Origin of the sequence: Streptomyces sp. ITFR-21 (assembly GCF_031844685.1) — a bacterium.
Classification (GTDB): Bacteria; Actinomycetota; Actinomycetes; order Streptomycetales; family Streptomycetaceae; genus Actinacidiphila.
The window spans coordinates 973,600-1,082,500 of the sequence record NZ_CP134605.1; the positions used below are offsets into that span (position 1 = coordinate 973,600).

Annotated in this window: 90 protein-coding genes, 2 rRNA genes and 3 pseudogenes (2 of these 95 running past the window's edge); 30 read left to right on the plus strand and 65 right to left on the minus strand. The window is 73.3% G+C overall.

Annotation, left to right across the window (positions count from 1 at the left end; genetic code table 11):
* Positions 1-467: the 3' portion of a hypothetical protein gene (locus tag RLT57_RS04400; RefSeq protein WP_311296043.1), read on the plus strand. 97 nt of this gene lie to the left of the window's left edge; the window shows 467 of its 564 coding nt (coding positions 98-564); the start codon falls outside the window, past its left edge; it ends in the stop codon at positions 465-467.
* Here RLT57_RS04400 and RLT57_RS04405 read toward each other — a convergent pair.
* Complete coding sequence (locus tag RLT57_RS04405; RefSeq protein ID WP_311296044.1) at positions 394-1,323, minus strand: SDR family oxidoreductase; 930 nt, start codon at positions 1,321-1,323, stop codon at positions 394-396. The genes RLT57_RS04400 and RLT57_RS04405 overlap by 74 nt on opposite strands.
* Before the next feature lie 124 nt (positions 1,324-1,447).
* Between RLT57_RS04405 and RLT57_RS04410 the strand changes: the two genes are divergently transcribed.
* A complete protein-coding gene (locus tag RLT57_RS04410; protein ID WP_311296045.1) occupies positions 1,448-2,128 on the plus strand; it encodes a TetR/AcrR family transcriptional regulator in 681 nt (226 codons plus the stop codon).
* 94 nt (positions 2,129-2,222) lie between these two features.
* Here RLT57_RS04410 and RLT57_RS04415 read toward each other — a convergent pair.
* A pseudogene (locus RLT57_RS04415) lies at positions 2,223-2,837 on the minus strand (transcriptional regulator); the annotation flags it as partial.
* Positions 2,838-2,981: 144 nt separating this feature from the next.
* On the opposite strand from RLT57_RS04415, the gene RLT57_RS04420 reads away from it, so the two are divergent.
* A complete protein-coding gene (locus tag RLT57_RS04420) occupies positions 2,982-3,929 on the plus strand; it encodes a GlxA family transcriptional regulator (RefSeq protein WP_311296046.1) in 948 nt (315 codons plus the stop codon).
* A 262-nt stretch (positions 3,930-4,191) separates the two neighbouring features.
* Entirely contained in the window at positions 4,192-5,208 is a 1,017-nt protein-coding gene (gene gap, locus RLT57_RS04425) for a type I glyceraldehyde-3-phosphate dehydrogenase (RefSeq protein ID WP_311296047.1), read from the plus strand.
* Between the two features lie 259 nt (positions 5,209-5,467).
* Here gap and RLT57_RS04430 read toward each other — a convergent pair whose 3' ends face one another.
* Together RLT57_RS04430 and RLT57_RS04435 are read right to left on the minus strand one after the other, a co-directional pair.
* Positions 5,468-5,632, minus strand: coding sequence for a hypothetical protein (locus RLT57_RS04430; protein WP_399128014.1), 165 nt, complete (start codon positions 5,630-5,632; stop codon positions 5,468-5,470).
* Positions 5,633-5,840: 208 nt separating this feature from the next.
* Positions 5,841-7,211 (minus strand): IS701 family transposase, encoded by a 1,371-nt coding sequence (locus RLT57_RS04435; protein WP_311296048.1) that lies wholly within the window; start codon positions 7,209-7,211, stop codon positions 5,841-5,843.
* Between the two features lie 551 nt (positions 7,212-7,762).
* On the opposite strand from RLT57_RS04435, the gene RLT57_RS04440 reads away from it, so the two are divergent.
* The gene (locus RLT57_RS04440; protein ID WP_311296049.1) at positions 7,763-14,005 is read left to right on the plus strand and encodes an RHS repeat-associated core domain-containing protein; all 6,243 of its coding nucleotides are present in this window, start codon (positions 7,763-7,765) and stop codon (positions 14,003-14,005) included.
* A gap of 128 nt (positions 14,006-14,133) precedes the next feature.
* Positions 14,134-14,664 (plus strand): hypothetical protein, encoded by a 531-nt coding sequence (locus RLT57_RS04445; protein WP_311296050.1) that lies wholly within the window; start codon positions 14,134-14,136, stop codon positions 14,662-14,664.
* Positions 14,665-14,739: 75 nt separating this feature from the next.
* Here the strand turns inward: RLT57_RS04445 and RLT57_RS04450 are convergent, their stop codons facing one another.
* The 4 genes from RLT57_RS04450 to RLT57_RS04465 form a co-directional block, all read right to left on the minus strand.
* A complete protein-coding gene (locus tag RLT57_RS04450) occupies positions 14,740-15,621 on the minus strand; it encodes an IS3 family transposase (protein WP_311296051.1) in 882 nt (293 codons plus the stop codon).
* On the minus strand, positions 15,618-15,917 hold the full coding sequence (locus tag RLT57_RS04455; protein ID WP_311296052.1) for a transposase: 300 nt from the start codon (positions 15,915-15,917) through the stop codon (positions 15,618-15,620). The genes RLT57_RS04450 and RLT57_RS04455 overlap by 4 nt, the downstream gene beginning before the upstream one ends.
* Before the next feature lie 375 nt (positions 15,918-16,292).
* Positions 16,293-17,261 carry a pirin family protein gene (locus RLT57_RS04460; protein ID WP_311296053.1) on the minus strand — a complete coding sequence of 323 codons (969 nt, stop codon included), beginning with the start codon at positions 17,259-17,261 and terminating at the stop codon, positions 16,293-16,295.
* Between the two features lie 37 nt (positions 17,262-17,298).
* On the minus strand, positions 17,299-17,472 hold the full coding sequence (locus RLT57_RS04465; protein WP_311296054.1) for a hypothetical protein: 174 nt from the start codon (positions 17,470-17,472) through the stop codon (positions 17,299-17,301).
* Positions 17,473-17,833: 361 nt separating this feature from the next.
* On the opposite strand from RLT57_RS04465, the gene RLT57_RS04470 reads away from it, so the two are divergent.
* Positions 17,834-18,811, plus strand: a complete 978-nt coding sequence (locus RLT57_RS04470; RefSeq protein WP_311296055.1) for a thaumatin family protein — start codon at positions 17,834-17,836, stop codon at positions 18,809-18,811.
* Positions 18,812-18,893: 82 nt separating this feature from the next.
* On the opposite strand, the gene RLT57_RS04475 is transcribed toward RLT57_RS04470, so the two are convergent.
* On the minus strand, positions 18,894-20,855 hold the full coding sequence (locus RLT57_RS04475) for an acyclic terpene utilization AtuA family protein (RefSeq protein ID WP_311296056.1): 1,962 nt from the start codon (positions 20,853-20,855) through the stop codon (positions 18,894-18,896).
* Positions 20,856-21,011: 156 nt separating this feature from the next.
* On the opposite strand from RLT57_RS04475, the gene RLT57_RS04480 reads away from it, so the two are divergent.
* The 3 genes from RLT57_RS04480 to RLT57_RS04490 all read left to right on the plus strand — a co-directional run bounded on the left by RLT57_RS04480 (position 21,012) and on the right by RLT57_RS04490 (position 22,521).
* Positions 21,012-21,569: an NUDIX hydrolase gene (locus tag RLT57_RS04480; protein ID WP_311296057.1), complete on the plus strand. Its 558-nt coding sequence runs from the start codon at positions 21,012-21,014 to the stop codon at positions 21,567-21,569.
* A 188-nt stretch (positions 21,570-21,757) separates the two neighbouring features.
* Positions 21,758-22,168, plus strand: coding sequence for a YidH family protein (locus RLT57_RS04485; protein WP_311296058.1), 411 nt, complete (start codon positions 21,758-21,760; stop codon positions 22,166-22,168).
* A complete protein-coding gene (locus RLT57_RS04490; protein WP_311296059.1) occupies positions 22,168-22,521 on the plus strand; it encodes a DUF202 domain-containing protein in 354 nt (117 codons plus the stop codon). The genes RLT57_RS04485 and RLT57_RS04490 overlap by 1 nt, the downstream gene beginning before the upstream one ends.
* Before the next feature lie 97 nt (positions 22,522-22,618).
* On the opposite strand, the gene RLT57_RS04495 is transcribed toward RLT57_RS04490, so the two are convergent.
* Entirely contained in the window at positions 22,619-22,894 is a 276-nt protein-coding gene (locus RLT57_RS04495; RefSeq protein WP_311296060.1) for a hypothetical protein, read from the minus strand.
* Positions 22,895-24,088: 1,194 nt separating this feature from the next.
* Between RLT57_RS04495 and RLT57_RS04500 the strand changes: the two genes are divergently transcribed.
* Positions 24,089-24,601 carry a gluconokinase gene (locus tag RLT57_RS04500; protein WP_311296061.1) on the plus strand — a complete coding sequence of 171 codons (513 nt, stop codon included), beginning with the start codon at positions 24,089-24,091 and terminating at the stop codon, positions 24,599-24,601.
* A gap of 177 nt (positions 24,602-24,778) precedes the next feature.
* On the opposite strand, the gene RLT57_RS04505 is transcribed toward RLT57_RS04500, so the two are convergent.
* The gene (locus RLT57_RS04505) at positions 24,779-26,077 is read right to left on the minus strand and encodes a glucarate dehydratase family protein (RefSeq protein ID WP_311296062.1); all 1,299 of its coding nucleotides are present in this window, start codon (positions 26,075-26,077) and stop codon (positions 24,779-24,781) included.
* 175 nt (positions 26,078-26,252) lie between these two features.
* Between RLT57_RS04505 and RLT57_RS04510 the strand changes: the two genes are divergently transcribed.
* Both RLT57_RS04510 and RLT57_RS04515 read left to right on the plus strand, forming a co-directional pair.
* Positions 26,253-27,305: a phosphotransferase family protein gene (locus RLT57_RS04510; protein ID WP_311296063.1), complete on the plus strand. Its 1,053-nt coding sequence runs from the start codon at positions 26,253-26,255 to the stop codon at positions 27,303-27,305.
* 6 nt (positions 27,306-27,311) lie between these two features.
* On the plus strand, positions 27,312-28,556 hold the full coding sequence (locus RLT57_RS04515; protein WP_311296064.1) for an acyl-CoA dehydrogenase family protein: 1,245 nt from the start codon (positions 27,312-27,314) through the stop codon (positions 28,554-28,556).
* A 100-nt stretch (positions 28,557-28,656) separates the two neighbouring features.
* On the opposite strand, the gene RLT57_RS04520 is transcribed toward RLT57_RS04515, so the two are convergent.
* From RLT57_RS04520 to RLT57_RS04540, 5 genes are all read right to left on the minus strand, one after another.
* The gene (locus RLT57_RS04520; RefSeq protein ID WP_311296065.1) at positions 28,657-29,646 is read right to left on the minus strand and encodes an NADPH:quinone oxidoreductase family protein; all 990 of its coding nucleotides are present in this window, start codon (positions 29,644-29,646) and stop codon (positions 28,657-28,659) included.
* A 140-nt stretch (positions 29,647-29,786) separates the two neighbouring features.
* Complete coding sequence (locus RLT57_RS04525; protein ID WP_311296066.1) at positions 29,787-30,410, minus strand: TetR/AcrR family transcriptional regulator; 624 nt, start codon at positions 30,408-30,410, stop codon at positions 29,787-29,789.
* 115 nt (positions 30,411-30,525) lie between these two features.
* Positions 30,526-31,353: an SDR family oxidoreductase gene (locus RLT57_RS04530; protein ID WP_311300568.1), complete on the minus strand. Its 828-nt coding sequence runs from the start codon at positions 31,351-31,353 to the stop codon at positions 30,526-30,528.
* A 297-nt stretch (positions 31,354-31,650) separates the two neighbouring features.
* Positions 31,651-34,398: a penicillin acylase family protein gene (locus RLT57_RS04535; RefSeq protein WP_311296067.1), complete on the minus strand. Its 2,748-nt coding sequence runs from the start codon at positions 34,396-34,398 to the stop codon at positions 31,651-31,653.
* A gap of 71 nt (positions 34,399-34,469) precedes the next feature.
* Complete coding sequence (locus RLT57_RS04540; RefSeq protein ID WP_311296068.1) at positions 34,470-35,267, minus strand: SAM-dependent methyltransferase; 798 nt, start codon at positions 35,265-35,267, stop codon at positions 34,470-34,472.
* Positions 35,268-35,549: 282 nt separating this feature from the next.
* Here RLT57_RS04540 and RLT57_RS04545 point away from each other — a divergent pair, with 282 nt between their 5' ends.
* Together RLT57_RS04545 and RLT57_RS04550 are read left to right on the plus strand one after the other, a co-directional pair.
* Complete coding sequence (locus RLT57_RS04545; protein ID WP_311296069.1) at positions 35,550-36,986, plus strand: amidase; 1,437 nt, start codon at positions 35,550-35,552, stop codon at positions 36,984-36,986.
* 103 nt (positions 36,987-37,089) lie between these two features.
* Positions 37,090-37,554, plus strand: coding sequence for a MaoC family dehydratase (locus RLT57_RS04550; protein WP_311296070.1), 465 nt, complete (start codon positions 37,090-37,092; stop codon positions 37,552-37,554).
* A 131-nt stretch (positions 37,555-37,685) separates the two neighbouring features.
* On the opposite strand, the gene RLT57_RS04555 is transcribed toward RLT57_RS04550, so the two are convergent.
* A complete protein-coding gene (locus RLT57_RS04555; RefSeq protein WP_399128023.1) occupies positions 37,686-38,354 on the minus strand; it encodes a TetR family transcriptional regulator in 669 nt (222 codons plus the stop codon).
* A gap of 117 nt (positions 38,355-38,471) precedes the next feature.
* Complete coding sequence (locus RLT57_RS04560) at positions 38,472-39,620, minus strand: acyl-CoA dehydrogenase family protein (protein ID WP_311296071.1); 1,149 nt, start codon at positions 39,618-39,620, stop codon at positions 38,472-38,474.
* 99 nt (positions 39,621-39,719) lie between these two features.
* Here RLT57_RS04560 and RLT57_RS04565 point away from each other — a divergent pair, with 99 nt between their 5' ends.
* Positions 39,720-40,445 (plus strand): TetR/AcrR family transcriptional regulator, encoded by a 726-nt coding sequence (locus tag RLT57_RS04565; RefSeq protein WP_311296072.1) that lies wholly within the window; start codon positions 39,720-39,722, stop codon positions 40,443-40,445.
* A 13-nt stretch (positions 40,446-40,458) separates the two neighbouring features.
* Entirely contained in the window at positions 40,459-40,983 is a 525-nt protein-coding gene (locus RLT57_RS04570) for a DUF402 domain-containing protein (RefSeq protein ID WP_311296073.1), read from the plus strand.
* Positions 40,984-41,060: 77 nt separating this feature from the next.
* Here RLT57_RS04570 and RLT57_RS04575 read toward each other — a convergent pair whose 3' ends face one another.
* From RLT57_RS04575 to RLT57_RS04585, 3 genes are all read right to left on the minus strand, one after another.
* Positions 41,061-42,143, minus strand: a complete 1,083-nt coding sequence (locus tag RLT57_RS04575; protein ID WP_311296074.1) for a zinc-binding dehydrogenase — start codon at positions 42,141-42,143, stop codon at positions 41,061-41,063.
* Between the two features lie 222 nt (positions 42,144-42,365).
* Positions 42,366-43,799 carry an aldehyde dehydrogenase family protein gene (locus RLT57_RS04580; RefSeq protein ID WP_311300570.1) on the minus strand — a complete coding sequence of 478 codons (1,434 nt, stop codon included), beginning with the start codon at positions 43,797-43,799 and terminating at the stop codon, positions 42,366-42,368.
* 99 nt (positions 43,800-43,898) lie between these two features.
* Positions 43,899-44,102, minus strand: coding sequence for a hypothetical protein (locus tag RLT57_RS04585; protein WP_399128026.1), 204 nt, complete (start codon positions 44,100-44,102; stop codon positions 43,899-43,901).
* Positions 44,103-44,609: 507 nt separating this feature from the next.
* Between RLT57_RS04585 and hmgA the strand changes: the two genes are divergently transcribed.
* A complete protein-coding gene (gene hmgA, locus RLT57_RS04590) occupies positions 44,610-45,947 on the plus strand; it encodes a homogentisate 1,2-dioxygenase (RefSeq protein WP_311296075.1) in 1,338 nt (445 codons plus the stop codon).
* Positions 45,944-46,690: a GntR family transcriptional regulator gene (locus RLT57_RS04595; protein ID WP_311296076.1), complete on the plus strand. Its 747-nt coding sequence runs from the start codon at positions 45,944-45,946 to the stop codon at positions 46,688-46,690. The genes hmgA and RLT57_RS04595 overlap by 4 nt, the downstream gene beginning before the upstream one ends.
* Before the next feature lie 673 nt (positions 46,691-47,363).
* Here the strand turns inward: RLT57_RS04595 and RLT57_RS04600 are convergent.
* Positions 47,364-47,627: a hypothetical protein gene (locus RLT57_RS04600; protein WP_311296077.1), complete on the minus strand. Its 264-nt coding sequence runs from the start codon at positions 47,625-47,627 to the stop codon at positions 47,364-47,366.
* Between the two features lie 171 nt (positions 47,628-47,798).
* Positions 47,799-48,593: an SGNH/GDSL hydrolase family protein gene (locus tag RLT57_RS04605; RefSeq protein WP_311296078.1), complete on the minus strand. Its 795-nt coding sequence runs from the start codon at positions 48,591-48,593 to the stop codon at positions 47,799-47,801.
* Positions 48,594-49,138: 545 nt separating this feature from the next.
* Between RLT57_RS04605 and RLT57_RS04610 the strand changes: the two genes are divergently transcribed.
* Positions 49,139-50,200, plus strand: coding sequence for a DUF5925 domain-containing protein (locus RLT57_RS04610; protein ID WP_399129759.1), 1,062 nt, complete (start codon positions 49,139-49,141; stop codon positions 50,198-50,200).
* Positions 50,201-50,428: 228 nt separating this feature from the next.
* Here RLT57_RS04610 and RLT57_RS04615 read toward each other — a convergent pair whose 3' ends face one another.
* From RLT57_RS04615 to RLT57_RS04645, 7 genes are all read right to left on the minus strand, one after another.
* Complete coding sequence (locus RLT57_RS04615; RefSeq protein WP_311296080.1) at positions 50,429-51,484, minus strand: iron-containing redox enzyme family protein; 1,056 nt, start codon at positions 51,482-51,484, stop codon at positions 50,429-50,431.
* Positions 51,465-51,749, minus strand: coding sequence for a CDGSH iron-sulfur domain-containing protein (locus RLT57_RS04620; protein ID WP_311296081.1), 285 nt, complete (start codon positions 51,747-51,749; stop codon positions 51,465-51,467). The genes RLT57_RS04615 and RLT57_RS04620 overlap by 20 nt, the downstream gene beginning before the upstream one ends.
* On the minus strand, positions 51,733-52,419 hold the full coding sequence (locus RLT57_RS04625) for a HemK2/MTQ2 family protein methyltransferase (RefSeq protein ID WP_311296082.1): 687 nt from the start codon (positions 52,417-52,419) through the stop codon (positions 51,733-51,735). The genes RLT57_RS04620 and RLT57_RS04625 overlap by 17 nt, the downstream gene beginning before the upstream one ends.
* Positions 52,420-52,551: 132 nt before the next feature.
* The gene (locus RLT57_RS04630) at positions 52,552-52,923 is read right to left on the minus strand and encodes a GntR family transcriptional regulator (protein ID WP_311296083.1); all 372 of its coding nucleotides are present in this window, start codon (positions 52,921-52,923) and stop codon (positions 52,552-52,554) included.
* On the minus strand, positions 52,920-54,068 hold the full coding sequence (locus RLT57_RS04635; protein ID WP_311296084.1) for a methyltransferase domain-containing protein: 1,149 nt from the start codon (positions 54,066-54,068) through the stop codon (positions 52,920-52,922). Before RLT57_RS04635 ends, RLT57_RS04630 begins: the two co-directional genes overlap by 4 nt.
* A gap of 46 nt (positions 54,069-54,114) precedes the next feature.
* Positions 54,115-55,614, minus strand: coding sequence for a carboxyl transferase domain-containing protein (locus RLT57_RS04640; RefSeq protein WP_311296085.1), 1,500 nt, complete (start codon positions 55,612-55,614; stop codon positions 54,115-54,117).
* Positions 55,615-56,194: 580 nt separating this feature from the next.
* Positions 56,195-57,049, minus strand: coding sequence for an esterase/lipase family protein (locus RLT57_RS04645; RefSeq protein ID WP_311296086.1), 855 nt, complete (start codon positions 57,047-57,049; stop codon positions 56,195-56,197).
* A gap of 333 nt (positions 57,050-57,382) precedes the next feature.
* On the opposite strand from RLT57_RS04645, the gene RLT57_RS04650 reads away from it, so the two are divergent.
* Positions 57,383-57,847 (plus strand): PPOX class F420-dependent oxidoreductase, encoded by a 465-nt coding sequence (locus tag RLT57_RS04650; RefSeq protein WP_311296087.1) that lies wholly within the window; start codon positions 57,383-57,385, stop codon positions 57,845-57,847.
* 186 nt (positions 57,848-58,033) lie between these two features.
* Here the strand turns inward: RLT57_RS04650 and RLT57_RS04655 are convergent, their stop codons facing one another.
* From RLT57_RS04655 to RLT57_RS04665, 3 genes are all read right to left on the minus strand, one after another.
* Positions 58,034-59,059 (minus strand): S1 family peptidase, encoded by a 1,026-nt coding sequence (locus RLT57_RS04655; RefSeq protein ID WP_311296088.1) that lies wholly within the window; start codon positions 59,057-59,059, stop codon positions 58,034-58,036.
* Positions 59,060-59,304: 245 nt separating this feature from the next.
* Positions 59,305-60,057, minus strand: a complete 753-nt coding sequence (locus RLT57_RS04660; RefSeq protein WP_311296089.1) for a DUF1684 domain-containing protein — start codon at positions 60,055-60,057, stop codon at positions 59,305-59,307.
* 236 nt (positions 60,058-60,293) lie between these two features.
* Positions 60,294-61,403 (minus strand): LLM class flavin-dependent oxidoreductase, encoded by a 1,110-nt coding sequence (locus RLT57_RS04665; protein WP_311296090.1) that lies wholly within the window; start codon positions 61,401-61,403, stop codon positions 60,294-60,296.
* 1,019 nt (positions 61,404-62,422) lie between these two features.
* On the opposite strand from RLT57_RS04665, the gene RLT57_RS04670 reads away from it, so the two are divergent.
* Entirely contained in the window at positions 62,423-62,866 is a 444-nt protein-coding gene (locus tag RLT57_RS04670) for a cell division protein SepF (RefSeq protein ID WP_311296091.1), read from the plus strand.
* A 42-nt stretch (positions 62,867-62,908) separates the two neighbouring features.
* On the opposite strand, the gene RLT57_RS04675 is transcribed toward RLT57_RS04670, so the two are convergent.
* Complete coding sequence (locus RLT57_RS04675; RefSeq protein ID WP_311296092.1) at positions 62,909-64,105, minus strand: acyl-CoA dehydrogenase family protein; 1,197 nt, start codon at positions 64,103-64,105, stop codon at positions 62,909-62,911.
* A 336-nt stretch (positions 64,106-64,441) separates the two neighbouring features.
* A pseudogene (locus RLT57_RS04680) lies at positions 64,442-64,672 on the minus strand (MFS transporter); the annotation flags it as partial.
* Positions 64,673-65,020: 348 nt separating this feature from the next.
* Between RLT57_RS04680 and RLT57_RS04685 the strand changes: the two are divergent.
* Positions 65,021-66,082 (plus strand): phosphatase PAP2 family protein, encoded by a 1,062-nt coding sequence (locus tag RLT57_RS04685; protein ID WP_399128033.1) that lies wholly within the window; start codon positions 65,021-65,023, stop codon positions 66,080-66,082.
* Between the two features lie 50 nt (positions 66,083-66,132).
* Here RLT57_RS04685 and RLT57_RS04690 read toward each other — a convergent pair whose 3' ends face one another.
* From RLT57_RS04690 to RLT57_RS04705, 4 genes are all read right to left on the minus strand, one after another.
* Complete coding sequence (locus tag RLT57_RS04690) at positions 66,133-66,351, minus strand: I78 family peptidase inhibitor (RefSeq protein ID WP_311296094.1); 219 nt, start codon at positions 66,349-66,351, stop codon at positions 66,133-66,135.
* 137 nt (positions 66,352-66,488) lie between these two features.
* Positions 66,489-67,748, minus strand: a complete 1,260-nt coding sequence (locus RLT57_RS04695; RefSeq protein ID WP_311296095.1) for a glycosyltransferase — start codon at positions 67,746-67,748, stop codon at positions 66,489-66,491.
* A 141-nt stretch (positions 67,749-67,889) separates the two neighbouring features.
* Entirely contained in the window at positions 67,890-68,933 is a 1,044-nt protein-coding gene (locus RLT57_RS04700; protein ID WP_311296096.1) for a transglycosylase family protein, read from the minus strand.
* A 290-nt stretch (positions 68,934-69,223) separates the two neighbouring features.
* Positions 69,224-69,841: a transglycosylase family protein gene (locus tag RLT57_RS04705; protein ID WP_311296097.1), complete on the minus strand. Its 618-nt coding sequence runs from the start codon at positions 69,839-69,841 to the stop codon at positions 69,224-69,226.
* Between the two features lie 444 nt (positions 69,842-70,285).
* Between RLT57_RS04705 and RLT57_RS04710 the strand changes: the two genes are divergently transcribed.
* A complete protein-coding gene (locus tag RLT57_RS04710) occupies positions 70,286-71,107 on the plus strand; it encodes a hypothetical protein (RefSeq protein ID WP_311296098.1) in 822 nt (273 codons plus the stop codon).
* A gap of 158 nt (positions 71,108-71,265) precedes the next feature.
* Positions 71,266-71,562 (plus strand): hypothetical protein, encoded by a 297-nt coding sequence (locus tag RLT57_RS04715; protein ID WP_311296099.1) that lies wholly within the window; start codon positions 71,266-71,268, stop codon positions 71,560-71,562.
* An 18-nt stretch (positions 71,563-71,580) separates the two neighbouring features.
* Here the strand turns inward: RLT57_RS04715 and der are convergent, their stop codons facing one another.
* The 4 genes from der to RLT57_RS04735 form a co-directional block, all read right to left on the minus strand.
* Positions 71,581-73,038, minus strand: a complete 1,458-nt coding sequence (der, locus tag RLT57_RS04720; protein WP_311296100.1) for a ribosome biogenesis GTPase Der — start codon at positions 73,036-73,038, stop codon at positions 71,581-71,583.
* 200 nt (positions 73,039-73,238) lie between these two features.
* On the minus strand, positions 73,239-73,823 hold the full coding sequence (locus RLT57_RS04725; protein WP_311300571.1) for a lysophospholipid acyltransferase family protein: 585 nt from the start codon (positions 73,821-73,823) through the stop codon (positions 73,239-73,241).
* Positions 73,824-73,891: 68 nt separating this feature from the next.
* Positions 73,892-74,575, minus strand: coding sequence for a (d)CMP kinase (cmk, locus tag RLT57_RS04730; protein ID WP_399128037.1), 684 nt, complete (start codon positions 74,573-74,575; stop codon positions 73,892-73,894).
* A 279-nt stretch (positions 74,576-74,854) separates the two neighbouring features.
* The gene (locus RLT57_RS04735) at positions 74,855-75,940 is read right to left on the minus strand and encodes a prephenate dehydrogenase (RefSeq protein WP_311296102.1); all 1,086 of its coding nucleotides are present in this window, start codon (positions 75,938-75,940) and stop codon (positions 74,855-74,857) included.
* A gap of 329 nt (positions 75,941-76,269) precedes the next feature.
* On the opposite strand from RLT57_RS04735, the gene RLT57_RS04740 reads away from it, so the two are divergent.
* Positions 76,270-76,986 carry a nucleotidyltransferase domain-containing protein gene (locus RLT57_RS04740; protein WP_311296103.1) on the plus strand — a complete coding sequence of 239 codons (717 nt, stop codon included), beginning with the start codon at positions 76,270-76,272 and terminating at the stop codon, positions 76,984-76,986.
* Here the strand turns inward: RLT57_RS04740 and RLT57_RS04745 are convergent.
* The 9 genes from RLT57_RS04745 to RLT57_RS04785 all read right to left on the minus strand — a co-directional run bounded on the left by RLT57_RS04745 (position 76,983) and on the right by RLT57_RS04785 (position 88,554).
* Positions 76,983-78,152 carry a pseudouridine synthase gene (locus RLT57_RS04745; protein WP_311296104.1) on the minus strand — a complete coding sequence of 390 codons (1,170 nt, stop codon included), beginning with the start codon at positions 78,150-78,152 and terminating at the stop codon, positions 76,983-76,985. The two genes, RLT57_RS04740 and RLT57_RS04745, sit on opposite strands and share 4 nt — an antisense overlap.
* Positions 78,152-78,865, minus strand: a complete 714-nt coding sequence (gene scpB, locus RLT57_RS04750; RefSeq protein ID WP_311296105.1) for an SMC-Scp complex subunit ScpB — start codon at positions 78,863-78,865, stop codon at positions 78,152-78,154. The genes RLT57_RS04745 and scpB overlap by 1 nt, the downstream gene beginning before the upstream one ends.
* Complete coding sequence (locus RLT57_RS04755) at positions 78,862-80,034, minus strand: segregation and condensation protein A (protein WP_311296106.1); 1,173 nt, start codon at positions 80,032-80,034, stop codon at positions 78,862-78,864. The genes scpB and RLT57_RS04755 overlap by 4 nt, the downstream gene beginning before the upstream one ends.
* A 119-nt stretch (positions 80,035-80,153) precedes the next feature.
* Positions 80,154-80,798, minus strand: a complete 645-nt coding sequence (locus RLT57_RS04760) for a hypothetical protein (RefSeq protein ID WP_311296107.1) — start codon at positions 80,796-80,798, stop codon at positions 80,154-80,156.
* Positions 80,783-81,871 carry a ParA family protein gene (locus RLT57_RS04765; RefSeq protein ID WP_399128041.1) on the minus strand — a complete coding sequence of 363 codons (1,089 nt, stop codon included), beginning with the start codon at positions 81,869-81,871 and terminating at the stop codon, positions 80,783-80,785. Before RLT57_RS04765 ends, RLT57_RS04760 begins: the two co-directional genes overlap by 16 nt.
* Positions 81,872-82,104: 233 nt before the next feature.
* Complete coding sequence (gene ald / locus RLT57_RS04770; protein ID WP_311296109.1) at positions 82,105-83,229, minus strand: alanine dehydrogenase; 1,125 nt, start codon at positions 83,227-83,229, stop codon at positions 82,105-82,107.
* Positions 83,230-83,387: 158 nt separating this feature from the next.
* Complete coding sequence (locus RLT57_RS04775) at positions 83,388-85,808, minus strand: tetratricopeptide repeat protein (protein ID WP_311296110.1); 2,421 nt, start codon at positions 85,806-85,808, stop codon at positions 83,388-83,390.
* 404 nt (positions 85,809-86,212) lie between these two features.
* Positions 86,213-86,836, minus strand: coding sequence for an NUDIX hydrolase (locus RLT57_RS04780; RefSeq protein ID WP_311296111.1), 624 nt, complete (start codon positions 86,834-86,836; stop codon positions 86,213-86,215).
* 65 nt (positions 86,837-86,901) lie between these two features.
* Positions 86,902-88,554, minus strand: coding sequence for a CTP synthase (locus RLT57_RS04785; protein WP_311296112.1), 1,653 nt, complete (start codon positions 88,552-88,554; stop codon positions 86,902-86,904).
* A gap of 537 nt (positions 88,555-89,091) precedes the next feature.
* Here RLT57_RS04785 and RLT57_RS04790 point away from each other — a divergent pair.
* A complete protein-coding gene (locus tag RLT57_RS04790) occupies positions 89,092-90,936 on the plus strand; it encodes a glycoside hydrolase family 15 protein (RefSeq protein WP_311296113.1) in 1,845 nt (614 codons plus the stop codon).
* A 3-nt stretch (positions 90,937-90,939) separates the two neighbouring features.
* On the opposite strand, the gene RLT57_RS04795 is transcribed toward RLT57_RS04790, so the two are convergent.
* From RLT57_RS04795 to RLT57_RS04820, 6 genes are all read right to left on the minus strand, one after another.
* Positions 90,940-92,076: a glycosyltransferase family 4 protein gene (locus RLT57_RS04795; protein ID WP_399128045.1), complete on the minus strand. Its 1,137-nt coding sequence runs from the start codon at positions 92,074-92,076 to the stop codon at positions 90,940-90,942.
* 272 nt (positions 92,077-92,348) lie between these two features.
* Complete coding sequence (gene recN / locus RLT57_RS04800; RefSeq protein ID WP_311296114.1) at positions 92,349-94,100, minus strand: DNA repair protein RecN; 1,752 nt, start codon at positions 94,098-94,100, stop codon at positions 92,349-92,351.
* Between the two features lie 251 nt (positions 94,101-94,351).
* On the minus strand, positions 94,352-95,269 hold the full coding sequence (locus RLT57_RS04805) for an NAD kinase (RefSeq protein ID WP_311300573.1): 918 nt from the start codon (positions 95,267-95,269) through the stop codon (positions 94,352-94,354).
* A 2-nt stretch (positions 95,270-95,271) separates the two neighbouring features.
* Positions 95,272-96,078, minus strand: a complete 807-nt coding sequence (locus RLT57_RS04810) for a TlyA family RNA methyltransferase (protein WP_311296115.1) — start codon at positions 96,076-96,078, stop codon at positions 95,272-95,274.
* A 7-nt stretch (positions 96,079-96,085) separates the two neighbouring features.
* On the minus strand, positions 96,086-96,214 hold the full coding sequence (locus tag RLT57_RS33245) for a hypothetical protein (protein ID WP_399128048.1): 129 nt from the start codon (positions 96,212-96,214) through the stop codon (positions 96,086-96,088).
* 148 nt (positions 96,215-96,362) lie between these two features.
* On the minus strand, positions 96,363-97,442 hold the full coding sequence (locus RLT57_RS04820; protein ID WP_311296117.1) for a histone: 1,080 nt from the start codon (positions 97,440-97,442) through the stop codon (positions 96,363-96,365).
* A 131-nt stretch (positions 97,443-97,573) separates the two neighbouring features.
* Between RLT57_RS04820 and RLT57_RS04825 the strand changes: the two genes are divergently transcribed.
* Positions 97,574-97,921, plus strand: a complete 348-nt coding sequence (locus tag RLT57_RS04825; protein ID WP_311296118.1) for a sterol-binding protein — start codon at positions 97,574-97,576, stop codon at positions 97,919-97,921.
* Here RLT57_RS04825 and RLT57_RS04830 read toward each other — a convergent pair.
* The 4 genes from RLT57_RS04830 to RLT57_RS04845 all read right to left on the minus strand — a co-directional run bounded on the left by RLT57_RS04830 (position 97,869) and on the right by RLT57_RS04845 (position 102,614).
* Complete coding sequence (locus RLT57_RS04830) at positions 97,869-98,840, minus strand: ABC transporter ATP-binding protein (protein ID WP_311296119.1); 972 nt, start codon at positions 98,838-98,840, stop codon at positions 97,869-97,871. The genes RLT57_RS04825 and RLT57_RS04830 overlap by 53 nt on opposite strands.
* A 106-nt stretch (positions 98,841-98,946) precedes the next feature.
* On the minus strand, positions 98,947-100,056 hold the full coding sequence (locus RLT57_RS04835; protein ID WP_311296120.1) for a FecCD family ABC transporter permease: 1,110 nt from the start codon (positions 100,054-100,056) through the stop codon (positions 98,947-98,949).
* 23 nt (positions 100,057-100,079) lie between these two features.
* The gene (locus RLT57_RS04840; protein WP_311300574.1) at positions 100,080-101,111 is read right to left on the minus strand and encodes a FecCD family ABC transporter permease; all 1,032 of its coding nucleotides are present in this window, start codon (positions 101,109-101,111) and stop codon (positions 100,080-100,082) included.
* Positions 101,112-101,567: 456 nt separating this feature from the next.
* On the minus strand, positions 101,568-102,614 hold the full coding sequence (locus tag RLT57_RS04845) for an HAD-IIA family hydrolase (RefSeq protein ID WP_311300575.1): 1,047 nt from the start codon (positions 102,612-102,614) through the stop codon (positions 101,568-101,570).
* 79 nt (positions 102,615-102,693) lie between these two features.
* On the opposite strand from RLT57_RS04845, the gene RLT57_RS04850 reads away from it, so the two are divergent.
* The gene (locus RLT57_RS04850) at positions 102,694-103,980 is read left to right on the plus strand and encodes a DUF1015 domain-containing protein (RefSeq protein ID WP_311296121.1); all 1,287 of its coding nucleotides are present in this window, start codon (positions 102,694-102,696) and stop codon (positions 103,978-103,980) included.
* A 589-nt stretch (positions 103,981-104,569) separates the two neighbouring features.
* On the opposite strand, the pseudogene RLT57_RS04855 reads toward RLT57_RS04850, so the two are convergent.
* Positions 104,570-105,242: pseudogene (locus RLT57_RS04855) on the minus strand (hypothetical protein); the annotation flags it as partial.
* A gap of 18 nt (positions 105,243-105,260) precedes the next feature.
* On the opposite strand from RLT57_RS04855, the gene RLT57_RS04860 reads away from it, so the two are divergent.
* Positions 105,261-106,559 carry a hypothetical protein gene (locus tag RLT57_RS04860; RefSeq protein ID WP_311300924.1) on the plus strand — a complete coding sequence of 433 codons (1,299 nt, stop codon included), beginning with the start codon at positions 105,261-105,263 and terminating at the stop codon, positions 106,557-106,559.
* Between the two features lie 144 nt (positions 106,560-106,703).
* Here the strand turns inward: RLT57_RS04860 and rrf are convergent.
* Positions 106,704-106,820: ribosomal RNA gene (gene rrf, locus RLT57_RS04865) — 5S ribosomal RNA — on the minus strand.
* 136 nt (positions 106,821-106,956) lie between these two features.
* A 23S ribosomal RNA gene (locus tag RLT57_RS04870) occupies positions 106,957-108,901 on the minus strand; it runs 1,182 nt beyond the window's last position.

Genomic DNA, 108,901 nt, shown 5'->3' on the forward strand with positions numbered 1-108,901 from the left:
TGCTGGCGGCGGTCTTTCCCGGCAGCCCGGCGATCGCCCTGACGGCGGTGGCCGCGCTGAGGGCCGGTACCGCGCTGCGGATCGAGATGTCGCTGGCCGTAGTGGTGGCGGGCGCGGTCGCGCTGGCGGTGGCCCTGCTGGCCGTCGGCGGCAGCACCACCGCGCTGCTCGGCTACACGGTGCTGATCGGAGGCGGGCTGACCGCCGGACTGGTGCGGCGCCGCAACGTCCAGCGCGCCGAGCAGGCCGAACGGCTGCTGGAGCAGACCGCACGGGCCCGGCAGGCCGGGGCGCGGGCGGCGGCGCTGGCCGAGGGGACCCGGATCGCCCGCGGGATCCGGGGTTCGGCGACCGGCCGGGCCGGTGGCAAGGGTGCTGACCGGGCGGCCATGGTCAGGCGGTGCGGGCGGGAGCGGGCAGGCTCACGCCGGTCAGTCGCTCGGACTCCGCCCACAGCCGGGCGTTGACGGCCGGGTCGAGGGCGCGGCGGGTGACGCGGACGACGGCCGTCGGCCCGACCAGGCCGAACCGGCCGCCGGGGCCGTAGTACACGCCGGGGGTGGCGTCCGGGCTCGTGGCCGCGTGCAACAGCGGTTCGGTGCCCGGTTCGACGCCCTGCGAGGGCAGGATCGACAGGCTGTTGAGCAGGGAGCGCTTGGGCTTGTCCCGGCCCAGGCTCGCGCCCGCGCTCTGGAGGTTGGTACGGGTGAAGCCCGGGTGGGCGGCGTCGCTCAGCAGCTTCCAGCCGCGCTCGGCGGCGATGGCGGCCAGCTGCCGGGTGAAGATGAGGTCGGCGAGCTTGGACTGGGCGTAGGAGAGGTTGGCGCTGTAGCGGCGCCGCTCCCACTGGAGGTCGTCGAAGTGGATCCGGCCGTAGTTGGCGGTGCCGCTGCTCATGGTGGTGACCCGGGGCGCGGGGGCGGCCAGCAGGGCGGGGAGCAGCCGCAGGGTGAGGGCGAACGGCCCGAGGTAGTTGCTGCCGAACTGCAGCTCGAAGCCGTCGGCGGTGGTCATCCGGGTGGGGGGCGCCATCACGCCCGCGTTGTTGACCAGCAGGTCCAGCGGGCCGCGGGCGAGGATGCCCTCGGCGAACTCGCGTACCGAGGTGAGGTCGGCCAGGTCCACCCGGCGCACTTCCAGCAGGGCCCGCGGGTTCTCGGCCAGGAGTTCCTCCCTGGCCTGCTCGCCCTTGGCGGGTGTGCGGACCGCCATGACCACCCGCGCGCCCGCGGCGGACAGCCGGCGGGCGGCTTCCTTGCCCGTACCGCTGTTGGCGCCGGTGACGACGACGGTCTTTCCGGTCTGGTCGGGGACGACGTACACGGGGGGCTCCTCGAAATGGCGGGACGGTCCGGCCGGCCCCGTAAAGGACCGGCGGTCTCTTGCCCTCAACGCTAGCAGACCGCCGGTTCGATAACAACAGACCGCAGGTCTGTAGAATGAGGGCATGGCCACGAACTTCCAGCGCGCCCGCAGCGAGGAGCAGCGCGCCCAGCGCAGGGGCGCCATCCTCGACACCGCCGCCACGATGCTGACCGAGATGCCCGTGGCCCAGCTCAGCCTGAACGAGCTGAGCCGCCGGGTCGGCCTGGCGAAGTCCAACGTCCTGCGCTACTTCGAATCACGCGAGGCCGTCCTGCTCGATCTGCTCGGGGACGCCTCCCGCGGCTGGCTGACCGACCTCGAGGCGGAGTTCGCCGCCGCGGTCGACACGGCGGCCGGAGCCCGGGAGCGGGCCGACACCGTGGCCGCGGTCCTCGCGTCCTCGCTGGCCGCCCGGCCGGTCCTCTGCGACCTGGTCAGCGCCCAGGCGGCCGTCCTGGAGCGGAACGTGTCCGCGCGGATCGCCGCCCAGTACAAGCAGGACGCCATCGCCAACGCCATGACGCTGGCGCGCCTGGTCGACGACCGCATACCCGAACTCGGCGCGGACGACGCCCTGCGGTTCGCCGGCGCCACCCTGATGACGACCGGCGCCGTGTGGACCCACGCCCAGCCCTCGGCCGGGATGCTCGCCGCCTACGAGGCGGATCCTGCGCTGGCCTCGATGCGGCTGGACTTCACCGCCACGCTCCGCCAGCTGCTGGAGATCGTGCTGTCCGGCCTGCTCGCCCGCCGCGCCCCCTGAGGAACGCCCCCGGCCGGCCCGCGGGTGCTCGGCCGGCAAATCCGGGCGCACGGCCCACGCACGGATCCGGGGGCACGCGCCCGGGACACGCGCGCTACGTGTAGGGCGGCCGGTCGCCCACCGCCGACAGCAGCTGGAGCTTGTCGTGGCTCTCGGTGCCGGGGGTCGCGGTGTGGACCGGGAGCGCCTGGGCGCCGTCGGCGTCGTACAGGACCTGGCAGTGGAGTTCGAGGAAGCCGAGGTCGGGGTAGTGGACGCGCTTGCGGCCGTCGTGGCGGCGCAGGCCGATCTCGTGAGCGCTCCACAGCGCGGCGAACTCCTCGCTGCGCGCCAGCAGCGCCTCGACGATCCGCCCGGCGCGGGAGTCGGCCCCCTGCCGGGAGTACCTGGCGCGCAGCTGCGAGGCGAAGAAGCGGCTGTGCTCGGGATGGTCGGCCTCGGGGCAGATGCGGCGGGCCCGCGGGTCGGTGAACCAGCGGTGCACCAGGCTGCGGTCCAGGCCGGTGAAGCCGGTCGCGTCGCCGAGCAGCGCGACCGCGGGCCGGGTCTGCGTCAGCGTCTCGGCGAGCGAGCTGACCACCTCGGCGGGCGTGTCCTGCAACCGGTCCAGGATCCGCATCATCCCGGGCGCGATGTGGTCGGCCCGCTGGGTCCGCCCCGGCGTGTTGTGGCCCGCCATCCGGAACAGGTGGTCGCGCTCGTCCAGCGCTCCCGCTCGGAAGGGCCCGGGGCCGGCGCGGCGCCCGCCGAAGGGGTGGCAGGATACTTGCGGCAGATGCCATGGAGGCCACGGCGAGAACGGGTGCGCGCCCGTTCCCCGGCGGCGGGGGCGCGGAGCACCGGAGGAGACGAGATGAGCCGGAAGAACCACCGTGTCGCCGTACTCCTGCTCGAAGGGGCGAAGCCGCTCGACGTCGGGATTCCGGCGCAGGTGTTCTCCAATCGGCCGAGCATGCCCTACGAGGTGCGGGTCTGCGGGCCCGCGCCCGGGATGGTGACCGGCGGCGACGGCCTCTCGTACCACGTGGCCGAGGGCCTGGACGCCTTCGAGCACGCCGACACCGTCTTCGTCCCCGGCTACCGGGAGCCCGCGGTCACCGAGCCGCCGGCAGCGGTCGTCGAGGCGCTCCTGGCCGCCCACGAGCGCGGCACCCGGCTCGCCGCCATTTCGACCGGCGCCTTCGCGCTGGCGGCGGCGGGCCTGCTCGACGGCAAGCGGGCGACGACCCACTGGCACTACACGAAGGCACTGGCCGCCAAGCACCCGCACGTTCTGGTGGACGAGAACGTGCTGTTCGTAGACGAGGGCGGCGTGCTGACGTCGGCGGGCGCCGCGTCCGGCATCGATCTATGCCTGCACCTGGTGCGGCGCGACCACGGCGTCGGGCTCTCCAACCACGTGGCGAGGCGGCTGGTGGCGGCGCCCTATCGCAGCGGAGGGCAGGCGCAGTACGTTCCCCGCAGCCTGCCCGAGCCGCTCGGCGACCTGTTCGCGAGTACGCGCGAGTGGGCGCTGGCGCACCTCGCCGAACCGCTGACCCTGGAGACGCTCGCACGCAACGCGAAGGTGTCGGCGCGCACCTTCTCCCGGCGGTTCGTGCAGGACACGGGCTACACGCCGATGCAGTGGGTGCTCCGGGCGCGGCTGGACTTCGCCCGCGAGCTGCTGGAACGCAGCGACCTGGGCGTGGAGCAGATCGCCGACCGCGTGGGGCTCGGCACCGGCGCCAATCTGCGCCTGCACTTCCACCGCGTGCTCGGCACCTCCCCGACGGAGTACCGCCACACCTTCTCGGCCTGATCGCTCCGATCGGCCCGAGCGCTCCGCCGCTCCCCGCGCGGTCTGTTCCGCGCTCGCGCGCCGGGCACGAGGTCCGCTCCCGGCCGGCGCGCCGGCCCGCTGGTCCCGCCGGGCCGGCGGGGGTGGCGGGATCCTTGCGGACGGTGGCAGAAGGTACGGCGAGATCCTTGCGCATGCTGCCGTTCGGGCCACTGTCGGCCGGGCACGCGGGCGCCGAGCATGGAGGGCGGGACGAAGCACAACGCAACGAGAAGGAGCCGCCATGACCCGCATCGCCGTCAACGGATTCGGCCGCATCGGACGCAGCACCCTCCGCGCCCTGATCGAGCGCGGCAGCGACCTCGAAGTGGTCGCCGTCAACGACCTCACCGCCCCCGAGACCCTCGCCCACCTGCTCAGGTACGACAGTTCGGCCGGCCGCCTGGACCGCCCGGTCGAGGTCGACGGCACCGACCTGGTGGTCGACGGCCGCCGCATCACGGTACTCGCCGAACGCGAGCCCGCCCGGCTGCCGTGGGCCGAGCTCGGTGTCGACGTCGTACTGGAGGCGACGGGACGCTTCACCGCCGCGGACGCCGCCCGCGCGCACCTGCGGGCCGGCGCCGGACGCGTGCTGGTCGGCGCCCCCAGCGAGGGCGCCGACGTGACGCTCGCCTACGGCGTGAACACGGACGCCTACCGGCCCGCCGAGCACCTGATCGTCTCGAACGCCTCGTGCACCACCAACGCGCTGGCGCCGCTGGCCTCCGTGCTGGACGACCTGGCCGGCATCGAGCACGCCTTCATGACCACGGTGCACGCCTACACCCAGGAGCAGAACCTGCAGGACGGCCCCCACCGCGACCTGCGGCGCGCCCGCGCCGCAGGGGTGAACATCGTGCCCACCACCACCGGCGCCGCCAAGGCCATCGGGCTGGTACTGCCGAACCTCGACGGCAAGCTGTCAGGCGACTCGATCCGCGTCCCCGTCCCGGTCGGCTCGCTCGTGGAGCTCAACACCACGGTCGCACGCGAGGTCACCCGCGACGACGTCCTCGCGGCCTACCGCGCCGCGGCCGACGGCGGACTCAAGGGCATCCTCGAATACGCCGACGAGCCGCTGGTCTCCAGTGACATCACCGGCCGGCCGGCGTCCTCGGTCTTCGACTCCGCCCTCACCCGTGTCACCGGCAAGCACGTCAAGGTGGTGGCCTGGTACGACAACGAGTGGGGCTTCTCCAACCGGGTCGTCGACACCCTTGAGCTGCTCGCGGCAGGAGCCCCGGGCGCCACGGCGTAACGCGTACGGGCAGCGGGGCGGTGGCGCGTACGGGCAGCGGGGAGGACCTCTCCGCTGCCGTCGCCGGGGTCGCCGACCGACCCCGGCGGCCCGGAGCCGCCGGACCCGCCGACCCTGCGCCGCGCACGCCGCCACACCCCGGCCCGGCCCGGCGCCCGCGGCGGCGTACGACAACCCACCCCCGGCGCCCGCGGCGGCGTACGACAACCCGCGCCGGGTGCCGGCGCTCAGCTCAGCACCCCGCGTCAGCGCGCCCTCGTCAGCGTTCGCGCCCCCGTGCCTTGAGCGGGGTCACCGGCAGCTGCGGTGCCGGCAGGCGGGGGCCGGCGTAGCCGTGGACGTCGCCGAAGCGCTGTCCTTCCTGCCAGGCGGTGCGGGCCTCGGTGATCTCCTCGGGGGTGCGGGCCGCGAAGTTCCACCACATACCACGTGATCCGGGACTTCGCCCAGGTCAGGACCTGGGTTGACGATCTGCCGTCAGCAAATCGTCAGCATCGGTCCAGGAGGTGGCGCGGCTATGGTCGCCGGCACGACGTCCAAGAAGCTTGCCCGTGGCATGGGTTCCTTCTTCAAAGAGTGCGAGCACAGTCACGGCAGCTGTAGTTCCTTGATCGGTGGGTCATCGTTGCTGGTCAAGCGGTTGCTGCGGCGGTGATGTTGTTCCAGCGGCGGTGGGCTTCGGCGGCCTGGTGCTGGTGGTGGCGGCGCCAGGCAGACCAGTGCAGGACGTGCTCGCGGTCGCGTCGGGGGCTGGGCAGAGCGGTGATCCGCAGCAACCGCAGGATCTCGCGGACGCTGGGCGGGATGAGCCGGTGGCCCGGGGGTGCCGCGATGGTGGTGCGGGCGTGAGTGACGGCGAGGACGGCGGTGGCGGGCATGCTGATCAGGGTCCAGCGCATCCAGGAGTTCCAGCTGGTCGTCTGGCCCTGGTCCAGGCCGGCTACTCCCTTGGCGAGCTGGAAGTCCTTCTCGACCCGCCGCCTGCGGCACACCACATCCACGAGACTCGCCAGGGCGACGGGGGCGACGGGGGCGACGGAGTGGCAGCGGTAGAAGGACAGTTCGCGGGTGTAGCGGTGGCGGCGGACCAGCACGACGGAGTGCCCGGCATCCTGGCCGCCGGGGGTGTCGCGGCCGTCGGGCGTGTCGTTGCTGCGGATGTCGAGCATGGCCCAGTCGTAGTGGCGATCGCCCTTGGGGCTGTGGCCGGTGCGCATGCGCATCCAGTTCCGTTTCGGGACGCGGGCGGCGAGTTCGGTCACGGTCAGGCGGCCGACGGCGGTGTCCACGCGGTGGTCGGCGCGGACGGCCAAGACGTAGTCGAAGCCGAGCGTTCGCGCGGTGCGGCGAAGTTCAAGGCCTCCGTAGACCTCGTCGCCGGCCAGCCACCGGGCCGGTATGCCCAGGGCACGGACGCGCTGGAGCATAGCGGCGGCCAGTTGTGGCTTGGTGGCGAACTCGATGTCGTCCGGAACGCCGGTCAGCAGACGGCGTTCTTCGTCGGCGGCCCAGTCCGCCCCGAGGCAGAGGGCGCGGTCGATCGGGGCGTGTCCACGGGCGGTGGCGTAGGTGAGGTGGACGGCGACTTGGCACAAACCGATCCCGCCCAGGGCTCCGGAGTACTGCCTGGCCGCCCCGACGCAGTCGGCCGAGGACTTCTCGTCGCCGGTCTCGTCCACCACCAGCACCGCCTGGCCGTCGGCGAGTTCGCCGGCGGTCCACATCGCGATCCGGTCTCGGGCGGTGTCGTGGTCGACGCCCGCGCGGGACAGGAAGTGCTGCAGCCGGTGGGTGCCGGAGTGTCCGAGTGCCTCGGCCAGAGTCCAGCAGTTACGGGTGTCCTGCTCCATCAGCATCGCCTCGCACATCTCCCGGGCCGGAGCGCGGGGTTCACGGCGTCCGAAACAGTCCGTGATCCGGCCGGTCACCGCCCCAAGCGCAGCCGTCCACTCCCGCTCGGCTATCGTGGCCTCCACGGCCACCTGCTCTTGATACGTCGTCACAAACGTTCATGATCACGGTGGCCGTACCCATGCCCGCAGCCACCCCGGCCCGCTGACCAGCTACGAAGCCCTACCGGCCGGAACCACAGCCGCCGTGTCAGACTTGCGGCACATCGAAGCTCCTGTGGTTCGAGGCTACTTGGAGGTCACCTCGTCCAACCGGAGCTTCGTTGCGTTCGTGACGGGCCAATCCCACCCTCCTGCCCACCGTGACCTGCAGACTCAACCCTCGCGGGGACTTTGAGACGCCCCTGGGCCGTGGGCCAGGGGCAACCTTTCCGGCCAGAATCCGGGCACTCTTTCGCTCCGATGTTTAAGCTCTAGATAAAGGAATGGAATATTCCGGCTCCACAGAAATTCCATAGAATGCGAACTGTCTGATTCGTATATGTATTGCGATCTTTACTGTCTCTTCTGGTCGGTCCCCGCTCCGTGGGACCGGCAGGCATCGATGGAGGAGATGTATGAGCAGGCGTGGGGGGGCTTGGCACGCGCGTGCCTGGCCGAGTCCGGGGTGGGGTCTGACGCGGTCGTTGGCGTCGGTGCTGGTGATGGCCTTGGCCGTCGGGGCGTTGGACGGTGCGAAGGCGGCCATCGCCGCGCCCGGCAAGCCGGTGCGTCACGAGAAGGCCTCGGCGCGGTACGCGAGTTCGGCGGCTGATATCCCGTCGGCGCGGGTGGCGGCGCGGTTGTCGGGCCGGCGGGTGGAGGCGCTCTCGGAGCGGACCGAGACGTCGACGACGTGGGTGAACGCCGATGGTTCGCTGACCAGTGAGATCTACGCTGGACCGATCCGGTTCCGGCGGGACGGCAAGTGGCGTGCGGTTGATCTGGATCTGGTGGCCGCGGCCGACGGCAGCGTGGCGCCCGAGGGGCATCCGGAGGGCCTGAAGCTGGCGGGCGGCGGTGGGACCGTCGTGCGGTCGCTGGCCGCGGGCCGGAGTGCGGCGGCGCGTGATCTGGTGACGTTGGGCAGTGGTGACCAGCGGATCGCGTTGCAGTGGAAGGGTGGTCTGCCGACGCCGGTGCTGAATGGCACGCGTGCTACGTATCCCGGTGCGATACCCGGTGGTGACGTGGTCGTCGAGGCTACGCGGACCGGTTTCGAGCAGTTCGTGGACATCGACCAGCGGCCCGCGCAGGACGGGTACGCGTACACGCTGCCGCTGAAGGCGAAGAGGCTGACGGCAAAGCAACTGGCTGACGGCAGTGTGGTGTTCACCGACGCCAAGGGACACAAGCAGGCGACGATGCCGGCGCCGGTGATGTGGGACGCGGCCGTGGACCCGGCCTCCGGCCTGCACACCCACCGGGCGCCGGTGAAGCTCCAGGTGGTCAAGGACGGCGTCGACAAGGGCGCCGTCGACCTGGTGTTCACCCCCGACGCCGCGTTCCTAGCCGATCCGGCGACGAAGTTCCCGGTGACGGTGGACCCGTCGACGGGTGCGATGTCGAACCTGTTCGACACCTACGTCCAGCAGGGCGTCACGACGGACGAGTCGACCGACACCGAGCTGGACCTCGGTAATCCGGGGACGACGAACTCCGACGGCACGCCGCGTACCGCCCGGTCGTTCATCACCTGGAACACCGCGCCGTTCTCCAACGCCCTGGTGTCGAGTGCGACGTTGAGCCTGTGGAACTTCCACTCGGGCAACACCGACTGCGCGGCGTATCCGTGGGAGGTATGGGCTACCGGTGCGCCGTCGACGTCGTCGCGGTGGACGGCGCAGCCGACATGGAACGAGAAGGAGGCGACGTCTACGCAGACCCGCGGCAACCCTGCCTGTACGGGGTCTCCGGACGGGTGGGTGCCTGCCGACGTCACCAACCTGGCTCAGGTGTGGGCGTCTGCTCAGAATGCGACCTCCAGCATGGGGCTGCGGGCTTCTTCGGAGTCGGTGGTGAGCCAATGGAAGCGGTTCAACTCGGCCAATGCCGCAACGAACCCGCCGAAGTTGGTCGTGACCTACAACTACCGGCCGAAGAATGGATCCGATCCACAGGCAGGTCCGCCGTTTTTCAAGGGCACTGGGGCCATGTGGTTCACCAACACCACGACCCCCACGCTTCGGGACACGTTCGCCGACCCCAACAACGACAAGGTCCAAGGAACGTTCCAGGTCGCGGACAACACCACGGGGACCCAGGTCGGCAGCAACCTGGCCTCGGCATTCGTACCGGCGGGCAAGCCTGTGTCCGTCACGGTGCCGTCCGGGCTGCTGACCAATGGCAAAGTCTACAAGTTCCGTAGCACTTCCTACGATGGGACCAGTTACAACCTGGGATGGGGGCCCTACACCACTTTCACTGTGGACACTGCGGCTCCTTCAGCGCCCGTGTCGATCACATCGACGGACTACCCGGCCATGAGCTGGGTGAAGGGAACCGGGCAACCGGGCATGTTCACGGTGGCGCCCCCGTCCGGAGAACAGACCGGGCTCGAGTGGTCCATCGACGACGGCGAGAACTGGAACAGCGTCGCCACCGGAGGCGCCACGACCCCGGTGACCATCACCGTCACACCGCAGCAGGCCGGTACGCAGACCTTGCAGGTGCGTACGACAGACCGGGCGGACAACAAGTCGGAAGCGCTCGAATACGACTTCCACGTAGGACCGGGTGCCATCACCCAGCCAGACGACGGAACCAGCACCGCGGCTCGTCTTCCGCTGGCCGCCGAAGCAGACAGCAGCAAGTACACGGCTGTGACGTTCTCCTGGCGGCGCGGTGACGCCACGGCCTGGTCGCCGGTCCCGGTCGGTGACATCACGGTCGCAGGGGCACCCCTCTCGGCATGGCCTGTTGCACTGAGTACGGGCAAAAGCCCTGCCCTCACCTGGAACGCCACACACACAGTCGACCCCGACGGGTCGGTCCAGGTACGCGCAGACTTCACCGGCCCCTCCGCCGCGGCCACGTCATCCGACCCGGTTGACGTTGTCGTGGACCGTACCGCTGACTACGCCGATACCGACGAGATCGGACCCGGCTCGCTGAACCTGCTCACGGGCGAGTTCACGCTCTCCGGGACCGACGCCTCGGTCTTCGACATGTCCGTCTCCCGCACAGCCTCATCCCGCTCGCCGCAGGCCGGCGCTCAGCAAGAGGGGCAGGCAGCGATCTTCGGGAAGGAATGGCTGGCCGGTACCAAGGCCAAGAAAGTCGACTCGGACTACACCCAGATCGTCAAGACATCCGCGACATCCCTCACCGTTACTCGGGCTGACGGATCCAAGGTCAGCTTCACATCACTGTCGGCCGGTGGATGGAAACCGCAGACCGGCGACGAAGACCTCACCCTGACCGGTTCGTTCAGCGCGTCGAACTTCGTCCTGTCCGACACCTTCGGAATCGTTACCACCTTCACCAAGGTCTCCGGCAGCTCCACCACGTGGACGATCAGCAGCGCTCTGGCGGACGGACTGGCCAACTCCACCACCACCACGGTCTCCGAAACGGCTCCCGGTGGGACCTTGAGCAGGCCGAAGCAGATCATTGCTGCCAATTCAGCCACCACCGTGGCCGCCTGTGCAGCGAACCCCGCCACCAAGGGCTGCCGGGTCCTGGACTTCGTTTACGCTACGGCGACTACAGCAACTTCCACGACCACGGGAGACTACAGCGAGCAGGTCTCGTCGTTGCGTCTGTGGGCCACCGCTCCCGGTGCCTCGGCATCCACCGCAACCCCTCTCGCCCAGTACGCCTACGACAGCAGCGGCCGGCTGAGGGAAGCCTGGGACCCTCGGATCACGCCCTCGTTGAAAACCCTGTACACCTACGACAGCGTCGGCAGGGTCGCCACAGTCACTCCAGCGGGAGAACTTCCCTTCACCTTCGCCTACGGCAACGCCGGCGGGACCCCGGCCTCCGGCGACGGCATGCTGGTGTCGGTTTCCCGTCCGACCCTCACGCCCGGCTCCGCATCGGCGACTAACGGAACCGCCACCACGAGCGTCGTCTACGGTGTCCCTCTGACCGGAGCCAAGGCCCCGATCGATCTCAGCGCCTCGGCTGCCGCAGCGTGGGGCCAGAGCGACCTGCCCACCGACGGTACGGCCATCTTCCCCGCCGACCAGGTCCCCTCCGACCACGGCGGCAGCAGCCTAGCCGCCACCAGCTACACCCGGGCAGACCTCCACTACCTGGATGTATCCGGCCGTGAAGTCGACTCTGCCGCGCCTGGTGGACACGTCGAGGTCTCCCAGTACGACCGGTTTGGCAACACGGTCCGATCGCTCACCGCGGCCAACCGTGCCCTGGCGCTCGGTACGTCCACCCAACAGCAGCAGCAGCTCACGGAACTCGGGATCATCAACCTGCCGTCCCGTGAACGGGCGCAACTGCTGTCCTCCACCAGTGTCTACAACACCGAAGGCAACCAGGAGCTCGAGACCTTCGGACCGATCCACGCGATCACTCTGCAAAGCGACCTTGTCAGCTCCGGCACCACCTATGCGACCGCCGGAACACAGGTGATCGCACGACAGCACACCCTCAACACATACGACGAGGGCCGGCCGACCGACGGGACCGCCACCGTGGCGGACATGGAAACCCGTCAGACCACCGGCGCACAACCGCGATCATGGCCGACTCTCCTGGCCGACAGCCGGGTCACCACCACTGGCTACGACTGGGTTAAGGGCCTGGCCACCACGGCCGTCCAGGACCCCACCGGCCTGGCCCTCACCACCCGCACCGCATACGACGACCAGGGCCGCGTCACCAAGAGCTCCTCTCCGGCATCCAACGGAGCCGACGCCGGAACCACCATCAGCACGTACTACAGCGCCGACGGCACAGCGCCCTGCGGCCAGCACCCCGAATGGGCCGACGAACTCTGCCAGACCTCGTCCGCGGCACCGACCACCGGAGGCGGCACCAATCCTGCCGACCGACCGGTGACAACCACTGAATACGGACTCTACGGCCAGCCCGTCAAAACCACCGTCAGTGCCGGCGGTTCCACCCGCACCACCACCATCGGCTACGACACCGCCGGCCGGCAGACCACCGTCACCGTCACCGGAGGTCTCGGTACCGCGCTGACCGCCACCACGACCCACTACGACCCGTCCATCGGACTGCCCAACGAGCAGGACGCGGCCACGGGCGAGAAGCTCACCTCGTCCTTCGACCAACTCGGCCGGACCATCGCCTACACCGACACCGACGGGTCGATCACCACTACCCGCTACGACGCCCTCGATCGACCCACCAGCGTCACCGACAGCGCCCCATCAACCACCACCTACACCTACGACACGGCAATCGACCCACGCGGCGCTGCCACCTCGATGACCGACTCCGCCGCCGGCAGCTTCACCGCCCGCTACGACGACAACGGGAACATAGCCACCCAAACCCTTCCGGGCGGCTACACATTCACCCAGGAGCGGGACACCACCGACACCCCGGTCAGCCGCGTCTACACCCGCACCAGCGACAACACCGTCGTCCTCTCCGACGGCATCACAACCACCGTCAACGGACAGACAGCGACACACACCGGCACTCCCGGCATCACTGCCGCTCAGGACTACACCTACGACAGCGCCGGCCGACTCAACGGGGTCCACGACAGTACCCCGGACGGCGTCTGCACCACCCGCTCCTACACCCTCGACAGGAACTCCAACCGCACCGGCCTGGCCACTACCGCCTCGGCCGTCAACGAAGACTGCCCGAGCGCCGGAACCGCAGTCATCTCCCGCTACGACAGCGCGGACCGCCTGGTCAACACCGGCTACACCTACGACGCCTTCGGCCGCACCACAGCCATGCCCGGTGCGTCCCTGGCCTACTACACCAACGACCTCCTCCAGCAGGAAACGGCCGGTACGCAGCGTCAAACCTGGACTCTGGACCCTGCACAGCGCTACCGCACCACCACCACGGAGACGAACGCGGCCGGGACCTGGACCGCCAACGTAACCAGGACCAACCACTACGACTCCGACAGCGACAGCCCCCGCTGGATCACCGAAGGAACAGCCGGACCCGTCACCCGCAACGTCACCGCGCTCGACGACTCCCTCGCCGCGACCACCAGCGCCGGCCAGATCGTTCTCCAACTCAGCAATCTCCACGGAGACGTCAATCTCCAACTGCCTCTGGATGCCTCGGTCGCCCCTGTCGTACAGGACACCGACGAGTACGGAAACCCGCGCAGCGCAAGCACCGCCCGTTACGGCTGGCACGGCGCAGAGCAACGCTCCGCAGAGACACCCACCGGGATCATCCTGATGGGAGTACGCCCCTACGCCCCGGCCATCGGCCGATTCCTCACCACCGACCCCGTCGCGGGTGGTAGTTGCAACGCCTACGAGTACGCCTGCGCCGACCCCCAGAACAACAGCGACCTGACCGGCACTTCGACCAAGAGCCGCACCCAGTCGCACTGCACCACCTACTCGTGCGTCGCGATAACCCGCACCTGCGACAGCAAGCACAGATGCTCGATCAACATCTGGATATCGTTCCGCAAGAAATTCCGAACGGCCTGGATCGAGACCTTCACCTGGTCGTTCTACAGCAACGGCTTCTACGTGAAGAAGAACACGTACTCCCACTCGGAGTTCGGCACCTACCGGTTCCACGGCTACTGGTACACCAACCGGGACAGCAAGGGGCGTGGATCGTTCTGGTGCATCAAGGGCTGGGTCAGCTGCTGGCTCGACCCCGGTGACACCGTTCTGGTCGAAGCCCATGGCATCGCCTGGCTCCTGGGCGGCATCAAGGTCTATTACAGTCTCGGCCAGTCCTTTTCAGGCGGGGGGCGCTACACGTAGCCATCATTGAGGCCACCTCGGGTCAGCGGGGGAGGCCAACCTCATAGACTGCACGGAAAACAGGTGCGGTCCGGCCGGGCACGGCCGGACCGCACCCTCCCGTCCCCGAGGACAGATATGGAAGAGCTGTGGCAGCGAAGCACCGCCCAGGCGACATGGACTCCGACCCGGCATTCACCGCCTGGCGGTCCCACCTCGAGGACTTCCTCGACCTCGACAGCCGCCACAGCGATGCTCGCCAGTGGCTGTGGGAGATCTTCACAACGCACGGGAGCATGCCTGATGAGCTGCTCGCGCCGCTCGTTCTCGACCGACGCCGGCAGCTGACGGAAGACGCCTTGACGGCCCTCCTCGGCGAAGCCTCAACCGACCTCGGGCGCTCCGTCGAACTGCACCCGATGATCACCCTCCCGGACCAACGGGAGACGACCGGCCAAGTCGTCGTCTACATCGACGAGATCCTCTCGATCTCGCGTCTCGGGGTCTTCCAAGCGATCGCAGACGCCGTGCAGACCTACATCGGAGAACGGCTTCACCTCGTCTGGCCGGTGTGCGAAGAACACCACGTGGGAACCCATCCCGCTCCGACAGATTCCGGGGTGGACTGGAGGTGCTCCATCGGCGACCACACTGCCCGGACCAGCTTCGCTCCCGTATAAGGGATCTCTTCGTGCTAGTACCGGAAAGCACTCAGCCCTGTAGTGAAGTTTCCCCGTGATCTCGGACACTCGTTGTTACGCGGCGTGGGTGTGTCGTTGTCGGGTCTCGTGCGGGGTCAGGTAGCCCCAGGTGGGGTGTTTGCGTAGTCGGCGGCTGTTGTAGAAGGTCTCGATGTAGGAGAACACCGCGGCTCGGGTGGTGGCCCGGTCGGGCCAGGTTCGGGTGCCGATCTCGGCCTTCAGGACCGCCCAGAAGCTCTCGGCGGCAGCGTTGTCATAGCACGAGCCGGTGCGTCCGGTGCTCGCTCTCATGCCCAGGCTGGCTATCTCGCTGCGGAATTGGGTTGAGGTGTATTCGCTGCCGCGGTCTGTGTGCGCGATGCAACCGGGCTCCAGGCGGCTGCGTCCGTGGGCCATGCGCAGGGCGTCGATGACCAGGTCGGCGCGGTGGTGGTCGGCCATCGACCAGCCGACGACCTCGCGGGTGGCCAGGTCCAGCCAGCTGGCCAGGTAGAGCCAGCCCTGCTCGGTGGGCAGGTAGGTGATGTCGCCGACCAGGCGGGTTCCGGGGCGGGCAGCGGTGAAGTCACGGCTGATCAGGTCCGGTGCGGGCCGGGCCTTGTTGTCCGGGCGGGTCAGCGACCGGCGCCGGCGGCGGGTGATCCCGGCGATGCCTCGTTCGCGCATCCGCCGCTCGACACGCTTGCGGTTCACGCCGTGGCCCAGCCGCCGCAACTCGGCGTGGACGCGCGGGACGCCGTAGGCGCCCCTGGAAGCCAGGTGGACCACGGTGATGTCGTGCGCGAGCGCATCGTCGGCACGCAGGCGCGCACGCCGGGCTTGTTCGCCGTCGGCCCAGGCGTAGAAGGAGGAGCGGTGCACGCCGAGGATGCGGCACAGCAAGGAGACCGGGTAGGAGGCCTTCTCCGCCGCGGTGAACCGGTAGACCTCGCTCACCGGTCGCTCTCCCGCGCGAAGAAGGCCGTCGCTTTTTTCAGGACCTCGATGGTCTTCTGCTGTTCGAGGTTCTGCCGGCGCAGGCGGCGCAGTTCCTCGTGCTCAGCGCTGGTCAGCTCGCCCGGACTGCCCTCACCGCGGTCGACCTTGTCCTGCTTGACCCAAGCCCGCAGACCCTCCGGGCTGACCCCCAGGTCCCGGGCCACCTCGGTGACCGTCTTGCTGGAGGAGCGGGCCAACGCCACCGCGTCCCGCTTGAACTCCTCCGAGTACCGCTTGCCCTGCTTGTTGCTCACCTGGCTTCTACTTCCTCTGGAACCTCACGTCCCAGTTTCCAGGTGTCCAAGTCAACGGGGAAGCTTCAACGTCGGCGTCTCCCCCTGTAGGTGACAACGGGTAGACAAAACGAGCCGGTCCGTCGGACGCAATTCAGATGGCGGCTCAGCCTTAACGTCGGCGACAAGAACTGACGCCTCGTCACAGAAGTCAGCATGAGGTCAGCATCAGGTCTGGCACGCCTGGATACAAACCATCACACCCGCGATTCGCCGAACCGATCGGGCCACGCCCCAGTACACCTTCAGAATCAGGGTCGATGACGTCTCGATACCATCCCGGCACTGCCGTAGGTCGACGAGCCATGGTGGCTTCTCTGGTCAAAAAAGCACAGGTCAGCGCTCCCGGCCGCGCGGTTTCAGCGGAGTTGACGGGAGGGCCGGCGCCGTCAGACGCTCGCCGTTGTAGCCGTGGACCTCGCCGAAGCGATCGCCCTTGTGCCAGTCCTCACGGGCTCTTCTGATGTCATCAGCAGATCGTCCCACGAAGTTCCACCACATGAGGAGGTGCTCCTCGAAGGGCTCGCCGCCCAGCAGCACCAGGGAGCTGGGGGTGTCGGCGGCCAGCGGGAGGGCGCTGCGGCCGGCGCCGAGGTAGAGCAGGGAACCGGGGGCGAGGCGGACGCCGTCGACCTCGGCCGCACCGGACATGGTCAGGGCCGCGTACTCGAAGTCCGGCTGGAGCGGCAGCCGGGCGCGGGTGCCGGCGGCCAGGTCGACGTCGGCGCCGACGAGGGGCGAGTAGGTCGTACCGGGAGACCGCGCGCCGTCGAGTTCGCCGAGGATGACGGTGGCCCGCAGACCGTTGCCGCCGCTGATCTCGGGCAGCCCGGCGTGGTGCTCGAAGGCGGGCGCGCAGTGCCGGTCGGCGTCCGGGAGCGCCACCCACAGCTGGGCGCCGTGCAGAGAGCGGGCGTGCTCGCGGGGGGACTCCTCGCTGTGCGCGATCGCCCGCCCGGACGTCATCAGCCCCAGCTCGCGGGGACGTACCGTCTGCTCGCTGCCGAGGCTGTCGCGGTGCAGCACCTCGCCCTCGTGCAGCCAGCTCACCGTCTGCAGACCGATGTGCGGGTGCGGCGGCACCTGCATACCGGGCTGCCGGGCGATGTCGTCGGGCCCGTAATGGTCGATGAAACACCAGGCGCCGACCATCCGGCGGCCGAGGTTCGGCAGTAGCCGGCGGACCTCGGTGCTCTCCCCGAGGGCGACGGTACGGGCGGCGAGCAGTTCGCGGACCGGGGCGGCGGACACGTCCTCGCGTCCGCCGCACTCCGTGGCCGCCGGTTTCACGTCGAGGTTGCTCATGCCCCGATCATGCCCCGCCCGGTGCGTGGAGCGGGAGTCACATCGCCGGGTGGACGCCGTGCACCAGGTCCCACGCCTCGCTGGTGTACATCTCGCGGTCCCCCACCGTCAGCTCGGGGAAGTAGTCCTTGAGCCGGGTGACGACCTGCTGCTCCGATGCGTGGCAGTCCCGCAGCAGGGGGTTCGCCTTGCGCACAACGTCGGCTTCCATGCGTCTCGCCCCTCGCAGACTTCCGCGGGCCCCACTCCCTCGGACGGAACCCATGATGACTCTCCGAATGTCATTGTTCGGGTCATGGTTGGTCCTGGCTCTGCAAAAGATCCACCGCGTTTCCCCGACTCGCCGGGCCGCCTCGCGCGCACTCAGCTCAAACGGGCGGTGATCTGCTGGAACGAGCCGCCGGAGACATCCCCGGCCGCGGCTTCCGGCGCGCCGGCACGGGCGCAGGGCGGCCCGCCGCGGCGGATTTACGTTATCGGGGCGGAGCGCGGCCGGTCTCCGGTGCATGAGGTATGGAACGGCACGCAGCCGGCACCGGGCGCGGCCCTCGCGGGTTTGGGTGGTGGCGGCCGTGGTCGCCGCCGTGGCGGCGGTCGCGGTGATCGTCTGGCCGTCCGGTCCGGAGCGGTCACCGGGCGCGAACGAGCGGAGCGCGGTCGGCGCCGGCCCGTCGGCGGCGTCCTCCAACGGCCCCGGGTCGGAGCTGGACCGCTCGGCCCGCCCGAGCCCGACGGGCGAGGCGCAGTCCACCCCGGGCAAGCTGCCGAAGCCGGCCGGGAACGCGGCGGCCGCGCCGCGCGGCATCACGAAGAAGGCCGCGCCGAGGAAGCCGACGGCCACCACCGCCCCACCGCCCGCCGCGATGCCCGCCGCCCCGGCCGGACAGCGCAGCATCACCCTGGTCAACCGGACCCAGCAGGTCGTGTGGGCCGTCGTCACCGACTCCCCCGCCTATCCCGGGGGCCGCAGGCTCCAGCCCGGCCAGAGCACGTCGCTGACCGTCGGCAACTCCTGGGGCGGGCGGATCTGGGGCCGCACCGGCTGCGCGGGCGATGCCTCGGGGTCCTGCCTGACCGGCGACTGCACCACCGGCTGCGGCGGGCCGACCACCCCGACCACGCTCGGCGAGTTCACCCTGAACTCCTTCGACGGCATGGACTTCTACGACGTCAGCATGGTCGACGGCTCCAACCTGCCGATGTACATCAACGTCTCGCACAGCACCGGCAGCGACCCGCTGACCGCCGACGGCTGCTACAAGGGCGCCTGCACCCAGCCGGTCGACTGCCCGGCCGCGATGGAGGCGAGGAACGACGACGGGCAGGTCATCGGCTGCAAGCCGCCCTGCGCCGCGTTCGGCGGCGACACCTATTGCTGCCGGGGCGCCTGGGCCGGGCGGGAGAACTGCGTGCCGTCCAAGTGGCCCGTGGACTACACCCAGGTCTTCAAGAAGGCCGAGCCGTACGCGTACTCCTACGCCTTCGACGACTCCGCCACCATGGCCTGCAAGGGGGGCTGCTATTACCGTGTCACCTTCGGCACCAGTTAACGCCCTCGAAGGCCCCCGCCCGCTCATCCCGGCCGCTCGCCCTTGCCGCAAGGCCCGCGCCCGCGCCGGTCAGCCGCGCCGGTCAGCCGCGCCCGGGGGCGGCGCCGGCCGCCGCCGGGTCCAGCAGCCGCTCGGGGATGTCGGCCAGGCGGCCCCGCAGCCGCTCGCCCAGCGCCTTGGCCTGCGGGTCCGCGCTGGTCGAGGCGGCGACGCCGTCGCCCAGCAGGCCGTGCACCACGAAGTTCAGCGCCCGGAGGTTGGCAAGTTCGTAGCGGCTCACCTGGAGCCGGGCGGTCTCCGGCAGCAGTCCGCGCAGCCTGGGGACGGCGAGGTATTCCCGCAGCCAGGCGTACGTCTCGTCGTCGGTCGCCCACAGGCCCACGTTGGCGTCGCCGCCTTTGTCGCCGGACCGCGCGCCGACCAGGGTGCCGAGCGGGAGCCGTACGGTACGGCCGCGGTACGCCCCGGACACCGCCGGACGGTCGGGGCGGGCCGGGCGGGCGGACAGCGGCGGTACGGGCGCCGGCGGTACGGCGTCCGCCCGCGGCGTACCGGGCCGCGGCACGGACGGTGCCGGCACCGGCACCGGCGACGCGGGCCCCGACCGTCCCGACCGCCCCGACGGCTCCGCCTGCTGCGAAGCCCGCGGCGCCGACGGCTGCTGGACGTCGGCCCGCGGCACGGGCAGGCGGGTGCCGTCGCCGAGCACCACGTGCGAGGGGACCTCCGCGGCCGGGACCAGGGCCGGCCAGTAGACGCCGTACTCGGTCGCCTTGGGCGCGGCGTGTTCCAGGTGGAGCCCCGGGTAGCCGGCCAGCGCGGTGCCGGCGACGGCGGCGAAGAAGCCGCGCCCCACGGTCTCCGGGTCGGCGTCCTTGACGGTGAGGGTGAGGCGGTCCGCCTCGCCGCCGTGCTCGCGCCGCAGGTCGTACGCGGCGAAGCCGCCGGGCCCGCCGGTGGCGTCGAGCAGCATGGCCTCGGCGAAGTCGGCCTTGGCGTCGAGATCGAGGCCGGTGAGCACGCAGGTCGCCGCGCTGCGGTAGCCGCCGCGGTGGTTGAGGCAGACCTTGAGGGTGGCGGGCGCGGAGTCGCCGGCGACCGGCCCGACGGCCACCCGGTCGGGGCCCTGCCGGGTGAGCGCCACGGTGTCGAAGCGGGCCACCACGTCGGCGTTGAGGTAGGAGGGGTGGCCGATCTCGTAGAGCAGTTGGGCGGTGACGGTGCCGACGGTGACCGCGCCGCCGGTGCCGGGGTGCTTGGTGATGACGCTGGAGCCGTCGGCGTGCACTTCGGCGATCGGGAAGCCGGGGTGCACCGGGTCGGGGATTTCGGTGAAGAAGGAGTAGTTGCCGCCGGTGGCCTGGGTCCCGCATTCGATGATGTGGCCCGCGGTGACCGCGCCGGCCAGCCGGTCCCAGTCGTCGAGCGCCCAGCCGAAGGCCCAGGCGGCGGGTCCGACGACCAGCGAGGCGTCGGTGGCCCGGCCGCAGATCACCACGTCGGCGCCGGCCCGCAGCGCCTCGGCGATGCCCCAGCCGCCGAGATAGGCGTTGGCGGTGACCGGGGTCACGCCGGCGCCGGCCAGCGGGCGGCCGTCGGCCAGGTGGGCGAGGTCGTGGCCGCGGGCCTGGAGTCCGGGCAGCCGGTCCAGCAGGTCGTCGCCCTCGACGTGGGCGACGGACGGGTGCAGGCCGCCGGGCGCGGCGGCTTCACGGAGCCTGCGGGCCAGGCCCGCCGGGTTGAGGCCGCCCGCGCTGGCCACGATCTTGATGCCGCGGTCCAGGCAGGTGCCGAGCACGTCCCGCATCTGGGCGAGGAAGGAGACCGCGTAGCCGCCGTCGGGGTCGCGCTGCCGGGCCTTCCACAGCAGCAGCATGGTCAGTTCGGCGAGGTAGTCGCCGGTCAGGACGTCGATCGGACCGCCCTCGACCATCTCCCGGGCCGCCGAGAGCCGGTCGCCGTAGTAGCCGGAGCAGTTGGCGATCCGCAGCGGCGCCCCCGGCGGACGCGCACCCGGCCCGCGCACCCTCGCCGTATCGCTCACCGTGGGCTCCCGTCGCTTCTCTTCCGGTCTCTTCCGGTCTCTTCCGGGATCCTTCCGGGATCCTTCCGGGTCACTGACCGGCACGATCATCTTGCCCGGCCCGGCGCCGCGCAAGGCCACGGGTAACACCCGCACGGCGGATGGTTCAATCACCGGATGAGTGACACGAGCAGCCTGCCGCCGGAGCCCGAGGGCCTGTTGTCGGCCGACGAGATCATCGACATCGTGGACGAGCACGACCGGGTGGTCGGGCAGTCGCCGCGCGGGGTGGCGTACGAGCGCGGGCTGCGCCACCGCTGCGCGTTCATCCTGGTCCGGGACGCGCGGGAGCGGATCTTCGTGCACCGCAGGACCGCCCGCAAACTGGTCTTCCCCTCGCTGTACGACATGTTCGTCGGCGGTGTGGTCGGCGCGGGCGAGAGCTACGACGAGACGGCGCTGCGGGAGGCGGAGGAGGAGCTGGGGGTGCGCGGGCTGCCGCGGCCCGAGCCGCTGTTCAGGTTCCTCTACGAGGACGGTCCGCGCGCCTGGTGGTCGGCCGTCTACCAGGTGCGGTGCGAACTGCCGGTGTCCCCGCAGGTGGAGGAGGTGGCGTGGCACACCTTCCTCACCGAGGACGAGCTGACCGCCCGGCTGCCGGAGTGGGAGTGGGTGCCCGACGGCTTGGAGGCGTACCGCAGGCTGCTCGCGTGGCGCGCGGACGGCGGAAGGTGATCCCCGCCGGCGAAGGCGCCGGTCGCCCGGCGCGGCCCGCGGGCCGCGCCGGGCGTTGCGCCGTGACCCCCGCCCTTCGCCGGTCCCGGCCCGGCCCGCTCCTCCCCGCCCCTGGCGCCGTCGCCCGCGGCCGCCACGGCGGTCGGCGGGGCCCGGTGCCGGCCGGTCCGCCTGGTTAGGGTGGGCGGGTGAGCGCTACGGGCGGGCCGCGCGGGGTCCTGGACGCGGTACGGCTGTGGTTCGCGCCGGTCCGGGCGCGGCGGGAGGGCACGACGCCCGACTACCGCTTCTCGCTCGCCAACGAGCGCACCTTCCTCGCCTGGATCCGGACCGCCCTCGCCCTGGTCGGCGGCGGCTTCGCGGTCGACCAGTTCCTCACCGACCACCTCGCCCGCTGGGTCCGCGCGGCGCTGGCCCTGGCCCTGCTGGCGGGCGGCGTGACCTGCGCGCTGCGTGCGGTCAATCACTGGGTCCGCTGCGAACGCGCCATGCGGCAGGGCGCCGATCTGCCGGTCTCCCGCTTCCCTGCCGCGCTCGCCCTGCTGGTCGCGGTCCTGGCGGTGGCCATGGTGGCGGTCGTTCTCTTCGGCCGGGCGTGATGAGCCCGCGGGCCTTTCCGCCGCCGGACGACGGTCCCGCCGGTCGCGATCCGGACCGCGACCCGGGGCTCCAGCCGGAGCGGACCCAGCTGGCGTGGCGGCGTACGACGCTGTCCTGCGCGGTCGCGGCGGTGCTCGCGCTGCGCCAGGCGCTGCGCACCGGCGGCGGTCCGCTGCGGGCGGTCGCGGTCTGCCTGGTGCTGCTGGCCCTGGTGGCCTTCGGATGGCTCGCCCATGTGCGCATCCGGCGGCTGAGCGCCCGGCGCCCGCCCGCGATGCCGCTGTGGGCGGCGGTGTCGGTGCTGGGCTGCACGGTGGCACTCGCGGTGTTCGGCGCGGCGCTGGTCCTGTGACGCGTGGTTCCCTCCGGGCGTCCGGGTTCCGCCGGCCGGTCCGCGCCGGTGCGCCCCCCGCCCCGGGCCGCCCCGCACCGCGGGGCCGCCGCCGGGCTCAGCGGGCCCGGTGGCACAGGGCGCTCACCAGGGCCCGCACCTCCCGGTCGGCGAATCCCGGTCCGCCGGCGACGGTCCGCACCAAACCGTCCCGTACGGTACGGGTCCGGCCCGCCGCCACCAGCGCCCGCGCCTCGGCGAGCGCCTCGGGCAGCGCCTCGTGGTGCCAGGGCTCGGCCGCGGCCGGGTCGAACCGGCGGTCGGGCGGGAAGGAGCCGTGCAGCTTGGGCTGGTCGTTGCCGTACCAGCTCCACACCCGCCAGGGCAGCGACACGCTGACCACGTGCCCGGCGGGCAGGTGCGCGCCCAGCGGGCGGACTCCTGCGACTGCTGACAGCGGTCGGCGTGCGGGCTGCTCCGGCCGCGGACGGTCACCCCGACATAGCGCAGCTTGCGGCGGATCACCGCCCAGGGCTCGCGGCTTTCCTGGATCCAGGCGGCCAGTTCGCGGTGGACGGTGTCGAAGGTGGAGCCGCGGTAGACGATGTCCACGACGGCGAGCGGGCGTTTGCGGCGGGCCAGCGCGTACGGTTCGAGGCCGGCGGCGGCCGGGTGGTCGCGGAAGCGGCCCCGCTCGGGTTCGGCGAAGCGGGTCAACCGCCGGGCCGAGGTCGGCAGCCGGGTCAGCGCGCCCCGCCGGGCGGTGTCCTCGAGGGCGCCGGTGAGCAGGTCGTACATCGGGTCCAGCGACCGTCCGACGAAGCAGAGGTCGCCGGCGCGGGCACGGGCGAGCACCTTGCCGGTGCACACGGTGAGTTTTGGCAGGTGCCAGAGCGACGCCGGGCCGGTGCCGTCGGTGAGCGCGCCGAGCCGGTCCGGGGCGGCGCCTCCGTAAGAGGACAGGGTCCACCGGAACGGCTGCGGCGGGGACGGGCGTTCGGTCACCCGTCCAGTGCGGCAGCAGGGCCGGGCCCGTTCAACGGGTTTACGGACCGGCCGGGCGTCGGACGTACGCCCGCGGGTTGGCCGCCCGCGCCGCGGGCCGACGGCCGACGGCCACCGGGCGCCCGCCACCCGCCACCCGCCACCGGGCGCCCGGTACCCGGCCGCGCCACCGCCCGGCGCCTGACATCCGGCGCCTGTCCGCCCGCCGCTTCCACCGCGCCCGCGCCCCAGCCCGGCGACCGCCGCTGTGGGGGGATGCCTGGCTCGCGCAGCGCCCCGCCGCACGGCCTCCAGCAGCGGGACCGCCGCGCGGACCACCGTAGGCGGGACGCCCGTGGCGCGGCTCCGGTCCGTTGGTGCGCGGCACGGTCCCCGGCGGGCGCCTCCGGGAGGCGAGGGCCGGGCCGGAACGCCGGGCGGGCGGCTCGACTCGACTCGGCTCGGCCGTGTCGTATGTCTGTTGCGTCACCGGCTCTTGAATACGCCGTGCCTCTTCGTGTTCAGTGGTCGGCGCGTCCCGGAGCAGGCGCTTGCTGCCCCGTGGCTCCCCGACGGCCGGTCCGCCCAAGGAGGTAGGAGCGACATGGACGGCATATCCGCCCCGCGGCCCGTGGTCGCGGTGATGGGGGTGTCCGGTTCGGGCAAGTCCACGGTCGGCGGGCTGCTCGCGGAGCGCCTCGGAGTGCCCTACGCCGAGGCCGACGACTTCCACCCGCCCGCCAACGTCGCCAAGATGGCGGCCGGTCACCCGCTGGACGACGCGGACCGGGCGCCCTGGCTGGACGCCATCGCCGAGTGGGTCGCCGGTCGCGGCGACCGCGGCGGAGTGGTCAGCTGCTCGGCACTGCGGCGCCGCTACCGGGACCGGCTGCGGGCCGCCGCCCCTGCGCTGTTCTTCCTGCACCTGGACGGCCCACCGCGGTTGATCGCCGACCGGCTGGCGGCGCGGACGCGGCACTTCATGCCGCCCGGCCTGCTGGCCTCCCAGTTGGCGGCCCTGGAGGCGCTGGAACCGGACGAGGCCGGCGCGGTGGTGTCCGTCGAAGGCGGCCCGCAGGACATCGCCCGGCGCGCGCTGGCCGCGCTCCCCCGCTGACCCCGCCGCCGCAACCGCCCGCACCGCCCCGGAGCGGACCCGTGTCCGTGCTCGGCTTCGAGCGGCCCCTGAGGACCTGGCCGACGGGCGGGAGGCGGTCGGCCCGGCGGTGGCGCCGGGGTCGTGATGCCGCTGTCGCGGTGGCGGTGCGGGTTTGGCGGCCGTGCGGACCCGGCGCTACCAGCGGGGCACCGCCGGGGTCCGCCAGTCCGGGTCTGCCTCGCGCATCGCCGCGGCGTCGTCGCGGTCGCGCAGCGTCCCGTCGTCGTCCAGCCAGCGGCGGTGCAGGACGCCGAGGGCGCCGCGGTCGAGTTCCACCCCGAGGCCCGGGCGGTCGCTGACGGCGAGCCGGCCGCCGGTGAAGACGTGCCGCTCGGTGATCACGTCCTCGGTCTGCCACGGGTAGTGCGTGTCGCAGGCGTAGTCCAGGTTGGGCACGGTGGCCGCCACGTGGTTCATGGCGGCCAGGCTGATGCCCAGGTGGGTATTGGAGTGCATGGACAGGCCCACCCCGAACGTCCGGCAGACGGCGGCGAGTTGCTGGGTGCTGCGCAGGCCGCCCCAGTAGTGGTGGTCGCAGAGCACCACCTGGACGGCGCCGCGGGCGAACGCCTCCGGGATCTCGGCGAAGGTGGTCACGCACATGTTGGTGGCCAGCGGGACGCCGGCGCCGGCCGCGACCTCGGCCATCCGGCCGGTGCCGCCTGCCGGGTCCTCCAGGTACTCCAGGACGCCGGCGAGGTCGCGGGCCACCGCAAGCGAGGTCGCCACCGACCAGGCGCCGTTGGGGTCGAGCCGCAGCGGCCGGCCGGGGAACGCCTCGGCGAGGGCGCGGACCGCGGCGACCTCCTGCTCGGGCGGGAAGACGCCGCCCTTGAGCTTGAACGAGCCGAAGCCGTAGGTGTCGGCGAAGCGGCGGGCCTGGGCGACGACGCCGGCCGGGTCGAGGGCCGCGCCCCAGTCGTCGCTCTCGCCCCGGCCCAGCGGGTGGGCGGCGAACCGGTAGAAGAGGTAGGCGCTGTAGTCGACGCTGTCGCGGACCTTGCCGCCGAGCAGCGCGTGCACCGGCAGGCCGAGGGCCTTGCCGAGGGCGTCCAGGCAGGCCACCTCGAACCCGGAGACGACCGAGAGCCGCAGCTTGTCGGCGGTCTGGACGCCGCGCAGACCGCCGGCGGCCACCGAGTCGGAGGTGTCGGCCGGGTCGCCGCAGACCTGTTCCGCGAGGGCGGACAGGCCGTTCAGGTCGCTGACCGGGTGGCCGGGGAGCGCCTTGGCCAGCGGTGCGGCCAGGTCGAGATAGCGCGTGTCCCCGTATGTCTCACCGACCCCGGTCGTGCCGTCGGCGGTGACGGCCTCGATGACGAGCCGCGGCGTGTACGGCTGGTGGACGCCCTGGGTGTTGAGCAGCGGCGGGTCGGCGATGAGGATGGGGGTCAGCCGCACTTCGGCGACGGTGAGCGCTCCCGGAACGACCATTGTCCGCATATATGAATCCCGTTCACCCATGAGACCAGAGCCTAGGCGCGCGGGGCGGCGGCCGTCAATGCGGGGGACGCCGGGACACCCGTCCGGGATCTGGACCGCATACCGACCAGTCGGTATGATCGAGAGCGGCTTCCGTACCCCGCCGGCCGACCAGGAGCGAGCACGTATGACCGAGACCGACGACCCGCCGGGCCTGGACCTCGGCCGGCTGCGCGGCCACCTGGACCGGGAGCTCCCCGGGCTGGTGGCCGGCGGCCTGCGGGCCCGGCTCCTGGAGGGCGGCCGGTCCAACCTCACCTACGCCGTCACCGACGGCACCGGCAGCTGGGTGGTCCGCCGGCCACCGCTCGGCCACGTACTGGCCACCGCGCACGACATGGCCCGCGAGCACCGGGTGATCAGCGCCCTCGCCGGCACCCCGGTCCCGGTCCCCGGCACCCTGCTGCTCTGCACGGACCCGGAGGTCGTCGGCGCCCCCTTCTACGTGATGGAGTCGGTGCCCGGCACCCCGTACCGCGACGAGCGGCAGCTGCGGGCGATCGGGCCGGAGCGGACCAGGGCCGCCGTGCTCACCCTCACCGACACCCTGGTCGACCTGCACGCGGTGAACCCCGGCGCGGTGGGCCTGGCCGACTTCGGCCGCCCCGAGGGCTTCCTCGACCGCCAGCTGCGCCGCTGGGGCAAGCAGCTCGACGCCTCCCGCAGCCGTGAGCTGCCCGGCCTCGACGAGCTGCACGCCGGACTCGGCGCCGCCCCGCCCGCCTCCCCCGCCCCGGCGGTGGTACACGGCGACTACCGGCTGGACAACGTGCTGATCGACGACGGCGGCCGGCTCACCGCGGTCCTGGACTGGGAGATGTCCACCCTCGGCGACCCGCTCACCGACCTCGGCCTGCTGGTGATGTACGGCGAGCTGCGCGCCGAGGGCGCGGGGTCCGCCCCCGCCGTCGGCAGCGCCCCCGGCTACCCGGCCGGCGGTGAACTCGTCGAGCGGTACGCGCGCCGCTCCGGCCGTGACGTGTCCGCGATCGACTGGTACACCGCGTTCGCCTACTTCAAGCTCGCCGTGATCCTCGAAGGCATCCACTACCGCTGGACGCTCGGCCGGACGCTCGGCGCCGGATTCGAGCACATCGGCGACCTCGTCCCCGGCTTCATCGACCACGGCCTGCGCACCCTGGGGCGACGGCAGGTCCGACCCACCACAAGCGAGGGCTGAAGCACCGTGGATTTCGCCTACGACACCCGCACCGAGGAGCTGCGCGCCGAGTTGGGCGCCTTCCTCGACGAGCACGTCCATCCCGCCGAGGCCGTCTTCGCCGAGCAGCGCGGGCGGATCACCGGCGACGCCCGCTGGTCGGCGCCGCCGGTGGTCCGCGAGCTCAGGGCCGAGGCCAGGCGGCGGGGCCTGTGGAACCTCTTCCTGCCCGGTGAGTACGGCGCCGGACTGACCAACCTCCAGTACGCGCCGCTGGCCGAACTCACCGGCCGCAGCCCCTATCTGGCGCCGCCCGCCCTCAACTGCGCGGCGCCCGACACCGGCAACATGGAGGTGCTCGCCGAGTTCGGCACCCCGCGGCAGCGGAAGGAGTGGCTGGAACCGCTGCTGGCCGGGGAGATCAGGTCCGCGTTCGCGATGACCGAACCTGACGTCGCCTCCTCCGACGCCACCAACATCGAGACGCGGATCCGGCGCGACGGCGACTCGTACGTCATCAACGGCCGCAAGTGGTACATCTCCGGCGCGATGAACCCGGACTGCCGGATCCTCATCGTGATGGGCAAGACCGACCCGACCGCCGCCCGCCACCGCCAGCAGAGCCAGATCCTGGTCCCGCGCGACACCCCCGGGGTCGAAGTGCGGCGCGGCATGGAGGTGTTCGGCTTCGACGACGCCGACCACGGCGGCCACGCCGAACTGGTCTTCCACGACGTACGGGTCCCGGCGGAGAACATCATCGGCGAGGAGGGCGGCGGATTCGCCATCGCCCAGGCCCGGTTGGGGCCCGGCCGGATCCACCACTGCATGCGGCTGATCGGCATGGCCGAGCGGGCCCTGGAGCTGATGTGCCGCCGGGTCACCTCCCGGACCGCCTTCGGCAGGCCGCTCGCCGACCAGGGCGTCGTCCAGGAGTGGATCGCCGAGGCCCGGGTCGAGATAGAGCAGTTGCGGCTGCTGGTCCTCAAGACCGCCTGGCTGATGGACACCGTCGGCAATCAGGGGGCCCACACCGAGATCCAGTCCATCAAGATCGCCACCCCGGCCGCCGTCCAGCGGATCATCGACCGAGCCATCCAGGCGCACGGCGCGGGCGGGGTCGGCCAGGACTTCCCGCTGGCGCGGCTCTTCGCCGCCGCCCGCTCCCTGCGGCTGGCCGACGGCCCGGACGAGGTGCACAAGCGGTCGCTGGCCCGGCGCGAGCTGAAGAAGTACGCAGAGGACCACCGGGCGCCGGGCGGGACCGTGTGACCGGCGGTCCCGCCGGAACCGCCGGGTGCCGGGCCGGACCGTCTGACCAGCGGTCCGGCCCGGCACCCGCGCCGCCGCGGCGGTCAAGGCGCCGCGGCGGTCAAGGGAGTACGACCAGCCGGCCCGTGGTGGCGCCGTCGGCGACGCGCTGCACGGCGTCGGCGGCGGCGTCCAGCGGCAGCCGCTCGGTGACGAGGGGCCTGATCGCGCCCTCGGCGGCCAGCCGGGTGAGTTCGTCGTGGGCCTGCCGGACGGCGACCGGGTCGTAGGTGTTGTACAGGCCCCAGTGCAGGCCCAGGATCGAGTAATTCTTGACCAGGGCGTGGTTGAGGGCGGGGGCCGGGACGGTGCCGCTGGTGAAGCCGACGACCACGATGCGGCCCTCGAAGGCGACGCACTTGGTGGAGCGGGCGTACGCGTCGCCGCCCACCGGGTCGTAGACGACGTTGGCTCCGCGGCCGGCGGTCGCCTCCTTGACGACGGCGACGAAGTCCTCCCGGTGCCGGTCGACCACCAGATCCGCGCCGAGGTCGGCGGCCGCCTTCGCCTTGCCGGCGCCGCCGACGACGCCGATCACGGTGGCGCCCGCCGCCTTGCCGAGCTGGACGGCCGCGCTGCCGACGCCGCCCGCGGCGGCGTGCACCAGCAGGGTCTCGCCGGGGCGCAGCACGGCCCTGCGGTGGAGCCCGAACCAGCCGGTCTGGTAGCCGATGTGCAGGGCGGCGGCCTCCGCGTCGTCCAGCGCCTCGGGGGCGGGCAGCACGCCGCCGGCGGTCACCACGGCGTACTCGGCGAACGCGCCGCCGGGCAGCAGCGCCGGGGTGATCACCCGGGCGCCGATCCGGGCGGTGGGGCCGGTGGCGCCCTCGCCGAGCGCGACGATCTCGCCGCACAGTTCGACGCCCGGGGTGAACGGCAGCGGCGGCTTGATCTGGTACTCGCCGCGGCAGAGCATCGCGTCGGGGAAGTTGACGTTCGCGGCCAGCACCCGGACGAGTGCCTCCCCCGGGCCGGGTGCGGGGGTCGGCACCTCGTCGAGGCGCATCGCCTCGCGCGGCTGCCCGGTCTGGTGCACGCGCCATGCCTTCACGTGGGGACTCCCGGTGGGTTCAGGGCTTCGGGGCTCGGGGCTTCAGGAGCTGGCGGCTCGGGGCTCGGGCGGGGGGACCCGGGGCCGGGCCTTCAGATGCCCGGGGCGTCGGGGGCCCGGTCTGTCCAGGGACCGGGGTGTCAGGGCCGCCGCACCGAGTGCAGCAGCAGGTCGGAGAACTCGGCGGCGACCGCCTCCGCGGACAGCGGGCCGTCCGCGTGGAACCAGGTGCCGAGGTGGTGCACCGAGCCGAAGAAGTAGTCGACCACCAGGTCGGGGCGCAGCTCCGGCCGGAAGTGGCCGTCGCGCTGCCCCTCCTCGACCAACGAGCGGAACGTCTCGTGGTAGCGGCGGCGTTCGGCCCGTACCTCCTTCTGCTTCGCCGGGCTGAGCTGGTGCATGGAGCGGAAGAAGATCTTGGTGTCGTCCAGGTTCTGGATGCTGGTGACCACGACGTCGGCAGCCGCCTCGGCGAGCCGTTCGGACACGCCGGTGGTACGGGCGGCGATCGCGTCGAGCCGCTCGGTCTGCAGGCGCAGCACCCGGCCGTAGATCTCGTGCAGCAAATCGTCCTTGGAGCCGAAGTAGTGGTAGAGGGCGCCCTTGGTGACGCCGGCCGCCTCGACGATCTCCTGTACGGAAGTGCGGTCGTAGCCGCGTTCGGCGAAGAGCCGGGTGGCCTCGGCGAGCAGCCGCTCGGGGACCGCGGCGACGGTGCCGCTACCCGGTCCGCCGCCGGCGCCGCTTGTCACGTTCCGTGCCATGGCCCGTCCTGTCTCCCTCGCTCCGGGCGCGCTCCGCCCGCCGGTCGTTTGTGTGCTCCGGGTCCGTCCGCACCCCGGCCCCGGCCCCGGCCCGGTCGCCGCCCGGCGCGGCGCGTCATGCCGGTTCCGCTCCCCGCCCCGAGGCGGCGGGCCCGGCGGCGCCGCGTCCGGCTGCCTCCTTAACCTGAAGTTCCTCATAGCCGCGCTGGAGCCGGTTCATGCCGCCGAGCCAGCGCTCCGGTTCGGTGGCGCGGGCCGCATAGTAGTCCGCCACCTCGGGGTGCGGCAGGATCAGGAAGCGCTCGGCCGCGATCCCGTCGAGCACCGCCTGCGCCACGTCCTCCGGTTCGATGGCGGTCGGGGCGAGCACGAGGTCGCCCGCGAGCCCGGTGGAGCGGAGCATGTCGGTGCGCACGCCCTGCGGACAGACCGCGTGGACGCGGACCCCGCGGTGCCGGTAGGTGAGCGAGAGCCACTCGGCGAAGGCGAGCGCGCCGTGCTTGGTGACGGAGTACGGCGCCGCGCCGATCATCGTCAGCAGGCCGGCGGCGGAGACGGTGGACACGAAGCGGCCCGCACCGCGCTCCAGCCAGTCGGGCAGCAGGGCCCGAGCGGCGCGTACATGGCTCATCACATTGACGTCCCAGGCCAGCTCCCAGTCGGCTTCGTCGGCCTCGGGGCCGCCTCCGGTGCCGACTCCGGCGTTGGCGCAGAAGACGTCGATCCGGCCGCCGAGCGCGGTACGGGCGGCGGGCACCACCGCGGAGGCGTCGCCGGGTACGGCCGCGGCGCCGATCTCGGCGGCGAGCTCGCGGACTGCGTCGGCGTCGAGGTCGTTGACGGCCACCCGGGCGCCCTCGGCGGCGAACCTGCGGGCGAGCGCGGCTCCGATACCGCCGCCCGCCCCGGTCACGACCACCCGGGCGTCGCGCAGCGCTTCCACGGCCACGGCGTGTCTCCTTCGGCTCGGCGGCTCCCGGCGGCCCCCCTCGTCGCACACTGAGTGCATACTAAGCGGTCGGTCACCCGGATCGGAAGAGGCGGGCCGACCGGTGCGGCACGTGCCGCGGGCCGCACTTCGGACGATCCGGGGCCCGGCCCGCGGGCCGCGCGTGTCCGCGGGGCGCCCCTGCCGGAGGCGCGGTGCGCCGCCGTTCCGCCGCGGCGGGGCGCGCCCCGTCACACGGCGGAACGGCGGCCGGGCGCCCCCGGCGCCCGGCGGGCGGGCGAGCGGGCGTGCTCAGCGGTGCGCGGGGAACTCCACCACCTGCTGGAAGGTCGGGCGGTTCTGCCAGCCGGTCCGGTCGTCTGCGATGCCGCCGAGCGGTCGCTGCACGATGGAGTCGGCGCACCACTGGTCACCGGCCGCGCAGCCGCCGTCGTCGCCCGGGTAGACGGTGGCCGCCGGAACCGCCGCCGCCTGCTTCAGGGTGGACAGCAGCATGTCGCGGCAGGCGGACAGCACTCCGCCGCCGCAGTAGCGCTCGGCCAGCGGCCCCCGGACGGTCTGGCCGAGCACCGCCCGCAGGTCCTTGTCGGCGTACGACCACCAGCCGTACTGGAACGAGCTGCCGGCGTGCGAACCGGTCGGCCCGTGCCCCGCGGACGGCGACTCGTCGACGGTGAGGTCGGCGGCCAGCGCGTCGTACAGGCCGCTCCCGAGCCCCGGCTGGAACTCGCCCCGGACCAGCAGCGGCCACCACACGTCCATCACCCGTACGGCGTCCGCGTCGGCGTAGGTCCGCGAACCCGCCGACGCCGGATGCCGTTTGCTTCCCGCCGCCCGCCATGCCGTCAACTGCCGCACGGCGGTGGCCTCCTGCGGATCGGTCACCGGCGCGGAGCCGATCACCTGGAGCAGTTCGGGCAGCACGTCCTCCCCGCGCAGGTCGGTCAGCGCCGCGTCCTCCATCGCCCCGGCCAGTGCCGCCCGGGTCACCCCGCCCGCCTGGACCAGCGCCTTGACCCGGGAGTCGAGCAGGTCGGCGCGGTGCACCGAGCCGTTGCCGAAGGCCGCCGCGGTGTAGCCGACCGCCTGCTTGTTGTTCCAGGAGACGTAGTAGTCCTGGTCGACCGACTGCGGATGCTGCGCAGGCGGCGTGTAGGAGGCGGTGTTGGCCGCGGGGTCCCAGCCCTGCCAGTCGTACTGCGCCTGTGCCCACACCGGGAAGGAGGGGTCGACGCCGGGTGCCCGTACCGGGTTGGTGCCGCTGTTGTAGTAGGCGGTCTGCCGGGAGTCGGCGTAGAACCAGTTGAAGGTGTAGTTGATGTCCTGGGTGGCCCGCTGGAAGGAGGCGGCGTCATGGACGAAACCCGGGTCGTTCAGCTCCTGGAAGCCGATCATGGAGTCGGCCTCGTGCCGGTAGGAGCTGCGCAGCCGGGTGTACGCGACGGGTTTGCCGCCGACCGTGGCCCGGTACTCCACCGGCCCGTAGGCGGTCCGCCACACCTGCATCCGGTAGGAGCCGGCCGGGGTGGAGTCGGCGACCGTGGGCGACCAGGAGTTGGCGCGCTCCAGCTTCTCCATCGGCACGCAACCGCCGTGGTAGAGGTAGTGGGCGGCGTCCTGGCAGAGTTCGACCGCGTAGGTGTCGGTGACGTCCTGCGCCGCGGAGGTGGCGCTCCAGGCGTAGTCCTGGCCGCGGCCGAGTTCGACGTACATGCCCAGGCCCGCGAAGGAGGCGCCGCGGGCGCTGAGGCCGGGACCCTGGAGCTCCTGGAGCATCAGCAGCTGCGGTGCGAAGTAGCCGGTCTGCGGGCCGAAGACGGCCACCGGGTGGCCGCTGGCGGTGTGCGCGCCGCTGACCACAAGGGCGTTGGACATGCCCTTCCGCGGGTTGGCGAGCAGATCGGCCGGCAGGACTCCCGGGCTTTCGGTGGTGGCCTGGGTGGCGCCGCCGGTCGCGTCGTAGACGAGCGGTTCCGCGGTCACCGAGCCCGGGTCGGGCAGTGCCTCGCCCTGGGCGTCGGCCGGCTTGCCCGCGTACGGGAAGCTGCTGCCGTCGTGCACGGTGGAGGTCGCCTCCGGGTCGTCGCGTTCGCGGAACGCCTCCCAGACCCGGGTGCCCTGCTGGACCCCGTACTTCTGCTGCGCGGCCAGCAGTGACAGCGCGGACTCCACCTCTCCCCCGCCGCCGGTGCCGAACAGCGCGCCGATCACCGAGGCGAGCGCGATCAGGTCGGTGAGCTGGAACGGTTCGATGGTCCCGGCGTTGGTGATCGCGTCCATGTGCCCGGTGAGCACGTACTCGCCGGGAAAGTAGCGCCCGTTCCTGGCCGCGGTGATGTAGGCGTTGATGCCGTCGACGTACGACTGGGCGTCGGCGAGCGCCTGTCCGCCGCGCGGGCCTCCGTTGGCGGCGAGCCAGTCCACCTGGGCCTGCAGATCGGCCTCGGTGTACGGGGCCTGGCGCCAGAACTCCTGCTCCAGACCGCGGTTGGCGGCGGCACCGCCCGCGAAGGACGACAACTCGCCGCGCCCCACGTGCCGGAAGAGGTCCATCAGCCACAACCGGTCCTGCGCGGCGGCGTATCCGGCGCCGAACTCGGTGCCCGACCGGGTGGTGCCCTTGATGTGCGGGACGCCGGTCCGCTTGTCCCGGGTGATGGTCACGCCGGACCGCGGGCTGGTCACCGAGGCGACCTGGCCCGGCGGCACCCCGAAGGAGGAGTCGTTGAAGAAGTCGGTGATGGTGGCGTCGGTGAGGGTCCGGTAGCCGTCCGCGAGGGAGGAGTAGGGGCCGAGCTGGTCCATGGTGTGCGAGGGCCGGGTCCCGAGCACCTTGTCGGCGAGGATGTCGGCGAGGGTGGCGTTGCCGTTCTCGCCGGGCGGCAGGATGTCCGCGCACTGTCCCGCGCAGTAGTCGGTGACGGGGTCGGCGGCGCGCGCCAGTGGCAGCGGGGCCACCAGGGTGGCGGCCAGGGCCAGCAGCGCGGCCGCGGCCGCCGCTCTCAGCGTGCCGATCCGTCGTGGGGTCCGTAGCGGCATGTCTGCTCCTTCCGGATACGGGTGCGCCGGAGGTTACCGCCGGTACGACGACCCCGGAAGGCGGAGATCCGTCAACTTTCCCGGCCGGCGCCCCCGGGCACCGCGCGGCCGTCCGCCTCCCGCACGTCCGCCTCCCGCAGGACGAACACCCCCCAGCCCAGGTACCGCCGGGTCCAGGTCAGGTGGGTCCGCCGGGCGTGGTCCAGGAACTCGCGCATGTCGGCCGCGTCCGGATGCCCGGTGGGCGCGGCCCGCAGCCAGTCGGAGACGGCGCGCCACTGGCCGGCCGCGTACCGGTCCCAGCTGTCGCCGTCGGCGAGCACCATCTCCACCAGTTCCAGCCCGGCGGCCTCGAACCGGTCGAGCGTCCCGGCCAGCGAGGTGAAGTCCGCCGGCCCGGCGCCGATCGCCTCCAGCGCCTCCTCGGGCGCCGGCTCGTTCCAGTACGGCTCGCCGATCAGCATCAGCCCGCCCGCCCGCATCGCCGGCCGCAGCAGCTCGACGGTCCCGGCGAGTCCGCCGCCGATCCAGGTCGCCCCGACACAGGACACCACGTCGTAGGCGCCGGGCGCGGCCCGGTAGGTGCCGGCGTTCCCCCGCTCGAAGCTCAGCCGGCCGGCGACGCCGAGTTCCGCCGCCCGCTCCCGGGCCGCGGTCAGGAACACCTCGCTGAGGTCGACCCCGACCCCGCCGATGCCGTACCGCTGCGCCCACCGGCTGAGCATCTCCCCCTTCCCGCAGGCGAGATCGAGCTGCCGCTGGCCCTCCCGCAGCCGGCAGACCTCTCCGAGGAGCATCAGCTTCTCCTCGGTGTACGGGTTCAGGATGCGATGGCCGGATTCGGCGATCTCGTGGTGGCGCAGGCTCATGCGGTTCCCTACGGGGGTGCGGCGGTGGACCGGGGCCGGGGTGCGCCCGGCGTGGGGCATGCTGCCCGATGGGGCGGGTGCGGTGCCACCCGGTCCCGGCGTCCGGGTCCGGAGGGCGGGTCCGGGCTCGGCCGGGCGCGGCGCCGTGATCGGGGCGCGGCCCTTCCGGCGCCGCCCGGGGATCGGGGACACCGGAACGGCGGCCGAGGGGGTCTGGCCGTTACCAGCCGGTAGTGCGAAGATCACGCCGGACGACGGAGACCAGACGGCGAAGGGACGGCCATGGGCGAGTTGCACGACCTGACGGCAGTGGAACAAGCAGCGGCGATCAGGGACGGCTCCCTGTCTCCGGTCGAACTGACCGAGCACTACCTGGCCAGGATCGAGCGGCTGGACGCCACGCTGGGCGCGTTCATCACCACCACGCCGGAGATCGCCCGCAAACAGGCCGCGGAGGCCGAGACGACGGCACGCGACGCCCGTCGCGAGGGCCGCGGGCTGCCGCCCCTGTACGGCGTGGCGGTCCCGGTCAAGGACCTCAACTTCGTGGCGGGCGTGCGCAGCACGCTGGGCAGTGCCGCCTTCGCCGACCATGTCCCCGACACCGACGACCACGTGGTCACCCGGCTGCGCGACGGCGGCACGATCCTGCTGGGCAAGACCAACACCCCCGAGTTCGGCCTGCCCTGCTACACCGAGAACAAGCTGGCGCCGCCCGCCCGCACCCCCTGGGACCTGACCCGCTCGGCCGGCGGTTCCAGCGGCGGCGCCGCCGCGGCGGTCGCGGGCGGCCTCGCGCCGGTCGCGCAGGCCAGCGACGGCGGCGGTTCGATCCGTATCCCGTCCTCCGCGTGCGGCCTGTTCGGGATCAAGCCGAGCCGGGGCCGGGTCAGCGGCGGCCCGGTGCAGCACGACATCAGCGGGCTGAGCACCTCGGGGCCGATCGCCCGTACCGTCGCGGACGCGGCGGCGCTGCTGGACGTACTGGCCGGGTCGATGCCGGGCATCCCGTACGGCGCCCCCTCGCTGCCGAACGGCGAGACCTTCTCCTCCTACGTCGGCCGCGACCCCGGCCGGCTGCGGATCGTCGCACTGGTGGACCCGCCGGTGCCGGACGTGGAGCTGCACCCCGACTGCCGGGCCGCCCACGACGGCGCCGCGGCGCTGCTGCGCGACCTCGGGCACGACGTGGACGAGCTGGCACTGCCGCGCAACGACTCGATCAAGAGCGCCTTCGAGGCGGTGTGGGCGGTGCTGGCGACGATGTACCCGGTGGCGCCGGAGGACGAGTCCAAGCTGATGCCGCTCACCCGGCGGCTGCGGGCGGCGGGCGACAAGGTCGGCGGCACCGCCTTCGCCGGCGGCCTGCGCGCCTTCCGCGGGCTGGGCCAGCTGATGGCGGACGCGCTGCTGTCCTCGTACGACGTGATCCTCACCCCGACGCTCGCCCAGCCGCCGTCCCTGGTCGGCGGGCTGCGCAACGACGACGACCCGCTGGCGGAGTTCGAGGGCCTGGCGCGCTTCACCCCGTACACCCCGCTCTACAACGCGACCGGACAGCCCGCCGTCAACGTACCGCTGCACTGGACGGAGCAGGGGCTGCCGATCGGGGTGATGCTGGGCGGGCGGTACGGCGACGAGGCGACGCTGATCTCGCTGTCGGCGCAGCTGGAGCAGGCCAGGCCGTGGGCGGGGCGGCGGCCGGAGGTCTGGGCGTAAGGGGGGCGGCGGCTCCGGCGGCGCCGTCGCGTTGACAGGCCGGGTCACCGGAACCATGCTGAGCAAGCGCTTGGTCAAATGCGATGCCCAGGAGGTCCCCGCCATGCCGCAGCAGCCCCGCGTCTTCGCCTCGCTCGACGAGTTGCGTGCCGCCGTAGGTGAACAGCTCGGCTGGACCGACTGGGTGGAGATCGAGCAGAAGCGGATCGACCTGTTCGCCGAGGCGACCGGTGACGACCAGTGGATCCACGTCGACCCGGAGCGCGCGGCGGCCGGCCCGTTCGGGACCACGATCGCGCACGGCTTCCTGACGCTGTCCCTGATCCCTTCGCTGACCCCGCTGCTGTTCCGGGTCGAGGGCGTGAAAATGGGTGTCAACTACGGCGTCAACAAGGTCCGCTTCCCCGCCCCCGTGCCGGTCGGCTCGCGACTGCGCGGTACCGCGGTGGTGGCCGGGGTCACGGAGGCGGGCGGCGGGATCCAGCTGGTCACCCGGGTGACGGTCGAGCGCGAGGGCGGCGACAAGCCGGTGTGCGTGGCGGAGACGGTGGCCCGGTTCTACCTCTGAGCCGCGCCCGCGCCCGGCGCCCGCCGATGCCCCGCGGGCGGTAGGCGCCCTGCGCGCGGCAGGCGCTCAGCGGGCGGTACGCGCCCGGCCGGCGGTACACGGGCGGGCGCCGTTGCGCCGCGGGTCGCCGGCTACGCCGCGGGGCCGGCCGGGGCGTCCGCCCGGCGGACCATCCGCAGCACCAGGTCGGCGTACAGCGCGCCGACCTCGTCGGGGGTCCGGCGGCCGGCCGGGTTGAACCAGCGGGCCACGTCGATGCACAGCGACAGCACCGCGAGGGTGGTCCCCGAGACGTCCGGTACGTCGAACTCCCCGGCCGTCACCCCGTCCTTGACGATCGACCGGATCGCTTCCTCGCTCCGGCGGCGCAGCGCGACGATCTCGGTGTAGTGCTCGGGGCCGAGCGCGCCCAGTTCGTACTGCACCACGCGACCGGTGGTGTGGTGCTCGGCGTGCCAGCGGACGAAGACCCGTACCGCTGCCGCCAGCCGCTCGGCGGCCGGACCCGCGGCGTCCCTGGCCTCGCCGAGCAGGGCCAGCGAGCGCCGGTGGCCGACCTTGCTGATCTGGTAGAGCAGCTCTTCCTTGGTCTTGTAGTGGATGTAGAGCGCGGCCGGGCTCATCCCGGCGCGGCCGGCGATGTCACGGGTGGTGGTGGCGTGGTAGCCGCGCTCGGCGAACGCCTCGACCGCGGCGATCACCAGCCGGCGGGCGGCGTCGGGCGTGATGTCGGCCCAGGACTCATGGCCGTCCATCCCGCTCCCGGCGGACTCGTCGCCGGTGGTGGCCTCCGTACTCATCGCACGCTCCTCCCGCCCCGGTCAGCCGGCTCCGGTTCGTTGACAGGGCCACACCCTACCCGGCCGGTGAGCAAGCGCTTAGACGCGGAGCGGATGCTTCATGCTAGTAGTATCCGTTCAGAACGCCGACACCCCGGTGAGCGCCCGCCCGATCAGCAGCTTGTGGATCTGGCTGGTGCCCTCGTACAGCGTCATCACGCGCGCGTCCCGCAGCAGCTTGCCCGCCGGGTACTCGTCGATGTAGCCGTAGCCGCCGAACACCTGGAGGGCGTTGTTGGCGCAGCGCACCGCGGCCTCGCTGGCGTAGAGCTTGGCAGTGGAGGACTCGGTGGCGAACGGCAGCCCGCGGTCGATGTGGTCGGCGACCCGCCAGGTGAGCAGCCGGGCGGCGTCCACGTCCACCGCGATGTCGGCCAGCAGCTCCTGGACCAGCTGCCGCCCGGCGATCGGCGCGCCGAACTGCTCGCGCTGGCCGGCGTACCCGACCGCCGCCTCCAGGCACGCCTGGGCGATGCCGACGCAGCCCGCCGCGACCGACATCCGGCCCTTGGCCAGTGCCGCCATGGCGACCGAGAAGCCCTTGCCCTCGGGCCCGAGCATGGCCTCGACGGGCACCCGCACCCCGTCCAGCACCAGTTCGGCGGTCGCCTGGCCGCGCAGCCCCAGCTTGCCGTGGATCTCGCGGCGGGTCAGTCCGGGGGTGTCGGTGGGCACCAGGAAGGCGCTGATCCCCCGGTGGCCGGGGCCGCCGGTACGGGCGAAGAGCAGCACCACGTCGGCCCAGGTGCCGTTGGTGATGAACATCTTGCTGCCGGTGATCGCGTAGGCGTCGCCGTCGCGGACCGCCCGGGTGGTGAGGGCGGCCGCGTCGGAGCCGGTGCCGGGCTCGGTCAGGCCGAAGCACCCTACCGCCTCGCCGGAGGTGAGCCGGGGCAGCCACCGCCGCTTCTGCCGCTCGCTGCCCCAGTGCGCTATCGACGTGGCGACAAGGCCGAGGGAGACCGACACGATGCCGCGCACCGCGGAGTCGCCCCTCCCCAGCTCCTCGGTGACCAGGCAGTACGCGAGGTGGTCGCCGCCGGAGCCGCCGTACCGCTCGTCGACGGTCAGGCCGAGGAAGCCGAGCGCGCCCAGCTTCTTCACGATCCCCCGGTCCACGCTTTCCGCCCGGTCCCAGGCAACCGCGTTGGGGGTGATCTCGCGGTCGGTGAAGTCCCTGGCCAGCGCCTTGACGGCGGCCTGCTCCTCGGACAGCTCAAGGTCCACTGCGGCACCCGGCCCTTTCGCGCCTTCGGTCCCCGACCGCGTGAGGTGATCGGAAAACAGGAAACTACCACCGCTAGTTTCCTGGCGGCAGCCTCTACTATGTGCCGCATGGCCCGCCCCCGCAAGCCCTTGCTGACCCGCGACCGCATCGCCGAGGCAGCGCTCGACCTCATCGACGCGGAGGGCCTCACCGCGCTGTCCACCCGGCGGCTCGCCGCGGAACTGGGGGTCAGCGGGCCCTCGCTCTACAACCACTTCGCCACCAAGGACGCGATCCTGGACGCGGCGGCCGACACGGTGATCGCCCAGGTCGATCTGTCGATGTTCGGCACGGCGGACGGTACCGGGGCGGACGGCACCAGGGACGACAATGGGGCAGGCGGGCGCGGGGACGGGGCCGACGGCCGCGGGGACTGGGCGGGCGCGCTGCTGGCGTGGGGGCGTTCCTACCGGGCGGCGCTCGCCGACCATCCCCACTTCGTACCGTTCCTGGCCACCGGGCCGGGGCTGCGGCCGGCCGGGCTGCGGATGGCCGACGCGGTGTTCGGCGGGATGGTGGGGGCCGGCTGGCCGCCCGCCCACGCGACCAGGATCGGCGCCCTGATGCGCTACTTCGTCACCGGCTCCGCGCTCGGATCCTTCGCGGGCGGCTTCGTCGGCGACGCGGCGGCCTACGACCCGGCCGACTACCCGCACCTCGGCCAGGCCCACCTGCTGGCCGGCCGGCGCGAACAGGTCGACCAGGGAGCCTTCGACACTGGCCTGCGCGCCCTCATCGACGGCTTGGCCCTGCAATACCAGCGGCTGCGCGGCACCGAGGGCTGACAGGATGGCGGTCATGCCATCCTTCGGATACGGACTCGTCCAGGTCGACTACGAGAAGTACGACGGCTCCCTGCACTGGAATCTGCGCATGCGCCGTCTGGGTGAGGACGAGCACGGCGTCTGGCTCGGCCTGCCCGCCAACAGCGTGATGCGCAAGGGCCGCAACCCCGAGGTACCGGTCGCGGACGCCCACGTCATCCTCTTCCCCCGCGACGTCTGGTGGACGGCCACCTTCAACGCGGCCCCCCGCGCCACCGAGATCTACTGCGACATCACCACGCCCCCGCAGTGGCCCTCCCCGGGGCGCGTCACCATGGTCGACCTCGATCTCGACGTCCTGCGCAAACGGGACGCCGACGGCCCGGTCCTGGTGGACGAGGACGAGTTCGCCGAACACCAGGTGGCGTACGGCTACCCGGCCGAGGTGATCTCCGCCGCCGAGGCCGCGGCACGGTGGCTGATGGCGGCGGTGGCCGGCGGCACGGGACCGTTCGGCGGAGCGCACGAGAAGTGGCTCGCGATGGTCGACGGGATCTGACGGGCCGCGCGGCGCGGCCGGTGCGGGGCTGTGTGCGGGGCGGGGCAGCTGTGCGGGGCCGACGGGGCCGCGTGGGCTCAGAAGACGACCAGGGCCCGGCCGCCCCTGCCCTCGGTCATGGCCCCGAAGGCGGCCGGGATGTCGTCCAGCCCGATCCGGGCGGTGACCATCCCGGACAGGTCGAGCCGCCCTGCCCGCACATGCCCGGCCAGGACCGGGAGGTCCTTCGCCGGGTCGCAGTTGCCGTACACGCATCCCGCCAGCGTCCGCCCGAAATAGAAGAGTTCCAGCGCGGAGAAGCCGACCTGCTGGTCCTGCCCCCCGATGCCCACCACCGTGGTACGCCCGCCGCGCCGGGTCGCCGACCAGGCGGTACGGATGGTGTCGGCCCGGCCCACGCACTCGATGGCGGCGTCCACGCCGTAACCGCCGGTGAGCTTGCGGATCCGCCGGGCCGTGTCCTCCCCAGCGACCACGAAGTCGGTGGCCCCGGCCGCCCTGGCCAGCTCCTCCTTCGCCGGCGACACGTCCACCGCGACGATCTGCCCGGCCCCGGCGATCCGGGCCGACTGCAGCACCGCCAGCCCGACCCCGCCCACGCCGAACACCGCCACCGTCTCACCGCCGCGGACCGCCGCCGCATGGTGCACCGCGCCGTACCCGGTCAGCACCGCGCACCCCAGCAGCGCCGCGTCCGCCAGCGGCACCCCCGCCGGCAGCGGCAGCACCGCCTCCGCCGCGACCACCGTCTCCTCGGCGAAGACGGCGGTGCCGAGCCCCGGGTAGAGGTCGCTTCCGTCGGCGGCCAGCCTCGCGTACGGCACTGCCGCCGCCGCGCCCGAGTTGGCGCACAGCCAGGGCTCCCCCAGCCCGCAGAAGTGGCAGGAACCGCAGGCCGGCGCCCAGTTGAGCACCACCCGGTCCCCCGGCGCGACCCGGGAGACCCCCTCCCCGACGGCCACCACCGTGCCCGCGCCCTCGTGTCCCAGTACCGCGGGCACCGGTTGCCGCAGGGTTCCGTTGGACAGCGACAGGTCGGAGTGGCAGACCCCGGCCGCCGCCAGCCGCACCCGCACCCGCCCGGGCCCGGCCTCCGGCAACTCGATGTCGGCAACAGTCAGCGGTGCGTTCACGGCGGTCAGGACGGCGGCACGGACCACGGGGGTCTCCTGGGTCGATTGCGGACGAGCAGCCCCGTCGGCGGACGGAGGCGCGGCGGGACGGACCGCCGCCCCCGACCGGGTGCATACGTACGGCGGCAGTACCGCCGGGTCGAGACGCGGCCGGCCGAGGATGGCGGAGGGGCAGAGAGCAGGAGGGCAGGGCGTAGGGGAGCGGGCGAGCAGGGAGCCAGGGAGCAGCGGGCCGGAGAGCGGCGCGGGTCAGAACTGGAGGGACTTGGTCTGGAGGTACTCCGCCAGTCCGTGCGCCCCCAGCTCCCGCCCGACCCCGGACTGCTTGTACCCGCCGAACGGCGCCTGCGGGTTGAACCGCCCACCGTTGATGTCGACCTGCCCGGTCTCCATCCGGCGGGCGAACGCCACCGCCGCGTCCTCGTCCGCGCCCCAGACCGCGCCGGCCAGCCCGTAGACCGTGCCGTTGGCGATCCGCAGCGCGTCCTCCTCGTCCTCGTAGCGGATCAGCACCACGACCGGGCCGAAGATCTCCTCCTGGGCGATGGCCATCTCCGGCCGCACGTCGGCGAAGACGGTGGGCTGTATGTAGTAGCCCGTGCCGAGCCCCTCGGGTGCCTCGGGGCCGCCCGCCACGATCCGGGCGCCCTCCTCCACGCCGCGCCGGATGTAGCCGCGCACCCGCTCCCGTTGCTTGGCGTTGACCACCGGGCCCAGCCGCTGTCCGGGCAGGTACTTGGCGGCGGCCTCGGTGGCGATCCCCACGGCCTCGTCGTAGCGCTCGGCGTCGACGAGGATCCGGGTCCACGCGCTGCACGTCTGGCCGGAGTTGGCGAAGACGTTGGCGATGCCGACGTTCACCGCCTTCGCGAGGTCCGCACCCGGGAGGACCACGTTGGCGGACTTGCCGCCGAGTTCCAGGGCGACCCGCTTGACCGCCGCGCCCGCCGCCGCGCCGATCCGCCGCCCGACCGCGGTGGAACCGGTGAACGACACCAGGTCCACGTCCGGGTGCTCGGCCAGCGCCTGCCCGGCGACCGGCCCGAGCCCGGTCACCACGTTGAACACCCCTGCGGGCAGCCCCACCTCGTCCAGGATCGCCGCCAGCAGCTGGGCCACCAGCGGTGTGTCCTCGGCCGGCTTGAGCACCACCGTGCAGCCCGCCGCCAGCGCCGGCGCGGCCTTCGCCACGATCTGGTGCAGCGGGTAGTTCCAGGGGGTGATGGCACCGACCACCCCGACCGGTTCCTGGAACACCCGGGAGTTCCCGACCCGCTCCTCGAACTCGTACTCGGCCGCCAGCGTGGCGAAGGAGCGCATGACGGAGATGGGCAGGTTGGCGTGCACCGCGGCGGCGAAGGCCGGCGGCGCGCCCAGCTCCGCGCTCACGGTGGCGGCGATCTCCGCCCGCCGCGCGGACATCAGCTCCCGGGCGGCGGCGAGCAGGGCGCCGCGCTCGGCCGGCGCGGTCGCCGCCCAGCCGGGCAACGCGGCCCGCGCCGCCCGTACCGCGGCGTCCACGTCCCGCGCGTCACCCGCCGGCACCTGTCCGATGATCTGCTCGGTGGTCGGGTTGACGACGTCGATCCGCTCCTCACCGGCCGCCGGCCGCCACTTTCCGTCGATGTAGTGGGCGTCGCGGGCCTGGAAGACCCCCGCCGCGCCCGTCGCCGGGCCGCTCACCCGCGTGCCTGCCGCTGTGCCGTCCACTCTGCCGCGCTCCTCTGGAAGTTGGATATCGACTAGAACCAGCCACTGCGTCCGACGCTCAAATTAGCGTCGTTAGTTTTTCGTGGCCAGGGGCCGGGTCGTGCCGTCGGTCACGGCCTCCCCGCGCACCGGGAAGCCGTTGAGCACGGCGGTGCCGGACAGCGGGTCGAACCGGCTGCCGTCCGGCGGCTGATTGACGTCGGATCCCGGCTCCCGGGCGGCGGCGGTCGGCCGGGTGCCCTCCCGGTCGCGGCCCCGGCCGTGCGGCAGACCCACCGCGCCCGGCGCTGAACACGTCCTCCCGAATCAGCGCGGGCGCGGGTGACCCGGCCCTCGTCGATGGCCGGTGTGAGGCCGCGGACGGCCTCGCGGAGCGGACGGACACGCAGGGCGGTGGTGGACATCGGTGGTTCCCCCTCATCGGCGACGGCGTCGGCGCGCGGTGGTCTTCCGCGTTGCCGATCGGCACTGAGAACGACAGTAGCCGCGCCCGCCGGCAGCACGCAGGAACGGATTCCGCACCTGTGGATAACTTCGGCCGGGCCGCGAGCACCCCTCGGCGGACATACCGGCGGCGGCGGACGAGCCGGTCGCGGCCGGCCGCCGCGCCCGTCCCGCCCGGACGCGGCACAGCCGACCCGGGGATCCCGGTGCCCCGCGGTCTCCGGCGATCCCCGCGGCAAGTGCCTGCGGAGACGCCGTCCAAAGGTTGCCGCCCCGATTCCTATGGTTCAGCATAGGAATCGGGGCGACAGCACGGGTAGCCGGAACGGGGCACGCATCATGGACGTCACGCAGAACAGCGGCACAGCGGTCGCACCGGCCGCGGACGGCGACGGCCTCGCCCACTCTCCCGGATTCGGCAACGAGCACAGCAGCGAGGCCGTCCCGGGCGCGCTCCCCATCGGACGCAACGCCCCGCAGCGCGCACCCCTCGGCCTGTACGCGGAGCAGCTGAGCGGCACCGCCTTCACCGAACCGCGGGCGCACAACCGCCGCAGCTGGCTCTACCGGATCCGGCCCTCGGCGGCCCATCCGCCCTTCCACCGGATCCCCGACGGGCAGCTGCGCAGCGCCCCGTTCCAGGACGTGGAGCCCGATCCCAACCGGCTGCGCTGGGACCCCCTCCCGCTGCCCGACGAGCCGACCGACTTCGTACGGGGGCTGGTCACGGTCGGCGGCAACGGCGACGTCATGCGCCGCGAGGGCATCGGCATCCACTGGTACGCGGCAAACCGCTCGATGGACGCCCGGGTGTTCTCCTCCTCCGACGGGGAGTTCCTGATCGTCCCGCAGCAGGGCGCTCTGCTGCTGCGCACCGAACTGGGCCTGCTGCGCGCCGAACCCGGGCACGTCGCGCTGATCCCCCGCGGCATCCGCTTCCGCGTCGAGCTGCTGGAGGCCACCGCCCGCGGCTACGTGTGCGAGAACTACGGCCGCCCCTTCCAGCTGCCCGACCTCGGCCCGATCGGCGCCAACGGACTGGCCAACGCCCGGGACTTCCTCGCGCCCGTCGCCTTCTTCGAGGACCGCGACGAGGACATCGAGGTGGTCAACAAGTTCGGCGGCCATCTGTGGGCGGCCAGCTACGACCACTCCCCGCTCGACGTGGTCGCCTGGCACGGCAACCACGTGCCATACGTCTACGACCTGCGGCGCTTCAACGTGCTCGGCTCGATCAGCTACGACCACCCGGACCCGTCGATCTTCACGGTGCTGACCGCGCCGTCGGACACCCCGGGGCTGGCCGGCGTCGACTTCGTGGTGTTCGCGCCACGCTGGCTGGTCGGCGAGGACACCTTCCGGCCGCCGTACTTCCACCGCAACGTGATGTCGGAGTTCATGGGCCTGGTCGAGGGCGCCTACGACGCGAAGGCGCGGGGGTTCGTGCCGGGCGGATCCTCACTGCACAACATGATGTCCGCGCACGGCCCGGACCGGGCCACCTTTGACAGGGCCGGCGCCGCCGAGCTGGTACCGCAGAAGGTGGACGACGGGCTGGCCTTCATGTTCGAGACCCGCTGGCCGGTGGTCCCCACCGGGGCGGCCCTGGGCGCCGGCCACCGCCAGCAGGGGTACGACAGGGTCTGGGAGGGGCTCGGGAGGAACTTCCGGCCGTGATCTCCTTCGCTCCCGACTCCCTGGTCCTCACCGGGAAGCTGCCGCTGTGGTACCAGGTCTCGCAGTCGCTGCGCGCCTCGATACTGGGCCGCCCGGCGGACGCGCCGCTGCGGCTGCCCACCGAGGACGGCCTGGCGGCGCACTACGGGGTGAGCGTGCTGACCATGCGGCAGGCGCTCAAGGAACTGGCGGACGAGGGCCTGATCTCCCGGCACCGCCGGCGCGGCACCTTCATCGAGCCGGCCGCGCTGCGCGGGGCCCCGGTGAGGCTGCTCGGCTCGGTGGACGCGATCGTCGCCCAGCAGTCCGGCGGGCGGACCAGGGTGCTCCGGCACGGGCCCTCGCCGCTGCCGGCGGGCGTCGCCGAACACTTCCCCGGTCTGGCCGAGACGACCGCCTACCGGCGCTTGCGCCACGACGACGCGGGCGAGCCCACCGACTGGGCGGAGAACTACGTCCGTCCCGAGCTGGCCGCCCGGATCGACCCCGCCGATCTGGAGCGCTGGCCGATGACGAAGGTGCTGCGGGACGTGCTGGGGGTGCGGATCAGCCGGATCACCGACACCGTGGAGGCCCGGCTGGCCGACCCCGAGACGGCCGGACTGCTGGACGTCCCGCTGCTCAGCCCGATCCTGCACTACACCGGGGTGACCTACGACGACCGCGGGCAGGCGGTGGACGTGGTGCGCATCCACTACCGGGGGGACGGATTCTCCTTCACCGTGACCATGGAGACGCCCTGAACCCCGTCAGCGGCATGCCTGCGATGAGCGATGACGCCCCGCCACCGCCGCCCGGACAGCTGTCGTACGACCCGCGGGAGCGTGCGCCGCGGCCGGCGAGGGCCAGGTCTCACCGCTCGCCGCCGAGGCGCGGGAGCCGAACCGGCGGCAGTGCGGGCGCCGGGGCGGCGGTACGAACGGCGGACCGCACCGGGCGGACCCGGTTCACGGGAAGCGCTGCGCCTGGCAGCGTGGACGCGTACCACCGCTTCAAAGCCGCTGGAGCTGATCAGCCGGTTGACGCTGGCGGCCGGGCCGCGCCCGTGAGCCGGCCGGCTTCCTCGGGCGGATGGCGCTCCGCAGCCGGGCCGGACACGGCGGTGCGGACGCGGGCCGCCGGGGTGCTGCCGGTGCCCGCGACCGGCCGCGGGCCCGGGTCCGTACCGGCCCGAGGAGGGACCGGACGGTCAGTTCGCCCTGCTGTGAACGCGGCCGGGGAAAGCCGCACGCAAGTGGTGGCGATGACGGGGACCGGGGGCGACCGCCGGGGAGAGGGGCGGCCTCGACGGGCGCACACCGAGGCGCCGCACAGAGCAGCGCCGAGCCGGGACGGTGTGGCCGTCGTGACGGTCCGGGTGGTGAGCCGGGTCCAGGGAGAGAACCGGTGACTACCGCGCGGGTGCCGGGGTCAGGGTCAGCCGCGGCTGCCGAACAGCGATCGGCGCAGCCGCCGCAGCGGCGCGAAGAGCGATACCCGGGCGCCCCGGTTCGTCCCGGTGTGCACGGTCTGCCGCGAGGTCAGCTCCCGCATGAGCACGGTCGCGTCGTCGGTGTCGTGCTGCGGCGCGGCGGGCCCGGACAGTATCGCCAGGTGCCGATCGAGGCGCGCGCTGGACGCGCTGGTACCGCAGTTGATGGCAGGCACTCTCGGCCTGCTCGGCATCGCTATCTGGTCCATGACTCTCCCCACCCCGTAGAGGGCACCCGGCTCGGGCAGGCTAACCCTAGCGCCCCGCCGCGTCATGCGCGCGACCCCCGCATGTCCAGGTCGCTCGATTCACTTTCTTCCCACGGGCGTTGACCCTTGAACGTGGTGGCCGTGACAGAAGGCCGCCAAAGTGGCGGAGGTTCAGGCTGCGGCACCGAACCGGGGCAGGTAGCCGCCGGCCTGTCCGGCCGCCGTGGGGTGGTAGGAGTCGTCGACCGGCAGCGTCAGGCTGTGCAGCCACGGCGAGGCGGAACACAGTTCGTGTTTGGTGAAGGCGGTCCGTACGTCGGCGAAGGTGAAGCCGTGGTCGGCGGCACGCTTGGCGATCACCGTGTCCAGTTCGTCGGCCGCGGCGTTGACGGCGTTGCGCGCGGTGTCGCCGATTCCCACCAGGCACCTCCCGGGTACCTGGTAGAAGCGCGGGTAGCCGACCACTACCACATGAGCGTGGGGGCCCTTGGCGCGGATCGCGTCGTAGGCGGCGTCGAGCCGTCCCGGCAGGGTCTTGTCGACGAAGGTGCGGGCCTGGGCGATCCTGTTCAGACAAGCGGTCTGTGAATCCAGTACGCAGGTGGTCATGACGTCGGAGAACGACGCGTCGTTGCCGCCGACGGTGACGCTGATCAGCCCGGTCGCCGCGTTGACCGGGCCGAGTTGGCTGTTGACGACGTCCGCGGTCCGCGCGCCGGAGCACGCGGTGAAGGCGAACGAGGTGGGGGCGTGGGCGGCGGCCCACAGCGCGGGGTACGCCTTGACGCTTCGCCTGCAGGCGCCACTGGCGCCGTCGTAGGCTCCGGAGCCGACTCCTGAGGCGTAGGAGTCGCCCAGGGCCACGAAGTTGGGGCCCGCGGAGCGTGCGGTGCCCGCTCCGAACAGCGAGAGCGCGAAGGTGAGGATCAGCGCGAACGCCGCCGACACACGGCCTGGCCTTTTCATGGAACCTCCTTGGGGGATCGCCGCCACATCCGTCGTTCCGGCCGGCGGCGACCGCGGGGAGTGCCGTGCGGGTGGATGGCGGCAGGGAGTGACAGCCCGTCAGGAAGGACTGCCCAGACGTCCGTTTGACTCTGTAACGTTCATATCCGTGGCGACTTGATCCGAATCAACCCGATCGGTGAGATTGGTGTGCCATGACCTCGGGTAAGGGCACATTGGGCCAATCGGGTGATGCTGCCCACCAGTTCGCCGCACCCGTGATGAAAAGCACTGGGCGAATCGGTCCCCGAGGGCGGATCATGGGCCACATGTCCGCCACAGCCCGTGCGCCGAGGAGGCAAGTGCCGCCCGCCGGAACCGGTAAGCCCACGAAAGCCGCCACGTCCGACAAGGCCGAGAAGACAGAGAAGGTCGAGAAGGTCGGGCGGGCCGCCACGTCCGACCGGGCCGTCAGGCCGCAGAGTGCCGCGCGGGCCGAGAAGGCCTCGAAGGCCTCGAAGGCAGGGAAGAAGACGGCCGCCTCCGTCACGGCGCCGCAGCACGCGCTGCCCATCCACCTGCGGCTGGACGACAGCGACTCGCCGTCGGACGTGGTGGACGCGCTCTTCCTCGGCCGTTTCACCTCCGGGGAGCAGCCGTTCGCCCGCGGCGCCTCGGTGGAGAACGTCAAGGCGGGCCTGACGCTACTGCCGCCGGACGCGACCGTGCTGCGGCAGGCCCGCGACAAGGACCGCAGTGCCACCCTCGCCGAGGGCGAGGGCTGGACCGTGCTCATCTCCCGCTGGAATCGCGGCGCCGACGTCACCGTGGCCGCGGTCACCGACGAACTCGCCGAGCAGGTGCTGAAGTCGGCGGTGGACGACGCCGAGGACCAGCCCGAGCCGCAGCCCGACGACGTCAGCATGGGTTTCTGGTACATCGTGCCGAGCCGCGGCCCGCACCGCACCACCCGGCGGATCGCCGCCGCCACATGGGAGGAACTACGGGTCAACTACACCGCGCCGGTGGCGGAGGCGATGGACGGCCTGATGAAGCTCACCGCCGACGACGTGGCCGGCCGGCTGCTGCTCCTGCACGGCCCGCCCGGTACCGGCAAGACCTCGGCGCTGCGCACCCTGGCCAGAGCCTGGCGCGACTGGTGCCAGGTGGACTGCGTCCTCGACCCGGAGCGGCTCTTCAACGACGTCGGCTATCTGATGTCCATCGCCATCGGCGAGGACGACGCCACCGGCGGCCGCTGGCGGCTGCTGCTCCTGGAGGACTGCGACGAACTGATCCGCGGTCAGGCCAAGCACCAGACCGGGCAGGCGCTGTCCCGGCTGCTCAACCTCACCGACGGCCTGCTCGGCCAGGGCCGCAACGTGCTGGTCGGCATCACCACCAACGAGGACCTGGAGCGGCTGCACCCCGCGGTGGTCCGCCCCGGCCGCTGCCTGGCCCGGATCGAGGTCGGCCCGCTCACCCGCAAGGAGGCGGTCGACTGGCTCGGCACCAGCGAAGGCGTCGGGCGGGAGGGCGCCACCCTCGCCGAGCTGTACGCGCTGCGCCGCGGCCGCCCGGCCATCCTGCCGGTGCCCGCCCAGTCGTCGGACGGCCTCTACCTGTGACCGGCCGCCCCTGGGACCGGCCACCGGACCGGCACCGGTCCGGCGACCGGTCACGTCGGTCGGCGGCCCGCCCGGTCCGCTCCGGTCGGTCCGCCGTGAGGGAGGCGGCGGATCCGGCGCCGCCGCCCCGGTGATGACCCCGGCGCGCGCCGCTGTCGGCGGCTGCGCCACGCCCTCCCGCAGGTCCACTGCCCCGGCGCGCCCCGCGCCCAACCTCGCCCGGCGTTCCTACGCCGAACCCGCCGCGCCGGTGAGGTGCCGCCCCGCGCCGTCCGGCCGGCCGCGGAGAGCGGACCGGCCCCCGCGCCAGGCGTCGAGCAGGTGGGCGGCCAGCCGGTCCTCCAGGAACACGGTCGCGTCCGCACCGAAGGCCACATCGGCCGCAAGCTGCGGCTCGTCGGCGAGCAGGCCGCCGATCACGTCCCGCCGTACGACCTGCTCGTGCACCGCGTCCGCCTCGACGTGCTCAGTGTAGAAGCGTTCGGCGGCCGGGCCCGCCCCGGTACGGCGCATGGCCTCGGCGAGGCGGCGCGAGCCGGGTGACGAGGTGACCTCGACGCAGGCGAAGTGGCCGACCAGTGCCCCGCGCAGCGCACGGCGGAGTCCGAACAGCGTCATCAGGTTGACGGTGGCGAGGGCGGCGGCCGGTGCCGTGTCCACGTAGCGGCCGTACCCGGTGTCCAGTCCCAGGTCCGCCATCAGGTCGGCGAACAGGCGCGCGTGCACGTTCTCGGGACGGCCGGCGCCGAACTCGTCGTACTCGACGGCGACCATGGCGGCCTTGGCCCGCCCGCGCAGCCGTGGGATCACCCACGCGTGCGGGTCGGCCTCCTTCAGGTGGTAGAGCGAGCGCAGCGCGGCGTACTCGCGCAGCTGCCATGGCTCACCGTCGTGTTCGAGGTGGTACGCCACGCTGCCCTCGTGGTCGGTGGACTCCACCAGCAGGTCGCCGAGCGCCTCGTCGATGTCCCTGCCCGCCGGTACGTCGGCGCGCAGCGCGCCCAGGAAGCGGTCCTCCAGGGCCCGGCGCACCGGCATGAGCGCGGGGTCCCACTCGCGGTCGTCGTCCACCCCGGCGAAGCCGCGGTAGTGCAGCTCGTACAGCAGGTAGAGGGCGAGGTGCAGGTCTTCGCCGTACGGGTCGGCAACCGCCGCCGCCCCGCGTGGGTCCGGCGCGGTGCCCTGCGGTCCGGTGAGCGCGGCGGCGATCCCGGCCGACAGCGGGCCGCGGGGCGCGGGCAGGTCCGGGTCGGCGCGGCGCCGGTCAGCGGTGGTCGCCGTCATGGGGTGCGCTTCCCTTCGGATCGTGGTCGGGCTTCCGCTCGTCGCGGCCGGGGTGCTCGGCGGTGGCCGGTCGTCTGCGGCCGCGGTGGCTGGTGTCGCACCACGGGTAGGCGCGGCTCCGGCGGCAGGTGCAGACGGCGACCACGAAGCGGTCGGAGACGGCGACCGTCCCGTCGTCCCGGAGCACTTCCACCGGTCCTTCGACCAGGATCGGCCCGTCCCGCTCGACGGTGACGCGCCGCGGGCGGTCAGCTGCGTTCGGCACGGACGACCACCAGCTCTTCCTTGTCCTCGTGCGCTCCGACCAGGCCCTGGGCGCGCAGCCAGGGCAGCCGTTCGGTGAGTACCGGCCCGAAGGGCACATAGGCCCGTTCGGTGACCGAGCAGCTCAGCCCGGCCTCCGTCAGCCGGCGCAGGGTCGGTTCCACCCCGCACAGGCCGGAGTGGACCATCAGCAGGACGCCGTGCGGCCTGAGCACCTTGTGGGAGTGGGCGCAGATCCGGTCCACAGCCTGCCGCCCGGTGTGGCCGGCGTTCCAGGCCACCGCGGCGCCCCGGGTGGCGGTCCGCCGGGTGTCGGGCGTGGGCACGTAGGGCGGGTTGCTCACTACCAGGTCGAAGGTGCGGTCGGCCATCGGGGCGGTCAGGTCGCCGCGCCGGACCCGGATGCGGGTACCGACGCGGGCCGCGTTGATCCGGGCGGTCGCCACGGCCCGCCAGGAGATGTCGGTGGCGGAGACCCGGGCGCCCATCCGCGCGGCGAGCAGCGCGAGGGCGCCGCTGCCCGTACCGACGTCGAGGACGTCCATGCCCGCCGTGACCCCCTCGTCGCGCAGCGCCTGTGCGAGCAGGTGCGTGTCGGCCTGAGGGGCATACACCCCGGGGAGCGTCCACAGCTCGCCCAGGCGCTGCGGGAGCGCGGCAGTGATCGTCATCTGGTACCTCCGTGACCTGCGGATGGTTCGTAGGCGACTCCTGCCCACCGCCTTCGGAAGTACGCAAAACGGACGGACGACCCTGGGGACCGTGCACGGCCGAGCCGGGACCCCCCACAACCGGGACGGGGCTCAGTCGCTGTAGGCGGCGCGCAGCGCCTCCTCGACCGCGGCGCGGGCGGCGTCGCGGTCCAGGCCGAGGCGGCGGGTCCGCTCGACGTAGGCGGACGCGGCGGCGGCGACCGCGCGGGAGCGGGCGTCACCGGCGGCGATGTAGGTGCCGTGACGGCCCCGGGTCTCGATCACCCCGTCCGCCTCGAGGACCCGGTACGCCTTGGCGACGGTGTTGGCGGCCAGCCCCAGCTGCTCGGCCAGCCCCCGTACGGTGGGCAGCTTGTAGCCGACCGGGAGGCGGCCCGCGCGCGCCTCCTCCGCGATCTGTCCGCGCAGCTGGTCGTAGGGAGCGGTGACCGCGTCCTGATCGATGACGATCTTCAGGCTCATATGAGCGATCCTGGCACAGCCGGTGGTGCCAGCGGCACCGCCCGGTCCGGTCCGGCCGGATCGTGGGCGATGTCGTCCCCGCTCTGGTGCAGATGCAGCAGGAAGCGGTGCCCGGCGCGGTAGGCGTTCAGGCCCGCCCGGCAGTAGGCCACCATGTCGTCGGGCAGCGCGGCCAGCGGGTACCAGGCCAGCTCCGAGCACTTGTCGGGCTCCCGGTTGACGGGCTCGGTGCCCCCGGCGAGCCGGGTCAGGAAGAACCAGCCGATCCGCGCCCCGCCGTCCGGCGCCCGGTGCTGCATGACCAGGACGGCCTCCAGGTCCTGCGGCGCCAGGTCAAGGCCGACCTCCTCGTACGCCTCCCGGATCATGCCGCTTCTGACGTCCTCGCCGTCCTCCAGGTGTCCGGAGGGGACGTGCAGCAGCCCGTCCGCGTACCCGGTGTTCGCGCGGCGGGTGAGCAGCACGTCCCCGCCGCGCAGCACCAGCAGGTGCACGTCCACGATCTCGGTGTGCCGTCGGCGGGAGGCGGGCGGCGCGGCTGCGGCCGGCCGGACCACCGCCACGTACCGCTCGTCCTCCACCTGGCGTCCCCACAGCGCCCGGTCGGATCCGAGCTGTTCGACGTGGATGACCCCGCCGAGCGGTGCGGCCAGTCCGGTGAGGGCGTCGGCGGTGAGGCCGACCGGGTCGGACGCGCCCCAGCGGCCCTCGACCAGCACCAGCCGCCCGCCGGGCCGCAGCAGTCGCGCCCAGTGCCGCAGCGCCGCCACCGGATCGGGCAGGGTCCACAGCACGTGCCGGACCAGCACCGTGTCGAAGCCGCCGGGCCTGACCGGGGGCCGGGACGCGTCGCCGACGACCACCCGGGCCGCGGTGCCCGCGAGTTTCCGCCGGGCGAGCCGGGCCATGCGCGGCGAACGGTCCACCGCGGTGACCCGGTGGCCCTGTTCCGCCGCGAGCAGGGCGAGGCTCCCGGTGCCGCAGCCGAGGTCGAGCACGTCGGACGGGCCGCCGGGCAGCCACGACCGCAGCCGTACGGCCCATGCCGCGCGGACCCGCGGGTCGCGCAGGCCGTGGTCGGGCTCGTCGTCGAAGTCTTCGGCGGCGGCGTCCCAGAACAGGCGGTCGTCACTCTCGGTGCTCATGGGAACAGCCTGCCATCCGCCACTGACAATCGGCCCCGGCACCTGCTCACGACTCGCCCAGCCTGCGGTAACGCGCTCTGCGGGCGGCGGTTCGCACCCGCGGGTCGAGAGTGCGGAGCGTGGCGAGTTCGGCACCGAGCAGGGCGGCGAGGCCGCAGAGAAAGGAGTCGGGGTCGTCCGCCGCGTCGGGGTGTTCGGGGACGATCACGTCGGCGATGCCGTGGGCGAGCAGCGCGGGCGCGCCGATGCCCTGGCGTTCGGCGAGTTCGGCGGCGCGGTCGGTGGTGCGGTGCAGGATGACGGAGGCGCCCTCGGGCGGCAGTGGCGACAGCCAGGCGTGCCGCGCCGCGAACACCCGGTCGGCGGGCAGCAGGGCGAGCGCGCCGCCGCCCGCGCCCTGACCGAGGATCAGGCACAGCGTGGGCGCGCGGAGCGTGACGAGGTCGGCGAGGCTGCGGGCGATCTCGGCGGCGAGCCCGCCTTCTTCGGCCTCTCGGGACAGTGCCGCGCCCGCCGTGTCGATCACGGTGAGCAGCGGCAGGCCGAGTTCGGCGGCGATCCGCATACCGCGGCGCGCCTGGCGCAGCCCGGCCGGTCCGAGCGGCCGGGCCGCCGGGGCCGCCGGGCCTTTCGCGGCGCCGCGGTCGTGGCCGAGCACGACGCAGGGCGTCGGGCCGAAGCGGGCCAGGGCCAGCAGCAGACCGGGGTCGCGCTCGCCCGCGCCCGTACCGCTGAGCGGGGTGACGGACGCGGCGTGGCGCAGCAGGTCCCGCAGTCCGGGGCGCTCGGGGCGGCGGCTGCGGCGCAGGGAGTCGGCGGTGTCCCCGGCGGGTTCGGGCGCGGGCGGTGCGGGCCGTGACACCGCCGCGGCCTCGGTCTCGGTCTCGGCTCCGCCGGGGTCCGGCCGCTGCCGTCCGCACAGTACGTCGAGCACGGTCGCGGTCACGGCGGCGAGCGATGCGGCGGGCAGTACCGCGTCGACCAGGCCGTGGGCGTGGAGGTTCTCCGCGGTCTGCACGCCTGAGGGGAACTCCTCGCCGTAGAGGGCGTGGTGGACGCGCGGGCCGAGGAAGCCGATGAGCGCGCCGGGTTCGGCCGAGGTGACGTGCCCGAGCGAGCCCCATGAGGCGAGGACCCCGCCGGTGGTGGGGTGCCGCAGGTGGACGAGGTACGGCAGCCCCGCGGCCTTGTGGTCGGTGATGGCCGCGGCGACCTTGACCATCTGCAGGAAGGCGATGGTTCCTTCCTGCATCCGGGTGCCGCCGGAGGCGGGTGTGGCCAGCAGCGGCAGCCGTTCCCGGGTGGCCCGTTCGACGGCGTCGGCGAGCCGGGTGCCGGCGGCGACGCCGATGGATCCGCCGAGGAATCCGAACTCGCCCGCGACCAGCGCGACCCGGCGGCCGCGGATCCGTCCCTCACCGGTGATGACCGACTCGTCCAGGCCAGTACGCTCCCGGGCCGCGAGCAGAGCGGCGCGGTAGTCGGCGGTTTCGGGGAGCTCGGTGCGGGGTTCGTCCCAGCGGATCCAGCTGCCGGGGTCGGCCACGGCCGCGATGATCCGTGCCGCGCCCGGTCGGCGGTGAACGGCGGTCACCGGGCCGGGCGGAGGGGGCCGGACGGGATCGGCCGGGTCGGCGTGTCGCCCGCTGCCGGCGCGTCCCGCGGTGCGGGCGCACGGCCCGGTTCCGGTGCGCGGCGCCCGCCGCGGTCGGCGGGCGCGACGAGCCGGGCGCGGGCGTCGTCAGGATACGGTCGGCGTTCCACACACCCTCTTATACGCGAACGAACCACCGATCCGGGCGGCCGGACGGCAGCGGACCCGGGATGTCGGGCCGGTTCCGTGACGGCTGCGGGCCGCTGGCTGCTGGCAGGGGCAGCGGGTTCGGGCAGCAGGCAGCAGGAGTTGTGCGGCCCGCCGCCTCCGCGTCCCGCCCGGCCCCTCCGGCGCGGCGGACGGTGCCGCGCGGGGGCCGGGCGGTGCGGGGGCCGGGCGGTGCGGGGGCCGGGCGGTGCGGGGGCCGGGCGGTGCGGGTCGCCGCGGACCTCGGCCGCGGCGACCCGCCGGGCGACGGCTCCCCGTGCCGCCGCCGCGGGTGTCACCGCCGTGCGGATCCGGACGGCAGACCCTAGCTGAAAGCCGACAGGCAGTCGGTCGTGGTGGCGTGCGCGGGGTCGAGCGCGTTCGCCGCCTCGTGGAAGGCGATGCGGTCGGTGAGGCCGATGGTGACGTGCTCGGAGAGGTCGACCGCGCACAGGTTCTGCAGCACGACGTTGTGCACGTTCGGCCCGGACAGCGCCTGGGTGGTGTACGGCGTGACCACCTCGTCGTAGATCGTCGAGATCACCGTGTAGCGCACGCCGGGCACGGTGTCACCGCCTGCGTTGAGTTTCTGCTGGAAGGGCGAGCCGGCCACCTGGTCGGTGAGTCCGGGGAGGTGGGAGTCCAGGAATCCGGCGGCGCCGGGGAAGTACGGGAGGATCGCGGTCAGTCCGTCCAGCGTCGTGCCGTGGTTGTCCGGGGCCAGCGCGACCAGGGCGTTCACCTTGGCGGCGCCGCCGAGGAACTTCAGGTAGTACCGCGGCATCATGCCGCCCTGCGAGTGGCCGACGATGTCGACCTTGGCGGCGTGGGTGGCGGCGAGCACCCGGTCGGTGAAGTCGGACAGCTGCTGCGCGGAGTCGGCGATCGGCCCGAGGCCGCCGACCAGCGTCTCGCCGGGGAGCATGCCGTAGTCGAAGGAGAAGACGCAGTAGCCGCGGTCGACCAGGTAGGGGGCGAAGACCAGCCAGTTGTCGGTGGCGTTGGCGAAGGTGCCGTGCACGAGGACGACGGGACGCGGGTGTTGGGCCGAGGGACGGCAGGAGAAGTCGTTCCAGCCGCTGGTCGGGGCGGAACGGGCGGACGCGGCGGCGATGGGAAGGGCGGCCATCGCCGCGGCCAGGCAGAGCGTGACCAGCAGTCGCCTCCAGGACAGCTTCATGTGATCTCCTCGCGGGGTCGGAAGGTGAACGCGCAGACGGCACACACGCCCTGTGATCCGGATCACTGTCGCTGGGCTCAGCGATAAGTTACGCGCGAGTAGCAATCGGTGCCTAGTTACGCGCGGGTAAAATAATCCGGCGCGGCGCGGCGCGGGCGGTGCCGCCGCCGCGTCCGGACCGGCGGGGTCGGCGGGATCAGTCGGATGAGTGAACTTCCCGGCGGGCGGCGGGGGATGGGCGCGGCACGGAACAAGCGATGTGTCGAACGTGTTACCGGCTACGTCTACGTAGATCCACCCGCGCCCGCGCCGTCGAGATCCCCCGGAGTGACCATGAGCCAGCCGCCCGCCGCCAGCCCGCTGTTCGATCTGCTGAAGGAGAACAGGACCGGGGTGCTCGCCACCCTCAAGAGGGACGGCAGGCCGCAGCTGTCCACCGTGTCGTTCGCCTACGACGAGGCGAGCCGGCTCATCCGGATCTCGGCGACCGACGACCGGGCGAAGACCCGCAACCTGCGCCGGGACCCGCGGGCCAGCTTCTACCTCTCGACGCCCGACCTGTGGTCGTATCTGGTCGCCGAGGGCGATGCCGAGGTGACCCCGGTGGCCGCCGACGCGGGGGACGCGGTGGTCGAGGAGCTGGTGGAGCTCTACCGGACGATCCAGGGCGAGCACCCGGACTGGGACGAGTACCGGGCGAAAATGGTCACCGAACGTCGGCTGATCATCAAGCTGCGCGCGGACCGGGCCTACGGCTGGGGCCGGGGCCTGGGGGCGACGAGCGGCCCGATCGACTGACCGCGGCCGCACGTCCGCGCGCCCCCGCCGTGTGCGTTCCACACGGCGGGGGCGCCGGCCGGCGGCCGGGAGGCCGCCGGGTCGACCGGGCTCGGGGCGGGGGCCCGGGGTGCCGGAACCCGGGACTCGGGCAACGGACCCGGGACCTCAGGGCTCGTCAGGACCCGGAGCCCGGCGCCGAAGGGGTCAGAAGACGCTGACCCCGTACGCGCTGAGCGCCTCCGTGACCGGCTGGAAGTACGTCGTCCCGCCCGAGGAGCAGTTGCCGCTGCCGCCCGAGGTGAGGCCGATCGCCTTGGTGCCGTCGTAGAGGGAGCCGCCGCTGTCGCCGGGCTCGGCGCAGACGTTGGTCTTGATCAGGCCCGAGACGACCTCGCCGTTGCCGTAGTTCACGGTGGCGTTGAGCGCCTGGACGGTGCCGCTGTGGATGCCGGTGGTGGAGCCGCGGCGCTTGACCGCCTCACCGACGAACGCGTTGGCGGCGCTGGTGATGTCCTGGCTGCCGACCGTGCCGTCGTGGGCCACGGTGGAGTCGTAGCGGACGATGCCGTAGTCGTTGCCGGGGAAGCTCGACCCGGTCGTCGGGCCGATGTACGTACCGGAGGCGGTGTAGTACGCGGGCAGGCCCTCGGTGCAGTGGCCGGCCGTCAGGAAGTAGTACGTGCTGCCGCTGCGGACGTTGAAGCCCACCGAGCAGCGCCACTGGGTGGTCTGCACCGTGTCGCCGCCGGACAGCAGCTTGTTGAAGGTGCCGGAGACGCGGGTGATGTGGACCGCGTCGCCGTAGGCGGCGGTGGAATGCCGCAGCCGGGCCAGCTGAGCGGCGGTGACCCGGCTGTCGACGTTGACTTCCAGGGTGTTGGTGCGCGCGTCGACCGACCAGGCGGTGCCCGCGACGTCCGCGGTCCTGGCCGCGTCACCGGCCTTGAGCAGCTGGGCGGTGCTGTGCTCGACGAGGCGCGCGGTGGCACCCGTGGTGCGGACAGCGTCGGCCGCGGCCCGGGTGGTCACGTTGACGACGGTGGTCTTGGCTGCGCTGTCGTAGTACGTGCCCGCGGTGGCGTCGGCGCCCAGGTGCGCGACCAGGGACGCGGCGGCGTCCGGGGTCGCCTTGGGGGCGGGAGCGGCGCTGGCGGCCGGGAGGGCGAAGGCGGTCGCGGCCAACAGGCCGGAGGTGACCGCGATCAGCTGTATGCGTCGGGTGGACTTCACTCGTTCCTCCTGTGGGGGTGGAGGTGGGTGGAGGGTGGTTGCACGGTGTACCGATTTGTCGGTGTACCGTCAGAACGACACCGATAAACGAACGCCTCATGCGTCTGACGAGTACTCATGGGAGTATTCAGACCTCACAGGAAACACACAAGGGGGCCTCTTGCCCCGGATCCGCCGGGCACAGCAACGCCCCGGCGGACCAGAGGTCCACCGGGGCGTGCCGGACGATGCCGCCGTATGCCGTCTCAGCTGCTGAGAACCGCCCGCTCCCCCGCTTCCAGCGGGAACGGCAGCGCGTTGCCGGGCGGCGGGAACGGGCAGATGAACGCGTCGGCGAAGGCGCACGGCGGCAGCGACGTACGGTTCAGGTCGACGGTCACCGAACCGTCCGCGGCCGGCGCGGAGGTGTATACGTTGCGGAAGCGGAAGGACGTCTTCCCGCTCGTCCCGTCGGCGACGACGGCCCACAGCCCGCCGTCCGCCTGGACCGTGACGGACACGGTGTGCTCGGTGCCGTCCACCGTGAAGGTGAGTTCGCCGGCCAAACCGAGGCCGCGCTCGCGGCCGTCCGCGTTCGGCACCCGCACCGAGCGGGCGGTGTCGAACGGGCGGAAGACGCCGGGAACCACCCAGCGCCGCTCCCAGTCGAAGGCGTCGATCCCGGTGAACGCCCGCACAGCCGGGGAGTCGGCGTCCCAGACCCGGACCGCGAGCAGGCCCTCGCGGACGATCGCCAGCACCTTCCGTCCGTCCGGCAGGTGCAGCGGACGGCCCTCGGTCTCCAGAACGGTCTTCTCACCGTCCAGTTCGCGGACCACCGAGCCGTCCTCCAGCCGCCAGATGCCCGGCAGCCCGGGGATCACGCCGTCCGGCAGGTCGTCGAGCCAGTGCGTACCGGTCAGGGCCAGCAGGCCGTCGGCCGCGGCGACCGACTCGGCCCGCCCCTCGCGCCACTTCTCCCACTCGGCGACTGCCTGCTCATCGGTTTGTGTACTCATGTGCGCCAACCTTTCCATGCCGGAAACGGAAGCCAAAGACGATCTCGAAGCGTCGACCCGCGGTAGGCCGGGCGCCCGCTGAACCGCGTTGCCGGATCAGTGGTACAACCCGCGCGACGAAGGCATCCATTCCGCGCCCGCCGTCCACCGCCCGCGCCCCGGACGGCCGCGGCCGTCGGGCGCGCGGGCCGCCGCCCGCGCCTCGGGCACGGCCGTCCCGTCGGCGCGCCCCGCGTTCAACCGGTCCTGAGCCGCGATCCGCCGGGGCGGCCGTCGCGGGCCGCCCCCGCCGGCCGTTGCAGGCCGAGGTGTTCGCGAAGCGTCGCGCCCGGATGGAAGGCGCGGAACAGCCCGCGGTGCTGGAGGAGTGCCGCCGTGCCGTTGACGAAGCGCTCCAGATCGCGCCGGGGCTCGACCGGCACCGCGTGGAAGCCGTCCACCGCACCGGCCCGCTGCCAGTCCGCCATGAGCTCGGCCAGGTCGACCGGGCCGCCGCGGAACAGCGCCCCGCCGGATCCGTCGGGCACCGGGGCGACCACCGTGCCCGACTCCGGGCCGAGTTCGGCACCGCCGAGGTCGACGCGCAGTTCCCCGAGCACCAGCAGCCGGTCCGGGTCGCGGCCCCACTCCGCCGCCCGGCCGCGCAGTTCGGTACGTATCCGGTCCGCCTGGACCTGGCAGGCGGACCGGACGAAGGCGATGTCCGCATACCGGGCGGCGGTGGACCGGGCCGCGGGCTCGGTGGCGTCCACCGCGAGCACCGGCCGGCCCTGCGGCGGCCGGTGCTCGGCGCCCTCCAGGGTGTCCCAGGCCAGCACGGCCGTCCCGACCACGTCGGCCGCCGCCCGCCAGCGCGCCTCGGCCCGCTTCGGCGCCGGCTGCCCGGCCGCCGCTTCCGTTCCGTCGCCGCCCCCGGCGGGTCCGCCCTCCGGCGCGGTGACCGTCCAGCCCGCACGGCCCTGGCTCACCCGGTCCAGGCCCGCGACGCTCCGGGCCAGCTCGGCCGGGGCGGCGGAGGCGGCGGCCATGGCGGGCACCAGGCCGATCCGGTCGGTGGCGGACGCGACCCGGGCGAGGACCGCGAGCAGGTCGAGGGCGTCGAGGGCGTCGAGGACACCGCCGCCGGCGCCGCCGCCCAGCGTCACGAAGTCCAGCGCGCCGCGCTCGGCGAGCCGGGCCAGTTCCACGTAGTGGTCCGCGGTGTGCCGCCCGCGGCCGTCGATCGCGGCGGCGAGGTGCAGCAGGCGGGTACGCCGGTACGGAGCGGCGGCGGCCGCGGGCCGCGGGACGGCGGCGGGGGGCGCCGCGGAGGGGGGCGGGCTGGGAGGCGGGGTTTCGGCAGGCACGCGAAGGCTCCGTAGGACACGCGGAAGAGGCGGGAGACGCCTTCACACAGCCGCCGCGCCCCTCAACGCGGCTGGGTCCCCGAGGGGCCCTGTCCATGAGGCTATGCCGAGTCCGTCGCCGCCTGTCAAGCACGTCCGACAGGTGGACACGGCGTCTCAGCGCGGTTGACGGATCGGCCGCCCGGCTGCTGCACTGTGCGCATGCGTAGCTGTCAGCTGGTCACCCGCGGCCACATCGACTTCGGTCGGGTGTGGTCGGCGGCGTGTCGTAGCCACTGACCTTCTCCGACAGACGTCCGACGGATCGTCCTGTCTTCACACACGCATCGCTCAGCCGCTCCGGGCCCTCCCTCCGGCCCCCCGCGTCACCGCGCCCGGCTCGCTCCCGATCCGGCCGGCCGCCCGCCCGCCGACCGCAGCCCCCGAACGTGTCCGCCCGCCGCCCGCGGCGCCGGCCGGCGATCCCCGCCACCCTCCGACGCCGCCCGCGGACTCCGCCCCCGGTCGCGGCCCCGGAAGACCGTCTTCACCAGAAGGCGCGGACTGAGTCCCCGTCAGCGCCGCCGGTTGGAGCCGCCAGGGCCGGACTGCGACGATTCGCGGCGATCCGGGGGAATTGCCCGCGGCTGTCCCGCGGTGCCGGAAACAGCCCGTTCACCGGGCCCGGCCGGGAGGCCGCTTCCCCTTGGGACATACCGCGCCGGACCGGCCCGAAGATCCCGAACGCACCCGCCTCACCCCTACTGAGCTCGGCACTTCCGGCGCCAGGCAGGTTATCGGACCGGCATGCGGGGCAAGTACCGCCGTACGGCCCCGTGCATCACCCGCGCGTGAAGGAAGTTCCCATTAAACCGTCACCCCGCTTACCCCTGCCGCGGCCTGACGGTACGCCACTATCGTGTGTGCCAGTACCGTCACAAGTCGCCTGCATGGCGGCAATCCGCGTGGCACATCATCCACAACATGGACGAACATAGGAACAGCGGACGGTACGACCGCGTGTGAGAGAGGAGGCGTCCATGGGTTCGGTACGACGGGCGAGTGCCTGGCTGGGCCTCGTCGACGACAACGGCGGCGAGGGTTACTACGACGAGGAGTACGCCGACTACGGCGAGGGCTCCGAACGTGCGGACGCCTGGGTGACCGATCCGCGGGTGCGGGTGGCCAGCGAGTCGGCGCACGAGCAGGGCAACCGGATCGCCACCGTCACCCCGGACGGCTTCCGGGACGCGCGCGGCATCGGCGAACTGTTCCGGGACGGCGTACCGGTCATCGTCAACCTCACCGCCATGGAGCCCTCCGACGCCAAGCGCGTGGTCGACTTCGCGGCCGGCCTCACCTTCGGGCTGCGCGGCTCCATCGAACGGGTGGCCACCCGGGTCTTCCTGCTGACCCCGGCCGACTACTCGGTCATGAACGCCGACACCCGCCACGGCGGCGACCGCTTCTTCAACCAGTCCTAGGGCCTCACCGGACGGCGACGCGGAGGCCCTGGTCCGGGCGCGTCAGCCGCGGAACGCGTCGAGTCCGGTGAGTGCCTTGCCCAGGACGAGTTGGTGCATCTCCACCGTGCCCTCGTACGTGAGCACGGATTCCAGGTTGGTCGCGTGCCGCATGACGGGGTATGCGAGCGAGATCCCGTTGGCGCCCAGCACGGTGCGGGCGGTGCGGCAGATGCCGATCGCCTCGCGTACGTTGTTGAGCTTGCCGAAGCTGACCTGTTCCGGGCGCAGCCGCCCGGCGTCCATCCGCCGTCCCAGATGGTGGGCGAGCAGGATTCCCTTGTGCAGTTCCACCGCCATGTCGGCGAGTTTGGCCTGGGTGAGCTGGAAGCCGGCCACCGGCCGGCCGAACTGCACGCGGCCCTTGGCGTACTCCAGCGCGGACTCGAAGCAGGCGCGTGCGGCGCCCATCGCCCCCCACACGATGCCGTAGCGCGCGTGGTTGAGGCAGCTCAGCGGTCCGCGCAGCCCGGTGGCTCCGGGAAGCACCGCGTCGGCGGGCAGCCGTACGCCGTCCAGGACCAGTTCGCTGGTGACCGAGGCCCGCAGGCTCCACTTGTGGCGGATCTCGGGAGCCGAGAAGCCGGGGGTGCCGGCCGGCACCAGGAAGCCGCGGACGCCGTCCCCGGTCTGCGCCCACACCACCGCGACACCCGCCACCGAGCCGTTGGTGATCCACGTCTTGCGACCGTCGAGCACCCAGTCGGAGCCGTCGCGCCGGGCGCGGGTGGTCATGCCGGCCGGGTCGGAGCCGTGGTCGGGTTCGGTCAGGCCGAAGCAGCCGATCACCTCGCCGGCAGCCATCGGCGGCAGCCAGCGCTCCTTCTGCCCGTCGGAGCCGTAGCGGTGGATGGCGTACATCGCCAGCGAGCCCTGGACGGAGACCAGGGAGCGGATGCCGGAGTCGGCGGCCTCCAGCTCCAGGCAGGCCAGTCCGTACGGGACCGCGCCGGCGCCCGCGCAGCCGTATCCGGTCAGGGTCATACCGAGGGCCCCGAGGTCGCCGAGTTCGCGGGCGAGTTCCCGGACGGGGGGCAGTTCGCCGCGCTCGTACCACTCGGCCACGTGCGGGAGCACCCGGTCGGCGGCCCAGCCGCGTACGGTGTCGCGGATCGCGAGGTCCTCCGGGGCGAGGAGGTCGTCCAGGTCCAGCGGGTCGTACGGGTCGAAGGGGGTCCGGGAAGCGGTAGTCGCGGACATGGCTGGACCTCCGGCCTGGAATTCGACGGCTCGACGGGCGTGGACCTACGACGGCGTGGACAGCGGACAACGGACGGCCCCGCGGCGCGGGGACGCGAGGACGCGGGGACGCGACGACACGGACCGCGACGGACGCCGGCCGGAGGCGTGCCGCCGGGAAGGCCCGCCGACGAGAAAACTAGCAGTGCTCATCCCGGTCCGGCGCCGACGTTACGGCTCAGTCCCCCGCGCGTCCAGCCCGCGCGCCCGCGGCCCGCTCCCGACCCGCCGCCGGCCTGCCCGCCCCGGCCCCCGGAGCCGCCGGGTCGGCCGCCTCCCCGTCCGCCGGAACCGCGTCACCGCCCGGCGGCGGCCGATCCGGTCGCCGAGGGTGCCGAACAGGATCAGCAGCGCGGCGGCGACCAGCGGGTACGCGTCGACGATCCAGAGCAGTTCCTGCGAGCCGGGACGCAGGTCCTCGGTGCGCGCGGGCACGGCCACGTGCAGGACGGTGGCGTCCAGTGCCGCGATCAGCAGGCTCACGCACAGCACGGCCAGAACGGTCCACCGGCTGACCGGCCGTGTCACGGGCCCACCTCCACGGACGAGAGAGTGGTCAGCGTACGTGAGCGGTCGGCGCGCGCCCCTGGTCCAGCCGCCCGTCGGCGGGCCGCCCGGCGCCCGGTGGAGGTCCCCGGGCGGGCGGCGGCCGGACTATCAGGGGGGAAACCGCCGAGAAAGACCAGGGAAATAAGCGATAAATAAGAAGACGCCGGGTGTGGGCATCAACACCCGAACATAAACTCCACGACCTTCCCGAATTCGCCCCAATCGCGGCCCTTCAAAGAGGGCATGAGACCCGCTCCACATCACATCGTCATTACAAAGCAGCCTGTTCAGCCGTTCCATGCCGTCACACGCTGTAACGTCGATCCAGTGCGTACCGATGAGAGGCTCCGCCGCACGGTGGAGCACCCCACCAGGCGGGACCTACCGCGGATGAGCCGAACACGCGTCTGGTTGTTCGGCTTGACGCTGGCGGTCTACGCGGCGATCGTCGTCGGCGTTCTGACCACCTCCAAACTGGTGACGCTCGACTGGCAGGTCATGCTGTGGCGTCCCTACAAGCAATGGCCACAGATCCACGCGTTTCTGGACTACTTCGTGGTTCTCGGCCAGCGCGGTCCCACCGCCGTGATGGTGCTCGCCTGGCTCGGCTGGCGCTCCTGGCGCCACCGCACCCTGCACCCGCTGCTGGTGCTCGGCACCTCCCTGCTCTTGCTGAACGTCACCGTGGGCGCCGTGAAATACGGCCTGGGACGGCTCGGCCCGCATTACGCGACGACCGTCGGCTCCTCGGAGATGTTCGCCGGCGGCGATATATTTCCGTCCGGGCACACCGCGAACGCCGTGGTCACCTGGGGTGTGCTGGCGTACCTGGCCACCACCCAGCGGGCCCAGCGGCTGGGGTCGGTGGCCAGCGCGCTGCTCGCCCTCGGGGTGGGCGCGACCACGGTCTACCTCGGTACGCACTGGGTCAGCGACGTCCTGCTCGGCTGGGCGGCGGGCCTGCTGATCCTGCTGGCGCTGCCCTGGTTCGAGCCGGCGATGGCCCGTGCCGAGGACCTCGTCGCCGAAGGCTGGGAGCGCTGGCGGGAGCGCCGGCCCCGCTGGTCCGGCGTGCCGGTGGCCGGTCCCTCGCTGGTGGGACCGCGGGCGTCCGAGGACGACGACGAGGACAGCCGGGAGCCGGTCGGCGCCGGGTCGCAGACCGCGGTGTCGCAGTCGTCGGCCGTCCCGTCCGGCGGCGCCCAGAACGGCGCCGCGGCGCCCGGCGGTCCGTATCCGCCGGGCCGACCGCCCGCCGGGCGGGGTGAGCGCACACCGCTGTCGCCGGCCGGCAGCCGCCGCCCGCCGATGGAACGCACCGACCGCCCGGTCCGGCCCGCGACGCCTCTGGTCCACCAGCAGGTACGCGGCCGCGGCGGGGTCGGCTGACGCCTTCCGCCGGACCGTCCGGCCCGCGCCGGGAGCGCGTGCCGGGCGGCTCAGCCGAGCCAGCAGCGGCGCACCCGGCCCGCGTCGACCATGAAGTTGATCCGGCCGGCCTGGTACTCCATGGTCACCACCGCGCCGGGCGGGAGGGTGCGTACCGTGGTCCAGCCGCGCTCGCGGGCCTGGTCCTCCGCGGTCTGTCCGGCCAGGCCGAGATACGCGTCCAGGTCGTCGTGCGGATTGCTGTCGGAGAAGTTCGCTTGCGGCTCCATGGAGCCACCGTATGCGGCGTCGGCGTGATTTGTACCCGAATACTCGGCAGTAGATATCACCGCCGCACACCATTCCGTCACATCATCTTCATGGTTTCCACCCTGGAGGTGGCCGTGGCCGCCCGGCCCTGGCCCGTTCACCCCCGGCGGGCTCTGCGCAGCGCCGCCCCCGCGGTGTCGGCGGCGGACAGTACGCCGCCCGCCGCCCGCGCGGCGCCGGCGCGCGCGGCGGACCGGGCCCGGTGGCCCGGCAGGGCGCGCACGGCCAGCAGCGCCCGGAAGATCCGCAGGTGGCGGTCGGCGACGGCGGCCGGGTCGTAGCGGCCGGCCAAGGCCAGCGCCGCGCGGCCCATCGCCCGGCGGCGCCCGTCGTCCTCGATCAGGGTGAGCAGCGCGGCGGCGACGGCCGCCGGATCGCGCGGCGGCACCAGGAACCCGGTCACCCCGTGGCGGACGATCTCGCGCGGGCCGAGCGGGCAGTCGGTGGCCACCACCGGGAGGCCGGCCCGCATGCCCTCGACGATGGTCATGCCGAAGGACTCCGTGGTGGAGGTGACCGCGAGCACCGACGCCCTGGCGAGTTCGGGTTCCAGCGGGGCGACCGGGCCCATCAAGGTGACGTGCCCGCCGACGCCGAGTTCGGCGATCAGCGCGGCCAGGGCCGCCTCCAGCTCGCCGCCGCCGTAGAGCCGCAGCGTCCAGTCCGGTCGGGCGGCGCTGACGACGGCGAAGGCGCGGATCAGGTCGTCGTAGCGCTTGGCCTCGGTGAGCCGGCCGGCGGCGACCACGACCGGGGCGGTGCAGTCGGAGAGCACGGCGCCGGCGGCCGGCGCGCAGTTGGGGACGGCGGTGACGCGTACCCCCGGCATCCTGCGGCGGTAGACGGCCGCGTCCGCCCCGGTGGTGGTGGTCACCGCGTCCAGCCCGGGGTAGTGGCGGCGCAGGGCCAGGACGAGCCGGGTGGAGTGGGTGTCGAGGGTCAGGTGCTCCTGGGCGACCCGGACCAGCCGGCGCGGGGCCTGCCGGGCCAGGTGCACGTTGAGGCCGGGCCGGGTGCCGACCACCACGTCGGCGTCGAGTCCGGCCAGGCAGCGGCCGATCAGCTCGTCGGTGAGCGCGCTGTACGCGGCGTACCGGCGGTCGGCGGCCGGGAAGACGGCGGCGGGCCGCAGTCGGCGCGGATCGTCCAGGACGCTGTCCGGGCCGTGCGGACGCAGGTCGGCGAGGTGGCGCAGCCGGATCCGCGGGTGGTGGCGGAAGGAGGGGTCGTCGCGGTCCCGGAACACGGAGACGATCTCCACGTCGTGTTCCGCGGCGAGTTGCCCGGCGAGGTTGTGGGTGGTGCGGACGGTGCCGCCGATGGCGTACGCGTTGTTCAGCAGGAAGGTGATGCGCACGGCGCTCCTGGGTCGGCCGGCCCCGGCGTGTCCCGCTCCCGTCCGCGCCGCGCCCCGCGTGCCGGGGCCGGCGCGGATGGGCGCCGGCCCCGGCGGCGTCGCCTCGGTGCGGCGGGCGGGTTCAGGGGTGCGTCGGCGCCGTCATGACAGGGCGAGGACGGCACCGACCGACAGCCGGTCCGGGTTCGGGCCGATCACCGCCTTGTTCAGCCGGTAGAGCCGCGACCAGCCGCCTTTGACGCCGTAGCGGTAGGCGATGCCGGAGAGGGTCTCGCCGGGGCGCACCGTGTGCGTGGCGTGTGCGGTGTGCGTGGCGTGCGCGTGCCCGCTCTGGGTGAGGCCGCGGGTGCAGGCCGGCCAGGCTCTCCAGCCCTGTACGCGCAGCACGGCCTCGGCGACCGCGATCTGCTCGGCGGAGGTGGCGAGGTCGGCGCGGGGGGCGTACTTCAGGCCGCCGAACTCCACCCACGTGGTCTGCCAGAACTGGAGCCCGCCGTAGTAGCCGTTGCCGGTGTTGATGTGCCAGCGGCCGCCGCTCTCGCAGCGCGCCACCTCGTCCCAGACCGACCGCGGCTGCGCGAGGGCGACGGGGGCTCCTTGGAGGGCGTCGGGCGCGGCCGCCGGCGGGGTCCACGCGGGCACGGCGGCGGCCTGGTCGGCGATCGCCGCCGCGGGCCGGGCGAGCGCCGTTCCGGTGGCGGGTGCCGCGGGTCCGCCCGGCGCCGCGGATCCGATGAACGCCGCGAAGCCGCCCGGAACCGTCCGGGCGGCCGGTGCCGCGTGCTCCGGGGAGGCCGCCCGCGCGGTCTGCGCCGCCAGCGGCAGCAGGGCGGCGGCGCCGAGCGCGGCGAGCGCCACGGCGGCGCGGACCCCGGCCGGCCACCCGCCGGCCGGCCACCCGCCGGCCAGCTCGGCCGCCGGCCCGCCCGCCGCCTCGGCGTCCGTCGGGACCCCCGAAGGAGCGGCTGACGGGCCGACGCCGCCGGGCGCGGCGCCCGCGGGACCGCCGGCGGCCGGCACCTGGCCGTCCCTCGTCGTACGGGTACCGGCGCCGTCGGCGCCGCCCAGACCCGTCGTACCGGCACCGGTCGTACCGGCACCCCTCGCGTCGGCACCCGTCGTACGGTTCTCCGTGGCGCGATTACCGACCGTGTCGCTATGACGATAGTTCGATGGTTCGGTCATCGGGCCACGCTAAGCAGGCCCCCGCCCGGCCCCGGCGGCAACGCGGCCCGCGTGGCGCGTGCCCCACCCGGGTGGACCACACCCAGGCGGGGCAGTTCATCCGATTGTCCGATCGAGCGGCGGACCGGGAGGCCGCCCCGGCCGCCCGGCGACGCCGGCCGCCCATCAGGCGGGGCCCACCCGCAGGGCGGTTCACCTGCCGGACACGCCCCCGGGCGGACGCGGCCACGGACCCGACGCGGTCACTGAGCGAACGCGGTCACCAAACAGGCACGGCCACCGGGCAGGCGTCACCAGGCCGGCCACCACGACGGGAGCGCCACCCCCGCGTGGACGGCCGTGCCGCGCACCGCTCCGGCCAGTGCGGGGCGCCGCGCGTCCCGGTCGGCCCGGACGGCGGACCGGGTGCGGCGCGGCACCGCGGTGTGCCGCGGCCGTGCGGCCTTGATCGTGGTCTTCCGCCTGGCGTGCTTCGCGGGCGCGGCCGGCTTCGCGGTGCCGGCGGGCGCGGCCGCCTTGTGGTGCTTGACCGCCGGCTGGTCCGCGGCGGGCGCCGAGCCGTAGGCCCCGGCCTTGCGGGCGCACACCGGCCAGGCGCCCCAGCCACTCGCGTGCTGCACCTTTGTCGCTATGGCGATCTGCTCCCCGCGGCTGGCCCGGTCGGCGGTGGACGCGTACGCGCCGCCGCCGTAGGACCGCCAGGTGGCGGCGGAGAACTGGAGCCCGCCGTAGTAGCCGTTGCCGGTGTTGATGTGCCAGTCGCCACCGCTCTCGCACTGCGCGATACGGTCCCAGACGGCGCCGTCCGCGGCCGACGACCTGCCCGCGGTGGCCAGCACGGCCAGCGGGGCGAGGGCGGCGACGCCGGTGAGCAGTGCGGTACGGCGGTACCTGCGACTCGAAGCCATGGATGTCCTCTCCACGGACCCGGGGTCCCCGTTGTCGCGCACAGGACGGGCGCCGCATCCCTCGGAGGAACGGCGCCCGTCCGAACCCGGGCGGTGCACTCTGCACACGGCGGGCGAATCTAGGCAGTGCCGCCACCAAGGGGCAAACAATTCCTTTTCCGCGCAGGCCAGTTGGCGTTTACCGTCGGTAACGAACGGCGGAATCAGACCTCTTGGCGGACGCGTATCGCCGTATGTACGGACACTCCGGACGCTGACCGTGAGTCACCTCACAGCGACAACTCGCGCCCTCCAGACGCTCGTTCGACGTACGGTGAGGGAATGAACGGAATTGTCACCGACCGCGACGGCCGGCGGAATGAGATACGCCACAAACCGTGACTCCTGCCACAGACCGGCCGTTGTCACTCAGTGACCGCAGCACCGCACTTCAAGGAGACTCCCGTGGCGCCCCTGCTCGACGTGAGTGACGAGGTACGAGCCGAGATCGGCGAGGAGGAGACCCAGCGGCTCCTCACCGGTGAGAACGCGCCGGGCACCTACGACTGCACCTCCTGCCGCACGCCCGGCGACACCGGCCAGGAGCCGACCAGCACCGTGCTCTTCGTGGGCGACGAGACCGCGGTACTGGCCTTCGCCCACGCGGCCTGCATCCCCTCGCAGGTGGTGCCGGTGAGCGAGGCCCAGCTGCAGGGCGCGGTGCGCAGCATCGCGGTGGACGGCGCCGGCACCGGCGTCCCGGAGCCGCACGGCGGCGCCGGCGGGCCCGCCCCGGCCACCGAGGCCGGCCCCCGGCAGGCCGTGCTCGGCATCACCTGCGGGCTGATCATCGTCGAGGACCAGCTGCGTCCCGCGCTCGTGGTCGAGCCGACCGGCCCGGTCGCCCGGGTGGGAGCCGACGGCGGCGGTGACGACTTCCTGCCGCTGCTGATCGAGCAGGGCTTCGTACCGCAGCTGGATCTGGACGGACGGCCCTCGCCGCTGCCCGGCTGGTCGGTGCTGCTGGCCATGGGCAAGCTGCACGCGGTGCTCCAGCCGGGGGCGGGCGGCGGCCCGGCCACCGCGTGGTGGCAGGCGCACCAGCCGCTCCAGGTCAGCGACGGCTGGCGGGCCGCGGTCAGCCGCAGCAACGAGGTGTACGTGTACGCGGGCCCGGCCGGCTCGATCGGCCGGCAGCCGCGCGAGGACCTGATGCGGGACGCGCTGGCGCGGGCCTCCTCACGCGGCCGGCTGGTGGCGGCCACCATGCCGCTGGCGGGCACCTGACCCCGGGACGGCCGACCGGGCGGTTCGGGGCAGGGCGGGGGCGCGTACGGCATGGCGTACGCGCCCCCGCCCTGCCCGCACTGCGTCGACCGGGTCGAAACCGCGCAATTCAACCGAACGGCCCGCATCCCGGGCCATCCGTCCTCGTTGGCTGATACGTGCACACCTTTGACGCCTCCGCCCGCGCCCCCCACCAGCGCTACATCCCCTCCATGCGCACCGCGCAGGACTCCGCGGGAGGCAGTGGCACCCCGATCTACGACGCGCTGTACGCGGAGTACCGCCGGCTCTTCCGCTCGCTGCCGGGCGACCGCACGGGCGAGGAGCAGCTGGACTTCAACGGCTTCGCCGCCTGGTACACCGATTACCAGCCGTTCGGCGCCGGCGGCCGGCACCGCAGTGACAACGGCCAGCCGGCCCTGCCGCCGGGCCGGGGCGACAACCGGATGCACTGAGCGGTCGCCGCGCCGGGGCTACTTCTTGCGGCCGCGCTTCTCCCGCACCCGCACCGACACCTGGATCGGGGTGCCCGCGAAGCCGAACTCCTCGCGCAGTCGGCGCTCCACAAAGCGCCGGTAGCCGGCCTCCAGGAACCCCGAGGCGAAGAGCACGAACCGGGGCGGCCTGGTGCCCGCCTGGGTGCCGAACAGGATGCGGGGCTGCTTGCCGCCGCGGATCGGGTGCGGGTGGCCGGCGACCAGTTCGCCGAGGAAGGCGTTGAGCCGCCCGGTGGGCACCCGGGTCTCCCAGCCCTCCAGCGCGGTCTCGATGGCCGGTACCAGCTTCTCCATGTGCCGGCCCGTACGGGCGGAGACGTTGACCCGGGGGGCCCACTGCACCTGGACCAGATCGCGCTCGATCTCCCGCTCCAGGTAGTAGCGGCGCTCCTCGTCGAGCAGGTCCCACTTGTTGTAGGCGATGACCACCGCCCGGCCCGCCTCGACGGCCATGGTGATGATCCGGGTGTCCTGCTCGGCCAGCGTCTCGCTGCCGTCGATCAGGATGACCGCGACCTCCGCCTTCTCCAGCGCCGCCGCGGTTCGCAGCGAGGCGTAGTAGTCGGCGCCCTCGGCCAGGTGCACGCGGCGGCGGATGCCCGCGGTGTCGATGAACTTCCAGGTGACGCCGCCGAGTTCGATCAGCTCGTCCACCGGGTCCCGGGTGGTGCCGGCCACCTTGTCGACCACCACCCGCTCCTGGCCGGCGACCCTGTTCAGCAGGGACGACTTGCCGACGTTGGGACGGCCGATCAGCGCGATACGGCGCGGGCCGCCGGTCACCTCGCCGAAGGTCATCGCCGGCGCCTCGGGCAGCGCCTCGATGACGGCGTCCAGCAGGTCGCCGGTGCCGCGGCCGTGCAGCGAGGAGACCGGGTAGGGCTCACCGAGGCCGAGGTTCCACAGCGCGGCGGCGTCCGCCTCGCCCGCGGGGCCGTCCACCTTGTTGGCCGCCAGCACGACGGGCTTGCCGGCCCGGCGAAGCAGCCTGACCACGGCCTGGTCGGTGTCGGTGGCGCCGACCGTGGAGTCCACCACGAAGACCACCGCGTCGGCGGCGTCGATGGCGAACTCGGCCTGCGCGGCAACCGAGGCGTCGATGCCGAGGACGTCCTGCTCCCAGCCGCCGGTGTCCACGATCTTGAAGCGGCGGCCGTTCCAGTTGGCCTCGTACGTCACCCGGTCGCGGGTGACACCGGGGCGGTCCTCCACGACGGCCTCGCGGCGGCCGATGATCCGGTTCACCAGGGTCGACTTGCCGACGTTCGGCCGGCCGACGACGGCCAGCACCGGCAGCGGTCCCCGGTTCGCCTCGGCGAGGTCGCCGGCCACCTCGTCCAGGTCGAGGCCCTCTTCCGCGGCGAGCTCCATGAACTCGGCGTATTCGGCGTCGTCGAGGGCGCCGATGCCGCCGTGCTCGTCGTGCTGGTCCATGAGGTCTCTCCGTCGTTCGACAGTGGTGGCAGCCGCGATCAGGGTGGCGGCGACCGGTCCGGTTCCGCGGTTCCACGGCGGCCGGTGGGGTTCGGCGACCGCCGTGGTGCGGCGGCCGGTGGGGTTCGGCAACCGCCGTGGTGCGGCGGCCGGAGGGGTTCGGCAACCGCCGTGGTGCGGCGGCCGGAGGGTTCAGCGGTTCAGCGGCCGGTGGCCCGCTTCGCCTCGGCCAGGTGGGCGGTCAGCCGCTCCTGGATGCGTACGGTGGCGGCGTCCAGCGCGCTGCGGGTCCGCCGCCCGCTGCCGTCGCCCGCCTCGAAGGGCTCGCCGAAGACGACGTCGATACGGGCCCCCAGCGGGGGCAGCGCGCCGACCACCCGGCCCCTGCGGGCGCTGCCGAGCACGGCCACCGGGACGACGGGCGCGCCGGAGCGCACCGCGAAATACGCCAGGCCGGCCCGCAGTCGGGCGAAGTCGCCGTCGCCGCGGGTGCCCTCGGGGAATATGCCGAGGACGCCGCCGCGCTCCAGGACGCCCAGCGCGTTGGCGATGGCGGTGCGGTCCACGCTCTCCCGGTCGATCTCGATCTGGCCGATCGAGCGCAGGAACGGGTCGAGCGGGCCGACGAACGCCTGCTTCTTGACCAGGAAGTGGATCGGACGCGGGGTGGTGCCGATCAGCATCGGGCCGTCGACGTTGTGGCTGTGGTTGCCGGCCAGGATGACCGGGCCCTGGCCGGGGACCCGCCAGGCGCCGAGCACCCGGGGCCGCCACAGGCCGTTCATCAGGCCGATGCCGATGCCGCGGGCGACGGCCGCGCCGCGCGGGCCGGGCGGCGGGGCGAGCAGAGAGGTCACCGGGCCGCCCGCTTCTCCTCGACCAGCGTCACGACCCGCTCGACGACCTGCTCCAGGCCGAGCTCGGTGGTGTCGACCTCGATCGCGTCGTCGGCCTTGGCCAGCGGGGAGGTCGTGCGGCCGGAGTCGGCGGCGTCCCGCCGGATCAGCGCGGCCTGGGTGGCGGCGACGCTGAGCGCGCCGTTCAGCTCGCCGCTGCGGCGGGCCGCGCGGGCCTCGGCGGAGGCGGTGAGGAAGATCTTGACGGTCGCGGCGGGCAGGACCGTGGTGCCGATGTCGCGGCCCTCCACGACGATCCCGGCCGGCGCGGCGGCGGCCGTCGCGCGCTGGTAGGCGACCAGCCTGGCCCGTACCTCGGGCACCGCGCTGACCGCGCTGACCGCGTCGGTGACCTCCTGCGAGCGGATCGGGCCGGAGGCGTCGAGGCCGTCCACGCTGATCGCGGGGCCGCCGGGGTCGGTGCCGGAGACGATGGACGGCTTGTCGACGGCGTCGGCCACCGCCACCGGGTCGTTCACGTCGACGCCGTTGCTGAGCATCCACCAGGTGATCGCCCGGTACTGGGCGCCGGTGTCAAGGTAGCTCAGCCCGAGCCTGACGGCGACCGCCCTGGACGTGCTGGACTTACCCGTGCCGGAGGGGCCGTCGATGGCGACGATCACCGGGTGCGCCGGACTCACCGGATTCTCCACAGGGCTGGACCTTCCTCGTGCACGTCGTTCGGGGGGCTGGCCTACCCGGCGCGGACCGGCTGCCATCCCTCAAGGTTACCGGCCGTGCGGGGGACGCCGTGCCACGGGTTTTCGCATCCTGTCCGATCCTTCACAGGGCCCGCGCACGGCGGCGCGGACGCGCTCTGTCGGCGGAGCGCCGGCCGTGCGCCCCGGCTGCCCGCGCGACGTCCGCTTCCCCCGCCTCCCCCGCTTTCCCCGCCGCTTGCGCCGCTTCCCCCGCCTGCGCTACTTCCGCAGCGCCCAGCCGCGCCGCCGCAGTTCCGCCGCCAGCCGCGGAGCCGTCCGCGGCTCGACCATGAGCTGGACCAGGCCCGCCTGCTGGCCGGTCGAGTGCTCGATCCGGACGTCCTCGATGTTGACGCCGGCCGCGCCGGCGTCGGCGAACAGCCGGGCGAGCTCGCCGGGCTGGTCGCCGATGAGGACGGCGAGGACCTCGTAGGACGTGGCGGCGGTGCCGTGCTTGCCGGGGACCTTGGCACGGCCGCTGTTTCCGCGCCGCAGGAGGTCCTCGATGCCGGCCGCGCCGGCCCGCCGCTTGTCGTCGTCGGCGCTCTGCAGGGCGCGCAGCGCGCTGACGGTCTCGGTGAGGTCGGCGGCGAGGTCGGCGAGCACGTCGGCGACCGGGCCGGGGTTGGCTGCGAGGATGTCCATCCACATGCCGGGCTGCGACCCGGCGATTCTGGTGACATCGAGGATGCCCTGCCCGCAGAGCCGTACGGCGGCCTCCTCGGCGTGCTCCAGCCGGGCGGCGACCATGCTGGAGACCAGCTGCGGGGTGTGCGAGACGAGGGCGACCGCCCGGTCGTGCGCGTCGGCGTCCATCACCACGGGGACGGCTCGGCACAGGGCGACCAGTTCCAGTGCGAGGTTGAGCACCTCGGTGTCGGTGGCCGCGGTGGGGGTGAGCACCCAGGGGCGGCCCTCGAAGAGGTCGGCGGTGGCGGCCAGCGGGCCGGAGCGCTCCCGGCCGGCCATCGGGTGGGTGCCGAGGTAGTGGCTGAGGTCGCAGCCGAGGGCTTCCAGGTCGCGCCGCGGACCGCCCTTGACGCTGGCCACGTCCAGGTAGCCGCGGCCCAGGCCGCGGGCGACGGCGTCGGCGAGGGTGGCGGCGACGTGGGCCGGCGGCACCGCGACGATCACCAGGTCGACGGGTTCCGCGGGGCTGCCCGCGGTGCCGGCGCCGAGGGCGGCGGCGGTACGGGCGGCGGACTCGTCGCGGTCGGTCAGGTGCACGTCGATGCCGCGGGCGGTGAGCGCGAGGGCCGCTGAGGTGCCCATCAGCCCGGTTCCGATGACGAGCGCGGTCCTCACCTTGGCGGTCCTCACTGAGCGGGTCGCACCGGGACGGGGACCGCACCGGTGTCTGACGCCCCAGGGTAGTGAAACGCCGCGGTGCACCGGGCCGGGGCCCGCAGGGCGAGACGGCGGCGGCCTCCGTGTGCGGTCGGCGGCCGTGTGACCGGGCGCCGCCCCGCAAGCCGGCCGGCGCCCGCCCCCGCCGACGGCCCGGCGGCCCTGTTGCCGCTCCCCGGGCCCCCGGGCGCCCCACCGGACCCGTCGCTCCCGCGAGCGGCCCCCCGCACCCCCTGAAGCAGGGAAATCCCGGCGCCCGGTGATGCGGTGTGACGATAATCGCCGTCATGCGCGACTCGCCGGGCTCGCTGGGCCACGCCCTTGTCAGGGATCACACGGTCTACGCCTGCGTCATGGGTTCCCGGGCCTTCGGACTGGCCACGGACGCGAGCGACACCGACCGGCGCGGGGTGTACGTGGCGCCGACACCGCTGTTCTGGCGGTTCGAGAAGCCACCGACACATGTCTCGGGACCACTGGACGAGCAGTTCTCCTGGGAGGTGGAGCGCTTCTGCTCACTGGCGCTGCGGGCCAACCCCGGCCTGCTGGAGTGCCTGCACTCCCCGCTGGTCGAGCACGCCGACCCGACCGGCCGCGAGCTGCTGGACCTGCGCGGCGCCTTCCTGTCCCGCCGGGCCGACGCCGCCTTCCGCGGGTACGCCGCCCAGCAGCTGGCCCGGCTGGAGGCCGATCTGCGGCACCGCGGCGAGCCCCGCTGGAAGCACGCGGTCCATTTGCTGCGGCTCATGATCAGCTGCCGCGACCTGCTGCGCACCGGCCGGCTGGACATCGACGTGGGCGAGCACCGCGACCGGCTGCTCGCGGTGCGGCGCGGGGAGTTCTCCTGGGAGGAGGTGCGGGCCTGGAGCCGGGCCCTCCACGAGGAGTGCGACACGGCCCTGGCCCGTAGCCCGCTGCCGGCCGAGCCGGACCACGCCCGGGTCGAGGACTTCCTGCTGCGCGTCCGCCGCGCCTCCGCCGCACTCCCCGTCTCCAGCGGTTAGAGGTCGACCTCGCGCATCAGCATGCCGACCTCGGTGTTGGTCAGCCGCCGCAGCCAGCCGGACTTCTGGTCGCCTAGCGGGATCGGGCCGAAGCTGGTGCGGACGAGTTTGTCGACCGGGAAGCCGGCTTCGGACAGCATGCGCCGCACGATGTGCTTGCGGCCCTCGTGCAGGGTGACCTCGACCAGGTAGTTCTTGCCGGTGTTCTGCACGATGCGGAAGTGGTCGGCGCGCGCCCAGCCGTCCTCCAGCTCGATGCCGGACTTGAGCTGCTTGCCCAGGTCCCGGGGCAACGGGCCCTGGATCGCGGCCAGATACGTCTTCTGCACGCCGTACCGCGGGTGGGTGAGCCGGTGCGCCAGCTCGCCGTGGTTGGTGAGCAGGATCAGGCCCTCGGTCTCGGTGTCCAGCCGCCCGACGTGGAAGAGCCGGGTCTCGCGGTTGGTGACGTAGTCGCCGAGGCACTGGCGGCCGTCGGGGTCCTCCATAGTGGAGACGACACCGGCCGGCTTGTTCAGCGCGAAGAACAGGTAGGTCTGGGTGGCCACGGTCAGCCCGTCGACCTTGACCTCGTCGTGGTCGGTGTCCACCCGCAGGCCCTGCTCGGTGACGACCTTCCCGTTGACCTCGACCCGGCGCTGCTCGATCAGTTCCTCGCAGGCGCGGCGCGAGCCCATGCCGGCCCTGGCCAGCACCTTCTGCAGCCGCTCGCCCTCCTGCTCGGCGCCGGGGAAGGTCTTGGGCAGGTTCGGCTTCGGCTTGCTGTGCCGCTCGCGGTTGCGCTCCTCGATCTGGGCGTCGAGTTCGCGGGGGCGGGCCGGCAGGGACCTGCCGCCGCGCTTGCCGCGGTTGCCGGGCTGGCCCTCGGTCTTGGTGCGGGGCATGCCGCCGGGCTTGTTCGCGCCGGACTGGCCGGTGGTGCCGACGTCGTAGCGGCGCTCCTCCGGGCGCGGCCGGCTCGGGCGCTCCTGGCCGGTGCCGGCGCCCGTGCCCTGGCCGGCCCGCTGCCCGGGGCCCTGGCCGCGGGCCTGATCCCGGCCGCGGCTCTGGTTCTGGCCGCGGCCCTGGCTCCCGCGCCGGTCGGAGCCGCCGGTGCCGCCGCTGCCGCCGCTGCCGCCGTCGCGGGAGTTCCGGCCGCCGCCGCTGTTCCTGTCGCTGCTTCGCATCAAGTTTCCGTAATCGAGGTGGTCACTGTCTCGTCCGGGGCGTCCGGGTCGAAGGACGGAAGCCCCTCCTGGGACTCGGCCTCGACCGCGTCGGCCTCCGGCAGGAACGGGGCGAGCTCGGGCAGCTCGTCGAGGCTGCGCAGGCCCATACGTTCCAGGAAGTAGTCGGTCGTCCTGTACAGGATCGCACCTGTCTCGGGTTCCGTCCCACCTTCGGCCACCAGCCCGCGCTGGAGGAGGGTGCGCATCACCCCGTCGCAGTTCACCCCGCGCACCGCCGAGACCCGGGAGCGGCTGACCGGTTGACGGTACGCGACGACCGCCAGAGTCTCCAACGCGGCCTGGGTGAGGCGGGCGTGCTGGCCGTCGAGGACGAACTTCTCCACCGCGGGCGCGAACGCGGGGCGGGTGTAGAAGCGCCAGCCGCCGGCCACCAGCCGCAGGTCGAAGCCGCGGCCCTCGCGGGTGTAGTCGTCGGACAGCTCGCGCAGCGCCTTGGTGACGCTGCGGCGCGGGCGGTCCAGTGTCTTCGCCAGGTGCTCGGCGGTCGCGGGTTCGTCGACGACCATCAGCACCGCCTCCAGCGCGGGCTTCAGCGCCAGTCCGGCGACGGCGGCGGCGAGCAGCCCGACCGGGGCCGGGGCCGCGCCCTCCTGGTCGCCGGGTTCCAGTTCGGCGGCGGCGACTTCCGCCGGATCGGCCACCTCGGTCATCGCTGTTCTCCTTTCCCGGCGGGCTGCGCCGCGTTCTTCCCGCCGGACTCGCCCGGTACGGCGGGCGGCCGGTCGAATTCGTCGGTGACCAGCGGTCCTGCGGCCTCCCCGGCGGCGGCGGTCCAGCGGACCCGGAGGTCGCCGAGCGCCTCCTCCTGGTCGAGGGTGACCGCCTTTTCCCGGTAGAGTTCGAGCAGCGCCAGGAAGCGGGCGACGACGGTCAGGGTGTCGGGGGCGTCCCGGGTCAGTTCCAGGAAGCTCGCCGCGCCCAGCTCGCGCAGCAGCGCGATCACGTGCTCGGCCTGTTCCCGCACGCTCACCAGCGGCGCGTGGATGTGGTCGACGTAGACCTGCGGTCGGGGCTTGGGCTGCATCGCCTTGACCGCGAGCCGCGCGAACCGCTCGGGTCCGATACTGAGCACCACTTCGGGCAGCAGCTCGGCGTGCTGCGGTTCCAGGCCGACGGTACGCGGGTGGCGCAGGGCCTCCTGCTCCAGCCGTTCGGCGAAGATCGCGGCGATCCGTTTGTACGCCCGGTACTGGAGCAGCCGCGCGAAGAGCAGGTCGCGGGCCTCCAACAGGGCGAGGTCGGCTTCGTCCTCCACGTCGGCGGACGGCAGCAGCCGGGCCGCCTTGAGGTCGAGCAGGGTGGCGGCCACCACCAGGAACTCGGTGGTCTGGTCGAGGTCCCAGTCCGGGCCCATGGCGTGGAGGTACGCCATGAACTCGTTGGTGACCTTGGACAGCGCGACCTCGGTGACGTCCAGCTTGTGTTGGGAGATCAGCTGGAGCAGCAGGTCGAACGGGCCCTCGAAGTTGATCAGCCGCACGGTGAACCGGCCGCTCCCGGCCGCGGGATCCGCCGCGTCCGCCGGTCCGGCCGGGGGGCCGGTTCCGGCCTCCGCTTCGGCTTCGACCCGGAGTCCGGCCGGGGATCCGGCCGCGGGCTCGGCCGGCGGAGCCGGTCCGGTCGGATCGTCGGGCGCCGGTGCCGGCTCGGGTGCGGGCGCGGTGGCCGGCCCGGGTGCGGGCTCGGAGGGCGGGGCCTGCGCTGCCGGGTCCCGGGCGGCCCCGGCGGGTGCCGCTTCGGCCGCGGGGACGGCGCCGCCGCGCCCGAGGCTGCGGCGGAAGCGTTCGGTGCGGCCGGGGCCGTCGGGGGTACTGGGCATCGAGGTCCAAGGTGCGGGGAGGTCAGGACGGCAGGCTATCCCGCCCGGGTCCGGCGCCGGGGTGTCCCCGCGCCCGCGCGTGGCCACGACCTCAGGCGGTCCGCTCCGCGGCGCCGTCCTCAGCGACCGCGCAGCCGGCGGACGAGGATGCTGGCGTCGCCGCGTGACTCCAGGTCGGCGAGGACGACGGCGACGGCCTCGCGGACGATCCGGCCGCGGTCGATGGCCAGGCCGTGCTCGCCGCGCAGTACGAGGCGGGCGTGCTCCAGGTCCATCAACTCCTCGGCGGAGACGTAGACGGTGATCTTCTCGTCGTGGCGCTCACGTCCGCTGGGGCGGCGGTTCTGCCGGGACGACTTGCGGCGGCCTCCGGCGGGGGGCTGGGCGCCCGCGCTGGCGGGGGGCGGGACCGGGCCGGGGTTCTGGGCGGGCGGCGGGAGCTGGGGGCTGACGGTGGCGGTCGCGACGGCGCCGGCCGCCGCGGACGGGATGCCGGCCCGCTCGGCGGTGATCGGCCGGCGCGGACCGGGGGGAACGCCGGGGCCGGTGTACTCCGCGCTGTCGCGGTCCGGCGCGCCGGGCCGCGGGCCGGCCTCGCCGTCCTGCGGCCGGTCCTGCCGCTGCCCCCCGTCGCCGCCTTCCGGGGGCCGGCCGGACTGCGTCTCGGCGCCGTTGTGCTGCCGCGGCTGCGGGGCCTGGAGCGCCGCGCCCCCGGTGGTGCGGAACAGCTCGTCGGCGCCCGGCAGGCTCACTCGGCGTGGCACCGGGCGAGCACCTCCCTGGCGAGCTGCCGATAGGCCGCGGCACCGACGGAGTTGGAGGCGTAGGTGGTGATCGGCTCGCCGGCCACAGTCGTCTCGGGGAACCGCACGGTGCGGCCGATGACGGTGTGGAAGACGTTCTCGTCGAACGCCTCCACGACGCGGGCCAGCACCTCGCGGCTGTGCACGGTCCGCGAGTCGTACATGGTGGCGAGGATGCCGTCGAGTTCGAGCTCCGGGTTGAGCCGCTCGCGGACCTTCGCGATGGTCTCGGTGAGCAGCGCGACCCCGCGCAGCGCGAAGAACTCGCACTCCAGCGGCACGATCACGGAGTGCGCGGCGGTCAGCGCGTTGACCGTGAGCAAACCGAGCGAGGGCTGGCAGTCGATGACGACGTAGTCGTAGTCGGGCAGCAGCGGCTTGAGCGCGCGGGCCAGCGCGGACTCCCGGGCCACCTCGCTGACCAGCTGCACCTCGGCGGCCGACAGGTCGATGTTGCTGGGCAGCAGGTCCATGCCGGGCACCGCGGTCTTGAGCAGCACCTCGTCCGCCGCCAGCCCGCGTTCCATCAGCAGGTTGTAGACCGTGATGTCCAGTTCCATCGGGTTGACCCCGAGGCCGACCGACAGGGCGCCCTGCGGGTCGAAGTCGACCAGCAGCACCCGGCGGCCGTATTCGGCGAGCGCGGCGCCCAGGTTGATGGTCGAGGTGGTCTTGCCGACCCCGCCCTTCTGGTTGCACATCGCGACGATCTTCGCCGGTCCATGGTCGGTCAGCGGGTTCGGGATCGGGAAGTAGGGCAGTGGGCGGCCGGTGGGTCCGACCCGCTCGCGGCGCTGCCGCGCGGCGTCCGGGGCGAGGGTGGCGGCGTACTCGGGATCGGGCTCGTACTCCGCGTCCGGGTCGTAGAACTGACCGTCCTGCAGGTCGGGGTCGTTGTCGTAGGGTCCCATGGTGCGAGCGGCCCGCGGCTCCGTACTCATCTCAGGCCGACGGGACTCGAACGTGCGGACCGCGACCGAACCGACGGTCATTCCTGGCTGACCACCCCCCGGAGCAAATGTCGACTCATTCACAAGTCGTCTTACCTCCTTGGTGACCAGGAAACTTCTCGACAGGTCAGCGTGACTACAGCCGACGTTTCGCGACTCTATGGCGTGTCGGTGGTCCGCAGCAACACAATCCGCCGGACACGGCATGATGTGTCGGCAACCGAACACCCGGCTGTCAAGGGCGTAACCACGCCGACGGCCGGGTCCTGACTGCCAAGACCCGGCCGCTTGTGCGAAGTTGGCACCCAGTGCCGGGATCAGCCCAGCAGGGCGGCCAGGTCGATGGCGTCCAGGCCGTGCGCCTCGGCCACCGGACCGTAGACGACCTGCCCCTCATGGGCGTTGAGGCCGAGGGCGAGCGCCGCGTCCCGGCGCAGCGCCTCGCGCCAGCCGCGGTCGGCCAGCTCGACGACGTACGGCAGCGTGGCGTTGGTCAGCGCGTAGGTGGAGGTGTTGGGCACCGCGCCGGGCATGTTGGCCACACAGTAGAACACCGACTCGTGGACGGTGAAGGTCGGTTCGGCGTGCGTGGTGGGCCGGGAGTCCTCGAAGCAGCCGCCCTGGTCGATGGCGATGTCGACAAGTACCGAACCCGGCTTCATACGTGACACCAGTTCATTGGTGACGAGCTTGGGCGCCTTCGCACCGGGGATGAGCACCGCGCCCACCACCAGGTCGGCCTCCAGTACGGCCTGCTCCAGCGCATAGGCGTTGGAGGCGACGGTCTGCACGCGGTTGCCGAACACCTTGTCCGCCTCGCGGAGTTTGTCCACGTCCCGGTCGAGCAGCGTGACGTGGAAGCCGAGGCCGAGCGCGATGGTGGTGGCGTGCCAGCCGGAGACGCCGGCGCCGATGACGACGGCCCGGCCGGACTGGACGCCGGGCACACCGCCGGGCAGTACGCCGCGGCCGCCGGCCGAGCGCATCAGATGGTAGGCGCCGACCTGCGGGGCGAGCCGGCCGGCCACTTCGGACATCGGGGCCAGCAGCGGCAGCCGGCGGCCCGCGAGCTCGACCGTCTCGTAGGCGATCGCGGTGGTGCCGGACTCCAGCAGCGCGTCGGTGCACTCACGGGAGGCGGCCAGGTGCAGGTACGTGAACAGGGTCTGCCCCTTGCGCAGCCGGTGGTACTCGGCGGCGACCGGTTCCTTGACCTTCAGCAGCAGGTCGGCCTCGGCCCACACCTGGTCGGCGGTGGGGAGTATGGCGGCGCCGGCGCCGGTGTACTCCTCGTCGGGGATGGAGGAGCCCGTGCCCGCGCCCTGCTCGACGACGACCTGGTGTCCGTTGCGGACGAGCTCGTGCACGCCGGCCGGGGTGACGGCCACGCGGAACTCGTTGTTCTTGACCTCGCGGGGGATGCCCACCTTCACGTCGATCACGGTCCTTGCACTCTGGGATGACTGCCGCGTCGTGTGCGACCGCGCCAGTCTAGTGAAGGAAGAGAAGCTGTCGAACCTTACAAAGTGGTGGGGTCGGCCGGAGGCATTGGCAGTTTCGTAGGCTGGCGGTGGACCGGGCCGGGGTCGTCGGGCCCGGCTCAGAGGACCGGGGCCTCGCCAGGACGCAACAGCCGCCGGGCGGCGGCGCGTTGGAGCTCGGCGCCGCCCGGGTCGCCGAGCCGGTCGAGCGCGTCGGCCAGCCGCAGCAGCACCGCCGCCTCCAGCCGCCGCTCGCCGGCCCGCCGGGCCCAGTACAGTGCGTCACGGCAGGTGCGCAGCGCGTCCTCGGGATGGCCGGCGTACTCCTGGACATGGGCCACCTCGGCCAGCGCGCGGGCCTGCGCGGGCAGGTCGGCGAGCCGCCGGTGGACGCCGACCGCGGCGCGCCACTCGCGCAGCGCGGGCCCGTAGCGGCCCAGGTACGTCAGCACCGCGCCGATCCTGGCGTGCAGCCTTGCCTGGTGCGGCAGTTCGCCGCGGGCCTGCCGCAGGGCCAGCGCGCGGCCGAACCAGTCGCAGGCGCGCGGCAGGTCCTGCTGGGCGAGGTAGGTGGCGCCGAGCGCTTCCAGGACCCGGCCCTCGGCCTCGGTGTCGCCGCCGGCCCGCGCCGCGTCCAGCGCCCGCCGGTACTTGTCCGCCGCGTCCCAGGGCCGCCCGGCCTCGGCGTCCAGGTCGGCCAGGTTGATCAGCGCGGCGGCCTTCTCCCGGTGCAGGCCGCGGCGCTCGGCGACGCCCAGGACCAGGTGGTGCAGTTCATACCGTTCGGCGGACGCCGGGAGCGCCGCGGGGGCCGCGGCGAGCGCCCGGACCAGGCCGGCCAGCAGGCGGCGGGCCAGCGTGTCGAGCTCGCCGTCGGCCACCGCCAGCCGCGCGGCGGCCATCAGGCCGGGCAGCCGGGAGGCCAGCCAGCCGGCCGCGACCGCGGGCGACGCGAAGCGCAGGGTGCGGGGCAGTCCGTCGGCCGGCTCCTCGCCGCCCAGCGCGGTCCGGCACGACGCCAGCAGGCGTACCGTCCGCTCCAGCATCCTGGCCCGCGCCAGCCGTACGTCCTCGGGGCGGTCCCGGCTTTCCACCAGTCCCCACAGCAGCGGCTCCAGGCAGCCGGGAAGCCGGTAGCGCCCCTCCTCGGGCACGCCGGTGAGCAGACCGCCCGTCACGAAGTCGTCCAGTGTGCTCTGCGCGGCCGGGACGGAGCAGCCGGCCAGCGCGGAGGCGGACTGGGCGTCCACCAGGCCCGCGGGGGCGACCGCCAGCAGCCGCAGTATCCGGGCGGCGGTGTCCGGCAGCGCTTCGTACACCAGCCGGAAGGCCCGGACGAGCTCACGCGGGGTCGCGGCCGACCGCAGGTCGGCGGCGTCCACCGTGTCGGCGGCGGAAGGGAAGACCGCTCGGCCCTTGGCGGCACCGCGAGCGGCAGCGGCGGGCCCGGCCGCGCCGGGCGCGGGGGCGCCGGCCCTGACCCTGGCGACGGCTTGCGGGGACACGGCGTCCGGGGCCCGGCCGGCGGCCGGCAGCGGCCCGCCGGTCCTGCCCTGGGCCGGCCGCTGTCCAAAAGCCGGCCGGCCCCCGGCCAGGCGCGCGGGCCCCTCGGCGGTGTCCTTCGCCACCAGGTCCGGCGGCGCCAGGCCGTCGACGGCCCGTGCGGCCGGGAAGACCCTGTCGGACGCGGACCGCAGCCGCGCGGCGGCCTCGGACAGGGACAGCCGCGGCCGGGCGGCGAGCCACGCGCCCACCAGGCGGAGCGCGGTCGGATGCCCCGCCGCCTCCTGCGCCAGCGACTCGGCGCCCCGGGGATCATTGGTGATCCGGGTCCCGCCCACCGCGTGCCCGAGCAGCGCGACCGCCGACGCCTCGTCCAGCCCGCCCAGCGTGCTCGGCCGGACATCGGGCACCCCGGCCAGCGGACCGCCGGAGGTGGCCACCACCAGGCTCCCCGCGGCCTCGGGCAGCACCCCGTCGAGCTGTCCCGCGTGCACCACGTCGTCCAGCACCAGCAGTATCCGGCGCCCGGCGAACGCCTTCCGGAGCGCGGCGGCGTCCGGCTCCGCCGCACCGCCGGCCCGGACGGCCCCGTCCGGGCCGGGGCGGGCTCCGCGCGCCGCGAGGGCCCGCAGCAGCGCCTGTACGGTCCGGGCCGCCGGGACCGGGTTGCCGTCGTCGTCGGTGAGGCGGAGGAAGATCCGGCCGTCCGGGTAGCGGGGAGCCAGCTGCCGGGCGAGGTGGAGGGCGACGGCGGTCCTGCCGACGCCGGGGCGGCCCACCACGAGCAGGACCCGGGCGCGCTCGCCGTGCTGGTGGCGGTCCGCGCCGAGGCCGGGGCGGGTGATCTCGGCGCGCAGTTCGGCCAGCTCCCGGTCGCGGCCGACGAAGCGGGGGGCGCCGGGGGGAAGGGAGCCCGGCAGCAGGGGGTGCGCCGCGGGCGCGGGCGCCGGGCCGGAAGGGGCCGGCCGCGCTGCGGGCGGGCCGGCCGGTGCGTCGCCGGCCGGCGCCGGAGGCGGATCGAGCGCCTGGTCCGTCACGGGCACGCTCCCGGCTGGGTGGGGTGGTCGTCGCCGCCCCACCTGCGTGAGGGCGTGCGCAGAGCCTAGTTCACCCGGCGCCCCCCACCCCCGGGGCCGACGCGGCCGACGGGGTCAATGATCACTCCATCGGATCATCAACATCCCGGTTTCCGGACGGGTGCCGGTTCCGCACGCGGTGGTCGGGGCGCCGCGCGCGGTCCGCCGGGCGCCGCGCGCGGTGGCCGGACCGTCGCAAGCGCAATGTCCCCGCGGTGGCCGACCCGCGCCGCCGCCGCGTAGGACGCCGGCCGCCGCACGCGCGGCAGCCCGGCGGCGACCCGCCCGGCGCTCCGGCCGCCTTCCCCGGCGAACCGCGCGGCCCGCACCGTGAACCGGTCCCCTCCGCCGGCGGGCCGGACGGCTCACCCGGTGAACGGCCGGGCCGGCCACGGCGCCTCCGCCGGGCGCAGCGCGTCCAGCCCGTCGCCGGCCAGCGCGGCGGACAGCGCCAGCACCCCGGAGACCAGGGCGTTGTTGTGCAGGTCCCCGGCCAGCACCCCGCGCACCAGTTCGGCCAGCGGGACCCGGGTGTGCTCCATGTCGGCCTCCTCGTCGAAGGCCTCGAACCGCTCGCCGTCCGCGTCGGTGACGTCCCGCGCGAGGAAGATCCGTACCGCCTCGTCCGAACCGCCGGGCGAGCTGTACACGTCGACCAGCACCCGCCAGTCGCCCGCCTTGACGTGCGCCTCCTCGTACAGCTCGCGCTGGGCCGCGTGCAGCGGGTTCTCGCCCGGCACGTCGAGCAGTCCGGCCGGGATCTCCCAGAGCCGGTGCCGGACCGGGTGCCGGTACTGCTTGATCACCAGGACGCGGCCGTCGCCGTCCAGCGCGAGGACGGCGACGGAACCGGGGTGGACCTGGTAGTCGCGGCTGGCGGTGGCGCCGCCCGGCATGACCACCTCGTCGGTGCGGACGCCGGTCTTCTTGCCGGTGAACGGCGTGGAGGTGGCCGTGACCTGCCACTCCTGGGGGGTGTCCTGGAGCATGGTGCGCCTTCCGGAATCCGTCGGGGGAACGAACAGGGAGCGTCGCGAGGGCCGGCGGGGGCCGGTCACCGGCTCTGCCGCGCCGCCACCGCCGCCGCGACCAGCCCGGCGAACAGCGGGTGCGGGCGGGTGGGCCGCGACTTCAGCTCGGGGTGCGCCTGGGTGGCGACCAGGTAGGGGTGGGTCTCGCGCGGGTACTCCACGTACTCCACCAGCTTGTTGTCCGGCGAGGTGCCCGAGAAGACGATGCCGACCTTCTCCAGTTCGGCCCGGTAGGCGTTGTTGACCTCGTAGCGGTGCCGGTGCCGCTCCTCGACGTAGCCCTGGTCGCCGTAGACCGCGCGGACGATCGAGCCCTCGGCGAGCTTGGCGGGGTAGGTGCCCAGCCGCATGGTGCCGCCGAGGTCGCCCTTGCCGTCGACGATGTCGAGCTGTTCGGCCATGGTGGAGATCACCGGGTGGGCGGTGGCCGGGTCGAACTCGGTGGAGTTGGCGTCGGCGATGCCGGCCAGGTTGCGGGCCGCCTCGATGACGATGCACTGCAGGCCCAGACACAGGCCCAGCAGCGGGACGCGGTTCTCCCGGGCGAAGGTCACGGCCATCACCTTGCCCTCCACACCGCGGTCGCCGAAGCCGCCGGGCACGCAGATCGCGTCGACGCCGGCGAGCTGCGCCGCCGCGCCCGCCGGGGTCTTGCAGTCGTCGGAGGTGACCCACTTGATGTGCACCTTGGCGTTGTTGGCGAAGCCGCCGGCCCGTAGCGCCTCGGTGACCGACAGATAGGCGTCGGGCAGGTCGATGTACTTGCCGACCAGCGCGACCGTCACCTCGTGCGCGGGCTGGTGGACCCGCCGGAGCAGGTCGTCCCACTGGGTCCAGTCCACGTCGCGGAACGGCAGGTCCAGACGCCGGACGACGTACGCGTCCAGGCCCTCGGTGTGCAGCACCTTGGGGATGTCGTAGATGGACGGCGCGTCGATCGCGGCGACCACCGCGTCCTCGTCCACGTCGCACATCAGCGAGATCTTGCGTTTGATCGCGTTCGGCACCGGGCGGTCGGCGCGCAGCACGATCGCGTCGGGCTGGATGCCGATGCTGCGCAGCGCGGCGACCGAGTGCTGGGTGGGCTTGGTCTTCAGCTCGCCGGAGGGGCCGATGTAGGGCAGCAGCGAGATGTGCACCACGAAGACGTTGTCGCGGCCGACCTCGTGCCGCACCTGCCGTACGGACTCCAGGAACGGCAGCGACTCGATGTCGCCGACGGTGCCGCCGACCTCGGTGATCACCACGTCCACGTCGTCGGTGGCCATCCGCCGGATCCGGGACTTGATCTCGTTGGTGATGTGCGGGATGACCTGCACGGTGTCGCCCAGGTACTCGCCGCGCCGCTCCTTGGCGATCACCGAGGAGTAGATCTGCCCGGTGGTGACGTTGGCCGAGCCGGCCAGGTTCACGTCCAGGAAGCGCTCGTAGTGGCCGATGTCGAGGTCGGTCTCGGCGCCGTCGTCGGTGACGAACACCTCACCGTGCTGGAACGGGTTCATGGTGCCCGGGTCCACGTTGAGGTACGGGTCGAGCTTCTGCATGGTGACCCGCAGGCCGCGCGCCTTGAGCAGGGCGCCGAGGCTGGAGGCGGTGAGCCCCTTGCCGAGCGAGGAGGCCACGCCACCGGTGACGAAGATGTGCTTGGTGGTGGTGGGTTTCGGCGCAATTGCCAACGGAGGGCTCCCGTGGTCGCGAGGTGAGGGTCGAAACGGCGTTCGTACCTGGGAGCGCCGTCGCGGCGGTTCAGTGGTTCAACCCACCGGCCCACGGGCTACCAGGGTAACAGCGCCGCCGTGCCGCCCTTCCCGACGGCACGTGCCAGCGGGGACTTCCCGCTGCTCGCCGGGGCTGTGGCGGTCGTGTGCGGGACTCGTGGGAATGCTGTGCCGCGGCACAGCGGCGCCGACGCGCCCCCGACCGGGGTTGTGTTCGCAAACGGTTACGTTCATTTGTCGGCAAGGTGTCCCGGGTCCACCCGTCCGGCGGAGCGAAGATCGCCGAGAGGCGCACACCGGCCGTCGCGAAGACGTATTCTGCTCGAACGCATTGCGCGAGCAGCGAGCAGACCGGCACGGCACCATCCCTTGCCCTCTTCCGGATCACCGAGCTCGTCATAGATCCGTCATAGATCCAGAACAGATCGCACCGCAGATCCAGACCGGAACGGCTCCGGACCTGAGGTGTCTTGTTCCCCCATACCGACCGTCCCAGTGGGGCGGCGCCGTGTTCGACTGGAGTTGCACGTGGCCGGGCGTATCGAGGACTACGCACTCATCGGTGATATGCAGACCGCCGCCCTGGTCTGCGACGACGGGACGGTCGACTGGCTGTGCCTGCCGCGGTTCGACTCTCCGGCGGTGTTCGCCGGTCTGCTCGGCACCGACGAGCACGGTTTCTGGCGGCTGGGCCCCGCCCATCCCGCCGGCGCCGAGCCGCCGACGGCCACCCGCCGCCGGTACCGGGGCGATTCGCTCGTCCTGGAGTCGGAGTGGGACACCGCCCGCGGCACCGTCCGGGTGATCGACTTCATGCCGCCCCGGGACGGCGCGCCGCAGCTGGTCCGGATCGTGGAGGGGGTCCGCGGCCGGGTGCCGATGTGCTCCAGCCTGCGGATGCGGTTCGCCTACGGGCAGGTCACGCCGTGGGTGCACAAGGTGGGCGACCGTACGGTGGCGGTGGCCGGGCCGGACTCGGTCTGGCTGGACACCGAGGTGGACACCTACGGCGAGAACCTGACCACCTACTCGGAGTTCACCGTCGCCCCCGGGGACCGGCTGTCCTTCACCATCAGCTGGGAGCCCTCGCACAAGCCGCAGCCCTCGCTGCCGGAGCCCGACGTGGCGCTGGCCAACACCGAGGACTTCTGGCGGGAGTGGGTCGAGCAGTGTACGTACACCGGTCCCTACCGGGAGGCGGTCGTACGTTCGCTCATCACTTTGAAAGCGCTCACCTACGCGCCGACCGGCGGGATCGTGGCCGCGCCCACGACGTCCCTGCCGGAGGACATCGGCGGAGTGCGTAACTGGGACTACCGCTTCACGTGGCTGCGGGACGCGGCGATCACGCTGTCCTCGCTGCTGCGCACCGGCTACCGGGACGAGGCCCGCGCCTGGCGGGAGTGGCTGCTGCGGGCGGTGGCCGGCGACCCGGAGAACCTGCAGATCATGTACGGCATCGCCGGCGAGCGCGAGCTGGGCGAGAACGAGCTGCACTGGCTGCCCGGATACGAGGGCTCCGCGCCGGTCAGGATCGGCAACGGGGCCGCGCACCAGCTCCAGTTGGACGTGTACGGCGAGGTGACCGAGGCGCTGCACCTGGCCCATATGACCGGGCTGGCCCGCAACGACTACGCGAGCATCCTGCAGCTGAAGCTGATCCGCTATCTGGAGAAGCACTGGAACGAACCGGACGAGGGCATCTGGGAGGTGCGCGGACCGCGCCGCCACTTCGTGCACTCCAAGGTGATGGCGTGGGTGGCCGTCGACCGCACGGTGAAGCTGATCGAGTCCGGTGAGGTGGACGGCCCGCTGGAGCGGCTCAAGGAGCTGCGCGAGGACATCCACTACGACGTGTGCGAGAAGGGCTACGACCGGGAGCGCAACACCTTCACCCAGTCGTACGGCTCCCGTGAGCTGGACGCGTCGCTGCTGCTGATCCCGCAGATGGGCTTCCTGCCGCCGGACGACAAGCGGGTGATCGGCACCATCGAGGCGATCCAGCGGGAGCTGTCCACCGAGGACGGCTTCGTGATGCGCTACCCGACCTCGGCGGCGTCCACCGGTGACGAGAACCTGGACGGGCTGCCCGGCGACGAAGGGGCCTTCCTGGCCTGCTCGTTCTGGCTGGCGGACGACCTGGCGATGATCGGCCGGGTGGAGGAGGCGCGGCGGCTGTTCGAGAAGCTGCTGGCGCTGCGCACCGACCTGGGCCTGCTCGCGGAGGAGTGGGACCCGCGCCGGCAGCGCCAGGTGGGCAACTTCCCGCAGGCGTTCAGCCATGTGCCGCTGATCGACACCGCGCTGCGGCTGACCGCCGCCGGGGCGTTCCGGGCCTGAGCGTCATCGGGTCTGTGTCTGGGACTGGGTCAACTCGTCGTAGACGCTGAGAACTTGGGCCACCGTGTCATCCTCGGTGGCCCAAGTGGCGGCCTGGGCGCGGCCGGCCGCGGTGAGGGCGGTACGGCGGCCCGGGTCGCCGAGCAGTGCGGTGACCGCTTCGGCCAGCGCGGCGGCGTCAGCGTAAGGGACCAGGACGGCGGCGTCGCCGACGAGTTCGCGGGTGCCGCCGACGTCGGTGGCGACCAGGGGGACTCCGGCGTGCAGTGCCTCCTGCGCGATCAGCGACCTGGCCTCCCAGCGGCTGGGCAGGATCACCAGGTCGGCCGCGGACAGCAGCCGGGGGACGTCGGCGCGGCGGCCGAGCAGCAGCACCGGCAGCCGTTCGGCCTCGATCCGCCGTTCCAGGGCGGCGCGTTCCGGTCCCTCGCCGGCGATGGCGACCAGCGGTCGCGGGGCGAGGCCGGCCCAGCGGGCGGCGGCGTCGAGCAGCACGCCGTAGCCCTTGCCGGGTTCCAGCCGCCCGACGCTGAGCAGCAGCGGCCGGTCGACCGCGCCGAACTCCGCCCGGGTCTTCTGCCGGCGGCGCTCTCCGTCGGCCGGCGGCCGCGGCGGTCCCGGGACCGGACGCGGTACGCCGACGGGCGCCAGCCGGACGTCGCGGGCGCCGTGGCCGCGGGCCCGGTCCACCAGGTCGGAGGAGACCCCGAGGACCACGGTGGCGCCGCGGAGCGCCCGCCGTTCCAGCCAGCGCAGCATCCGGCCGTCGTCGGCGGGGGCGTCGCCGCCGTGCCAGGTGACCACGAGCGGGATGCGGCGCCCGCCGAGCGCGAGGGCGGCCAGCAGTCCGGCGCGCAGCCCGTGAGCGTGCACCACGCCCGCGCCGGCGCACACCGCCCGCAGGGTGCCGATCGCGGGCGCGTCGGCGGCCGGGTGGCGGCCGACGGCCAGCGGGACGAAGCGGGCACCGGCGCCGGCGAAGCCGTAGTCGGCCTCAATGGCGGCGGGTCCGCACACGGTGACCTGGACACCGCGGGCGACCAGGCCGCCGGCCAGCGAGTTGACGTGGGCGCCCGCCACCGTACTCAGCACGTGCACGGCGTGCAGCGGCCCCTGGACGGGGTGCGAGGTGCTGCTCACGCGGGGTAGCGCTCCTGACTCGGTCCATGACGGTAAGGGGTGCGGGCGTCTCGGCGACCTTTCAAGGATGCCAGCCCTGACCCGCTCTCCCGGTCCGGGGCTCACCCACACGGGTACGCCGCCCGTCGCAGTTCAAACGTGCCGCAGCCGCGATACGTTCCACCGCCACCGAGTTCCACCGCCACCGAGTTGCGCCGGCCGGCGAGGCGCGCCGCCCGGCCCGGGAGGGCGCCCGAAGGGAAGCGGCCCGCCGCGCGGGGCTCCGCGCCGGGTCAGCGCGCGGCCTTCGCGGCGGCCAGCAGCTCCTCGGCGTGGGCGCGGCCCAGTTCGGAGTCCTCCAGGCCGGCGAGCATCCGGGACAGCTCCCGCACCCGCGCCTCGCCTTCCAGGACGGTGACCCCGCTGCGCGTCACCGACCCGTCGTTCGTCTTCTCGACCAGCAGCTGCCGGTCGGCGAAGGCCGCCACCTGCGGCAGATGGGTGACGACGACGACCTGCGCGGTACGCGCCAGCCGGGCCAGGCGCCGCCCGACCTCCACCGCCGCCTTGCCGCCGACACCGGCGTCGACCTCGTCGAAGAGGTAGGTCGGTACCGGGTCGGAGCCGGCGAAGACCACCTCGACCGCCAGCATCACCCGGGACAGCTCGCCCCCCGATGCGCCCTTGGCGATCGGCCGGGGCGGCGAACCGGGGTGCGGCGCCAGCAGCAGCTCCACCTCGTCGGCCCCGGTCGGCCCGTACAGCACCGCCCGGCCGCCGACGTCCACCCCCGCCTCGGGGTCGGCGCTCTCCGTCTGCCGGATGGCCACCGTGACCCGGGCGTGCGGCATGGCCAGCTCCGCCAGTTCCGCGGTGACGGCCGCGGCGAAGCGCTCCGCCGCCTCCTCGCGGGCGTCGGTGAGGCCCTGGGCCAGGCCGCTCAGCTCATCGCGCAGCACATCGCGTTCGGCGGCCAGCCCGGCGATCCGGTCGTCGTCGCCTTCGAGTTCGGCCAGCCGGGTGGCGCTCCTCGCGGCCCAGGCCAGCACCCCGTCGATGTCCTCGGCGTACTTGCGCACCAGGTGCGCGAGCACCGCCCGGCGTTCCTCGACCGCGGCCAGCCGCAGCGGGTCAGCGTCCAGGTCGTCGGCGTAGCCGGCCAGGTCGCCGGCCACGTCGCCGAGCAGGATGCCGACCTCGCCGAGCCGCGCGGCCAGCGCCGACAGCACCGGGTCGTGCCCGCTCACCGCGTCGAGCGCGCGCTGCGCGCCGGCCACCAGGGTGCCCGCGTCCACCCCTTCGGGGTCCTCGGGGTTCCCGGCGAGGGCGGCGTGCGCGATGGCCGCGGCGGCGGCCAGCCCTTCTGCGTGCCCGAGCCGCTCCGCCTCGGCGGCCAGCTCCAGGTCCTCGCCGGGCAGCGGCCCGGCCGCGGAGACCTCCTCGACGCCGAACCGCAGCAGGTCCGCCTCCTGGGCGCGTTCCCTGGCCCGGGTGGTCAGCTCCGCCAGTTCCGCGGCTACCTCCCGCAGCCGCCGGTACGCCGACGCGTACTTCGCCAGCGGCACGGACACCGCCTCGCCCGCGTACCGGTCCAGCGCCTCGCGCTGCCGGGCGGGCCGCAGCAGGCCCTGCTGGTCGGTCTGCCCGTGCACGGCCACCAGGTCGTCGGCGAGTTCGCCGAGCAGCCCGACCGGGACGGTACGGCCGGCGACGTACGCCCGGGACCGGCCCTCGGCCGACACCGTCCGGCTGATCAGCAGCTCGCCGTCGTCCAGCTCGGCGCCGGCCTCGGCGGCGCGGACCGCGGCGCGCGCCGCCGGGTCCATCGTCAGCCGGCCCTCGACGACCGCCTGCTTGGCGCCGATCCGGACCAGCGCCGGGTCGGCCCGGCCGCCGAGCAGCAGGCCGAGGCTGGTGACGACCATGGTCTTGCCCGCGCCGGTCTCGCCGGTGACAGCGGTGAAGCCGGGTGACAGTTCCACCACGGCGTCCTCGATGACTCCCAGCGACCGGATCCGCATTTCCTCCAACACGGATACGACCATACGAGGTTTGCCGCCCCCCGCGCGACGGGCGTCCCCGCGTGCCCCCGCCGGGCGACCGGGCCGTACGCGGTGCGCGTCCGGCCGCCGCCTAGGGTTTGCCGGGTGGATCTGCGCGGCGTCGCGGGGCCCGCCCGCACGCCTGCGGCGTTCCCGCCGGTCGACGACACACCACACCGCCTCCCCTCCTCGGCCTCGCGGCCGCAACGCATGGGACCCCGCTCCCCGATCCGCGCGGATCCACCCGGCCTGCCCTAGTGCGGAGCGCCCCGCCAGCCCGCGACGGGCAGGGCGAACTTCGCCACCAGCCGGTCGGTGAAGGAGGCGTGGTGCAGCCGGGCCAGCTTGACCGGGACCGCGCCGCGCCGTACCTCGACCCGGGCGCCGGCGGGCAGTTCCACCGTCCGGCGGCCGTCGCACCACAGCACGCCGTGCGGTGTCTGGGGCTGCACCTCGACGGCGAGCACCGAGCGCGGCGAGGTGACCAGCGGCCTGGCGAACAGCGCGTGCGCGCTGATCGGCACCATGAGGAGCGCCTCCACCTCGGGCCAGACCACCGGGCCGCCGGCCGAGAACGCGTACGCGGTCGAGCCGGTGGGGGTCGCGCAGACCACCCCGTCGCCGCCGAACCGGGAGACCGGTCGGCCGTCGACCTCGGTGACGACCTCCAGCATCCGCTCGCGGGACGCCTTCTCCACCGACGCCTCGTTCATCGCCCAGTCGGTGTGCACGATGTGGCCGCCGTTGCGGACCAGTACGTCGAGGGTCATTCGCTCCTCGACCTCGTACGCGCGGGTGACCACCCGGTCCACGACCTTGTCAAGGTCGTCCCGCTCGGCCTCGGCGAGGAAACCGACCCGGCCGAGGTTGACGCCGAGCATCGGGACCCCGGAGGCGCGGGCGAACTCGGCGCCCCGCAGCAGGGTCCCGTCGCCGCCCAGCACGATGATCAGCTCACAGCCCTGTACGGAGCCGGGGCCGATCTCGCCGACCAGCTCCACGCCGGCGGGCAGCGGCAGGTCGGCGGCCTCGTCCTCCAGCAGCCGTACGCCGATACCGCTGCCCAGCAGCCCGTCGACCACCCGCACGGCGCTGCGGATGGCCGCCTCGCGCCCGGTGTGGGTGAGCAGGAAGACGGTACGGTCCTGGGTTTCGCTCTTCGCGGACGACATGGTCACCGGGGCCCCTCTGCCACAGCACGGTCGACGTCGGCCGGGTCCAGCGCGGGCGCCCCGGTCCGCAGCCACAGGAAATACTCCACGTTCCCGGACGGGCCGGGCAGTGGGCTCGCGGTCACCCCGAGGACGCCGAGGCCGAGGCCGGCGCCCTGTTCCGCGACCTTGCGGACGCTCTCGGCGCGCAGCCGGGCGCTGCGCACCACCCCGCCGCTGCCGAGGCGCTCCCTGCCGACCTCGAACTGCGGTTTGACCATCAGCACCAGGTCCGCGTCGGGCGCGGCGCAGCGCACCAGGGCGGGCAGCACCAGCCCGAGCGGGATGAACGACAGGTCGCCGACCACCAGATCGGCCGGCCGGTCGCCGATCATGTCGGGCGTCAGCTCCCGTACGTTCGTGCGGTCCAGTACGGTCACCCGGTCGTCGCTGCGCAGCGACCAGGCGAGTTGTCCGTATCCGACGTCGACCGCGACGACCTCGGCGGCGCCGGCCCGCAGCAGGACGTCGGTGAAACCGCCGGTGGAGGCGCCCGCGTCCAGCGCCCGGCGGCCGGCGACGGCCAGCCCGCGGGGGGTGAACGCGGCGAGCGCCCCGGCGAGTTTGTGCCCGCCGCGCGACACGTACTCGGGTTCGCCGGCGGCCTCGGCCACCAGGACGGGGGCGCTGGTCTCCACCTGCGTGGCCGCCTTGGTCGCGGTGGCGCCGGCCACGGTGACCCGGCCGGCGGTGATCAACTGGGTCGCGTGCTCCCGGGAGCGCGCGAGGTTCCGGCGCACCAGCTCAGCGTCGAGTCGGCGTCGTGCCACGTACGGTTCAGCCCCTGTTCTCGTCCAGCGCGGTGAGCGCGTCCCGCAGTTGGCGGTGCACATCCTCGTAGACCTCGATGTGCCCCTGGGTCGGCAACTCGTCCGCGTCGCCGAGCCGCACAACCGCGGCGTCCACCTCAGCATTCCCCGTCGCGCCCACGACGACTCCCAGCGGCGTCGGTTCCGCCGGGCCGGGCACGGGGGCGGGGGCGGGGGCCGCGGCGGCGCCGCGGTCAGGGGCCGCCGTCCCCGGCGCGGTCCCGTAGGACCGGTCGGCCGGCCCCTCACTCACCGTCGGCCCCCGGAGCCTGCGGGGACGGCCTGGGGACGGGGACCTTCCTGGCCGGGGCCGTCTTCCCGGCGACCGTGGTACGGGCCGGGTTGGCGGTACCGGCCGGCGGAGCCGCCTTCTTCGCCGCGGACTTGGCGGTCCTGGCGTTTCTGGGGGTCTTGGCGGGCGGGGTCGACTCGGCGGTCTTGGCGGTCTTGGTTGGCGGGGTCGACTTGGTTGGCGGGGTCGACTTTGCCGTCTTGGCGGGGGTGGGGGCGGGGGCGGCCGGGGCGGTCTTCACGCGCTTCGCTGGCGCGGACTTCCCCGCGGGCACGGCCTTTTCCGCCTGCGGCGCCTTCCTCGCCGGCGCGGTCCTCCTCGCCGGGGCGGCGGGCGGCTCGGCGGCGTCCCCGGCGGCCGGCGCCTTCCCGGTCGGGGCCGCCCTACGGGTGGTCGCCGCCTTCTTCGCGCCGACCGTGGTCCTGGTCGTGCCCGAAGCGGCGCCGGAAGCAGCGGCCTTGCGCGTGGCGGCCGTCTTCCCGGCCGCGCCCTTCCGGGCCGCGGCGGCCTTCTTCGCAGGGGCGGGCGCGGGGGCGGGCGCGGGCTTCGCGGGAGCCGTCCCGGCCGCGGCCCGCTTCCCGGCGCCGGCCGCGCCCTCGTCCGCGGGGGCCGGTTCCGGCTCCACGGTCACGTGCTCGACCTTCGGGGCGGTGCCGGGGCCGGAGGGGGCACCGGCGCCCGGGGCGGGCTCCCCGTGGCCCTCCAGGTTGCGGATCCGGCGCTCCAGGGTCTCCAGGACGACACCGACCTTCGTCACCTCGTCGGCGATCCGGCCGACCCGGCCCATGGTCTTGTCGACCTCGTCGCGGATCAGCCCGAGCAGCAGGTCGCGGTTGGCCCGGCCGGAAGCCCGCAACTCGTCGGCGAGGGCCTGCACCTCGGGCGGGATGGCCGACCCGATCCGCTGCTGGAGGCCGCCGACATCGATTCCCGCCTGGTCCAGCAGGTCCCTGGCCGCATCGACCGTACGGCGCCGGGTGGCCTCGGTCAGGCCGCCCGCGATCTGCAGACAGGTACGCAGCGCGTCCCGCATCGCTCACACTCCTCGCCTCGCCGTTGACGCATGTGCTCACGACGCTACCGCTTCCGGCCCCCCGGCCCCGCTCACCGGTCCTGCGGTACCTTCGTCCGGACGTACCGTGAGACCGGGGGGACACCGCGCCGATGGCCACCGTTGAGCAGTGCCGTGCCGCACTCGACCGGTTCTCGGCGAGCATCGCCGGGGCCGAGGGCGACGTGCGCTCGGCGACCGCGCTGGACCGGTCGCTGAGCTGCCGCATCACGGATCTGGACACCACCTTCGTGGGCCGGCTGGCCGGCGGCCGGATCCAGGACGTGACGACCGTGGCGGGCACGCCGGCCGACAAGGCCCAGATCCGGCTGGCGATGACCGGCGACGACCTGCTGGCGATGGTCGGCGGCCGGCTCAGCTTCGCCCGTGCGTGGAGCAGCGGGCGGGTCACGGTGCGGGCGAGCCTGCGGGACGTGCTGCGGCTGCGCTCGCTGCTGTAGGGACCACCGGCGCCCGGCGTGCGGCCGGCACCACCAGCGGGGTGCCGGTCTCCGGGTCCTCGATGATCCGGCAGCGCACCCCGAAGACCCGCTGTACCAGTTCGGCGGTGATGATCTCGGCGGGCGGGCCCTGCGCCTCGACCCGGCCGTCGCGCATGGCGATCAGGTGGGTGGCGTAGCGCGCGGCCTGGTTGAGGTCGTGCAGTACCGCCACCAGGGTGCGGCCACCGCGCTCATGCAGTTCCGCACACAGGTCGAGTACGTCGATCTGGTGCTGGATGTCGAGGAACGTGGTCGGTTCGTCCAGCAGCAGCAGCGGGGTCTGCTGGGCCAGCGCCATGGCGATCCAGACCCGTTGCCGCTGGCCGCCGGACAGTTCGTCGACATAGCGATCGGCGAGCGCGGCCACCCCGGTCGCCGCCATGGACTCGTCGACGATCCGCTCATCCTGCGCGGACCACTGCCGCAGCAGCCCCTGGTGCGGGTAGCGGCCGCGGGCGACCAGCCCGGAGACGGTGATGCCGTCGGGCGCGACCGAGCTCTGCGGCAGCAGGCCGAGCGTCCTGGCCACCGCCTTCGCCGGCAGCGAGCCGATCGCCTGCCCGTCGAGCAGGACATGGCCCCGGGCGGGCTTGAGCAGCCGGGACAGCGCCCGCAGCAGGGTCGACTTGCCGCAGGCGTTGGGGCCGACGATGACGGTGAAGGAGTGGTCGGGGATCGCCACCGACAGGTCCTCGGCGACCACCCGCCGGTCGTAGGCGAGGGTGACGGCTTCGGCGCGCAGCCGGCGGCCAGGCGGCGCGTCGGCGGGAGCGGCCGCGGCGGCGCCCGGAGCGGCCGTGCCCTGAGCGGCGGCGGCCGGAGGGGCGGAACCGCCGGGAGCCGGGTCGGTCGACTTGTCGGTGCGGACACGGGTCATGCGGTACTCCACGGGTTCTGCCGTCTTGTCGGCACGTCGTCTCGTCGTCTCGTCGTCTCGTCGTCTCGTCGTCTCGTGCTGTCGGTACGCCGTCCCGGCGCCCGGCTCATATCCGGCCGGCCCGGCGTTCGGTGACCAGCAGCCACAGCAGATAGCCGCCGCCCAGTACTCCGGTGGACACCCCCACCGGCACCTGCCCGGAGCCGAAGGCGCGCTGCGCGGCCCAGTCGGCGGCCACCAGCAGAGCGGCGCCCATCAGCGCGGCCGGCAGCAGGCCGACGCCGGGCGACCGGGTCAGGCGGCGGGCGAGTTGCGGCGCGGTGAGCGCGACGAAGGAGATCGGCCCGGCCGCGGCGGTGGCCGCGGCGGTGAGCAGCACCGCCGCGAGCACCGTGACCAGCCGGGTGCGCTCCACCCGTACGCCCAGCGCGCTGGCCGCGTCGTCACCCATCTCGGTGATCCGCAGCGCCGGCCCCTGGAGCAGCAGCACCGGCATGAGCACCGCGCAGACGCCCAGCAGCGGCCACACCTGGCCCCACTCGCGGCCGTCGAGCGACCCGGTGATCCAGACCACCGCGCGGGCCGCGTCCACGAAGTCCGCCCTGACCAGCAGGTAGCTGTTGACGGCGGCGAGCACGGCGGAGGCGCCGATCCCGACCAGCACCAGGCGGTAGCCGTGCACCCCGCGTTTCCAGGCCAGCAGGTAGACGGCCAGGCCGGTGAGCAGCCCGCCGACAACGGCGCCGACCGACACCTCGTACGAGGGGCCCTTGAACAGCACGATCACGATCAGCGCGCCGACAGCCGAGCCCTGTCCGAACCCCACCACGTCGGGGCTGCCCAGCGGGTTGCGGGCGACGGTCTGGAAGGCCGCGCCCGCCATGCCGAGCGCGGCGCCGACCAGCAGCCCCACCACGGCCCGGGGCAGCCGCAGTTGGCGGACGACGAAGTCCTGCCCGGCGTCGCCGTGCCCGGTCAGCGTACGCAGGACGTCCGGCGGCGCGATCCGGTAGTCGCCGGTGCCGATCAGTACGACGGCCACGGCCAGCGCGGCGACGAGCAGCAGCGCGCACACCAGCAGGGCCCGCCGGTCGACGCGTACCGAGACGCCGCCGGTGCGCAGCACGCCCTTCCCGGGAGCGCCCTCGCGCGGGCCGCCTCTCCCGCCGGGGCCCACGGCCCCGGCGTCGCCGTCGCCGGCGTCGGCACCCGCCATGGCGGCCTCCTTCGCGGCGGGGCTCACAGCTCCGCCATCTTCCGGCGCCGGACGAGCACGACGAAGACGGGCCCGCCGAGCACCGCCGTGACGATGCCGACCTGGAGTTCGCCCGGCCGGGTGACCAGCCGCCCCACCACGTCGGCGGTGAGCAGCAGCACCGGGGACAGCACGGCCGCGTAGGGCAGGATCCAGCGCATGTCGGGCCCGGTGATGCCGCGGACCACGTGCGGCACCATCAGCCCGACGAAGACGATCGGCCCGCAGGCGGCGGTCGCGGCGCCGCACAGCAGCGTGACGGCCAGCATCACCAGCACCCTGGTACGGGTCAGCTGGGCGCCGAGGCCGCGGGCGGTGTCGTCGCCGAGTGCCACCGCGTTGAGCGGCCGGGCGGCGGCCAGCGCCAGGACCGCGCCGGCCGCGATGAACGGCGCCACGTCCCGGACGGTCGCCATGTCGGCGGCGGCCAGCGAGCCGACCTGCCAGAACCGCATCCGGTCCAGGGCCACCCGGTCGGTGAGCTGGACGGCGTTGGTGTAGCCCTGGAGCAGCGCGGTGATCGCGGTGCCGGCCAGCGCGAGCCGTACCGGCGTGGCGGACCGGCTGCCGCCGACGGCGTAGACCAGCGCGGACACGGCGGCGGCACCGCCCAGCGCGAACCACACGGAGCCGGTCACGGACGTGACGCCGAAGAAGCTGATCGCGGAGACCACCGCCGCGGCGGCGCCGGCGTTGACGCCGAGCAGTCCTGGGTCGGCGAGCGGGTTGCGGGTCAGGGCCTGCATGGCGGCGCCGGCCACGCCCAGGGCGGCGCCGGCCAGCAGGCCGAGCAGTGTACGCGGCAGCCGGAGCCCGCGGACCACCACGTCGTCGTCGGTCCCGGCGTAGTGGAACAGGCCGTGCCACACCTGCCCGAGCGGGATCTCCTTGGCGCCCAGCGCGAGACTCGCGAGGGTGACGAGCGCGAGGAGCCCGACGGCCAGCAGCAGTCCGGCGGTTCGTCCGGCGTTCGCCCTGGCGACGCTGCCGCCGGGTGCGGCGGTGGCCGGCGGCAGGTCCGGGGCAGGCGAAGGCGCGGGCGCGGACGCGGGCGCGGGCGGGAAGTCCTGGTCGACCGACACAGAGATAAGGTTAGCCTAACCTCGCCGTCGCGCCCCCGAACAGAGCGGTATCCGCCCGTACTTCCCGTTCCGCACCTGTGCCGGGAACGTCCCGCCCGTCCTCGCGGGCGACATCCCGCGACCGCGCCGGACACACCGGAGCGGGCCGGCCGCGGGCGGCGACGGGCGGGGGGCGGCCCGGACCGGCGAAGGGCCCGCCGCCGCCCACCGAACCGCACGGTTCACGCGGCAGGCAGCAGGCCGGCCAGCAGGGGCACCTCCCAGTCCCCCTCGCCATCCGCCGCCGCCCGCCGCCCGCCATCCGCCGCCATCCGCCACCGCCCGCCGCCATCCGCCGCCATCCGCCACCGCCCGCCGCCATCCGCCACCGTCAGCCGCCGCCCGCCACCGTCAGCCGCCGCCCGCCACCGTCACGCCGTCCAGGCTCAGCCGGGCCAGCGCCTTGCCCGGGTCCAGGGAGCAGGTGCCGTCGCCGGCCGCCGTCCAGGCCGCGGCGCACAATGCCCGCAGTCCGTCGAGCGCTTCGCCGTCCCCCTCCAGCGCGAGCGCGTCGGGCGCGGCCGAAGCCGTCCATCCCCCGCACGTGAACCCGCCCGCCGCCTCCCCGACCGGCGGATGCGCCACCAGCAACCCCCGCAGGTCCGCGGCCACATAGGTCGGCCGGTGCTTCGGCTCGGCGGCCAGCAGCTGCCGGGCCGTGCTCACCCCGGTGAGGACCAGCAGCGAGTCGACACCCCCCGCGTCCGCCCCCTCGATGTCCGTGTCGAGCCGGTCCCCCACCACCAGCGGCCGCTTCGCCCCGGTCCTGATCACCGTCTCCCGGTGCATGGGGGGCTGCGGCTTCCCCGCGACCTGCGGACGCGCCCCGGTCGCGATCCGGACCACCTCCACCGCCGCCCCGTTGCCCGGCGCGATGCCCCGCGCGCTGGGGATCGTCAGATCCGTGTTGGACGCGAACCACGGCACACCGGCGTTCACCGCGTACACCATCTCCGTGAGCTGCGCCCACCGCAGCTGCGGCGAGAACCCCTGCACGGCCGCCACCGGCCCGTCCGCCACCGACTCGACCGGCACCAGGCCGCGTTCCCGCAGCGCCTCGATCAGCCCCTCCCCGCCGACCGCCAACACCTTCGCCCCGGCCGGCACCTGACCGGCGATCAGCCGGGCCACCGCCTGCGCGGAGGTGATCACGTCCTCGGCGCCGGCCGGCACGCCCAGCCGGGTCAGGTGCTCGGCGACGGTCTGCGGGGTACGGGACGCGTTGTTGGTGACGTACGCCAGCCGCATGCCGTGCCCGCCGGCCGCAGCCAGGGACTCCACCGCGTGCGCGATGGCGTCCCCGCCCGCGTAGACCACCCCGTCGAGATCGAGCAACGCGGTGTCGTACGCGGTGTCGAGCGGTCGTTCGCTGCCGTCCGGCCTGGTCCGCTGGGTCATGGCGGGCTCGCTCCTCGTCGTGGTGTCGATGGCTCGATCATCCCTCATGCCCGGTGGGCACACGACGTAGCATGCGCTGATGAGCACCTCCGGCACCGACCGCCCCGCGCGCCCCGGCCCCGAGCGCGGTCTGCGCCTGGAACCCTTCCGCGGCCTGCGCTACGTGCCGGAACGCGTCAGCAGCCTCGCCGCGGTCACGGCGCCGCCGTACGACGTCGTGGTGCGGCCCGGCGAGCAGCGGCGGCTGGAGACCGCGGACCCGTACAACCTGGTGCGGCTGATCCTGCCGGAGGCCCCCACCGCGGCCGAGCAGCACCGCAAGGCGGCGCGGACGCTCGCCGAGTGGCGCGCGGACGGCGTGCTCGCCGCCGATCCGCGCCCGGCGCTCTACATCTACGAACAGCTCGACGGCGACCGCCCGCAGCGCGGTGTCATCGGCGCGCTGCGGCTCAGCCCGCCCGAAAACGGCGTGGTACTGCCGCACGAGGACGTGATGGAGGGGCCGGTCGCCGACCGCGCCGCCCTGATGCGCGCCACCAGGGCCAACCTCGAGCCGCTGCTGCTCGTCTACCGCGACGGCGGCCGGACCGCCCGCGTCATCGAGCGGACGGCCGCCGGCACCCCGCCGCTGCTGACCACCACCACCGAGGACGGCGTACGCCACCGCCTGTGGGCGCTCACCGGCCCCGCCGACCTGGCCTCGGTCCAGGGCGACCTGGCGACCCGTCGGGCCATGATCGCCGACGGCCACCACCGCTGGGCCACCTACCGCCGCCTCCAGGCCGAGCACCGCCCCGGCGGCCCCTGGGACTACGGCCTGGTCCTGCTGGTGGACTCCGCCCGCCATCCACCGCGGGTACGCGCCATCCACCGCGTGCTGCCGCGGCTCCCGCTCGCCGTGGCCCTCGCCGCCGTCCAGGAGGCCTTCCGGGTCAGGGCCCTGGCCGGCCCGCTGGACCGGGCGCTCGCCGCGCTGGCCGAGGCGGCGGCGGACGGCAACGCCTTCCTGCTGGCGGGCGACGGCTTCCATCTGCTGGACCGCCCGCGACCTGACCGGCTGGACGCCGCCGTGCCCCACGACCGGCCCGAGCTGTGGCGCCGGCTCGACGCCGCCGTACTCCACCACCTCCTGCTCGACCGCCTCTGGCAGGTTCCCGACGCCCCCGGGTACGCCCGCTACGTCCATGACGCCGCCTCAGCCGTCGAACTCGCCGAGCGGCACGGCGGAACCGCCGTCCTGCTGAGTCCGGTACGGGAAGACGTAGTACTGGAGCTGGCCCGGCAGGGCGTGATGATGCCGCCCAAGTCCACCTCCTTCGGGCCCAAGCCGGCCGGTGGCCTGGTCATCCGCAGCCTGGACCTGTGAAAGCGCCGGGGGCGGCACCCGCGGTGTGCGGGTGCCGCCCCCGGCGGCCGGCCGGGCCACTGCCCGGCTCGTGTTTCTGTTCCCTGTTCCCTGTTCCCTGTTCCCTGTTCCCGCGCCCGGACCTGGTCCTGGCCGGCCTCGGCTCAGTCCTCGTCGCGGTCGTCGCTCGGGGGCTCGCGGAAGGGCGAGTCGAGGAAGGAGGAGGGAGCGGGCTCGCCGGCCGACTCGGGCTTCGCCACAACGGGGCTCTCGTCATCCGCCGCGTCGTCGTCCCCGTCGTCCTCCACATCGTCATCGTCGAAGTCGTCGGCGTCCCCGGCCTCGGCTGCGGCTGCGGCTGCGGGTGCCGCGGGTACGTCGCCGGTCGCGTCGTCGATGTCCTCAGCGTCCAGGCCGTCGTCTTCGGCGTCTTCGTCTTCTTCTTCGTCGTCCTCGTCGAAGTCGTCGGCGGCCAGGTCCTCGTCGGTCGCGTCGTCAGTCGGCTCGGCGACCCGGCCGGTGTCGGCACCGGGAGTGGCCGCGGTGCCGGTGGCGCCGCCCGCTCCGTCCTCGTCCGCCCCGTCCTCGGCGGCGTCCTCCACGACGTCGACGAACTGCAGGCCGTCGAGCTGGGCGAGGCGGTCGGAGGCATCCGTGGTGCCGTTGTGATCGGCTTCCAGCGCCTTGGCGAACCAGTCGCGGGCCTCGTTCTCCCGGCCGACCCCGAGCAGCGCGTCGGCGTACGCGTACCGCAGCCGCGCGGTCCACGGGTGCACCGCGCTGGCCGCCAGCTCAGAGCTCTGCAGGGTGACCACGGCCGCCTCGGCCTGGCCCATGTCCTGCCGCGCGCCGGCCGCGACCAGCCGCATCTCCACCTGGCCGGCCTTGTCCAGCTTCTGCACCTCGGGCGCGCCGGCCATCTCCAGCGCCCGCTCCGGCCGTCCGAGCCCGCGCTCGCAGTCCGCCATGACCGGCCACAGGTCCACCGTCCCGGTCATCCGCCGGGAGGTACGGAACTCCGCCAGTGCCTCGGCGTACCGCTCGGTGGCGTACGACGCGAAGCCCGCCGCCTCCCGGACGGCCGCGACGCGCGTCGCCAGCCGCAGCGCCACCCGCGAGTAGGCGTAGGCCCGCTCCGGGTCCTCGTCCAGCAGCTGGGCGACCATCACCAGGTTGCGCGACACATCCTCGGCGAGCGTCTTCGGCAGGCTCATCAGCTCCTGCCGCACGCTCGGGTCGATCTCCTGTCCGGTCACCTCGTCGGGGATGGGCAGCCGCTTGATCGGCTCGCGGTCGTCGCGGTGCTCGTCACGGCCGCCCCGGTTCTCGAACCGCCCGCGTCCCTGTACCGCCGGCCGACGGCCGAAGTCCCGGCCGTCCCGGTCCCCGCCGCCCTCACGACGCGGCCCGCGCGGCCGGTCGTCCCGCTGCTCGTAACGCGGCCTGTCCTCGCGCGGACGGTCGTCACGCCGGAAACCGCCGCCGGTCGGGCGGTCGTCCCTGGGCCGGTCGTACCGCGGGCGGTCGTCGCGGGGGCGGTCGTCGCGCGGCCGATCCGGCCGGTCGCCCCGCTGCTCGTAACGCGGCCTGTCCTCACGCGGACGATCGTCACGTCGGAAGCCACTGCCGCCGGTCGGGCGGTCGTCACGCCGGAAACCGCCGCCACTCGGCCGGTCGTCACGGCCACGGTCGTCCCTGGGCCGATCGAAGCGCGGGCGGTCGTCGCGGGGGCGGTCGTCGCGCGGCCGATCCGGCCGGTCGCCCCGCTGCTCGTAACGCGGCCTGTCCTCACGCGGACGATCGTCACGTCGGAAGCCACTGCCGCCGGTCGGGCGGTCGTCACGCCGGAAACCGCCGCCACTCGGCCGGTCGTCACGGCCACGGTCGTCCCTGGGCCGATCGAAGCGCGGGCGGTCGTCGCGGGGGCGGTCGTCGCGCGGCCGATCCGGCCGGTCGCCCCGCTGCTCGTAACGCGGCCTGTCCTCACGCGGACGGTCGTCACGCCGGAAGCCACCGCCGCCGGTCGGCGGGCGGTTGCCGGCGGGACGGTCGTAGCGGGGCCGGTCGTCACGCCGCGGGGCGCCACCGAAGCGGTCGTCGCGGGGGCGGTCGTCGCGTCGGAAGCCACTGCCGCCGGTCGGGCGGTCGTCCCTACGGAACCCGCCGCCGCGGTTGTCATCCCGCCGCGGACCACTCGGCCGGTCGTCACGGCCACGGTCGTCCCTGGGCCGATCGAAGCGCGGACGGTCGTCCCGGGGACGGTCGTCCCGGCGGAAGCCACCGCCGGTGCCACCACCCACCGGGCGGTTGCCGGCGCTGCCGGCAGGACGGTCGTAGCGGGGACGGTCGTCACGCCGGAAGCCCCCGCCACTGGGCCGGTCGTCACGCCGCGGAGCGCCGCCGGAGCGGCCGTCCCTCGGACGGTCGTCGCGGCGGAAGCCGCCGGCGCCACGGTCATCACGACGAGGGGCACCACGGTCGTCATCACGGCGGGGGCCGCGGGGGCGGTCGTCACGACGGTCGTCACGCCGATCGGCGCCGCGGTGGTCACCGCCGCGCGAGTCCGGACGCGCGGGGCGTTCGGGTCGTTCTTCGGGTGAGTTGGACATCGTCGTGACTCCTGTTGTCGGGTCGTGCTGCTGTAGTGCGAGTCTCCCGTATCGTCCGGGAGATCGCGCATCGAGGGAAAACAAAAGGACCCCCGGTCCCAGCGCTTAGGCCAGGACCGAGGGTCCAGAAAGATTGTTCGGCGGTGTCCTACTCTCCCACAGGGTCCCCCCTGCAGTACCATCGGCGCTGAAAGGCTTAGCTTCCGGGTTCGGAATGTAACCGGGCGTTTCCCTAACGCTATGACCACCGAAACGCTATCGGGTCATCCCGTAGTCAACGGGATTTCGACAGTGTCCTAGCGAACAAGCACACTTTTTAGTTGTGTGAACTGGTTCAACCGGTGCGACTGTTCGCAACCCGGGAACCAAACAGTGGACGCGAGCACACATGGACAAGCCCTCGGCCTATTAGTACCGGTCAGCTCCACCCCTCACAAGGCTTCCACATCCGGCCTATCAACCCAGTCGTCTACTGGGAGCCTTACCCCATCACGTGGGTGGGAGCCCTCATCTCGAAGCAGGCTTCCCGCTTAGATGCTTTCAGCGGTTATCCCTCCCGAACGTAGCCAACCAGCCATGCCCTTGGCAGAACAACTGGCACACCAGAGGTCCGTCCGTCCCGGTCCTCTCGTACTAGGGACAGCCCTTCTCAAGACTCCAACGCGCGCAGCGGATAGGGACCGAACTGTCTCACGACGTTCTAAACCCAGCTCGCGTACCGCTTTAATGGGCGAACAGCCCAACCCTTGGGACCGACTCCAGCCCCAGGATGCGACGAGCCGACATCGAGGTGCCAAACCATCCCGTCGATATGGACTCTTGGGGAAGATCAGCCTGTTATCCCCGGGGTACCTTTTATCCGTTGAGCGACGGCGCTTCCACAAGCCACCGCCGGATCACTAGTCCCTACTTTCGTACCTGCTCGACCCGTCAGTCTCGCAGTCAAGCTCCCTTGTGCACTTACACTCAACACCTGATTACCAACCAGGCTGAGGGAACCTTTGGGCGCCTCCGTTACCCTTTAGGAGGCAACCGCCCCAGTTAAACTACCCACCAGACACTGTCCCTGATCCGGATCACGGACCGAGGTTAGACATCCAGCACGACCAGAGTGGTATTTCAACGACGACTCCACCACGGCTGGCGCCGCGACTTCACAGTCTCCCACCTATCCTACACAAGCCGAACCGAACACCAATATCAAGCTATAGTAAAGGTCCCGGGGTCTTTCCGTCCTGCTGCGCGAAACGAGCATCTTTACTCGTAGTGCAATTTCACCGGGCCTATGGTTGAGACAGTCGAGAAGTCGTTACGCCATTCGTGCAGGTCGGAACTTACCCGACAAGGAATTTCGCTACCTTAGGATGGTTATAGTTACCACCGCCGTTTACTGGCGCTTAAGTTCTCAGCCTCGCCACACCCGAAGGCACGACTAACCGGTCCCCTTAACGTTCCAGCACCGGGCAGGCGTCAGTCCGTATACATCGCCTTACGGCTTCGCACGGACCTGTGTTTTTAGTAAACAGTCGCTTCTCGCTGGTCTCTGCGGCCACCCCCAGCTCACACCGCACGGGCGATCACCAGAAATGGCCCCCCTTCTCCCGAAGTTACGGGGGCATTTTGCCGAGTTCCTTAACCATAGTTCACCCGAACGCCTCGGTATTCTCTACCAGACCACCTGAGTCGGTTTAGGGTACGGGCCGCCATGAAACTCGCTAGAGGCTTTTCTCGACAGCATAGGATCATCCACTTCACCACAATCGGCTCGGCATCAGGTCTCAGACACATGTCACCCGGATTTACCTGAGCAACGCCCTACACCCTTACCCCGGGACAACCACCGCCCGGGCTGGACTACCTTCCTGCGTCACCCCATCGCTTACCTACTACTTCCCTGGACCAGCGGCTCCACCACTCCCACCTCATCCGAAGACTCAGCAGGCGGCTTCACGGCCTTAGCATCAGAAGACTCAGTACTGGGCGTTCCAAAGCGGGTACCGGAATATCAACCGGTTGTCCATCGACTACGCCTGTCGGCCTCGCCTTAGGTCCCGACTTACCCTGGGCAGATCAGCTTGACCCAGGAACCCTTAGTCAATCGGCGCAAGAGTTTCCCACTCTTGTATCGCTACTCATGCCTGCATTCTCACTCGTGAACCGTCCACCACTGCCTTACGGCGCAGCTTCACCCGGCACACGACGCTCCCCTACCCATCACAGCCCCCGTTAGGAGTCAATACTGCAATGACACGACTTCGGCGGTACGCTTGAGCCCCGCTACATTGTCGGCGCGGAATCACTTGACCAGTGAGCTATTACGCACTCTTTCAAGG

What these genes read in the sequence shown, in the direction of transcription:
- RLT57_RS04410 (WP_311296045.1), top strand. Translation starts at nt 1,448, where the DNA reads ATGGCCACGAACTTCCAGCGCGCCCGCAGCGAGGAGCAGCGCGCCCAG.
- RLT57_RS04420 (WP_311296046.1), top strand. Translation starts at nt 2,982, where the DNA reads ATGAGCCGGAAGAACCACCGTGTCGCCGTACTCCTGCTCGAAGGGGCG.
- gap (WP_311296047.1), top strand. Translation starts at nt 4,192, where the DNA reads ATGACCCGCATCGCCGTCAACGGATTCGGCCGCATCGGACGCAGCACC.
- RLT57_RS04430 (WP_399128014.1), bottom strand. Translation starts at nt 5,632, where the DNA reads ATGTGGTGGAACTTCGCGGCCCGCACCCCCGAGGAGATCACCGAGGCC.
- RLT57_RS04440 (WP_311296049.1), top strand. Translation starts at nt 7,763, where the DNA reads ATGGCCTTGGCCGTCGGGGCGTTGGACGGTGCGAAGGCGGCCATCGCC.
- RLT57_RS04460 (WP_311296053.1), bottom strand. Translation starts at nt 17,261, where the DNA reads ATGAGCAACCTCGACGTGAAACCGGCGGCCACGGAGTGCGGCGGACGC.
- RLT57_RS04465 (WP_311296054.1), bottom strand. Translation starts at nt 17,472, where the DNA reads ATGGAAGCCGACGTTGTGCGCAAGGCGAACCCCCTGCTGCGGGACTGC.
- RLT57_RS04480 (WP_311296057.1), top strand. Translation starts at nt 21,012, where the DNA reads ATGAGTGACACGAGCAGCCTGCCGCCGGAGCCCGAGGGCCTGTTGTCG.
- RLT57_RS04490 (WP_311296059.1), top strand. Translation starts at nt 22,168, where the DNA reads ATGAGCCCGCGGGCCTTTCCGCCGCCGGACGACGGTCCCGCCGGTCGC.
- RLT57_RS04500 (WP_311296061.1), top strand. Translation starts at nt 24,089, where the DNA reads ATGGACGGCATATCCGCCCCGCGGCCCGTGGTCGCGGTGATGGGGGTG.
- RLT57_RS04505 (WP_311296062.1), bottom strand. Translation starts at nt 26,077, where the DNA reads ATGGTCGTTCCGGGAGCGCTCACCGTCGCCGAAGTGCGGCTGACCCCC.
- RLT57_RS04510 (WP_311296063.1), top strand. Translation starts at nt 26,253, where the DNA reads ATGACCGAGACCGACGACCCGCCGGGCCTGGACCTCGGCCGGCTGCGC.
- RLT57_RS04525 (WP_311296066.1), bottom strand. Translation starts at nt 30,410, where the DNA reads ATGGCACGGAACGTGACAAGCGGCGCCGGCGGCGGACCGGGTAGCGGC.
- RLT57_RS04535 (WP_311296067.1), bottom strand. Translation starts at nt 34,398, where the DNA reads ATGCCGCTACGGACCCCACGACGGATCGGCACGCTGAGAGCGGCGGCC.
- RLT57_RS04540 (WP_311296068.1), bottom strand. Translation starts at nt 35,267, where the DNA reads ATGAGCCTGCGCCACCACGAGATCGCCGAATCCGGCCATCGCATCCTG.
- RLT57_RS04545 (WP_311296069.1), top strand. Translation starts at nt 35,550, where the DNA reads ATGGGCGAGTTGCACGACCTGACGGCAGTGGAACAAGCAGCGGCGATC.
- RLT57_RS04550 (WP_311296070.1), top strand. Translation starts at nt 37,090, where the DNA reads ATGCCGCAGCAGCCCCGCGTCTTCGCCTCGCTCGACGAGTTGCGTGCC.
- RLT57_RS04555 (WP_399128023.1), bottom strand. Translation starts at nt 38,354, where the DNA reads ATGAGTACGGAGGCCACCACCGGCGACGAGTCCGCCGGGAGCGGGATG.
- RLT57_RS04565 (WP_311296072.1), top strand. Translation starts at nt 39,720, where the DNA reads ATGTGCCGCATGGCCCGCCCCCGCAAGCCCTTGCTGACCCGCGACCGC.
- RLT57_RS04570 (WP_311296073.1), top strand. Translation starts at nt 40,459, where the DNA reads ATGCCATCCTTCGGATACGGACTCGTCCAGGTCGACTACGAGAAGTAC.
- hmgA (WP_311296075.1), top strand. Translation starts at nt 44,610, where the DNA reads ATGGACGTCACGCAGAACAGCGGCACAGCGGTCGCACCGGCCGCGGAC.
- RLT57_RS04600 (WP_311296077.1), bottom strand. Translation starts at nt 47,627, where the DNA reads ATGGACCAGATAGCGATGCCGAGCAGGCCGAGAGTGCCTGCCATCAAC.
- RLT57_RS04605 (WP_311296078.1), bottom strand. Translation starts at nt 48,593, where the DNA reads ATGAAAAGGCCAGGCCGTGTGTCGGCGGCGTTCGCGCTGATCCTCACC.
- RLT57_RS04615 (WP_311296080.1), bottom strand. Translation starts at nt 51,484, where the DNA reads ATGACGGCGACCACCGCTGACCGGCGCCGCGCCGACCCGGACCTGCCC.
- RLT57_RS04625 (WP_311296082.1), bottom strand. Translation starts at nt 52,419, where the DNA reads ATGACGATCACTGCCGCGCTCCCGCAGCGCCTGGGCGAGCTGTGGACG.
- RLT57_RS04630 (WP_311296083.1), bottom strand. Translation starts at nt 52,923, where the DNA reads ATGAGCCTGAAGATCGTCATCGATCAGGACGCGGTCACCGCTCCCTAC.
- RLT57_RS04635 (WP_311296084.1), bottom strand. Translation starts at nt 54,068, where the DNA reads ATGAGCACCGAGAGTGACGACCGCCTGTTCTGGGACGCCGCCGCCGAA.
- RLT57_RS04645 (WP_311296086.1), bottom strand. Translation starts at nt 57,049, where the DNA reads ATGAAGCTGTCCTGGAGGCGACTGCTGGTCACGCTCTGCCTGGCCGCG.
- RLT57_RS04650 (WP_311296087.1), top strand. Translation starts at nt 57,383, where the DNA reads ATGAGCCAGCCGCCCGCCGCCAGCCCGCTGTTCGATCTGCTGAAGGAG.
- RLT57_RS04660 (WP_311296089.1), bottom strand. Translation starts at nt 60,057, where the DNA reads ATGAGTACACAAACCGATGAGCAGGCAGTCGCCGAGTGGGAGAAGTGG.
- RLT57_RS04670 (WP_311296091.1), top strand. Translation starts at nt 62,423, where the DNA reads ATGGGTTCGGTACGACGGGCGAGTGCCTGGCTGGGCCTCGTCGACGAC.
- RLT57_RS04675 (WP_311296092.1), bottom strand. Translation starts at nt 64,105, where the DNA reads ATGTCCGCGACTACCGCTTCCCGGACCCCCTTCGACCCGTACGACCCG.
- RLT57_RS04690 (WP_311296094.1), bottom strand. Translation starts at nt 66,351, where the DNA reads ATGGAGCCGCAAGCGAACTTCTCCGACAGCAATCCGCACGACGACCTG.
- RLT57_RS04700 (WP_311296096.1), bottom strand. Translation starts at nt 68,933, where the DNA reads ATGACCGAACCATCGAACTATCGTCATAGCGACACGGTCGGTAATCGC.
- RLT57_RS04705 (WP_311296097.1), bottom strand. Translation starts at nt 69,841, where the DNA reads ATGGCTTCGAGTCGCAGGTACCGCCGTACCGCACTGCTCACCGGCGTC.
- der (WP_311296100.1), bottom strand. Translation starts at nt 73,038, where the DNA reads ATGGACCAGCACGACGAGCACGGCGGCATCGGCGCCCTCGACGACGCC.
- RLT57_RS04725 (WP_311300571.1), bottom strand. Translation starts at nt 73,823, where the DNA reads ATGAACGGCCTGTGGCGGCCCCGGGTGCTCGGCGCCTGGCGGGTCCCC.
- RLT57_RS04740 (WP_311296103.1), top strand. Translation starts at nt 76,270, where the DNA reads ATGCGCGACTCGCCGGGCTCGCTGGGCCACGCCCTTGTCAGGGATCAC.
- RLT57_RS04745 (WP_311296104.1), bottom strand. Translation starts at nt 78,152, where the DNA reads ATGCGAAGCAGCGACAGGAACAGCGGCGGCGGCCGGAACTCCCGCGAC.
- scpB (WP_311296105.1), bottom strand. Translation starts at nt 78,865, where the DNA reads ATGACCGAGGTGGCCGATCCGGCGGAAGTCGCCGCCGCCGAACTGGAA.
- RLT57_RS04755 (WP_311296106.1), bottom strand. Translation starts at nt 80,034, where the DNA reads ATGCCCAGTACCCCCGACGGCCCCGGCCGCACCGAACGCTTCCGCCGC.
- RLT57_RS04780 (WP_311296111.1), bottom strand. Translation starts at nt 86,836, where the DNA reads ATGCTCCAGGACACCCCCCAGGAGTGGCAGGTCACGGCCACCTCCACG.
- recN (WP_311296114.1), bottom strand. Translation starts at nt 94,100, where the DNA reads ATGGTCGTATCCGTGTTGGAGGAAATGCGGATCCGGTCGCTGGGAGTC.
- RLT57_RS04805 (WP_311300573.1), bottom strand. Translation starts at nt 95,269, where the DNA reads ATGTCGTCCGCGAAGAGCGAAACCCAGGACCGTACCGTCTTCCTGCTC.
- RLT57_RS04820 (WP_311296117.1), bottom strand. Translation starts at nt 97,442, where the DNA reads ATGCGGGACGCGCTGCGTACCTGTCTGCAGATCGCGGGCGGCCTGACC.
- RLT57_RS04825 (WP_311296118.1), top strand. Translation starts at nt 97,574, where the DNA reads ATGGCCACCGTTGAGCAGTGCCGTGCCGCACTCGACCGGTTCTCGGCG.
- RLT57_RS04830 (WP_311296119.1), bottom strand. Translation starts at nt 98,840, where the DNA reads ATGACCCGTGTCCGCACCGACAAGTCGACCGACCCGGCTCCCGGCGGT.
- RLT57_RS04835 (WP_311296120.1), bottom strand. Translation starts at nt 100,056, where the DNA reads ATGGCGGGTGCCGACGCCGGCGACGGCGACGCCGGGGCCGTGGGCCCC.
- RLT57_RS04845 (WP_311300575.1), bottom strand. Translation starts at nt 102,614, where the DNA reads ATGACCCAGCGGACCAGGCCGGACGGCAGCGAACGACCGCTCGACACC.
- RLT57_RS04850 (WP_311296121.1), top strand. Translation starts at nt 102,694, where the DNA reads ATGAGCACCTCCGGCACCGACCGCCCCGCGCGCCCCGGCCCCGAGCGC.